Below are 113,880 nucleotides of genomic sequence, written 5' to 3'. Positions count from 1 at the left end.
GTCCGCGGCCCGGTCACGGAAGACGACCGGCCTGGATTCGGGATGAATACGGGGCCTCATGCGTGTTGCCTCCTTGCCACTGCCCACCCGGCCACGCCGGGGTCGATTCAGCGTTCCTCGCGGAACGGAACGTGCTCACCCGCCACCCGGTCGTACTTGCGCAGGACGAGCCGGTCGGGGTCGCTGAGACGGTTCTTGCGCGTCACGTAGGTGACGCCGGTCCCGGCCGTCGACCTCAGCGTGACGACGGGACGCGCACTGCTGCGTGCCATGAGGTCCTCCTTCCGCCCGCACCGCGAGGATCTTGACTCGCGCATGCCAGCTACGTGGGGTGTAACAGCGACCCCCCTCATCGCATTCCCGCCGTGCCGGGCGCACCTGGGGCCGGGGCCGGTCAGGCGAACCTGGCGCTGGGGACCGGGCCGGTCGAGGTCAGCCGGGCCCGGTCGCCCCGGAGCCAGGAGCCGTGCACCGCCGCCACGAAGTCGGTGATCGCGCCGAGCGGGTCCGCGGGCGTTTCGCCGTCGCCCTCCCCCGGGGACGGATCGGCTCCCACGATCTCGGCGGCGATCCGTTCCGCCGGCCGGTCGTCGGCCGCCCCACGTTCCACACCGCCGTCGTCCCCCGCACCGAGCTGCGGGCCCCACGGAGCGACGACCGACTGGTGCAGCAGCGTGACACTGTCGGCGGTGACCACCGGGGCGTCGGTCCAGTTGCTCGCGTGTTCGTGCAGCACCTGTCCCGGGGCGCGGTCGAAGAGCTGCCCCAGGATCTCGGGGCCCCCGTCGGCCTCGGCCGCCCCGTTCAGGTCGTACGCGACCACGACGGTGTCCTCCCGTCCCGGAGCGAAGGGCTCCGCGGGAAGGCCGAGCACCTCGGCGGCGGCCAGACCGAGGATCCGGCTGTCGCGGTCGGGCAGGAGCGACACCGACCGGGGGCGCACCTCGGCGGCGTCCAGCAGCGCCCTCAGCCGCAGCAGACCCTCCAGGCACTGGCCGTAGGAGTCCTGCAGCCACGCGTACCGGCCGGTCATCCCGGCGCCGAAGCCGAACGGCGAGAGCGTGCCGAGGATCGTGCCGCCCATCACGAACTGCCAGCCGCGCAGGTCGGTCACGTCGAGCGGGCTCACCGGCTCCGCGCTCGCGGCCCGCTCCAGCATCCGGCGCTGCCGGTCACGCGTGGGCACCCACCGAGGGTCCGTCGGGTCCGGCAGCAGCGCGTGCTGGCGCCTCGCCAGCGGGAGGTCACCGGACATGATCGCGTTGTAGACGAGGAGGTAGCGGTCCGGCCACTGTGCGAAGTCGTCCTCGTACCGTGTCAGCACCTCGACGGCCTCGCCGTGCCGGCCCTCGCGCTCGTACGCGGACACGAGCTCACGCATCACCATCAGGGCGCCCGGGTTTCCGCGCACCGCCTCACGCAGGGCGGGTATCGCCAGGGCGGAGAGCCCGCGTTCGACACAGGCGTACCCGAAGTCGTAGAGCGCCTGCCCCTTCCCGGGATCCGCGGCCAGCGTCGCGGCGGCCTCCCGGAGGTCGTCGAAGCCGGCCATTCCCGCGGCCCGGCCGGCCACGAGCGCCGTCTCCGCGAGCGGCAGGGTCTCCGCGCCCTGCTTCACGAGCCGCAGGGCGCCGGGTATGTCCCCGGCGTCCAGGCACTCCCAGGCCTTCAGCAGGTCGGCGGACTTCGGTCGGCGGTTCTTGCGAGAAAACATGCTGGAGATCATCTCCGGGCGGGCCCGGCGCTCTCAACCTCTTTGTTCCTGCCGTCCGTCCCTGCCGAGGTTCCGGGACGCCAGGGTCGGCGGTCCCCTGTCCCCCCTGCCCCCCCCCCTGTCCCCACTGTCCCCGGCACGGGATCAGCCGGATGTCGCCACGCCTGCCCCTCCCGCGCGCCGGTCACGGTCGTACACCGCACTGTCACCACTCTTCCGTGGGGCCGTGACCGTCGTCCCCGTGGGGCTCGCGGTCGCCCGCCACGGACCCTGTGGATGACATCCGAGCGGCCCGGCGGTAAACGCCAGACCGCGCCACCCCTTCCGAAGAATAGAAATATCTACCAGCATGAACACGCCGGGTCGGCGCCCGGGTGCGGTCCCGCATCCGGGTGTCGCTTCGCACACGCCCGAACAGCCTGTGAGGACGCGGGAGTTGGTCATGCCGGATGCAGCGTGGAGGCAAGCTGTCGAGTGGCTCGCGGCGGCGGCCTCGGACCCTCGGGCCTGCAAGCGGGAATGGGATCAGGAGCCGGGAACCGCGCTGTTGGAGGCCGGCCGGTTCTGGGACGTCCTCAGCGTTCCCGAGCAACTCGGCCTGCTCGCCCTGGACATCCTGTGGAACGACCCCCCGCACGCGCCGGGCCCGACCCTGGTGGACACCGCGGCCCGCCGCGTGGGCTTCTTCCTGGCACCGGACCCCGAGAGCCGCTGGGTCGGATCCGGTATCCGTTATGCCTGCAAGGGATCGTGGGTCGCCGTGCCCCCGCCCTACCGCTCCGCGGGGTTCCTGGAGTGGCTCATCCCGCCGGACGGCACCGGGGAGCTCCATTCGGCCGCCTCCCTGGAGCTGGCCCTGCAGCAGGCCAACGGGACCCTCGCCGTCCTGGCACCCTCGCGGGAGTGCTGAGACACCGGAGGAACAGCGGGGGTCAGCGGCCCGGAAGACCGCGCGGTACGGGGACGGCGGGCACCTGCTCGCCCTCTTCCTTCCCCGGGGCCCGCTCCGTGCGGGCGTCCGACGGCCGGGAGGGGGGTCCCACCGGCCGGCGGACCGCTCGGGAGCCGGCCGGACACAGCTCGCTCTCCGACGGGTCGGGGGCGGCGAAGGAGGCCCACAGCACCTCGAAGACCTCGCGGCGCTCCGGGACCGTACGGCCCTTGGCCCGCCATTCCGCGACCAGTTGGGCGTAGATCGGCGGGTGCGTCGGGTGGCCGGCCGCCGGCTCGGCGTGGGGCCGGCCGGCGAAGTCCTCCTCCGGACGGCGCCGCCGGGCCGTGTGTGTGCTGTCCATGACGGAGCAACGGCTACGCGTGCGCCGGTGGTACGCGCCCGTCCGTCCGCTCACCGGGTCGGGTGAGGGCGCCGCCCATTTGGAGTCATGCCTCGGTAGCACAGTAGGACAAGCATCTTCCCGCATCGTCGAGGCGCCGCTCCGACGGCCGAGACACCCCCCACCTCGCCGGAACGCCGTCCGTACCGGCGGGGCGGTACGTGCGCCGCCCCACCGGTGGGGCCGGGTCGTACGGCCCGGTCCCACCCGTACGACCCGGCCGCGCAGGCCCGGCCCCGCCTGTACGACCCGGCCGCGCAGGCCCGGCCCCGCCTGTACGACCCGGCCGTACAGTCCAAGGCCCCGTCGTCCGTCCGTCTCAGTTCCGCGCGCCGGACACGACGGCCTCGGCCTCCGTGCTCGGCGGGTCGGAGACGGCGCGGGCGCCGGGCATACGTCCGGTCCGCCGGGCCGGCACGAGGAGGGCGGCCAGCGCGGCGCCGAGGCAGAGCAGGGCGAGCAGGCTGAACCCGTGGGTGTAGCCGGAGCCGTAGGGCAGGCCCGAGGGCTGGAGGCGGCCGGTCACCAGGACGCTGGTCACGGCCGCGCCGATCGATCCGCCGATGGTACGGATGTTGGCGTTCATCCCGGTCGCGGCGCCGGTCTGCTCGGCCGGCACACTGCCGACGATCAGGTTGGCCATCGAGGCGAAGGCCAGTCCGATGCCGAGGCCGAAGACACCCGCGGCGAAGGCCACCTGCCACTGCTGGTCGTGCCAGGCGGCGAGGAATCCGCAGGCCACGGCGCCGAGCGCGGCACCGGTCGTGAGCAGCCTCTTGGCGCCCAGCACCGGCTCCAGCCGGCCGCTCAGCACGCCCGAGCAGAACATCGCGATCAGCATCGGCAGCATGAGCAGTCCGGCCCCGGTCACGCTGGCCCCGAAGCCGTAGCCCGCGGAGCGGGGGGTCTGCACGAAGCCGGGCAGGAAGGACCAGATCGCGTACATGCCGGCGCCGAACAGCAGGGCGGCGGCGTTGGTGGTCCACACCGCGGGCAGCCGCATGACGTTCAGGTCGATCAGCGGGCTGCTGGAGCGGGCCTCGGCGTACAGCCACAGCGCGAAGAGCACCACGGCGGCGACGAACAGGCCGATCACCCGGTCCGATCCCCAGCCCCAGTGGGTCGCCTGGCTGAGCGGCAGCAGCAGGGCCACCAGCCAGCCGGAGAGCAGTACGGCGCCGAGCCAGCTGACGCGCCCCTCGGCGCGCTTCGGGGACTCGGGAACACAGCGCAGCGCGATCAGGGTGGTCACCGCGACCACGCCGACCGGCAGCCAGAACAGCCACTTGTAGTCGAGGGCCGACACGATGGGACCGGCCGCCACCAGGCCGACGCCGCCGCCCGCCGCGATCACGGCGGACAGGTTGCTGATGCTCGGGCCGACCTCGGCCGCGGTGAACTCGTCCCGGATGATGCCGAAGGACAGCGGGAACAGTGCGCCGCCTATGCCCTGGACGACCCGGGCGATGATCAGTACGCCGATGGAGGGCGCGAGCGCGGCGAGCAGACAGCCGAGCGTCACGGTCACGAGGACGGCGACAAGGGTGCGCTTCTTGCCGACGAGGTCCCCGACCCGGCCGAGGATCGGGGTGAAGACGGACGCGGACAGCAGGTACGCCGTCATCACCCAGGTCACGGTGGACTGCGAGGTGTGCATCGCGTGCTGGACGGTCGGCAGGGCCGGCGCGATCAACGACTGGAGCATGGAGAACACCCCCGCGCCGGTCGCGAGGACCGCGAAGGTGAGGCGGGTGGACTTCCTGGGCATGGAAAAGCCTCTCGGAACAGGATGCGGCCGTGGTCGTACGGCAGGGATGGCCGACGGGCGGCCGTGAGCGTGGGGCGAGCGCACGGAGCGGTCGCGGGGGAGAGAAGGGACGGACGGGCGGCGCGGGCGGCACAGGGCCCACTGCCCGTCAACAGGGGGCACGGGCACGTCGTCGTCGCGTGCGGCCGCACGCAACGACGGGAACGTAGCCCCGACTGCTAAAGTGGAGGTATACCTCCACTGTACCGGAGGCTCACCTCCGGTACAACCTCTTCGCTGCCGGGAGGCACTCGTGACGGCCCAGCCGCTCTCCATCAGCGGGATCGTGGCGTCCCAGCGTCCGCACCGAAAGGACGCCGCTCGCAACTACGACGCCCTGCTGGCCGCCGCGCGTGAGGCGTTCGCGGAGAAGGGCGCGGAGGCGTCCCTGGAGGACATCGCCCGTCGTGCGGGGGTGGGCATCGGCACGCTCTACCGGAACTTCCCCACTCGCCGCCATCTCTTCGAGAGCGTCTACGCGGACGAGGTGGACGCCCTGTGCCGGATGGCGCGGGACGTCGCCACCCAGGAACCCTGGGCGGCGCTGACCTCGTGGCTGCGCCGGTTCGTGGACTACACCGTGACCAAGCGGGCCATCCGTGAGGCGCTCGACAACGAGTCGGAGATCTTCCTGGCCTGCCGGGACTCGATGTACCAGGCGGGCGGACCGCTGTTCGAGCGGGCGCAGAAGGCCGGCGAGGCCCGCACGGACATGGACTTCGACGACCTCCTGCGCATGGTCGCCGGGATCACTTCGACGAACTTCCTCGACGACGCCCAGCGCGACCGCGTCCTGACCGTCGCCCTCGACGGCGTCCGCGCCGCACACTGACGAGGCGACAGATCCGTTCGACCGTACGGAACCGCCCTCCGCACCTCCTCTTACCGTCCAGTAATATCTCGCGGAGGCCCCAGGAGGAGGAACCGTGCCACGGTCGGAACGCTCAGCCCTGTTGCTCGCCGGTCTGCTGGCGACCGCGGGGGTCGGTCACTTCGTGACACCCAAGCAGTTCGACGCGACGATTCCGCGCGCTCTGCCGGGATCGCCCCGCACCTGGACGTATGTGAGCGGGGCCGCCGAACTGGCGCTGGCCGCCGGGGTGGCGCTGCCCCGGACACGGCGTGCCGCCGCGCTCGCCACGGCCGCGTTCTTCGTCGGGGTGTTCCCCGCCAATGTGCAGATGGCCGTGGACTGGCGTCACCGTCCCGCGCCGCTCAAGGCCGCGGCACTCGCCCGGCTTCCGTTGCAGGTACCGCTGGTGCTGTGGGCACGCGGCGTCGCGAGGAGTGGGGAGGGCCGGTCATGACACGTACGGTCGAAGTGGGCGACAAGGTGGAGGACTTCGTCCTCCCCGACGAGACGGGCACGGACCGGCGGCTGTCCGAACTGCTCGACGACGGACCGGTGGTGGTGTTCTTCTACCCCGCCGCCCTCACGGCGGGGTGCACCGCCGAAGCGTGCCACTTCCGCGATCTGGCAGCCGAGTTCGCCGCCGCCGGCGCGCGGCCGGTGGGCATCAGCGGTGACACCGTCGACCGGCAGCAGGAGTTCGCCGGGCGCAACGGCCTGGGCTTCCCGCTGCTGTCCGATGTCGACGGGACGGTCCGCGAACGGTTCGGCGTCAAGCGCGGCTTCTCGCTGGCCCCGACCAAGCGCGTCACCTTCGTCATCGGCCGGGACCGTACGGTCCTGGAGGTCGTCCGCAGCGAACTGCGCATGAGCGCCCACGCCGACCGGGCCCTCGCCGCGCTGCGCGCCGACAAGGGCTGAGCCGCGCGGGCGCCCCGCTTCAAGGGCCCTTCGCACAGGCCCGTTCGCGTGAGGTCAGCAGCGGGCCGAGGCGGGCAGTCCCGCGTGGTCGTCCCCTTGCAGGAACACGACGTTGACGAAGCCGGCGCCGGTGTCCTTGTCGCCCAGGACGTGGATCCAGACGCCGCTCGTCCCCCCGTTGCCGGCCACGACATCGCCCATGAGCCAGCAGTCGGCGGGGTAGGTGTGGCCGGCGCGCAGCGACCCCCTGCGCGGGTACGAGGTGCTGGGACCGGCGTAGACGGACGTGTCCGTACGGGCTGTGACCGTGTACGTGTCGGAGGCAACGGTTCTGGTGTGCTCGGCCCGCGCCGCCGAGGCGGCCGGGGCCATCAGGAGTCCGAGTGCGAGTGCGGCACCGGCGACGGCTGCGCGGGCCGTGAGCCGCCTGGTCGGCATGCGGGTCTCCCGGCTCAGCACTGGTTGGAGGCGGGCAGGTTGGCGTACTGGTCGCCCTTGAAGTAGACCGCGCTGCTGTAACCGTCGGCGAACCCGATCCAGATGTCGTTCGTGTAGCCGTGGTCCGTGACGGTCTGGCCGTGCGTCCAGCAGTAGGCCTGGTAGGACCGGCCCGCGGTCAGGGTGGCCAGAAAGGCGCTGTCCTTGGTCGGCAGCTGGCGGACGTTGACGTTCTCGTACGGCACGACGGTGTACGACTGCTCGGCGGGCGCGGCCTGCGCGGCGGCGGCCATGCCCGCCGGGGCGAGGAAGGCGAGTGTCGCGGCGCAGGTGGCGACGACTGCCGGGATACGGCGCATGAGAGATCCCCCTGTGGGTGGTGGTTCGTTGTCGAACACCGCCACAGTGGGTGCCGCGGCCGGCGGGCGGCAACGGCTTTCCACCCTGGTCGAAGTGACCGCGCGGACACCGGACATGGAGCCCGGGTGTACTCCCGTCGACCCCTCGGTGGTCGGCGGACGTCCATCCGCCAGAGTCCGTGATCTTGCTCCCCGGGTGGCCGCCGTGGTGGTTACGCTCCCGAGCGGATGGATCCGATGGGGCTGGGTTGCCACCCCGCGACGGGGACGGCTCACAGTGCGCAGGCAGCGGCAGACGTCGGGCGGAAACGGCGGTGCGGGCGACCACGGCCGAGGGCCGGTCGGTGCGGAAACCTCCGCCAGGAGCGGCGGCGAAACCCCGGCGGCGCGCCCGCCGTCCGCGACGACGGCCCCCGGTATGACTCCCCAGACTCTGCTGGCCCTGCAGAGGTCCGCGGGGAACGCCGCGACGGCGCGCGCACTGCGCGGGCGGTCCCCGGCGCTCGAAGGCCTGGCCGGATCCGGGCTTCCTCCGCGTGCCGGGCCCGCCGTCCCGGCCACGGTCGAGGAGCTGCCGGAGAGCGGAGCCGCCACCAAGCTGCCCACGGTGCTGCCCGCCCTCCGTGAGGAGGACGAGACCGGGGAAGGAACCGAGACCGGGGAAGGAACAAGGACCACTCCCCCGCGGCCCACCACGGCACGTTCGGGCCGCCCGGCGCGTCGGCCGGGACCCCCGCCGTCCGGCGCCGCCCCGGCCACGGCCCATGTGCCCCTCGGACTGCCCCCGTATCTGCGGGAGTTACGGGCTCCGGGCCTCTCCACGGCGTACCGGCTGACCGGGCACGAGTTCGTCTCCACCACCCTCGGGACGATCGTCGGACGCTCCGACGGCACGGTGGCGGAGATCCGCGAGGAGCTGGCCGGGCGCCCCGAGACGTTCTACGGGCAGGGCCGCTCCTTCACCGTCGAGGGACCGGAGGGGAAGGGGTGGTACGACGTCACCGTCACCGTCTCCCGGGACAGCGCCGACCTGCCCGAGACCTTCGTCTCCCCCGGGGCGGCGAAGGCGCGGGCGGCCGCGGCCGAACAGGCCGAGTCCATGGCCGCCCTCCATGCCAGGGTGGAGAGCGCCGGGACCACGGGCAAGGAGCGGGCCGACGACCACGACGGCCACGGCAGCTCCGCTCCCCGCACGGAGCCCGGCCCCCGGCAGGCGGCCCAGGCCGTGCGCCTGGCCGAGGGAGCCGGCGTCAAGGTGGACACCCAGCACAACACCTCGGGTGCGGTGAGCCACAGCTCGGGCCGCTCGGCCGGCAAGGGTGTCAACTTCATGGCGTTCGGGCTGGCGCCGGTGGTTCCCGGTGTGTGGCTCGGCGGGGCGGTGACGGCGAACGCGCAACCGTTCCTGTCCTCCACGGACACCCGGGTACAGAAGGCCGTGTCCGAACCGCGCGTGCTGCGCAGTGACAAGGGTTCGGTCGAGATACCGAGGAAGGTGCGCTACGGCATACGGATCAAGCGGCAGGGTGAGGCTGCGCAGACCTTCGGAGGCGGCGGGACGCTGATGATGCGGGTGCCCGTCGAACACCTGGTACCCGTGACCGCCCAGACACCCGCGCCGGCCCGACTGCGGCCCCTGGACGCCCCGTTGGCGAACCGGGTGCGGCTCGCGGACTCCCTGGCCCCGGTCGCGCTGGACGATGCCGCGGCGCCGGAACCGGGCGGTGGCGGGTTGTTCGACACCGTCCGCTCCGTGCTGCATCCCTCCCTGACCTCGCCGGGTGCGCCCGGCCGGACCCGGCTGCACGACGCCACCTCCACCACGACGGTGCTGGAGGATCTGCCGCGCTGCTGGGCGGGTGGGTGATGGGCGAGGACCTGGTGGCCAAGGACGGCAGCGCCACGGGCAGTTACCGGATGCGCGCCGACCTCACCGGCCTGGCGCCCTCGTGGCCGATCGGCGGGACGCAGCTGCGCACGCACCAGCAGGCGCAGCACTCGGTGTCCCACTCGGCGGGCAAGGGGCGCGGGGGCACCTTCGGCGCGGGCCCGGCGGCGGGGTTCGGAGTCCTGGGCGGTGCCGCCGCGGTGCGCGGCACGGTCATGCCCACGGCCGGAGTCCGCAAGGCGCGGTTCACGATGGCCGAACAGACGGTGTCGAGCCGTCAGGGAGCCGAGGTCCGGGGCGACAAGGTGCTCTACTTCGGCCGGGTGCGGTTCCGTGTCGAGGGCACCGGCCCGCTCTCGCCCGCGATGCGGGTGCGCGCGGGAACGCGGACCGCTCACCACTCGATGGACGTGTGGGTCGCTCTCCGGGCCGACGAGGCACAGGCACTCGGGCTCGCACTGCCCGACGGTGTCACGGCGGGCCCGATGGTCGCCGTACCCGCCGGTGGGGACGCCGGGAAGAAGAGGGCCGGGGACACCGCGGTGTCCGGGCAGACGGCGGAGGCCGAGGGGGGCGGCAGCTCGCGCGCGGGTCAGGACACCGAACGCCATCTGCCCTTCGGGGCCATGGGATCGAGCGTCACGATCAGCCAACTCGACACCGCGCCGCTGCTGTCCGGCATCGAGCGGCTCTTCACCGCCGATCCGCGCCTCGCGGGCTATCTGCCCTCGTTCGGCCCGGGGCCGGCGGCGGAGGCGAGCCGTGAGGAGGCCGAGGTCCAGCGCCGCAACTACCGCGAGCTCGTCACCGTACTGTCGGAGACCAACCTGCGGGTCAACAAGGACCAGTTGCTCTCCTCCGGGATCCGCGTGCGGATGCGGCGCAAGAGCCGGTGGCACGCGCACGACGTGCAGATCCGCGTCGTCGGGGCGCTCCGCGAGACGGGACATCTGGGAGACACCAAGGACTGGCTGGTGCGCAGTCACTCCGGCGTCACCAGCAACTCCCAGAGCGGGCGCTCCAGTTCGCGCTCGGTCGGCGGCCTCGCGCTCGGCCAGTTCCGGCTCGTCCCCGGGGTGCTGTCCGCCTCGGTGCGTGGCGAACGGATCCGGCACAGCTCCCGGCGCAACCAGGCGGGCCCGACGACGCGCACCGACGTGCTGACCAACGGCGGCGAGAGCACCAGTTCCTTCGGCGGCGCGCTGCGCCTCGACGTCGATGTCACCATGACCACCCGTGAGCGGTCCGCCCGGCGCGCCCTCACCCCCGGCGCCCCGGGCCGGGACGCGCCCGAGGCCGAACACATCGCGTCGAGTGCGGACACGGAGGCGCTGGCGCCGGCGGAGCAGGATGTACGCCTGCTCACCCCGACCGCGTTCACCCTGGACACCACGGCGAAGGACCGGCTGACGGCCCGCACCAGGACCCGTACGGCCGGACTGGCGGCGCCGCAGCGGCAGTTCACCGCGTCCGGCATCGGCGACCTGTCCACGATGACGCCCCGGTCGATCACGGGCCGCGCGGTCCGGGACTGGACCCTGGTGGAGACCCTGGGAGACGGCGGCCCGGTCCGGGACCTCGCCTTCCGGTTGCTGTCGCAGGCCGCGGCCCGTGGCCGGGAGCCGCGTGCGGACCATGCGCTGCGGACGGAGGGTCTCGCGCCGAGGCTGGCGATCGAGGAACGCTTCAGCCCCCAGGCCATCACCTCGGCGCTGCGCCAGGCGGTCTCCTCCGGCTGGGTGGTGAAGAACCTGCGCCACCCGCGCAGGCTCGCGGCGCTCGACGGCGCGGTGGGCACCCGGTTCGCCCTCGTCAACCCGGAGGTGGTGGCACAGGGCACCGGACCGGGAACCGAGACGTTCGTCCTCGGCGGGCACCAGGTCACCGGGCAGGAGGGCCGCGGTACCACGACCTCGGTGCAGGGAGGTCTCCTCGGAGCGGAGAACGGCGCCGGGTGGCGGATCGGCGAGGGGGTGTCGGCCGGCCGGAGCCTGAGCGAGAGCGGCTCCGTGGCGACGACGCTGAGCGGCAGCGTCGAGCGCAACGCCCACACCCCGCGCGGCCGTCCCCTCTACCTGGTCCACTGCGACCTGGTGGTCCGTATGGTCGGCGAGGTCAAGGTCACGGGAGGTGGCCCGTACGTGGCGAAGGGCGAGCGGACGCTGCCCGCCGCGGCGGCGCTCTGGCTCACCGGGGAACAGGTGCGGGCCGCGGGTCTGCGCGTGCCCGGGGGCGCGGCGAGCGAACCCACACCCGCGGTGGGCTCGTCCTGCTCCACGGCCGCCGCGGAGACGTCCGCCGACGACACACGGACCGGGCGCGACGACAGGACCGTACGAAAGCCGGCCGGCTCGCCGCGGCACGGTGAGCGGGCGAGCGGATCGACGACCCCCGCGGCGGCTGTTCCCGCCCTGGCCCAGGAGTTGCCGCTCGGCTTCGGCATGATCGAGGAGCTGCCCGACTTCGTCCCGCTGCTCGAACGGCTGCGGACCGACGTCGGGCGCCGTGACCGGGGCCTCGCGGACGCGTTGCTCCCCCGGCGGCAACTGGCCGATCCGAACGACAACATGCAGCGGCTGCTGCGCGTCCTGGACCGGGACGGGTCCGCCGGACTGCTCTCCGGAGCGATGGACGGCGGTGTGCCCGTCGAGCTGTTCCGCGGTCGCGGGACGCCGTACTGGGCCGTGTTCCGCGTACGTCGCACCCGGCCCGGCACGGCCGAGGGCGACGCGGCCGACGGCCGCGACATGGAGTACATCACCTCGGCCGTCGCGCAGAGGGCGCGCGGTGCCGAGACCGGCGACGTGCGCACCCTCGAGGGCGTCGTGGCGGGGGCGGGCAAACCGGAGGGCGGCGGTGGCCCGCTCAGGAGCGTCGGCGCGTCCGGCGGGCTCGGCGTCGGCGTCTGGGACGTGACCAGGTCCGCCGCCGTCGGGCGGGGTCAACTGGGCGTGAAGACCGTCGCGGAGGCCTCCGCCCGTTCGGTGCGGATGCGCGTACCGATCGAGGCTACCCTCGAACTGCACTCGTCCCGGGGCCGGGTGGGTCTGGCCACGCTCGGCGGCCAGTCCCTGGTCCACCGCGTGCCGGCGCACGACCTCGATGCGCTGTCCCGGCTGCGGCCGGTGCCGCGGGCCGAGGTGGGGCAGGCGTTCCTGCGGCCGGACGACGCCACGGCGGCCCGGCTGGGACCCTGGCACGCCCGCGGGGTGAGCCTGCCGATGGAGGCGCAGGTCAACGGGTTTCGCGGGGCGCCCGAGATCCGGCGGGTGATCGACGACACGGTGCGCGCGGCGCACGGGGTCGAGCGCTATCGCCGGACGGGCGACGCAGCGGCGTACGCCCAGCGCGAGGCGGTCTCCACCGAGTGGCTGATCTCCGCCCTGCCGCTGCTGACGGCGGCCGGGGCCGACCTGCCGGTCGTCCACGCGTCCGGCGTACGCGGACAGGATCTGCGCACCTCGTTGCACGCCAGGCTGCGCGGCGGACGGGTGCTGGGTGTCGGCGACAAGATGACCTTCGAGACGGTGGCGCAGAGCAGCCTGGACGCACCCCGGCCCACCGGCACGGACCACCAGCGGGCGGCGGAGCACGGCACGTCGGTACGGGGGCTGGGCGGCGCGGGGGTGCTGAACGCGGACGAGTTCCGGATGAACCAGTTCCTCGGCCACGCCGACCGGGCGGGCGGCGCCACCGACGCGGCCGCCCACGGTTCCGGCTCGATGCCGCTGCACAAGCCGAAGTCCGAGTCGACGCTCGTGCAGTTCACCCTGGACGTGCGGGTGGTGGCCCGGGTGAGCGGCCGGGGGCGGTCCGGCGCCGCGTCCGTCGCCGTACGGGACCTCACCCTCCCCGTCCCGGTGGTGGTGCGGATGCCCGCGCCCCTGGTGCGCCGCATGCTCCAAGACCCGTCCCGGCACGGCACGTTGCAGGACCCGGACGGACGGCTCACCTCGTCCTGACCCGCTTCGCCCGCACGGTCGCGCGCGGTGGCGGCACCACCGGCCCGCCGCTGCCCCCGCGGTCCGCGGCATGGCCCGTACGGTCAGGCGCGAGCCCGTCCCTGGCGCCCCGTACGGCCACACCGGGAGCCCGTCTCAGGCGCCCCGTACCTCCACCGGTTCGCCCTGGTCCGGTGCCCGCCCTCCGATCACGGCGGTGAGTTCCGCCCTGCGGCGGATGCCGAGCTTGCGGTAGGCACTGGTCAGATGGGTCTCGACGGTACGCCGGGCCAGGTGCAGGAGCTCCGCGATCTCGGCGTTCGTCCGGCCGCCGGCCGCGAGCGCGGCGATCCGGCGTTCGCTGCCGGTCAGCGCCTCCCATCCGGTGAGCGCCGTCGTCGTGCCGCGGGAACGGCCTTCCGGCAGTGCCTCCTCGGCCCGCGCCCGCAGGCGCACCGCGCCCAGCCGTTCCGCGCGTTCGGCCGCCTCGCGCAGGGCGTCACGGGCCCGTGCCCGCTCTCCCGCCGCGACGAACTGGCGCCCCTGCGCGATCAGGGCGGGGATCAGCTCGGTCTCCGCGGGCGCGTCCCGCAGCATGTGTACGGCGCGGTCGGCGAGTTCGAGACCGCGGCGGCCCCCGGTGGCCGTGGCGAGCCCGGACAGGGCCCGGCCCACCAGCCGCGGGGTGTTCCAGACCTGGGCGAGCCGCAGCTCCTCCCGGGCCAGCGCGAGGGCGTCCTGCGGAGCGCCCAGCACGGTACGGCACGCGGCGGCCGCGGTGCGCCAGGGCGTGACCACGGGGCTCACCACGTCCCGTGCCATCTGCCGCCGCCCGCACTCCAGGAAGTCGTCGAGGGCGCCCGCCGGATCACCCGTCGCGGACCGCAGCACGCCTCGCGCGTACAGGAACCGGTTGAGTTCCCAGGAGTCCTGGGCGTCACGGAGATCGAAGCGGCCGGCGAGCCGGGACGCCTCCTGGGTGCGGCCCGTCTCGACGAGCGCGATCAGGGCGTGCGCGTGCGCGTTGGCCGGACCCCGGCGGGCCCTCTCGCCGGCCTGCCGGACCTCCGGGTCGACGAGCAGGTCCGGATACCGACCGCGGACGGCGGCGATGTCCGCCCGTACGTTGAGCAGTGCCTCGTGCATCGGATGCAGGAGTGAGGGCCGCTGCCGGGCGAGCCCGCGGCGCACCAGCGTCTCGGCCTCCTCCAGTTCGTCGGCCCACTGTGCGACGGCGGCCGCCGTACCGAGCAGGAAGGGCTCCGCGAGCGCGTCGACGGGTTCGTCGAGCAGGGCGCGGATCCGTTCCATGGCCGTGGCGGCCGAGACCAGACCGGCCGTCGCGTCGTAGCGCACCAGGAGCGCCCGGCCGGCCGTGCCGACCAGGTCCGGGGACCGTTCGGCGGCGCCGTAGAGCCAGCGGTAGGCCTCCTCGCGGATTCCCTGGTCGTGGTCCGACAGGAGCGCGGAGGCGGTCTGCAGCAGCCTGATCAGGTCCGGGTGGTCCGCCAGTTGCTCGTCCAGGCCGCGCAGCACGTCCATCGCCGCGCGCGCCTTGCCGCGCCGCGCCAGTACGGTGCCGAGTGCCACCGCCGCCCGTACCCGGTCCTGCGGCGTGCCCGGCAGCCGGGTCGCCTCGGTCAGCCGCGGTATCCCGGCCGACGAACGGGCGACGGCGAACTCCAGGGAGCCCAGCTCGGTGAGCGCCGTGGTGCGGCGGGCCGGCGTGAGCGGCTCGTCGAGCACCCGGCGCAGGAACGCCACGGCGTCGTCGGGTCTGGCGTCGCGCACCGCCAGATCGGCGGCGTCCAGCAGCGCGGTCGCGGCCCAGGGCGCCCCGACGGCCGGTGCCCGCAGGAGCTGTCCGGCGACCGTTTCGGCGCGATCGCCGCGACGCAGCATCACTTCGGCCGCCGTACGGTGCGCGGTCTGCCGCCGGGTGCTGGGCCAGCCGCTCAGCACCGCGTCCCGTAAGAGCGGGTGGGCGTAGCCCGGTCGTCCCCCGGGGCCCGGACGCAGTACGCCGAGGCGGGTCATGGCGGTGAGCCAGCCGGGCACCCGGGCGGGGTCCGCGTCCGCCATCCGGGCGAGCAGTTCGGCCGCCTCCCGGGGGTGTTCGTCCTCCAGCGCGTCGTCGTCGAGCGTCGCGAGGGCGCGAGCCACCCCCGCCGTCGCCGGTCCCGCGCTGTCCAGCCACCAGGTCACGGCGGCCGGATACGCGCCCGGGTACAGCGCCGCGCAGGTCTCGGGGAGGGTGGTGCGCCGGGCGCCGTCCGGCTCCCGTGCGCGGAGGTCGTCGAGCAGGGCGCGCAGCAGCAGGGGGCTGCCCGCGCCGGCCCGTACGCAGTCGTCCACCCAGCCGGGCGGGGCGGTTGCGAACTCCGCGCGCACCAGCTGCGCGGCGGCGTCGGCGCTCAGCGGGGCGACGGTGTGGGTACGGACGAGGGTGGGCGAGAGCGCGTGCGCCAGGCCCGCCGGGGGCGGGTCGAGGTCGTACTGGCTCCGTTCGGTGGCCACCAGCAGGACGGGGAGCCGGTCGATCCGGCGGGCTGCCTCGACGAACCAGCGGCGCGAGGACTCGTCGGCGCAGTGGACGTCGTCCACGGCGACCAGCAGGGGCGAGTGCACGGCGTACGCCCGCAGTTGGTCCCACAGATGTTCCGCGCGGGTCCACCGGTGCGGGGCGTCGGCGGGGTCCGGACAGGGCTTGACCCCGCTCTCGAACTCGGCTCCGGACGCCAGCAGTTGCCGGACCGGCGCGAAGGCGGCGGTGTCGCCGTCGGACGAGCAGCGGGCGCGCAGCACCCGGGTGCCGCGTGCCGCCGCCTGTCCGGCGACGGCCTCCAGGAGGGCGGTACGCCCCGTTCCGGTGGCACCTCTGAGCAGCACCAGACGGCCGGACCCGGAACGGGCACGGTCCGCCTCGGCGGCCACCAGCTCCAGGGCCTCCCGGCGTTCCCGCAGCGTCTCGAGTTCGGCACCCATCGCTGCCTCCTGTCGTGAACTTTTCATGATCGATCTCGTGGTACGTCTCGTGGTCCTCCACGATTGCGCGGGACACACCAGGCGCAGAAGTCTGGGACAAGCCCTTCGGCCACTGCCGGCACAGGGGCGACGAGTACGTGGATTTGGGAGAAACGGTTGCGCAGTTCATTACGGACCACTGACGCAGGCGTGTCACACCGGCAGGCCGAGCCCCGCGCGGTGGACTCCGGAAACCGCATTCCGGTGGTGGTCCAGGCGCCCGATCCGATCTCCCAGGCAGGGGTCCGCAGCCAGTTGGGGCAGCACCCGGTCATCGATCTCCTCGACGGCGCGGAGGCCGGCCCCGGCGCGGTGGCCGTCCTGGTCAACGAGAGCCCGGACGAGGCGACGCTCTCCCGGCTGCGCCGGCTGGTGCGCAGCGAGGGGGCACGCGCCGTCCTGGTGGTGGGCGCGATCCGCGAGGCGGAGCTCCTGGACGTCATCGAGTGCGGTGTCGGAGCCATCGTCTGGCGCCACGAGGCCAGCGCGCACCGTCTGGTGCAGGCCGTGCTCGCGGCGTCACGGGGTGACGGTGACCTGCCCGCGGATCTGTTGGGACGCCTCATCACTCAGGTGGGCTCGCTCCAGCGGACCGCGGCCGGCCGGCCCGGCGCTCCGCTGGCCGGCCTGGTACCGCGTGAGATCGACGTCCTGAGGCTCATCGCCGAAGGAATGGACACCGGAGAGATAGCGAGCAAACTCTCCTACTCCGAACGGACCGTCAAGAACGTCATGCACGGGCTGACCACCCGGCTCCACCTGCGCAATCGCGCGCACGCCGTGGCCTATGCACTCCGGGAAGGCTACATCTGAGCCCGACGGTCCTTCACATGGGGTCTCTCGAACGGGACATGACGGTGCGCGGCGGACACACAGCACATCTCAACACGGCACATCTCAACACGGCACAGCACGGCGCGGCGGGAGCACGACGGTGATTCACGAGGTCGACGAGGTCCTCAAGCGGCTGCTCAACAGCGGTGCCCTGGACGGTTCCGGCATCGACGTCTCCTTCGACGCGCCGACCCGCGAGTGGGCGGCCCGGCGCAACGCGCCCGCCATCAACACGTATCTGTACGACATCCGCGAGGACGTCAGACGCCGTGAGCGCGGTGCCATGGCCGTACGTGACGAGCGTGGTGTCGTGCTCCGCCGCCGCCAGCCGCCCCGCTGGTTCCGGCTGTCGTATCTGGTGACGGCCTGGACCAAACAGCCGCAGGACGAACACCGGTTGCTGTCCGCCGTGCTGGCCACGCTGCTTCCCCACGAAGTGCTCCCTCCCGAGCAACTGCCCGGCGCGCTCGGCGCACTGGGCCTGTCCGTACCGCTGACGGTTGCGGGCCTGCACACCGAGTCACGGTCCCTGGCCGAGATCTGGTCCGCGCTCGGGGGCGAACTGAAGCCCTCGCTCGACCTGGTGGTCACCGCGCCGTTCCCGGCGTTCCCGGAGTACGACGCCGGGCCGCCGGTCACGGAGGGCGCCGCCGTGCGCGTACGCGGCATGGACGGCACGCTGGAGGGGTCACCCGAACGGCACCACCAGGCCCGGCACTTGACGAGCGCACCGGCACCGGCACCGGCACCGGCCGGCACCGCGCCCGACGCGGATCACCCGGCCACTGGCCGGCCCGACGGAGAGAAGCGGGCCAAGTGACTCCGCACGTCCCCGGGACCGTCGCCGCCGCCCCCGTCCCGACCGAGGTGGTACCCGCGGAAGCGGCCGACGCGCTCCTCCCCCGCCTGTCCCGGCTGCGCGAGCGTGTCGCCCTGCTCGTCGAGCAGCGCAGCGCCACCGACCCCACCGCGACCGATCCCCTGCGTGGCCTGTACCTGTCCGAGGAGGCGGTACGGCATCTCCTGGAACCGGCCGGCCCGGGCCCCGGGCCCCAAGAGGACCGGGGCCCCGAGCGGGGCGACCGGCTGGACCTGCTCGCCGGGCGCCTCGGGCTCACGGAACTGGACGTCCGTATCCTGCTCATCGCCCTCGCACCGGACCTCGAGCGCACCTTCGAGCCGCTGTACGGCTACCTCAACGACGACGTCGGCCGCCGCCGGGCCACCACGGGGCTCGCCCTCGACCTGTGCGGGCTTCCCGCGCACCAGGCCGCGGCACGGGCCCGGTTCCATCCCTCGGCTCCGCTGTCCACGCTGGGTCTCGTCGTGGTCGAGGAACCCGAACGTCCCTTCCTCAGCCGGTCGTTGCGTGTCTCCGACCGGCTGGTCGCGCACCTCCTCGGCGACGACACCCTCGACGCCGCGCTGGGCGGCCACGTCCGCCGGCTGCGGGCTCCGGTGCGCGGCGAGCGGTACGACGAGGACTTCCTGCTCCGGCTCGCCGACCGCCTGACCCGGGTGCCGCTCCCCGTGTACCTGCGCGAGCACCGGGCGGGAGACGGTCTCGCCTGCGCCGCGGCCGCCCTGCGCCGGTCCGGACGGGACGCGCTCCACTTCACCCCCGGCGGTACCCCGGTACAAGAGCCGATCGCCGAACTCCTGCGCGAGGCGCGGCTGCGGGACTGCGCGGTCGTCGTGTCCCCGCTGCCGGAGGATCCCGCGCCGCTGATGCGGGCTCTGGCGGTGGAGGACGTGGCCGTACTGTTCGCCGATCCCCGCCCCTACGATCCGCACTGGTGCGATCACCGTGATCCGCTCGTCCTGGACGCGCCCCGGCTGCGGTCCGGTGCCGTGGAGGCGTGGGCGACGGCGCTCGGCGAGGAACCCTCGTCCGAGGCCCGCCCCTGGGCGGGGCCGGCCGACGACGCGGTGCCGGAACCGGAGCGGACCGCGGGCACCGTGCCCCTTCCGGATTCCCCGCCCGGCTTCGAACCCCCGCCCGGCATCGGCGTCGCGCCCGGCTTCGACCTCGCGCCGGTCGTCGCGCCGTACCGGCTCGGCGGTGACCGCATCGTGCGCGCCGCCCGTGCCGCGCAGAACCTCGCCGCGTTCGACGGCGGCGCGCTCACCGCGGCCCATCTGCGCCTGGCCGCCCGGCAGCAGTCCGCCTCCGGCCTCGAGCGGCACGCCCGCCGGATCCGTCCCGACGTGGGCTGGGACGATCTCGTCCTGCCCGACAAACCGCTCCTGCAACTGCACGAGCTGGCCCTGCGTGCCCGCCACCGCGACCGCGTGCTCGGGGAGTGGCGGCTCAGCGCGGGCGGCGGTCGCGGGCGGGGCGTGCTCGGACTGTTCGCCGGCGACTCCGGCACCGGCAAGACCCTCTCCGCCGAGGTCGTCGCCGCCGAACTCGGCCTCGACCTCTACGTCGTGCAGCTCTCCTCCATCGTCGACAAGTACGTCGGCGAGACCGAGAAGAACCTGGAGCGCATCTTCACCGAGGCCGACCGCACCGATGCCGTCCTCCTCTTCGACGAGGCCGACTCCGTGTTCGGCAAACGGTCCGAGGTCAAGGACGCTCACGATCGGTACGCCAACATGGAGAGTTCCTATCTTCTCCAGCGCCTCGAGTCCTTCGACGGCATCGCGCTGCTCACGACCAACCTGCGCGCCAACATCGACGAGGCGTTCACCCGCCGCCTCGACCTCGTGGTGGACTTCCCGTTCCCCGACGCGGACCAGCGCCTCGCCCTGTGGCGGCACGCCCTGACCCATGTGCCGCGCGCCGACGGCATCGACCCGCGCGCTGTCGCCCGCGACTTCGAACTCGCCGGTGGTTCGATCCGCAGCGCCGTCGTCACGGCCGCCTACACGGCCGCAGGCCGCGACGCCGAGGTCACCACGGCCGACCTGCTGGAGGGCGCACGGCGCGAGTACCGCAAGGCCGGCCGGCTGGTGCCGGGCGAGGGCACCTGGTAGCTCCGGACCGCGGTCCCGCTTCTCCGGCCCGACCCGGCCCGTTGTCGAAACGCCCTGCTGCCCGGCCGGTTCCTCCTGGACCGGCCGGGCAGCGGGACATGTCACACGGTGAACTTGACGGCTTCGAGCCAGAGCGACTGGTCGAAGGTCCCGCCGAGGATGTACTTGGGGGGCGTGTTGCACTGCAGGCCGAGCCAGGCCTGGTCGTGGACGTGCGCGTTCTGGCAGATGCCGCCCTCGGTCACGTTGACGCCGAAGGCGAGCATGTACGGGTCCTCCGCCTTGGTGCTTCCGAGGTACAGGTCGACGCCGTCGGCCACGCCCGTCCAGGGGTTCAGCCACTCCTTCTCGTGGACGAATTCGTTGCCGTTCATGCCCTTGGTGCCGGACACGGCGAGGTTGAGGGACTTGATCGGGCGGTTCTGCCCCACCGTGCCCGCCATGGCACCGTCGCATACCGGCTTCTGCCAGCCCTCGCCCGTCTCGTAGGCCCGGTAGCAGATGTGCCGCACGCCGGGATCGTCCGCGGCCAGCCGCGTGACAGCGGTCGCCGCGGTCTCCTCAGGGGCCTTGGTCTCCTTCTTCTTCTCGGAACCGCCACCCCCGCCGCCTCCACCGGCCGGCTTCTCGGTCGGAGACGGGGCCGCCTCCTGCGTGGGGGGCCTGCGGGGGAATCGAGGGCTGCGGGAGCGGAAGGGACGCCGAGGGGCTGGGCGGCAGCGTGCTGACGCCGGCTTCCTGGAGTTTCTCGGTGGCGGAGCTGCGGACCTGGGGCTTGTACGCGAGCCACAGCATCACGAACGTGATGGCGAGGGCCATGAAGACGCCCAGGAACGTGGCGAGCCAGCGGGGCAGGAAGCCCCGCTGCACATAAGTCCCCTCGACGGGCAGCGCCTTGGTCCCGGACCGCTGGACGGCGAGAGAGTAGGGCCGCTGCTCCTTCGACCCGAACCAGATGATCTGCCGCGGCCTCAGCGTCGCCTTGACGAAAGCGGCCCGCCCCGGCTCGATCTGGATGTTGCTCGGATGGATGTCGTACGAGAGGTGATCCCCGTTGTCACTCCCGCTGACCGACGCCGTCAGCTTCGTATTGCCGAGATTGTCGATCGCGAGCCTGGGGCGCCCCCTGAATCGTCCTTTGACGGTGGGCGGCACCAGCTCCGCCCGCACCTCGGTGAACGGGGTGATCGTCAAGTTCCCCTCGGGAACCGTCGTCGCCTCGGGGTGCTCGGTCGGCGTGATCCGCACCGCGTACGGGTTCGGGCCCGCCGCCGCGTCCGGCGTCCGCGGCGGCGCGAACGTCAGCTCCACCGTCCCCGTCGTCCCCGGATAGAGCCGCAGCGTCTGCGGCTCCACCGTCGTCCACGGCGCGACACCACCCACCGGCTCGAAACGGTACTCGTCCACCACGTCGCCGGTATTGCGCAGGCGCAGCCGCACCTTGGTACTGCCACCGGGATCCACAGTGCTGGAGGCAGGCTCCAGCGAAGTCCAAAGGCTCACCTGTCGACGCTATGGCCGCGGGTTGGCTCCCGTCAGCAGGCGTCGGGGCACGGTGGGTGCCCGAAGGTCTGCGGTCGACTGCCCTTTGCCGACGGCCCGAACTGCCCTCCGTGGCAACGGGGTCGGCCGGCCGCGGCCTCAGGAGGGGTGGACGATGTCCCATTCCTGGTCGTCGGTGTTGCTGCAGGAGAAGATCGTCAACGGGGTGTCGTCGCCGCCCGTGCCGTAGCCGGAGACGTCCAGGCACAGGTGGTTGCTGGCATAGTTGCGGATCCAGTAGTGGCCGCTCTCCTGTTTGTCGAGCCACCACAGCTGGTTGTCGGCGGTCGTGCCGTCGCACTGGAACTCGAACACCCCCGTGCGCGGCGGCTTGGCACCGTAGTCGGGCAGGTCCACGCAGAGTTGGTCCTTGACGTTGCGGATCTGGAACAGGTCCGACTTCTCGGGTCCGCCACCCCTCTCGCGCACTTCGAGGTTCCAGAGCTGGTTGTCATGAGCGGTGCCGTCGCACACGAACTCCCGTACCGGACCGTTCGGTTGTCCCTTCTCGTAACCCGGGATGTCCGCGCACTTCTTGGTCGTGACGTTGCGCAGGACGACGTCGGACGCGGGCAGCGGCCCCGTCGCCTTCTTCTTGGTCGCCTTGGGACTGGCCACCGGGCCGCCGCCTCCCCCACCGCCACTGCCGCTTTCCGGCGTCTGCTGCGCCTGGGGCGTGGTCGGCTCCTGAACGGGAGCCGAACTCGGCGCCGCCCGGAGGCTCGGGGTGGGCGCGGGGAGGGTACTGATCCCGGCTTCCTGGAGTTTCTCGGTGGCGGAGCTGCGGACCTGGGGCTTGTACGCGAGCCACAGCATCACGAACGTGATGGCGAGGGCCATGAAGACGCCCAGGAACGTGGCGAGCCAGCGGGGCAGGAAGCCCCGCTGCACATAAGTCCCCTCGACGGGCAGCGCCTTGGTCCCGGACCGCTGGACGGCGAGAGAGTAGGGCCGCTGCTCCTTCGACCCGAACCAGATGATCTGCCGCGGCCTCAGCGTCGCCTTGACGAAAGCGGCCCGCCCCGGCTCGATCTGGATGTTGCTCGGATGGATGTCGTACGAGAGGTGATCCCCGTTGTCACTCCCGCTGACCGACGCCGTCAGCTTCGTATTGCCGAGATTGTCGATCGCGAGCCTGGGGCGCCCCCTGAATCGTCCTTTGACGGTGGGCGGCACCAGCTCCGCCCGCACCTCGGTGAACGGGGTGATCGTCAAGTTCCCCTCGGGAACCGTCGTCGCCTCGGGGTGCTCGGTCGGCGTGATCCGCACCGCGTACGGGTTCGGGCCCGCCGCCGCGTCCGGCGTCCGCGGCGGCGCGAACGTCAGCTCCACCGTCCCCGTCGTCCCCGGATAGAGCCGCAGCGTCTGCGGCTCCACCGTCGTCCACGGCGCGACACCACCCACCGGCTCGAAACGGTACTCGTCGACGATGTCGCCGGTGTTGCGCAGGCGCAGCCGTACGCGCGTGCTCGCGCCCGGGTCCACGGTCGCGGACGCGGGTTCCAGAGAAGTCCACATACTCACCGTCGGGACGCTATCCGTGGTGACGGTGGCGGTCAGGAGTCACAGGGGTACGGCCGCCGGACGAACAGGCAGGCAGGGGTGGCCTCGCGGGCAGCGACGCCCGCACCGCGGAAGTCCGTCAGCGCCGGGGCAGCGTCCCCCCGGTCGCCACGACGACGAACTGAGCGTAGGAGTCGGCGTTCATCAGGGCCCGAGGGCCCATGGCGTACCAGTTCAGCTGCTTCGCGGGATGGGCCGACTCGTCCTGGCCGGTGTACTGGTCCGCGTCCCGGGCGACCCGCTTGCCCAACCGGTCCGCCGAGTACTCCTCGAGCTTCTGCTGACTCCACCCCAGCGTCTGGGCCGTCCCCACGTCGGCCCGGTCCTCGTTGAGCTCGTGCTCGTACGGGCTGTACTGGTAGTCGAGCGTGCCGGCGAACCGGTGCGTGGCCTCGTGGACGATGTACCAGACGTTCTCGCCGAGGGACCGCAGGTTGATGGCGCCCTCGCGCCCCGCGTCCATGGTCGGCAGTTTCTCACTCTTCTTGTCGTGCGGATTGAGGCGTTCGCCGACGGTGGGGGCGACCCACCCGGCCACGTTGGCCTGGTTGGATCCGAGTGCCCCGAGGTCGTACCAGGCGGTCTCCCCGGCCAGCGCGATCTGTGCGCCCTCCGCGTCCAGACCCGTCTGGATCCGGCGGAGCACCTCGGCGACATGGGCCAGGAGCGGCTGGATCTGCTGCGGTGTGGCCCGCTGGAAGCCCGGGAACCCGGACCGGAGTGCGTCGAGGACCCGGCCGCTGGGGGCGGCGCTCACGCTCACCATGGTGATGGCCGTGGCCAGCCGCCTCTTGGTCTCCACCAGCGCCTGGCGAACGTGGGCCTCGCGCTCCTTGTAGGCGGTGCCGTCCCGGTGAGCCTGTGGCGTGTCGGGGATGGTGCCGCGCTGCGAGAAGGCGACGTTGCCACTGCCGAAGTGACGCCCGGTGGCATCGTCGTACTTGTCCCCGTGATGTGCCTGGGCCCCGGCACCCAACTGCGCCGAGGTGGCGGTGTGCTGCGGGTTGCCGTCCTCCTGCCAGACACCCGACCGCTGCCCGCCCATGACGTCGTGGGTCCGGGTGCTGGCGTTGTACGTCCACACCGCGCGCTGGATGACCGGCGCTCCGGACACCACCGGCGACGCGCTCTCCTTCGTGCCGTCGGCGGCCGCGCGCTGCACCGGCGTGGCCCCGTTCGTCACCCGCCGGGCGTTCTCCTCCGCCTGGGCCTCGGCCCGCGCCTGGCGTTGCTCCGCGACGGCGCGGGCCACCGCCGCGTTGCCCGCGGCGCGCTGCAGCACCTGGAGCCGGCCGGCCCCGGGCGCGGCAGCCCGTGCGGCCGGGCCGGCCGCACCTGCCCGGCCACGGGTCTTGTCGGTGTCCTTGTCCTGCGCGTGCACTGGGACTCCCCTCGAACGCGGGTGCGGCAGCCTCCAAGCTCTACCGGACGAAGGGGGTCGCGGGAACGCACTCGGGGGCAACGGTGAGGGCAACAGCGCGGCCGGCACGCCGGGTTGCCCCTGTGGGCAACAGAACTGCCCTCGGACAGGTACCGCAGGACGTTTCGGGAGACGCGCTTCGCGCGTGAGGGTGAATGACGTCCCATCTCGTACCCCGAGGAGAGCAGAGCATGCCGTCCTACCTGTCGCCGGGCGTCTACGTCGAGGAGGTGGCCAGCGGCTCTCGTCCGATCGAGGGTGTGGGCACCTCGGTGGCGGCCTTCGTGGGGCTCGCCCCGTCGGGGCCGCTCAACGAGCCGACGCTGGTGACCAACTGGACGCAGTACGTGGCGGCCTTCGGTGAGTTCACCGACGGGTACTACCTCGCGCACTCCGTCTACGGTTTCTTCAACAACGGTGGCTCCGCCGCGTATGTCGTCCGGGTCGGCGGGACACCCGGTGGCGTGAACGGCGACGCGACGGCTCCGGCCGCGGTGACGGGATCGGCGGCGCAGGCCGCGCTGCCGCCCGGCGAGCCGAAGCAGCTCGGCACCTTCACGGTCAGCGCCGTCGCGGGCGGTTCGCTCAGCGTCGAGGTCGCCGACCCCGAGGGCGAGGGCCCCGCCGAGCGGTTCAGGCTGATCGTCAAGGACGGCGAGAAGGCCGTCGAGACCTTCGACGTGACCGCCAAGAAGGGCGGCCGCAACTACGTGGTCACACAGGTGAAGGAGCGCTCCAAGCTCATCACCGTGCAGGAGGCCGCTCCCGCCGCACAGCTGGTCCGGCCCGACAACCAGACGGTGGCGCTCGCCGCGCCCTCGCCCTCGGCGCCTGTCGTCCCGGCCGCGGAGCGCGAGGGTCACATCGGCCCCGCGCAGTACCTCGGCGACTCGGCCGACCGCACCGGCTTCGGCGGCCTGGAGGCCGTGGACGAGGTCTCGATGGTCGCCGTGCCCGACCTGATGGCCGCCTACCAGCGCGGCGCGATCGACCTGGAGGCCGTCAAGGCCGTCCAGCTCGGCCTGATCGCGCACTGCGAGCTGATGGGCGACCGGGTCGCGGTCATCGACCCGCCGCCGGGCCTCAACGCCCGCCAGATCCGCGTCTGGCGTCAGGAGACGGCCGGCTACGACTCCAAGTACGCCGCCCTCTACTACCCCTGGATCAAGGCCTTCGACCCGGCGACCGGCCAGACCAGGATGATCCCGCCGAGCGGTCACGTCGCCGGCATCTGGGCCCGCAACGACTCCGAGCGCGGCGTGCACAAGGCTCCCGCCAACGAGGTCGTACGCGGGGCGGTGGACCTGGAGCTGCAGATCACCCGCGGTGAGCAGGACCTGCTCAACCCCATCGGCGTCAACTGCATCCGCGCCTTCCCCGGCCGCGGCATCCGCGTCTGGGGCGCCCGCACCATGTCCTCCGACCCGGCCTGGCGCTACCTCAACATCCGCCGGTACTTCAACTACCTGGAGGAGTCGATCCTGATCGGCACCCAGTGGGTGGTGTTCGAGCCGAACGACCACGCGCTGTGGGCCCGGATCCGGCGCAACGTGTCCGCCTTCCTGGTCAACGAGTGGCGCAGCGGCGCCCTCTTCGGCTCACGGCCCGAGGAGGCGTACTACGTCAAGTGCGACGAGGAGACCAACACGCCGGAGTCGGTCGACCTCGGCCGGGTCATCTGCGAGATCGGCATCGCACCCGTCAAGCCCGCCGAGTTCGTGATCTTCCGGCTGGCCCAGTTCTCCAGCGGGAACGGCGAGTTGGAGGAGTAGTTCGCGCACCGGCGGTCCGCACCGACGTGACCCGCCCGGCGGTCGCCCGCCGCTTCCCGTACGTACCAGAACCCTCAGAAGGACAGAGAACAGATGAGTCTCCAGCCGGGTGACGCCCTCACATCGCACAATTTCGGCCTGCAGATCGACGGAGTCATGGTCGAGTACCTCGCTGAGGTCAGCGGCCTCAGCATCGAGCAGGACGTCATCGAGTACCAGCAGGTCTCCTCCCAGGGCATCCCCGTCACCAAGAAGCTGCCGGGGGTGAAGAAGGCCGGGACCTGCACGGTGGTGCGCGGTATGACCCAGTCGGCCGCCTTCAACCAGTGGATCACCGAGTCGGTCGCCGGTCAGATGAGCACCGCCCGCAAGAACGCCACCATCATGGTGATGGACTATCAGAACAACCCGGTCAAGCGGTACAACATGCGCAACGCCTGGTGCAGCAAGATCGACACCAGCACCGTCAAGGCCGGCGAGGCCGCCGCGCTCACCGAGACCGTCACGATCACCTTCGAAGAACTGGTCATCGAGTAATGCGCCGTACGGCTCCCAGGACGGCCGCGGCCGCGGCCGTCGCGGAACCGGCTCCGGAGGCGGAAGCCTGGGCGGGCCCGGAGCAGACCGCTGCTCCGGCCCCGGCCCCGGCCGCGACACCCCAACCCCTGCGCACCGAGTTCGAGTTCGAGCTGCCGCGCGGGTACGTCGACGACTCCGGCACCGTGCACCGCCTCGGCGTGATGCGGCTCGCCACCGCGCGGGACGAACTGATCCCGCTCCGGGACATGCGTGTCCAGGAGAACCCGGCGTACCTGTCCGTCGTACTCCTCGGCCGGGTGATCACCCGGCTCGGCACGCTGCCCCTGGTGCACGACGGGGTGGTGGAGAACATGTTCGCCTCCGACCTCGCGTTCCTGCAGGACTTCTACCGCCAGGTCAACGCCGAGGGCCACACCCGTGCCGCCGTCACCTGCCCGCACTGCGAGGAGCCGTTCGAGGTCGAACTCGGCGGGAGCCGCCTGGGGGAATCGTGACGTACGCGACCGACCGCATCCACGAGGAGATCGCGTACATCGCCTACCACTTCCACTGGAGCCTGGAGACCATCCTGGACCTCGAACACCGCGACCGGCGCCGCTACACGGAACAGATCGCGGCACTCGTCCACCGCGGCACCGGGGAGAGGTGACGCGGCATGGGCATCTTTGATCGCCTACGGGGTGGCGGACGGGACCGGGGCGCGGGCAGCGCGGCCTTCACCGGGTCGGCCGGCGTCCCGGTGTCGGACGACGACAGCACGGCTCCGGGGACGGGCAGCAGGGTGTCTCCGAGCGCGGGATCCGGGGCGGGCGACACCGGCGAGGGAGGCGGGGCCCGCGCGGTGCGGCCCGCCGCCTGGCCCTCGCTGCCACCCATCCAGCGCGCCACCGCCGGCCGCGGCTCCGTCGCCGACTCCGGGTTCGGCGGCCGGCTGACGACCTGGCAGAACCCGTCCTTCACCGGCACGCTCTCCCACGCCGTGCTGGACGGCGCGCCCGGCGGCCTGGTGCGAGGCGTGCTCGCCACTCCGGCGCTGCCCGCCTCCGGTCTCGAACTCCCCTCGCTCTCCTTGCCGGTGGCGACACCCGCGGAGACGGCCGACCGTACGGGCGCGCCGTCCGCGCGGCACGCGAGCCTCCCGGTCGTGGCGACCGGGCCGACGGGCCCGAGGGTGGCCGCCGTACCACCCGCGGCCACCCGGCCTCCGGCGCCGACCGGGCTCACCAGGGCGCCGGCCGGGCCCGCGGTACAGCGGCGGGCGCTGCCGGTGGTGACACCGTCCGTACCACGACGTACGGCGAACGGCCCCTCGGTGACACCGGCTTCGCCGGCCGCGGGCGGGGTCCATTCCGGCTCAGTCTCCCCGTACGCCTCCTCCCCGGCCACACCCTCAACGGACGGGCCAAGCACGGCTCCCCCGGCCGCCGGCCCGATGCCCACGTCCACCGGCCCGGCCGTCATCCCCGCCGGGCCGGGTCCCGCGGTCCCAGGTCCCGTGGACTCGGCGCCGGGCGGGTCCCCGGCGGACGCGGGGCGGTCCGCCCCGTCCGTATCCGTCCCACGGTCCTCGTCCGGCGTCGCCACCACGGGGCCCGTCCTGCCGGTCCAGCGTCGTACGTCCGGTGGCACAGGGCGTACGGTGCCCGGCGCGTCGGCGGCCGGCACCTCGGCCGCGGTGTCCGCCGCGCCGAAGCCGTCGGCCGACGTCCCCACCGCGGGAAAGCCGCGGCGGCGCTCCGCCCTGGGCGCGCCCCTGTCCTCCCCGGCATCGAATGCGGCACCGCCCGTGCGGCTCGACTCGCCCGCAGCGGGGCCGGATTCGGGGCAGTCCGCGCCGGTACGCGGCACGGGAACCCCGGCGGGGCAACCGGGGGCACCCGGCGGCGCAGCCGCGTCCGGCACCGCGTCCGCCGGGGCCGGTTCCGGGCTCTCGGGTGGTGGCCTTCCGGTGCAACGCGCCGTCTCCTCCGGTGCCCCGGCCCCGGCCGCTTCCCGCACCCCGAATGCGGACAGTGACCGGCAGCGTGTTCCCGGGCGGGACGGCTCCGAGCCGTCCTCCACCCCGGCGGTGCCGTCGCGTCCGCCGGTACGTGCGCTCACCCCCGCACGCGCGTTGACCTCGGCCCTGCCCGCCGTGCCCCCGGCCACCGCGGTCCAGCGCCGGACCGCCCCCGCGGCCGTACCCCTGCGTCGCACCACGGCCGCCGACGGACTTCCGGGGGCGGCGGTTCAGGGGCGGCCCGTCCGCCCCGCGCCGCGAACGCTCCTGGGGCGCCGCGCCGGGGCCGCGAGACGGCGTCACCGGGGCCGCGCCGCTGCCCGGTGGTGCCGTGACCGCGACGGCTCCGGCCGTCCAGCGCTCCCCGGCGACCGGGGCGGCCGCACCCGGCGGCGGTCCGGTGCTCCGGCGTCCCAGGACTTCGGGGTCGCTGCCTTCGACGGCCGGTCCCGGGCTGCCCGGTGGTGCCGGGGCCGCGGCCCCGCGGGCGGTGCCCGAACGAGGGCCGGCGGGGGGCACGGGTCCGGCCGCGCGCGTCGGCCCACTGCCGCCCACGGCCGCTCACGCGGCGGGCTCGGCGGGCCCCGGCGCTCCTGTCGTCCAACGGCTCACCACGCTGACCCCCGCGGCGGATCGGTCGCCCGTCAGCGATCCTTCGGCGCAGGCCGGGTACGGCGTCCGGAATTCCCATGACCTCCCCCGCCCCCGGTGCGACGCTCCCCGGCTCGCTTACCACGGGCACCGCTCCCTCGCTCGCCCGGCCGCCCGGTCTCGCGGCGGCCGTACCGTCCCGGCGGTCCCGCCTCGCCCGTCGGTCGCGCGTCCACGCCCGGTGCCGGAGCATCGGCGGTAAGCTCGCCGACGGTCGGCGCTCCCGCCGTCCAGCGGCTTGCCGCGCCCGCCCCGGCGTCCGGCCCCGCGTCGCGCGCCTCGTCGTCGCCACGGCCCACCGCCGCGCGCACGACGGCGTCCCCGGCCTCCGGCGCACCCACGTCACTCGTTCCGGGCGCCCCCGCGCCCGGCGCCCCTCTCCCGCGGCGGGTCCTCCCGGCGCGGGCCGTACGCTCCCCGGAGCGGCGGTAAGCCCGCGTCCTACCGGCGCTCCTCCCACCCCGGCCGGTTCCGGCGGTTCAGACGCGCCTGCCGTACAGCGGTCGGTCGACGGCCCGCCCGCGCCCGGTGGTGGTCCGGCGCCGCGAGGTCAGCAGGCCCCGTCCTACCTGCCCTCGGGCGCGGACCCACGGCCGGGCACGGCTCCTTCCGCGTCGGCCGGACCGTCCTCCACCCGTCAGCCCGGAGCCTCGGTACCCGCGCCTTCGGTGGCGGCGCCGCAGCACACCGCTCCCCGTCCCGGTTCCGGCGCCCGTCCGCACGGCACGCCCGTACAGCGGCTCGGCCTGGGTACCCCCGTCGTACAGCGACTCGCCGCGGCGCCCGAGGCGTCCGGTGGCGTGCTGTCGCTCCCGCTCTCCGGAACCCCCCACGGCGCTCCGGCGCGAGCGACCGGCACGCCAGGTCCGACGCCGACCTCCGACACAACCACCTCCGCTCCCGGAGCAGTTCAGCGCTCGACGGCCCGGATCTCGCCACCGCACGCTCCGGTCGGCGGCGGCCTCCCCGTGGCCGCTCCCGGTCCGGCGGGCCGAAGCGACAGCCCCGTCGTGCAGCGCCTCACCGCGCCGGGCAGGCCCGCGCCCTCGCCGGCCGTCGGACACCCCACGCCGGTGGTGCGGTACGCCTCGGCCGACCCGTCCACGCGGTTGGCGGCAACGGCACGGCACCACCACGACGGCACCTCACCGCTCCGCCCGGCCACGAGCCCGAACGGCCCGCTCGGCGGCACGAGTTCACCGGGGGCGGGCGGCTCGGCCGCTCCGGCGCGTCCGGCGAACTCCGGGCACCGCACGGGCGCAGCGCCCCGAACGGCCGTACCCCTCACCGCGGTTCCGCCCGTCCCGCCCCTCGCCCTCCCGGTGCAGCGCGCCTCGGTGGCTCCGCCCGCGCCACCCGCCCCGAAGCCGGGCACGCCTCCCGTGACTCCGCATGTCCAGCGGGTCGTCAATCCGACGTCACCGCCGCCGCCACCCCCTCCGACCGCTCCTCCGCCCGCGTACTCCGCGAGCGAACCCCCGTCCTCGTCCTCGGGGAACCGGGGCGTGGAGAACGAGCAGGCCCCGCCCGCGTACACCCCCGTCGACTTCAACCCCCGGGCCCTGACCCCGGGTCAGATCGACGAGCTGACGCACAAGCTGGCCGGACCGATCACCCGCCTGCTGCGGACCGAACTCCGCCTCGAACGCGAGCGGATCGGCAAGCTGCGCGATCCCCGCCGCTGATCTCCCCCACCCCGCACGTCCGTTCCGAGAAAGGCCCACCCCCGATGCCCACCGATCTCGACCCGGGATCCACCATCTTCTTCACCCTGACGATCGACGGCGAGAGCCTCGGCTACTTCAACGGGTGTGAAGGACTCTCGTCGCAGGTGGAGATCGAGCAGCGCCAGGAGGGCGGCAACAACGGGTTCGTGTGGCAGCTTCCGTCCCGCGTGACCTTCTCCAACATCCGCCTGACCCGCCCGCTCACCCCGGACACCTCCAAGGTCGCCGCCTGGATCTCGTCGGTGACGACGGGCGTCGAACGGCCCACCGCGCAGATCGCGGCGCTGCGCGCGGACGGTTCGGAGGTGGCCCGCTGGGGCCTGATCGACGTGCTGCCGGTGAGCTGGCAGGGGCCGTCCCTGAACCCCGCCAGTCCGGGCGTGGCCACGGAGGTCCTGGAGATCACCCACCACGGTTTCACCGACTAGGGACGGACCGGAACAGGTCAGGGAACTCGGGGACTTCAGGGACTAGGGAACGGCGAAGAAATTGGCAGGCAAGGCAGGAAAGGGCAGCAAGGGTGGTGCGGGCAAGAGTCTCGTGCGTGCCACGCTGGCCATCCACGAGCCGCCCATCGGCCACAGCACGACACCGGGCGCGTTGATCAAGACGTTCAACTTCGACTTCAACCCCACGACGCTCTCCCTGACCCGCCGCGCCCGGTGGAAGACCACCCCGACCGCGGCCGTGCGCGACGGTTCCCTCCCGGAGTTCATGGGTCCCGAGCCGCGTGAACTGACCGTCGAGATCTTCCTCGACTCCTCCGACGACCCGACCAGCAACACGGTGCTGAAGAAGGTCGAGGCCCTGTTCTCCTGCTGCGAGGTGACGACGAAGAGCATCGCCGCCAAGCAGCCGTCCACGCCGTGGGTGGTCTTCCAGTGGGGATCGTTCTCGACCGCGCGTTTCACCGCGTACGTCGGCTCCGTGGAGGCCAGTTACTCGCTCTTCGGCACGACGGGCGTGCCGATCCGTGCCAGCTGCCAGGTGCACCTGCACGAGATCCCCAGCAAGACCAAGGGCCAGAACCCGACGTCGGGCGCGCTCACGGCGCAGCGCGTGCACCGGGTCGTGGCGGGCGACTCGCTGCAGTCACTGGCCTGGCGGGAGTACGGGAACGCGGCAGCCTGGCGTGCGATCGCCGAGGTCAACGGCATCGACGACCCGTCCCGGCTGTCGAACGGCACGGAACTCGTGCTTCCGGCCGCCGAGGAGGTGGGGCTCTGATGGTGCAGGCCTCGTACTCCAGTGTCGTCCACGTCACGGTGGGCGGCAGCCCGCTCCCGGACAAGATCGCCTCCGATCTGGTCGCCTGCTGGGTCGACCTCGGGGCCGGGGTGCCGGGCGCGTTCCGGCTCACCTTCCGCGACCCGGACCGGCTGGTGCTCGGTGACCTCGGTGTCCAGTGCGGCACCGAGGTGGTCCTCGCGCCGGTGGCCGACGGCCAGGGGGCCTCCTCCCCGCTGCTGACCGGCGAGGTCACCGGGATGGAGACCGACTACGACGGCACCGGGACCTTCACCGTCGTACGCGGTTACGACCTCGGCCACCGTCTGATGCGCCAGCGCAGGGTGGCCGCCTACCGCAATCAGACGGCCTCCGACATCGTCCGCAAACTGGTCGCCATGAACGGCATCCCGGTCGGTGCCAAGGTCAGGTCCACCCGGACCGTGTACGAGTTCATCAGCCAGGCCAACGTCACCGACTGGGACTTCCTGGCCCGGCTCGCCGACGAGAACGAGATGGTGATGTCGCTGGACTCCCAGGGGAGGTTCCAGTTCGTCAAGCCCGACCCGGCGTCCGGAGCACCCTCGACGAGCACACCCGGCGAGAAGAGTCCCTTCGTGCTCCAGGGCGGCGTGGACGTGCTGCGCTGCAGGGCCGCGGTGACCTCCGCCGACCAGGTCGCCAAGACCGAGGCCCGCGGCTGGGACGTCGGGACCAAGAAGAAGCTGACCGCGACCGCGCCCGCCACGGCCAATGCCGGGTTCGCCATCGGCGTCACGCCGAAGGACACGGCGAAGAAGTTCAAGCCCGCCAAACTCGTCGAGACCGACACACCCTACGACCGGCAGCCCGAGGTCAAGTTCGCCGCCGAGGCCCTGGCCGACGACGTGACCTCGTCCTTCGCCGAGCTGGAGGTCGTGGTCTGGGGCAACCCCAAGCTGCGCCCCGGCGTCCCGATCGCGCTCACCGACGTGGGCAAGCCTTTCGAGGGGCAGTACACGGTCACCTCCGTACGGCACGAGTTCGGCAACGACGAGCCCTACCGGACCTGGGTGACCGTCAGCGGCCGGCAGTGGCGCTCCCTGTACGGCCTGACCTCCGGAGGCGGTACGGCCACCACGCCGAAGCTGCCGAGCGTTGCCAACGCCCTGGTGACAAACGTCCAGGACCCCCTCAAACAGGGCCGGGTCAAGCTGCAGTTCCCCTGGCTGGACGACCTGTACGAGAGCGACTGGACGCGCACCGTGCAACTGGGCGGTAAGGGCGGCGGCGGGGTGTTCCCGTACGACGTCGGTGACGAGGTGCTGGTGGCCTTCGACCGCGGCGCCCTGGATCACCCGTTCGTCGTCGGCGGCCTCTACAACGGCAAGGACAGACCGACCGTCGTCAGCGACGTCCCGCTGCACGACGGGCTCAAGAAGCAGGCGATCCGGCACACCCTGTCCGACCGGAAGGGCAATCGCGTCGACCTGCTCAGCCAGCAGACCGGTGCTCGTAAGCAGGGTGTGCGCATCGCCTCCGGCAACGACAAGCTGACCATCAACCTCGACCGTACGAAGACCGAGATCACGGTGGACAGCAAGGGGTCCGTCACCATCAAGGGCAGCAGGTCGGTGTCGGTGGAGGCGGGCACGGACCTCACCCTGAGCGCGCGCCGGAGTCTGACGATCAAGAGCGGCGGACCGCTCAGCATCGAGGGCCGTGGGCTCGTCAACCTGAAGTCCCTCGGCGGGGCGGTCAACGTCGACGCGGTGGGGGCGCTCAGCCTCAAGGCGGTCGGCGCCGCGACGCTCACGGCGGGCGGCACCGTCCAGGTCAACTCCATCGCGGCCGTCGGCATCCGGGCCGTCACCATCCCCCTCCAGGGCCTGGTGATGGTCAACAACAAGCCCTATCCACTGCCGTGACGGCCGAGAAATTCGTCAGCAACAGGTGGGAGTCCCTCTGATGGCCGAGCAGTTCGTCGGATCCGGCTGGGCGTTCCCCATGCGCATCGGTCCCACCGGAGGCATCGCGCTGGTCAGTGGGGAACGGGAGATCGAGGAGGCCATCCGGCTGGTGCTGGCCACCGCGCCGGGCGAGCGGCCGATGCGCCCCGAGTTCGGCTGCGCCATCCACGACCTGGTGTTCTCCCCGGTCAACGAGGCGACGGCGGGGCGCATCCAGCACGAGGTGTACACCACCCTGGACCGCTGGGAGCCACGGATCGAGGTCAACGACGTCGAGGTGACGGCCGGCGCGGACCAGGGCGTGCTCTTCATCGACGTGCGCTACTCGATCCGTGGCACCAACAACCCCCGAAGTCTGGTCTTTCCGTTCTACGTCATTCCCTCCCACGAGGATCCCGACGCCCCGGGCTCGGGCAACTCCCTTGAAAGCGACCGCTGATGGCACTGCCTTCCCCGAATCTCGACGACCGCCGCTTCCAGCAGTTCGTCGACGACGCCAAGCGCTACATCCAGCAGCGCGCCCCCGAATGGACCGACCACAACGTGTCGGACCCCGGCGTCACCCTCGTGGAGACGGTCGCCCACATGGCCGACCAGATCGTCTACCGGCTCAACCGGGTCCCGGAGAAGAACCATCTGGCCTTCCTGGACCTCGTGGGCATCACACTCTTCCCGCCCTCGGCCGCCCGCACCGACGTCACCTTCTGGCTGTCCGCGCCGCAGGAGGAGCCGATCGTGCTGCCCGTCGGCACCGAGGCCGCGACGCTGCGCACGGAGAGCGAGGAGGCCGTCGTCTTCGCGACCGAGCGTGAACTGACCGTCGTGCCCACCGCGTTGCGTCATCTCGTCGTGCAGCACAGTGGGCTTCCGGTCACCGACCGGACGGCCGACCTCACCGAGGGCAAGGACGTGCTGTGCTTCGCGGAGGCGCCAAGTCCCGGTGACTGCATGCTCTTCGGCCTCACCACGGCCGTACCGCACTGCGCGGTGGCCCTGGAGCTCGACAGCCGGGTCGACGGTGTCGGTGTCGACCCGCGCCAGCCGCCTCTGGTCTGGGAGGCGTGGACCGAGGACGGCTGGACCGCCTGCGAGGTCGACCGCGACGGCACCGGCGGTCTGAACCGGCCCGGTGACGTCGTCCTGCACGTCCCCGGCGGCCACACGCTCTCCCGCACCGGCGGCCAGGAGGCGGGCTGGCTGCGCTGCCGGGTCACCGACCCGCTGCCCGACCAGCCCTTCTACACCACCTCGCCGACCGTCCAGGCCGCGGAGGCGTTCACCCTCGGCGGCACGACCTCGGCGATCCACGCCGAGACGGTCCGGGACGAGGCGCTCGGCGAGTCCACCGGGCTGCCGGGGCAGCGACTGCGGCTCACCCACTTCCCCGTGGTCGGGGACACCCCGCCGGTCCTGCTGCAGACGGCCGAACGTGACGGCTGGACCGACTGGGACGTCGTCCCGCACTTCGCCGCGTCCGGCCCCGACGACCGGCACATCGCCCTGGACGCGGCCACCGGCGAGATCTCCTTCGGGCCCGCCGTCCGCGAACCCGACGGCACACTGCGCCAGTACGGGTCGGTGGCGCCCAAGGGCGCCGTCATCCGCGCCCGCCGCTACCGGACCGGCGGCGGCCGGGCCGGCAATGTGGCCCGCGGTGCCGTCCAGGTGCTGCGCAGCTCGGTGCCGTACGTCGCCGAGGTCGTCAACCGGGAGGCGGCGCGCGGTGGCGTCGAAGGCGAGACCGTCGCCGAGGCGAAGACCCGGGCGCCGATCACTCTGCGCGCCCAGGAGCGGGCCGTGACCCTGCGCGACTACGAGGAACTAGCCCGGCGCGCCGCGCCCGAGACCGCCCGTATCACCTGCCTGGAGGGCGACGAGGGCGAGCACGGCGCCTACGCGGTCCGTGTCCTGGTCGTCCCGCAGGCGGTGCCGGACCCCGGCGGACGGCTGCGCTTCGAGCAACTCGTACCGGGTGACGCCCTGTTGCAGCGCATCACCCGCTATCTCGACGAGCGGCGGCTGATCGGCACCCGGCTCGCGGTCGGCCCGCCCTTCTACCAGGGCGTCACCGTGGTGGCCACCGTGCACGCCTTCCGCGGGGTCGACACCGACCGGGTCCGCCGCCAGGCGCACGACGCGCTCTACCGCCACCTCGACCCGCTCACCGGCGGCGCGAACGGCACCGGCTGGCCCTTCGGCCGCCCCGTGCAGTCGGGCGAGGTGTTCGCGGTGCTGCAGCGCGTCCCCGGCGTCGAACTCGTCGACGCCGTGCAGCTCCACCCCGCCGACCCGCTGACGGGCAAGCGCGGCGACCCGACCGACCGGATCGATCTCGAAGCCCCTTCCCTGGTCTTCTCGTTCGACCACCGTGTGCGCGTCATCGGCGACGGTTCATGAGGGGCTCCATCGACGGCCTGGAGTCCTCGGCGCCGATCGGCGCGATGCTCCCCGCGGTCTTCGCCGACGACGACCTCGCGCTGCGTTTCGTCGCGGGCCTCGACGAGGTCGTGGCGCCGATCCTGCTCGCCCTCGACTGTCTGCACAGCTACTTCGACCCGGCGCTCGCGCCGGCCGACTTCGCCCGCTGGCTCGGCACCTGGGTCGGCGCAGAGATCGACGGCTCGGAGCCGGACGCCCGGCTGCGCGCGGCCGTCGCCGCCGCCGCGTATCTGCACCGGGTACGCGGCACCCGTCGCGGTCTGGCCGAGGCGGTGCGGCTCGCCTTCGGCGCCGAACCCGAGATCACCGAGAGCGGCGCCGCCGCCTGGGATCCCCGCCCGCTCGGCCCGGTCCCCGGCGACCGCCGTCCCCGGCTGCACGTCACCCTGCGGCTGCCCGATCCGACGCCGGCGGACGAGTACCGGCTGGAGAGCCTCGTGGCGGCCGCCCGCCCCGCCCACATGCCCTACACGGTCCAGGTGACCGCCGCCGAAAGGATCCCCGAGAGATGACCACCCAGACCCCAGGCACCGAACCCGGGCGTGCCCCCGCCTGTGCCGAATGCGGCACTCGGGCGGAGCCCGGTCAGTCCTTCTGCGACGCCTGCGGCGCGGTGCTCGACTGGGCCGGGAGTCCGGCCGCGACGGCCGCCAGGGCGAGCGGTTCCCGGGCGGGGGCGGCGGAGACCCGGCGCCCCGGCGCCGTGGCCACCGACGAGGCGCCACCGGCCGCCGGCGCCCGGGGCGGACGGCCCACGGCCGCCGTCACGTCCGGAGCCCCCGGGACGGCGGTAAGCGGCGCCGGGTCCGCCGAGGGCGAGCCGGGGTGGGACGCGTTCCCCGTGCCGGGCGCCGGTACGGGGACGGCGCGTACGGCCCATGACATGGACGCCGGAACCGGTGCGCGACAGACGGGCACGGGCGGCCCGGACGCCGTGGGCGCGGACAAGGCCACCGCAAACGCCAACGCGAGCAACAGCAACAGCAACAGCAACAGCAACAGCAACAGCGCGAACGTGGACCACAGCGACGCGGTCTCGGACGTGGCGGTCGATGCGCGGGCCGCGGCGAGCCCCGTCCACGGCGGCCCGGGAGGTACCGGCGACGACGTCCCGCGCGCCCACCCGAGCCTTCCCGACGCCTCCCCCACGGCCGTGGCAGGTCACGACGACACCGCGGACACCGAGCCGCTGCCGTCCTCCGCCCCCGAGGTCTCCCGGGACTCCGCGGCCGAGCGGGCCAGGTCGCTGCTGGTACCGGTGGCGGATCCGGAAGAGCGGCCCGCGGCGCCTTCGGTGGCGCCCGTGCTGCCGGGACTCCCCGTGGCGAACCGCCCACAGGTCCGTGCCCCGGGTGGCGAGCCGGGCGCGGAAGGGGGCCTGCCCTGCCCCTGGTGTGCCACTCCCAACCGTCCGGACCGGCACTTCTGCGGCCGATGCGCGCTGCCCATGGCCGGCGAACGGCAGACCCCGGAGCGGCTGCCCTGGTGGCGGCGGCTGCTCAACTCCCGCAACGGGCAGACGCCGTGGGCCGGCGACCGGCCCCGCCTGCGCCGCGGCTTCGGACGCGTCATGAACTGGGTGGTCGGCGCGGTCGTGCTCACTCTGTTGGTGGTCGCCGCGATGAACACCGGTACGGCGGTGCAGGCCGTGAAGGACCACTTCGCCAAGCGGGCCCCGATCGGCCCCGACAGCTACAAGGCGTCCCGTTCCTTCCCCGGTCACGGCGCCGGGCTCGCCTTCGACAAGCTGAACAACACCTGGTGGGGACCGGGCGTCTCGCAGTCCGGGGACGGCGAGTGGCTGGAGGCCCGCTTCGCACAGCCGACCAGGCTGCTGGACCTGGTCATCACTCCGGGCGTCTCCACCCACGCGGACCAGATCTCCCAATCGGCGCTGCCGCACCGCATCGAGGCTCGCGTCACCACCGCGAACGGCAGGACCACCACTCGCTTCCTCACCCTCGACCAGGGCGCGGGCGGCCAGAGCCGTAAGTTCCGCGCGGGTGACGTCACCGCGGTCCGCTTCATCATCCGCTCGGCCTACGGCGCCGCCGCTTCCAAGCAGGTCTCCATCGCGGAGATCGAGTTCTTCGGCCCGTCGAGCTCCAACGGCTCCTAGGCGCACCCCGAAAGGGTCCAGCCAATCGCGTACGAGGGGGACGGTCCCCGGCATTCAGGCCGGGGACCGTCCCCCTGAACGTGCCACTCCATGGTCGAGTTCTTCCGGTTCTGGCCGAACTGGGAGGATGACTCCCGTGAAGTCGCCGCGGCCTTACCGTAGAGGCACGGCACCAGACACGAGGAGAAGCGCCACCCGTGCACGAAGCACCGATCTACGCCCAACTGATCTCCGAACGCGGCGACATACCGCTTCAGGTCCGCAACGAGGCCCGCCGGATCCAACGCGAACTCGAATGGATCCTCAACACCGATCCCTCGTCGGGCGGTCTCCTCCCGAGGCCTACGGGCGCTTCGGTCCCGAGTCCGCGCCCGCTGCCTCCGGCACTTCCGCCTTCGCTTCCCCCGGGCAACAGCCCGACCGGCTGGCTCAGCTGACGTTCGGTCGCATCACGCGGAAGCGTGCCGACACCCGAGGCGCCCAGCGCTCCCGCGGCCGGGATCACCCGTGGCGACGGCCGCCTCGAAGGAGGCGGGGGCCGGCGCCCCGGGAGCCGTGCCTCGGCGACGGCACTCGACGCGGACGGTGCGTCCGCTCGTCGGTGTCATGCTGCCGAGGTCACGTTCCCGGGGCGGCACTTCGGGTTCAGCCCTGCGAAGACGAGCCGTCCTGCGACTCGTTCCCGTCGGCGCCCTTCTCCGGCGACCGCAGGTATCCGGGCAGCTCCAGCAGCGCCTCCGACTTCCCGGAGCGGCCTTCGGAGTTGTTGCCGTTCAGGTTCTGACGGACCGAGTCCAGGATCGTCAGGCCCTGGGCGACCAGGCCGGCGGCGATCTCACCGAGGCCGTCCGCGCCGTTCAGGACGTTGACGTTGGCGCCCGCGAGTCCGCCCGCGGCCTCCTTCACGATCAGCGGGAGCTGGTCGATCAGCATCCGGTCCAGCGCCACCCGGTCGTGCGAAGCCGCCGCCTCGGCCTGGATCTTCATGCGCTCCGCGTCGGCGATGGCGAGCACCTTGATCCGCTCGGCCTCCGCCTCGGCGGGCTTCACGATCTCGGCCACCAGCTGCTGTTGGCGCAACTGGGCCGCCTTCTGGGCCAGTTCGGTCTGCGCCGCGAGCACCTCCTGCTGCGCGTGGGCCTGCGCCAGCGGTCCGGCCTGGGCCGCCTGCGCCTGCGCGCGGTCCACCTCGGCCGAGTACTCCGCCTTCACTATCGCGGTCTGCCGGGCGTACTCGGCCTGGTTGCGCGCGGCCACCTGCTCGGCCTCGACCGAGGCCTGGGTGGCCTGGGCCTGCGCGATCTGGGCCTGCCGCTGGATGGCGGCCTTGTGCGGCGCGGACATGGCCTCGATGTAACCGGTGTCGCCGTCGTCGATCGACTGGATCTGCAGCGAGTCCACGATCAGACCGATCTTGGCCATCTCGATCTTCGAGGTGTCCAGGACCTCCGCGGCGAGCTTCTGACGTTCGGTGACGATCTCCTCGACCGTCATCGAGCCGATGATGGCGCGCAGATGACCGGCGAAGATCCGGCCGGTCAGCACCGACATCTGGTCCTGGTCGGACAGGAACCGCTGGCCCGCGTTGATGATGCTCTCGTGGTCGTTGCCGACCTTGAACGCGATCACCGCGCGGACGTGCAGCGCGATTCCCTGCTTGGTCACACAGGTCTCGGTGACCTCCGCCTCACACATCGAAAGGGTCAGGAAACGGGTCTTGCGGAAAACCGGGAGCACGAACTTGCCGTGACCCGTCACCACGCGGAACGGCGCGCCCCCCAGTCCCCGCCTGCCGCCCGAGATCAGCATCGCCTCGTCGGGTGCGGGAACGCGGTAACCGAACATCGCTCTACTCCTTAACCGGCGTTGGGCGGGATCCCGCCCAACGCGTCCAACGGATCGGTCCACTCGATGACGTCGACCTCACGGCATCCACGGGATTCGATCACAAGCACGGTGGCCCCGATCGGGAGGGGCTCCTGTGACCACGCGACGAAGGTCTCGGATCCGCCTCTCACCCGCACCAGGATCTCGCCGGGCCCTGCGGCTCCCCGCGTGCCGACGAGGAGCTCCCCGGTACAGCCGATCACGGCCTCGTCCTGCACCACTGTCGGCCGCCCCCAATCATTGTCGTTCTGCTTCCGACCTTAGACCTCCCCGCGTCGGACGCATACGCTCCGGCCGGTCCCCCGTGTCGTGGCCGGGGTGCGCTCAGCTCCTGGTGAACCGGTAGGTCTTGCTGTCGGTGAGTACGCAGAATCCAGGTGACACCACGATCACACGCAGAGTGCCGGTGCGCCGGTCGTAGTCGATGCCCTCCGACTCGAAGCTGCCCGAGCAGGAGCTGCGCTGCGGGAGCTGGCGCAGCGCCGTGACATGACCGGTCACATCGGCGGAGCCGGGCTCCACGGACAGGTCGATCTGCAGCAGCGGCTTGGTGATGCCGAAGAGCGCCCCTTCCGGGTCGTCGGAGGAGCACAGCAGCTGTGCCGACGTCACGAAGTCGCAGCCCTGTACGTCGCGCACGGCGTGGTCGAGGTTGATGGTGGAGGCCTGGGGGAGGTTCGCGGAGGGGGGAGGTGGCGGGGTTCACGCCGGGGGTCGGGAACACCAGCAGGCGGTTCATCGTGCCCCACTCGCCGGACACCATCCAGGAGCCGTTCGGCGAGATGGTGTCGAAGGAGTTGTTCAGCGCCTCCCCGGGGCTCAGGGCGTGGACGTACTCCGACCAGGCACCGCCCGGCGCCTGCACCCGGAACATCTTGGCGTTGCCGGAGTCCGCCTGGTACGGCTCCACGTAGTAGCCGTTGTACGAGGCGTCGGGGTCGCCCACGTGGTTCCAGCCGCGGACAGTGAGACCGAACGGGATCGTGCCGATCCCCGTGTACCGGTTGGGGCTGCCGGCCGGGACCTCGACCGAGGCGAGGCCCTGGCTCTCGGTCAGCGGATCGGCACGGTCGGAGCCGACCTCGTTCCAGGTGTCCGCGGCCGCGGCCGGAGCGGTGGCGGCGACCGAGAGGGCGGCGGCCGTGGCGAGGGTGACGAGACCGGCCAGAACGGCGCGACAACGTTGCCGGGCAGGCATGCGCATGAAGGGTGCTCCTCGGGTGGGGGGTGCTGGTTTCGGCGCACAGTCTGACCCGAGTAATTAGGCATGTACAGGCCAATGGAGAATCATTGGCCGTCCACTCACCTTCCGGACCACGGCAGTTGCCCCCGCATCCCCCTGCACCGGAGTGCCCATGCCGAGATCCGGAACCACCCGTGACGCGGCACCGGTCGCCACGGCCGTCATCGGGCCGGGCCAGGCCGCTCCTGACGCCCGCCGAGGGCGGCTCGTCGGGCAGCTCGGCCGGAATCGACGGTTCGAGCCGGCCGGGCGATTGCATCACCCGCTACCCGATGGCTCCGCACGAGGGCCATGACATGGAGACGCGGGAGCGGTCCGCGTGGTGTGCCATCCGAGGGCTGGAACGGGTCCTCGTCCGGGCGGAGTTCGAGGAGGCGTCGGGGGCCGGCCGTCCTCTACACCTCGGGGCCGGGACCGGCCGCCGTCGGCGCCGCGGAGAGGGCGGACGTCGGCGCGGGTGACACGGTCACGACCGGCGCGGAGGTGGAGGACCGGCAAACACCGGGCCGCTGATCATGACGGGGGTCTCGCATGCGGTCCGGCGGGTCGCGCATGCGGTCCGGCAGGGGGGATGGGCCGCCGGGACCGAGGGTGTCCTGCGGGCCGGCAATGTCCCGTCCGGCCCGGATCGTCGCGCCGTCGGCCGAGGTGCTTGGCGGACGGGACGAGTGGGGCCGCGGCCGGCCGGAATCCCGTACCCGGCCGCGCACCGCCGGGCAGGAAGTCCTGCCCGGCGGCGCTGGCGGGTCAGTTGTTCGCGCAGGCGCTACCCGTCGCCGGGTTCAACAGGCCCACCACGTCGACCGTGTCGCCACAGAGGTTGAGGCCGAGGTCGACGGGGATCTGAATGACGTTGCCGGACAGGAGACCGGGGCTGCCCACGGCGGCACCGACCGGGTCGGGGTCGGCGGCGGAGGCGGTCCCGGCGGTGGCCGCGAGGGCCACGCTCGCCAGTCCGGCAGCGGCCATCAGACGAATACGCATTGCAGGCTCCGATCAGTCGCAGAAGTGCGGTTCCTCCACCTTCACCTGCGGAACCTCCGGCCGACATCGTTGTACGTCCGAACGGGTCGCCCGGACCCCGAGGACCATCTCCTGGCCCGTGTCCGGGCACCTACGGGGCACCCCGGACACGCACGGGACGCGTCGCGCGGGGTGCCCGGATTGCCCGTAGCGTGAGAACAGGTCAGGTGGAACAGGGAGAGATCATGTCAACGAGCCAACCGGATTCGCCCGCGCCGTCCGACGAGAGGGCGACCCCCGACGCGCTGCTGCACACCGGCGCCGGCGGCGAGGTCACCGCCGAGGACCTGGTGCTCGCCGCAGGTCGCGACATCACCCCGGAGAACCTCGCCTGGGCCGAACGCAAGCTGGCACAGGAGGGGCCCGCCGCCCTCGAAAGGCTGCTGCCCTAGCTTGACCGGCTCCGATGCGGCGGAGCCGGCCAAGGGGGCACGAGGGGCCGGGGTCGCCGGGTCAGCGATCCCTGGTCACGATCCGGGGCACTCCTTCCAGGCCAGGTGGTAGACGGTGCTGATGTCGCCGTCCGTCGAGTCCATGGTCATGAAGCTGGTGCTGCCCGGCGCCGAGGTACCCGCGTTGACGCGCAACTCGGTGTTGATGTTGAAGTTCCGCTGAACACCACAGGGGGCCCAGACCAGTTGGGCCCAGTCCGTGACGTCGGTGGCCTGCCAGTTGTCGTTGTACGGGCCGCCGAAGGGATGCGTGATGGCCGCCGTGTTCGAGGACCCCTGGAAGTAGTACGAGGCCTTCTCGGTGCTGCTGGCGCCGCGCTGGAGCGAGGCGAAGCCTCGGTAGTCGGCGCTGGCGATGGCGTACGTGAAGCCCTGCGGTACGTGGACGATCAGGTTGAGCTGGCAGTTCTTGCGGAACGCGGTGGGCTCGGAGGCTCCGCCCACCTGGGCGAGGTATTCACTGTAGGTGACGGTGAAGGCCGTGTTGTCCGGGGACACCGCGACGGCCGCGGTGCCCTGCGGGCAGCCGGAGCCGTTCACGGTGGCCACCTTGATGACGATCTTGTCCGGAGGAGGGTCGACGATCCCGGAGGACGGATCCTGTCCGGGCAGTGCGGTGGCGAACAGGGCGGCGATCGCGCCACCCAGAAGCAGCCCACCAGCCATGGTGCTCCCATCCGTTGCGTTGGCGTTTCCGGCGGCACGGAACGTGTGCCGCCGCGAATTGGGGGGTGCGGCTCCTCCCGCGTACGGGAAGGGCCGTCGCAGACCAGTGCGTTGGATCAAGCGTGAACTGTTGAACCATGTACATGACAAGTCCATGCGCATGGGTGACCCGGAAATGTGAAGGAGCCGTGAAGTCCGGGACGACCGCATCGTATGTACCCCGGCACCCGGCGGTCAGGGCGATCTCCGGCCATTCACCGAGTACGCCCGTTCACTCCCGCCGTGGCCGACGAGGGCGCCCGCCGGCCGCCGGCCCGACGGACAGACCCTGTGACTCTCCTCGAATCCCCCCGCCGCCGCACGGCTCCGCACCCGCTCCTGCGACACTGAACGTCATGGAGTCCCGACACCTGCGAATCGGCCGCCGTCGCATATGGATGCTCAGCGGAGCCTGCTTCCTCGTGCTCGGCCCGGTCGGCTACTTCCTCGGCGGTTGGATTCCCCTGGCCGCACTGATCGTGGCGCTCACCGCGGCCACGTCGGTCTCGCACTGGAAGGCCGCCTCATGGCTCGCGCCCGCCGTGGAACGGGGGCAGCGGGAAAGCCGCCGGGACGTGGCGACCTTCTGCGTGGTCATAGCCGTCAGCGGCTACGCCCAGCCCCCGGCGCTCGGAGCCCCCGACCTGGCCGCACTGCGCCTGGAGGCCTATCGGGCGGCCGCCCACGACGATCTCGACGAGGAACTCCGGGGCCTTGCGGCCGACGCGCTCGCCGCCGCCGACGCCGCGCACACCGAGGACACCCCGGTGGCCTGGCGGGCCGCACGCGCGAGTGCGGAGCGGCTGGCGCACGCGGCGCAGGAGGGCAATCCCTACGTACGGAACCTGCTGATCCAGTGGGTCGAGGGGAACCCGGCCGCGGACCGCTAGCGCGTGTTGCGGTACCAGGTCGCGCACAGCGATGCGCTCGGATCCGTGGACGGTGACCGGTGCGCCGCGGCGTCCGACGACGGGGGATCTTCCGCCGTACGGAATGTACTCGGGTGATCCGGCGACACGGCGGGGTGCCGTGCGCCGAAGGCCGAAACCGTGGGGCCGGCGAGGCCATCCGGGTGTGCATCACCAACTCCCTGGAAACGTGAGGACCATGGCGGACTTCTCCAGCAGGACCGGTGCCGCGTTCGTGGCGGGCGGCACCGGTGGTATCGGCGCGGCCGTCGTCCGTACGCTGGCCGAGCGCGGCAGCGACGTGGCGTTCACGTACCGCGCCAGCCGGGCCGGGGCCGACGCGCTCGCCGCCGAAGTGCGCGAGCACGGGCGTCAAGTCCTCGCACTGCGCCTCGATCTGACCGATGAGACGGCCACGGCGGAAGCGGTCTCCGAGGCCGCCGACGCCTTCGGCGGCCTCCACACGGTGGTGTACGCGGCCGGCCCGCACGTGCCGATGGTGCACCTCAGCCAGGTGACACCTCGTCAGTTCAAGGCCCAACTCGACGCGGACGCACTGGCGTTCTTCCACCTCGTCCATCCCTCGCTGCCGCGGCTGCGGGAGAGCCGGGGCAGCATCGTCGCCGTCACCACCGTGGCCACCCGCAGGTTCCCGGTCCGCGACGGGCTCTCCTCGGGCACCAAGGGTGCGGTCGAGGCGGTCGCGCGGGCTCTGGCGGCCGAGGAGGGCCGGTACGGGGTCCGGGTGAACTGCGTCGCCCCGGGCATGCTGACCGACGGCATCGCCGCCCGGCTGATCTCCTCCGGCGAACTCGACGAGAGGGCCCTGCGGATCACCCGCCACAACATCCCGCTACGGCGCTTCGGCGAGGCGACGGACATCGCGGAGGCGGTGGCGTTCCTGGCCTCGGACCGCGCCGGTTTCATCACGGGGCAGGCGCTGGGAGTGGACGGCGGCTACAGCGTGTAGCGGCGGCCACCCGCACTATCGGCGGATGCGGCAAAATCGGCCTCACGCCGGGCACGAACCGCATCGGCCCGGCCGGCGCGCCCTCGCACCGGCCGGACTGCCGGTCAGCGCGGGGCGACCGGCCCGGGAGGCCGGGGCCCTCGCACGAAACGCCGCCCGCCTCCACGGTCCGTCCCGTGGCGGTGATGCCCCACTACTCGCGCGCTGTCGCACATCGGTGCGTGCGCGGCGGGCCGTCGGTCAGCCGTACAGCCCGGTCGCGAGGTCGTCGAGGGACCACCAGGTCCCCGACTGCCACTCGCGACCGTGCCAGGCGGCACGGCGCGTACCGCGCGGGTCGTCGACCGAGCGGGGCCCGGCGGGGCCGAAGACCATGGTGGCGCGCCGGCCGGTGGTGTACGCGGGCCAGTCCGGCAGCCCCTCGGCGGCGGGCACACCGTCGGTGACGAAGGCCCCGAAGGCCTCGTGGAGCAGGCCGTTGACCCCCGGACCGCCGAGCCACATCGCGTCACCGTCCGTACCGTGGATCGCGGGCAGGACCCCGCCGGGGACGACACTCGGCGGGAGCCCGGTCAGGGGCATGTCGTACCGGGAACGCCAGACGGGCGCGTGGGCGGACTGGGCGTCGGCGAGCCGCGTCGCGGGGATTCCGTACCGCTCGTCGGTCATCACGTCGACCCGCGACCCGACCGGATCGCGGGCCGGTCCGGACGGGTGCTCCGCGTAGACGGCGAGGATGTGGTCGCGCGCGGCGGCGCCGAAGTACTCCTCCAGGACGCGGTCCGCCTGCTCGGCCGCGTCGGGAGCGAGGAGTTGGTAGAGCGCGCATTCGTTGACGCACGTCTGGGCCAGCAGCGCGACGCCGGCGGCGGCGCCCGCCGCGAGGGCGTCCAGGGGTTTGCGGGTGAGGGCGAGCCCGTCGATGGAGGGCCGCCACAGCCAGGCGGCCCGCACTCCCTCGCCGACCGCGTTCTGCGCGCCGAGGATCTCCTCCGCGGGCACCTCGCGGATGCCGTCCGCCGCCCCGGCTCCCAGCACGCGCAGGAACCGCCGGGTCAGGTCGGTGTCCTGGGCCCGGTCGGCGACGTGGTCGGCCCCGCCGCTCGACGAGACGGCCCGGTGGATCATGCCTCGGGTGAGGGGCGAGGCGAGCAGGTTGGCGACGGACTTGGCGCCGGCGGACAGACCGTAGAGCGTGATCCGGTCCGGGTCGCCGCCGAAGCCGGCGATGTTCTCGCGGACCCAGCGCAACGCGGCGATCTGGTCGTGCAGACCGAAGGCACCGGTGTGCTCCTCCCCGTCCAGCGCGAGGAACCCCAGTGCGCCCAAACGGTAGTTGAACGTCACCACGACCACACCGTGGGCGCGTGCGAGGGCCGCGCCGTCCCCGGCGATGTCGGTGCCGGTACCGACCTGGTAGCCACCACCGTGGATCCACAGCAGCACGGGACGGGCCTCGGCGTCCGCCGGAGCCGTCACGTTGAGGTACAGGCAGTCCTCCGACGGCTCGGGCAGCGTGGGCGCGTCGGGCGACGGGGGGTCCTCCGTCACGGCGGGCAGGAGCATGGGCGGCTGCGGGGCGGGGGCCCCAAGTGCCGTGGCCTCGCGTACTCCGCTCCACGCCTCGGGCCGCCTCGGTGGCCGCAGCCGCAGCGAACCCACGGGAGGGGCCGCGTACGGGATGCCGCGCCAGCCGAGGACGCCGTCGCCGATCTCGGCACCGCGCACCTTCCCGCCCGCGGTGTCGACGACGTACGCCGCCGTGCCCGCGCCGGACCGTGGCCTCCCCGTCATACCGTCCTCCCTCGTGCCGTCGGGACCGGTTCTGCGAGCGGCCCCGCGCCATGGCCCTGGTACACCGGCCGGCCGCCTACGCCGTGCGCGTCCAGGTGCCCCTCCTCGCGGAGTGCCGCACTGGTGTGTGCGAACGCGATCCACTCCTGGAACGTGATGGGGCTGTCCTCGCGGTCCGACCAGTGCGATGCGCGCGTCACATGTAGCTCGTATCCCATGCCGGGGATCATCCACGACGGGTCCGACACACACCCGGGTCGCTTCCCGGCCTCCGTTTCCTCCAGCCCTGTCCACAGCCGTTCGGGTGACGCCGAAGTCGCTGCGGGACAGGAACTCTCACCCCGAACGGCGGGCCCGGCGTCCCGAAGACGTCGGGCCTGCGTACGTGCGGTGGCTCCTGAAGACAGAGGGGCGCCCCTCGACCGAGGTCGAGGGGCGCCCTTCGTGCGGGGTGAAGCGGTCAGTGCTTGTCGCGGAGTGAGTCGCGAGCACCTGCGGCCTTGCCGCGGGCCTTCTCCGCGGCGTCGCGGACGTTGGCCTTGGCCTGGTCGGTCTTGCCCTCGGCTTCCATGCGCTCGTTGCCGGTGGCCTTGCCGGCCATCTCCTTGGCCTTGCCCTTGGCCTTGTCCATGGAACTCTTGCCCATGATCACTCCTTGGTTGGGGGGTTACGTCTGCCACGCTAGGGGCGGTCGGCGGCTCCCGCATCCGGAGCGTGTTCACTCCGTCACCGAGAGGCCCCTTGAGCGGTCGCCGGGCCTACGGAGGACATCCCCCCGGTACGCGCCCGCGAGGACCGACGCGCACCTCCCCCGAGGGGCACTCTCGGAACCCCGGTACGGACTCTCCCCGTTCCACGTCTCGCGGGAGACATCCCTCCCCGACCGCACGGGGACGCGACGAGTAGCCTTCTCCGGTGAAACGCATCTTGGTCGTCGGCATCACCGGGGCCGGGAAGACCACCATGGCGCAGTCCCTCGCCGCACGGCTTCAGCTGCCTTTCCACGAGATGGACGCCCTGAAGTTCACCGGCCCGCAGTGGGCGTCCAACCCCGGTCTGCAGCAGCAGGTGGCCTCGATCGCGGCCACCTCGGGGTGGATCTTCGACTCCTTCGGCTACCCGGAAGTCCGCGATCTGCTGTGGACGCATGCCGACACGGTGATCTGGCTCGACTACCCCAGATCCGTGATCATGCCCCGTATTCTGCGCAGGTCGTTGCGCCGGACCCTGCTGCGCGAGCGCATCTTCGGCGGCAACCTGGAGACCGTGTCCGGCTGGTTCGGAAGCGACCACCCGGTGTGGTGGGCCTGGTCCCAGCACGGCGCGCGGCGGTCGGAGATCGGCCGACGCGCCCAGGATCCGCGCTTCGCGCCGCTCCAGGTCATCCGCTTCCGCTCACCGCGACGCGCGGACGAATGGCTGCGAACCCTGCGTGAGGACGGGTCCGGCGTCTGACCGGGCGACCGCACGAAGGGCGCACGTCCGGGCCGGCGGGTGTGTGGTGGGCGGCGGGTCAGGCGAGCTCGAGCAGGATTCCGGTGAGTTCGGCCGGCATGGTGACCATGCAGTCGTGGCCGGTCGCCAGTTCCCGCACGTGGGCCGGGGTGCGGTTGGGCTGTGTCGCGGGGACGGGGCGCCGGTCGAAGCCTTCCGGCCTGCCGACGGTGCAGTGGATGTGCGTCCGCGGGATGGTGTTCACCGCCGGGTTGTCCAGTCGTACCGGCTGTTGGAGGCAGCGCACCGAGAGATCCGACAGCATCGTGCGCAGCCAGGCGACGTCCGCCGGGTCGGTGACCCCGAAGAGACCCGAGGGCGGCGGCAGCTCGGGAAGCGGGGGAACCCGCCAGCCGTCGTCCGACTTCAGGGCGAGATCGATCAGGACCTGGGTCACGGGCATGACATCGGCCGCGTTCTCGCCGTCCTCCGGGACCATCGCGTCGAGGTAGACCAGATGCGCGATCCGGTCCGGGACCTGATTGGCCGCGGACGAGATGACCAGACCGCCGTAGCTGTGGCCCACGAGGACCACCTCGGTGAGGTCCTCCTCGATGATCAGCTCGACGATGTCGTCGACATGCGTGTCGAGCCCCACTTCGGGGCCGAGCAGATGCGCCTTGTCGCCGTGGCCGGTCAGCGACGGCGTGAGCACCCGGTGTCCGGCCGACGCCAGCAACGGCACCACCCGCTCCCAGCACTCTCCGCTGTGCCAGGCACCGTGTACCAGCAAATAGGTCGACATGGTTGCGCTCCTCGCTGTGGTTGTCCGCGCTCGGCGGGTCGCTGATCAGGCTGCCGCCCGCGCTCCGACCGGGCCAGGGCCCCCTCGTTCCTGGGGGTGACAGGGCCAGGCACCCGCGCAAGTGGGCGAATTACAGTGGGGCGATGCGCGACGAAACGAACCTCTTGGGCGACTACGTACGCGCCCGCCGTGAGCTCGTCACTCCCGGACAGGCCGGTATCCCGGTCGTGGGAAAACGGCGCGTTCCGGGTCTGCGCCGGGAAGAGGTCGCGATGCTCGCCGGCATCAGCGCCGACTACTACCTGCGCCTGGAGCAGGGCCGCGATCGCAACCCCTCCGTGCAGATCCTCGAGTCCCTCGCCCGCGTCCTGCAACTCGACGACGACGCGACGGCCTACCTGCTGCGTCTGGGCGCCGGCAAACCCCGACGGCGCCGGCGCCGGAAGGAGACCGTTCCGGCGGGGATCGTCAAGCTCGTCGCCGCGCTCCCGCTCCCCGCGCTGGTCGAGGGCCGCTACTTCGACGTGCTCGCCGCGAACGCCTTGGCGACCGCTCTGTCCCCGCGCCTCGTGGCGGGAGCCAACCGGCTGCGGGACGTGTTCCTCGACCCCGCCGAGCGGGCCCTGTACGCGGACTGGGAGAACGCGACCATGGGCATGGTGGCGGGCTTCCGCGAGTCCGTCGGCACCGACATCGACGACCCCCGGTTCATCGAGCTCGTCGGCGAACTCTGCCTCGCCAGCCCCCGGTTCAGCCGGCTCTGGGCCCGCCACGACGTGGCGGCGTGCGAAGGCGCGTCGAAGCACATCGACCATCCCCAGGTCGGTGGCCTGTGGCTGAACCGGGAGAGGCTCGGCATCGGCGGCACGGCGGGCCAGACGCTTGTCGTCTACCACCCCGACCCCGGCACCGACAGCGCCGACGGACTCGCGCTCCTCGCCTCCGCCACACAGGCACCGATCACCCCGCGGGACACCACCGCCGACGAGCCGACGCGAGCGGATGCCGAACGCGGCGCACCCGCCGCGGGCCCGGATGCCCGCCGCCCGGCGGCCGGCGACCACAGGCGTACGGGTTCGGCCTGATCCAGCGGTCTCGGCCTGATCCAGCAAGTCCGACCTGGTCCAGCGAGTCCGACCTGATCCAGCGGATTCGGCCTGATCCCCCGAATCCGGCCCGTTACGGGGACGGGTCAGACGGGCAGTCTCGGCACGCTGTCGAGCAGACGGCGGGTGTAGGGGTGCGCGGGGTCGCCCAGCACCTGGTCGGTTTCGCCCTGCTCCACGATGTGGCCGCGTTCCAGTACGGCGGTGCGCTCGCACAGGGACGCGACGACCGACAGGTCGTGGGAGACCATCACGATCGTGAGTCCCTGTTCCTGCTTGAGTTCGGCGAGCAGGTCGACGACCTTGACCCGGGTGGTGACGTCGAGCGCGCTGACGGGTTCGTCGGCCAGCAGCACCCGTGGATGGCACACCGTGGCGCGGGCGATGGCGATCCGCTGCCGCTGCCCCCCGGAGAACTCGTGCGGGTAGCGGTCCGCCGCGTCGGCGGGCAGACCGACCCGCTCCAGGGCCGCCGCCGCCTTCGGTGCCGCGCCGGCCCGGGTGTCGATGCCCAGGGAGCGCAGCGGCTCGGCCACGATGGCGCCCACGCGACGGCGTGGGTCGAGTGAGGAGTAGGGGTCCTGGAAGACGCACTGCACGCTGCTCCGGAAGCGGCGCAGTTGCCGCCGGTCGCGCAGGGACAGGTCGGCGCCGTCGAAGCGGACGCTGCCCGCGGTGGGGCGGGACAGGCCCAGCAGCAGGCGCAGCAGAGTCGTCTTGCCCGCCCCCGACTCGCCGACGAGGGCGAGGCTGTATCCGGCCTCGACGGTGAGCGAGACGTCCTCGACCACGTTGGCCGCGCTCCCGCGGTGGCGCAGCGCCACGTCCTTCAGTTCCAGTACGGGCGTCACCGCGCGCTCCTCAGGTCCAGGGCCGACTGCAGTCTGCGGGCGCTGGCCACGAGCGCTTCGGTGTACTCCTCGCGCGGCGAGCGGATGAGGGTGTGGACGGGGCCTTCCTCGACGGCCCGGCCGTCCTTCATCACCAGGGCACGGTCGGTCACCCGGGCCACGACGGCGAGGTCGTGGCTGACGAAGAGCACCGCCATCTCCCGTTCCCGGACGAGGGTGTCGAGGAGGTCGAGCATCTCCGCCTGCACGGACACGTCCAGCGCGGTGGTCGGTTCGTCGGCGATCAGCAGTCTGGGTGCGCACGCCAGGGCCATGGCCAGGGCGACGCGCTGTCGCTGTCCGCCGGAGATCTCGTGCGGAAAGGCGCGGGCGATCCGTTCGGGTTCCGGCAGCCGTACCTGTGCCAGCGCGTCGCGTACGGCGTCGCGGAGGCCGGGTCCCCTCAGACCGGTGTGTCTGCGGAGGGGTTCGGCGATCTGCCGGCCCACGCGCATCAGCGGGTCGAGCGCGGTGAGCGGCTCCTGGAAGACGACGGCGGCGTCCCGGCCGCGTACGGAGGTGAGCGTCTTCTCGGTGGCGCCCACGATCCGGGTGCCCGCGAGGTCGATGCCGCCGGTGGCGGTCATGCCGTCGGGCAGCAGGCCGAGCACGGCGAGGGTGGTGAGTGATTTGCCAGAACCGGACTCGCCGATGAGCCCCAGCCGTTCGCCGCTCGCCACGGTGAAGGAGAGGTCGTCGACCAGGGTCCGTCCGTCCGCGGCGGTGACGGTCAGGCCACGTACGTCGAGGAGGGTCATGTGCGCCTCCGGCGGGTCGCCGGGTCGAGGGTCTCCCGTACGCCGTCGGCGATGAGGTTGACACCGATCACGAGCAGGACGAGCAGGACGCCCGGGGCGAGGGCCCCGGCGGGGGCCGTGGTGAAGGTGGCCTGCGCCTCCTGGAGCATGCGGCCCCACGAGGCGTTGGGCGGCGGTGCGCCCAGGCCCAGGTAGGACAGGCCGGCCTCGGCCAGCACGGCGAGGCCGAACTGGAGGGCGAGGTTGACCACGAGGGTGGGCCAGATGTTGGGCAGGACGTGGCCGACCACCGTACGCGGCCAGGAGGTGCCGGAGGTGCGGGCGGCGGTGATGTAGTCCTGCGCCAGGACCCGCTTGACGAGGATGCGTACCAGCCGGGCGACGACGGCGCTCTGCGCCAGTCCGATCGCGAGGATCGCGGAGCCGAGGGTCGCCGACCGCGCGGCGACGATGAGCATCGCGAGCAGCAGCGTGGGGAAGGCGATCAGGATGTCGAGGAACGCGGAGAGCGTGTCGTCGAGCCAGCCCTGCGCGAACGCCGCGAGCACCCCCAGGGTGACGCCGATGGCCGCGGCGAGGAGTACCGATCCGAGGCCGGCCTCGACGGCGATCCGCGAGCCGGTCATGACCTGGGTGAACAGGTCGCGGCCGAGTTTGTCGGTACCCAGCAGATGTCCCCCGCCGGGTCCGGCGAGCCGTCCGCCGGAGGTGTCGTCCGCGGAGTAGGGCAGCCAGAACAGGGAGACCAGGGCGAGCAGCGCGATGAGTCCGGCGAGGACACAGCCGACGACGAGCGTGGCGGAACGGCCCGATCGGCGGCCGCCCGGCGGTGCCTTCGCGAGCGGCACCGTTGCGAGCACGTCGGGCGGGGTCATCGGGCACCTCCGGAGAGTCGTCCGCGCAGCCGTGGGTCGACGACTCGCTGGACGAGGTCGGCGACGAATCCGATGAGCAGGACGGCGAGCGTGGAGACGAACAGGACGGCCTGGATGACGGGGTAGTCGTGTTGGGCGATGCCGGTGGCGAGCATCGAGCCGAGGCCCGGCAGCGCGTACACGGACTCAACGACGACCGCGCCGAGCAGGGTGGAGGCGAGTTCGATGGCGAGGACGGAGATCACCGGCACGGAGCTGTTGCGCAGGCCGTGCCGCCACATGGCCCGCCCGAAGGACGACCCCAGGGCGCGGGCGGTACGCAGGTAGTCGCTGCCGAGGACGTCGAGGGTGGCGGAGCGGACGTAACGGATCAGGGACGCGCTCATCACCAGGGCGATGGTGACGACGGGCAGCACGAGGGAACGGATCGCGTCGGCGGGGTCGGACCAGCCGTCCGGGGGGAAGCCGCCCGCCGGGAGCCAGCCCGCGTTCAGCGCAAACACGGCGACGAGGATCATGCCGAGCCAGAACACCGGGATGGCGATCCCCAGTTGGGACACACCGCTGAGGAGCGCGCCGTACCAGGTGCGTCGCTTGTACGCGGCGACGAACCCGGCCGGCACCGCGATGAGAACGGCGAGGACGAACGCGGCGAGGGTCAGCGGGACGGTGACGTCCAGCCGGGAGGTGACCTCGGGTCCGACGGGCAGTGAGCTGACGAAGGAGGTACCGAGGTCACCGTGGGCCAGCTGCCCGAGCCAGTGGGTGAACTGTTCGGGCAGCGGCCTGTCGGACCCGATGGAGTGCCGTGCCGCTGCGATCTGCTCGGGGCTCGCGCCCACCGAGGTGAGCGCGTTGGCCGGGTCACCCGGGAGCAGCCGCAGCAGGACGAACAGCACGACGCTCGCCAGGGCCAGCGACACCACGAGGAAGGCCAGTCGGCGCAGGAGGTAGCGCGCCATCAGCCCTTCTTCTTGATGTCGTAGGCGTAGAACTGCGAGTTGAGGCCGTTGAGCGGGTAGTCCGAGAGCTTGCTGCTCGCGACGACGATCTGCGGGTAGAGGTAGAGCCAGTCGCTGGCCGCGTCCTTGGCGGTCTGCTCGTTGACCTTCTTCAGCAGAGCGGTCTGCTCCGCGGCCGTGGAGGCCTCTTCGGCCTGCTCGACCCACTGTGTGACCTGCTTGTTGTCGTAACCCCAGTAGAAGTCGGGGTTGCCGTACCAGACGAGGTCACGGTCGTTGACGTGTTCCTGGAGCGTGGCCGTGAAGTCGTGGTTCTTGTAGACCTTCGTGTACCACTCGTCGGGCGTGATCGTGTTGATCTTGACGGTGATGCCGACCTTGGCGAGCTGGGACTTGATGAAGGTCGCGGCCGTGGGGTGCGGGTCGTAGTTCGGGGTGTCGAGGGTGAAGGTGAAGCCCTTGGCGTACCCGGCCTCGGCGAGCAGCTGCTTGGCGTGCGTCGGGTCGTAGGCGTTGACCTTGGTGAGGTCCTCGTACCAGGGGTCGGTGGGCGGCACCATCGAGCCGATGAGCTTGCCGTAGCCGGCCCACACCGACTCCAGCAGCTTCTTGTCGTCGATGGCGGAGGACACGGCCTGGCGCACCTTGACGTTCGTGAAGGGCTTGGCCTTGTCGTTGAAGGCGAGCAGCAGCTTGGTGGTGGAGTTGCCGTCGTTGACCTTGTAGTTCTGGTTGCTCTTGAACTGGTCCAGGGCGTCGGGCGACTGTTCGCTGGTGACCACGTCGACGGCGTTGGTCAGCAGCGCGTTGTTGAGTGCCGTGGCGTCCTTGTAGTAGTGGAAGACGACCTGCTGGTTGCTGGCCGCGTGGCCCCAGTAGCCGGCGTACCGGTCCAGGCCGAGGGCGGAGCCGCGCGTCCACTTGCCCAGCTTGTACGGACCGGTTCCGTCCTCGGTCGTCTTCAGGTTCTTGGCCTGGGAGTTGATGATCCAGACGTAGGAGAGGTTGTAGACGAAGGAGATCGACTTCTTCGACAGCGTGACCTTGACGGTCCGCGGGTCGGGGGTGGCGATGTCCTTGACGACCTCGAGGTTGCTCTTGCGGGCGGACTGGGAGTCGTCCGCGAGCACCTTCTGCAGGCTGTACTTGACGTCCTGGCTGGTGAGCGCCTTACCGCTGTGGAACTTCACGCCGTCGCGCAGCGTGAAGGTGTACGTGAGTCCGTCGCCGCTGACCTTGTAGTCCTGGGCGAGGAGCTTCTCCACCTTGCCGTCGTCGGTGAGCTTGAACAGCCCCTCGTAGACATTGCCGTTGAGGGCCTCGGTGACGCCCTGGCCGCCGCCCGCGGTGTTGTCGAGGTTCTGCGGCTCGTAGAGGGAGCCGATGTTGACGGTGGCGTTCTTGTCGTAGGAGCCGCCCGTGGCACCGCCGCCCGAGCCGGAGCCGCCGCAGGCGGTCAGGGCCAGGGCGAGGGTGGCCGCCGTCGCGGTGCCGTACAGGGAGGTCTTCTTGATGCTCATGGTGAGGAGGCGCTTTCGTGCTGCGGTGCGGGAGGCTGCGGGACGGTCAGTGCTGCGCGGCGAAGCCGGCGCGGAAGACGGGGAGCTTCTCGCCCGCCTCGACGGGCAGGTGGAAGCGGTTCTGCCGCGGCGGCATCGGACAGTTGTACTGATCCGAGAATCCGCAGGGCGGTACGAAGGCGCGGTTGAAGTCGAGGAGGACGCGGTGCTCGTCCTCCGTGCGCTGTACGAAGAGGAAGCGGCCGGCGCCGTATGTGGTGTCCCCGTTGGTGGGATCGCCGAAGACGAGCAGAAGGGTGCCGTCGTCGTCGAAGGCGCTGAGGGTGTAATCGCGGCCGTCGACGGTGAGGGTGATGTCGCCGGGGACGACCAGGTCGCGGCTGCCGCCGTTGTCCCTGATGTGCTCGAACGACACACGCCGGGCACCGGACACGGGCGTGTAGGTCGCGTGCAGCACCCAGGCGGGGTCGTAGGGGAAGGCGTCGACCCGGTCGAAGTGGCGGATGGCGGGCGCGTCCGCGTCCCAGAAGCGCAGGCCGTCCTCGGACCCGCCGGTGACGAGATCGATTCGCCGCAGCGCGGTGACCGTCACGGTGTCCGGCTGACCGGCCGCCGCCTTCTCCGTGTCCGGGTCCGCGCCGGCGGGGAGCCAGCGGGTCTCGACGAGGGCGAGGTTCCCGGCCGGCGAGGTGAGGGCCTGGTGACGCTCGGCGCGCCACGCGTGCCACTGTCCGACGGCGTCGGCGGGGGGCTGGTCAGCGAGGGAGTGGGACACGGAGGGACTCATTCACTTGGACGGGTCGCCGGCCTCACGCCGCGAGGGTCCCGCGGCGCACATGAATGGCCAAAGCAACTTCTTTATCATCCATAAGAGGATCTAATGTCAAATGCCAGAGTCACATGGTGAGACAGCCCGGTGTGGCGGTTGTCTCAGGTCAGCCGAGGTCGAGGAGTTCCTCGTAGAAGCCGCCGAAGCCGCGCTCGCGGTCGACGAGGTGGATCTCCAGGATCCAGTGGCAGACGCGTCCGGCACGGTCGGGCCGCCGTAGCGGGGTGTCGTTCCCCGGGGCGATGTACGACTCGATGTCGGCGCCGTCGATCTTCTCGTGCGGGAACTCGCCCACCGGATGTCCGGCGTGCCACCCGCCCAGTTCCCAGCCGCGTTCGGTGGCCAGCCGCCGGATCTCGGCGTACAGGCGGGCGCCGGTGATGCCCGGGTCGGCCTCGAAGACGCGGCGGCCCGCCGCGAAGACCTCCGGCAGGTCGTCGCGCAGCCGGCGCTTGACGGGGTCGTCGCCGAGCACGAAGGTGCGGCCGAAGTCGGCCTCCCACTCCTCGAAGAGCGGGCCGAAGTCCGCGAAGGCGATGTCGTCCCGCCCGATGACCCGGTCCGGGGGATTCTCCCGGTAGGGGTGGAGGGTGTTCGGTCCGGAGCGGACGATGCGCTTGTGCCAGGGGCGCGTCGGCCCGAACAGGTCGTTCGCCAGGTCACGGATCCGGTCGCTGACCGCTCGCTCGCCCTCACCCGGTGCGATCAGCCCCCCTCGCCTCGATCTCGGCGAAGAGCCGGGCGGCCTTGGCCTGGGCGTCCAGCAGTCGTGCGGCACGGGTGGTCTCGTCGGTCATATGTCTCCCATCGTCGTGTGTTCCGGCCGTCGTGTGTTCCGGCCGTCGTGTGTTCCGCCCGCCGTGTGTTCCGCCCGCCGTCGTGGGCGCAGTCGCCGCCGGCGCCTCAGCAGGTGCGGACGGCGCGGGCCAGGAAGTACGCGGAGGCGTCCTCGTAGCGGTCCAGTTGCCAGCCGCTGCCGTCCAGCAGGGGCCGCAGGTTCGGCTCGCCCAGCGGGTCGTCGGGGCTCAGCGGGCGGCCGTGGCGGCGGGCTCGTTCGGCGCGGCCCGAGGGGTGGAACAGGAGCAGCGCGCCGCCCGGCGCGGTGACCCTCGCCCATTCGCGCAGGGCGGTCGTCGGGTCGGGGAGGTGGTCGAGCAGCCCGGCGGTGAAGATCCCGTCCGCCGCCCCGGGCGGCAGCGGCAGCCGATGACAGTCGGCGAGCAGCAGGCGGGCGCGGCCGGCGCGGCCCTCGCGGGCGGCGGTCACGAGCATGGCCGGGGTGACGTCCACGCCCAGTACCGTCCCCTTGTCGCCCACCTCCGCGCGCAGGGCCGGCAGGGCACGTCCGGTGCCGCAGCCCAGGTCCAGGGCCGTCTGGCCGGGGCTCAGTCCCAGGCGGGCGACGGCCGCCTCGTATCGCGGGCCGTCGGCGGCGAAGCGGGTCTCCCAGGCAGCGGCCTTCGGAGTGAAGAAGGTCCGGGTCGCGGTGCGTTCGGCCCGCGCGGCCACCAGCGCCGCGAACCTCCCGAACACCCGGTCCCGGTGCGGGGCCAGTGCGGCCAGCTCGACCTGCGCGGCCTCCCGCAGCCCCGGAGTGGTGGCGGCCTCCTCCGGGAACGCCGCCACGAACGCGTCCACGGCCGCCTCGTCGGCCTCCAGGTGGAACTGGAGGCCCCACGCGGCCCCACCCACGCGGAAGGCCTGCGCCGGATACCGTGCGCAGGACGCCAACGGAACTGCCCCGGGCGGCAGTTCCATGGTGTCGGTATGCCAGTGCAGCACGCGCAGCCGCTCGGGCGTGCCCGTGAACAGTGGATCCCTGGCCGCCGCCGCACGCGTCCGCACTTCGCCCCAGCCCACCTGCGCCCCGGACCCCGTACGGGCCGTGCCACCCGCCGCCACCGCCAGCAACTGCGCACCCAGGCACACCCCGAGCACCGGCACCTCGGCGGCCAACGCCGCGCGCAGCAGCTCGAGTTCGGCATCTCGGGTGGGAAAGCCGGCATCGCTGTACGCGGCCATCGGGCCGCCCATCACCACGAGCGCCTCGACTCCGGCCAGGTTCTCGGGCAACGGATCCCCTGCCCACACCCGGCAGGGCCGCATCCGCAGCCCCGCGGCCGCCAGCGCCTCGCCCACCGCGTACGGGCCTTCCTCCCGCAGGTGCTGCACCACCAGCACGCCCACAGCCTCGCCCCCAGTCAGCAGATACGACCCAGACCAGGGTGATTACACCGTACGTGCGAGTCATTGTGTACGGATTGGTTCGTATTCGCTGTTCGGTCGACAGTCGCGTCCGGCGTCCTCCGCCGTGCGGGTGACACTCCGTCGCTCCCTCCGCGAGCGCCCCGGGCCGACGGCCCGTAGCAGGTCAGCCCAGGTAGAGGTCCTTGTGCGCGGCCACGAACGCCTCGACCGACTGGGCGGGTACCCCCGTCAGACGTTCGACGTCGTCGGATGTCCGGTCGTAGCGGTTCTCGTGGTGCAGTCGGGCCATGGTGGCGATGTGCTGTTCGGTGTGCGGCGGCAGGCCCGCCCGGGCGAGCACGTCGGCCCGCCACCGGTCCAGCGGCACGTCCACGTAGGACACCGGACGCCCAAGTGCTCGCGAGAACTCCTCGGCCATCTCGGTCATGTCCATCGAGCGGGGACCGGTCAACTCGTAGACGTGGCCGATGTGCGGAGGTGGATCGAGGAGGACCGCGGCGACCACTCGCGCGACGTCGACGACGGCGACCGGTGAGGTGCGCCCGGTGCCGAAGGGCAGCGCGATGGTGCCGTTCTCGCGGATGGACCGTGCCGCCAGCGTGGTGAAGAGAGGGTTGTCCAGGAACGACGTGGGGCGGATGTGCACCACCGGCAGGCCCGACCAGTTCAGCACCTGCTCGCCCAGCCAGTGCAGCCGCTGCTGGTCCGACTCCGCGGTGCTGGTGGCGGTCATCTGCGAGACCGTCATCTGCGACATGCCGACCAGCACGTCCAGCTCCGCGCAGTCGCGGGCCACGGTGGCCACCACGGTCGTCGCCAGCAGGTGGTCCGGCGACACGGGCATCGCGAAGTACATCTTCCCGACGCCCCGCAGCGCGGCGGCGACGCTCTCCGGCCGGGTCAGGTCACCGACGACGACCTCGGCTCCGAGGGCGCGCAGCCCGGCCGCGCGGTCGTCGTCGTGGCGGACCAGTACGCGGACGGGTACGTCCTGTGCGCGCAGCTGGTCGAGGACCCCGCGGCCCACGTCACCGGCGTTGGCGATGAGAACTAGGTCGTTGGCGGTCATCGGTCGGCCTCCTGGCGCATCAGTGGGCGGGCGCGTGACGGGGTGGGTGGGGGTGGGTGGTCGAGCCGATCCGGGGGGAGTGTCCCGTACCTCTCCCGTCCTCCTCCCCCAATCTATGGAGGCCCACGGAGCCTCGCTTGCCGGGGAGGCTCCGCCCCGCCGACCCTCGCGTGGGGCCCGCCCGCCCCGAGGTGCGGTCGGGGCGGGCGGCGACGGGGTGACCGTGACCGGCCTGACGGCTTTCAGGCGGCGCCATGGGCGCGCTGTCGCGTCAGACGGGGGCGCAGGGCGAGCAGGAGCGCCGCGACGCAGGCCCACAGTGCGAGCGTGATCACGGGACCCGCGGCGTGCGCGCCGTCGAAGTAGCTCAGATCGGTGACGGCGCGGACGGCGGCGCCAGGGGGCAGCAGCGCGGAGACGGACCGGGCCGCGGTGGGCAGCAGATCGGCGCCGATGGTGGCACCACTGGTCGCGTTGCCGACGGTGAGGAGCAGAAGGGTGGCGACGGGGACCCCCACGGGGCCGAGGTAGGTGCCCAGCAGTTTGGTGGTGAAGGCCGCCGCGGCCGCCAGCAGCGTGAGGGTGACGACCAGCGGGGCGACCGGGGCGGGGACCGCCCCGAGAACGGGGCCCGCGATGATCGCGGCGAGGGTGCCGATGGCCACGGAGGCGCCCGCCAGCAGCCAGAACCGGTGGCGCAGGTGCAGAAGCCCCGCCAGCCCGAGCGCGTTCGAGCCGAGGACGAAGCCGGACAGGGTCACACCGAAGGCCATGTAGAAGCCGGCCAGCCCCCTGGTGTCGAAGTGCGCGAAGGGGACGACGTCCTCGGTGGTGACGTGCTTGCCCGCCCCGTGGGCGTAGGCGCCTACGAGTGTCTTCACGGCCGAAGTGGTGGACGTGCCGTCGGCTCCGGCGATCTCCAGGCGCAGCCCGTCCGGACCGTCCGCGCTCAGCGCGGCGACGACGTCGTGGTCCTCCACCGCCCGGCGCGCGGCGCCGGCGTCGGCGGCCGGGTGCACCTCGACGGTGTCGCCGAGGGCTTCGTGTATCGCTCCCGGCTGGACAGATGCGGCGACGGCGATCGGGACCCGATGCGGCTGCGGATCACGCTGCAGGCCGACGTAGCAGGAGATGAAGGCCGCCGCGACGACCAGGGAGATCACGGCTGGAGCCAGGCCCTCACCGGCGGCCGGGGGTGGCGGGAGCGGGGCGGCCGGGACGGCTCGGCCACTGTCGAACGTATCTGCTCACGCTCGGGCGCGGCTCCGACGGGGGATTCCATGGCGGGGCTTTCTGGGGAGAGGGCGCGGGAACGGATCAGGTGGACGGGCACGCCACACCGATGATTAGGAGCTTATGCTCGTATTTGCGGAACGGCAAGCACGCACCCCTCGGACCGGCACCTCCCCCAGAGCCCTCGGGCCGCCGGGCCGCCCGTCGATAGGAGCATGAACTCGTACGATGGACGGGGACCTCAGGAGGAGATCATGACCCCTACGTCGACGAGCGTCGCCGACCAGTGCAACAACCTGGCACTGCGCAAGGCGGCCCGATACCTGGGGGCGACGTACGACAAGGCCCTGGCCCCCGTCGGCCTCCGAGCCACGCAGTTCAGCATCCTGCAGAGGCTGAGTGCGCACGGCGAGATGACGATCACCGGCCTCGCGGACACGATCGCCATGGACCGTACGACGATGGCCTCGAACCTCAAGCCGCTCGCGCGGGAGGGGCTGGTGACCGTCGAGCCGTCGGCGGCCGACCGTCGTGCGCGGATCGCCGCCATCACACCGGACGGCCTCTCCCGGCTGAAGGCGGCGCTCCCCCTGTGGAAGGCCGTGCAAGCCCGGTTCGAGGAGAGCTTCGGCACCGACGAGGCAGCCCGGCTGCGCACGTCCCTCAAGGCCGTGATCGACACGGGCTTCCAGCCCTGGGCCGAATAGGGCACCGGGCCGCCGGCTCTCCCGGGGCCCGGCTCCGTCCGCCTCCTGAAGGGCGGAGGTCACGCCATTCACCACGGTGAGGGACCGCGTTTCATCCCGCTCGAACAAACGCTTTCCACCGGTCGTCGATCCGTGCGTCGACGGTTCGTTCGGATCAGGTGGCGCGCGGGGCGGTGCCCTGTCGACAACCCCGCGCCCCGCCGCGTGATCCACGACAGACTCTCTGTCCGAACAGGGTGCAGGACCTGTTGAGGGCCGGTGCGTGCCCACGCACGCACCGGCCCGCGAGCGCCGACCGGCGCTCGATGCCTCGCCATCTCCTGATGGTGTCAGCGACGAAGGCGTCCGCCCGGACCCTAGTGACCGCGACCGTTGTGTCCGCCCGGGCCCTCGTGACCGCGACCGTTGTGTCCGCCCGGAGCCTCGTGACCACGGCCGTTGTGCCCGCCCGGAGCCTCGTGACCACGGCCGTTGTGCCCACCGGGGGCGCCGTGTCCGCGCCCGTTGTGCCCACCCGGAGCCTCGTGACCACGGCCGTTGTGCCCACCGGGAGCGCCGTGTCCCCGCCCGTTGTGACCGCCGGGGGCTTCGTGTCCGCGGCCGCCGTGTCCACGGCCCCACGTCACCACGTCGATCAGACGACGGTGGTCGTTGCGCAACGTCGCGGTGTCCGCGCGGTTGTCCCAGGCGTAGCCACGGCGGTCCTGGTACACGTCACGGCGCGCGTCACGCCCCACTCCCGTGTGCACCCGCACCGTCTCGCGGCCTCCCAGACGCAGGTGGAAGACGTACGCGCGGCCGTCACGGCCCGACAGCGTCCAGCCGTTCAGGTTCACGCCCGAACGCCCCGTGTTGGTGACCTCCACCCACTCCTTGTTCAACGACGCGTTGCTCCCCGAGTCCCAGCCCGGGGAGTCGTACTGCACGCGACTGATCTGCACCTGCGCACGGTGCGGGAACCGCCCCTGGTCCGCCGACGCCGGCAGCGCCGCCACACCCACCACCACACCGGCAGCCACCGCGGCCGCAGCAGCACGACGAACCATCACAGACCGTGAAACAGACACGAACGCCCCCTAGAGGGAACAGGCGGACCACACATGAGGATCCGCGAGTTTGAGTCCCGGCCCGCTGGCCGAGAACCACACTCTCGCGCCCCACCACGCCACCCGAGCCCAGCACCCGCACGGCATTACCGATCAACGACAAGGCCGTGATCCTCGACTGCATCCTGCACGTATCCCCTACATCACCAAATTGACGCCACAATCCCCCAAAAACACTGGACTCCACCCCAAACGCCACCCTCCGCGCCACCCCATCCCTCACCCGAAAGTGAGTAACACCCCCGGCCCGGCCGGCCCCAGCGGTCGGGCTGACGGCGATGACCGACGGGGTGGCCGCCCACATGATGACGGTCTTTGGTATGGACCTCCACGCGCCCGGTCGCTAACCTCGGCGTCGCACGTCTCTGAGAGCGCTCTCAGCATGCCCTTCCGCTCCACTCCCCCATGACGGAACGACGAAAGGCAACTCCCTTGAGACGCACGACAATTCTGCGCGCCGGCCTGTCCGCGGCGCTGCTCCTGAGCACCGTGGCCGCCGGTCTCAGCACCCAGGCATCGGCCTCCGACACCCCCGTGGGCGCGTCCCCCTCCGCGTCCAAAGCCCCGGCGTCGTCGGCTCTGATCACCGCCATGCAAAGGGACTTGGGCCTGTCGAAGGACGACGCCACCGCACGGCTCAAGGCCGAGACGACGGCCCGGACGGTGGACCGCGCGGCCAAGCGTGCCGCGGGCGACGCGTACGGCGGATCGTGGTTCGAGGCCAGAACCGGGAAGCTCACCGTCGCCGTCGCCGACAGCTCGCGGCGAAAGGCCGTCGAGGCGACGGGAGCCGAGGTCACGCTCGTCCGGCACGACGAGCGCCAACTCGACGCGACGCTGAAACGGCTCGACTCCCTCGACGCCCCGTCCGGCGTGGGCAGTTGGCACGTGGACGCCAAGAGCAACTCGGTCGTCGTCGGCGTGGTCGCCGCGCACAAGGATGACAACGATGTCCGGGCGTTCCTCGACCGGGCCCGCCGGAGTGGTCCGGTGACCGTCGAGGAGACGCGGCGGGCACCGCGTACCTTCGCCGCGGGGACGGTGGGCGGCGACCCGTACTACACGGGCAACGTCCGTTGTTCCATAGGCTTCTCGGTGTACGGCGGATTCGTCACCGCGGGCCACTGCGCGCAGCCGGGAGCCGGTGTCAGCGGCTGGGACGGCAGCTACATCGGCAACTTCCAGGGATCGTCCTTCCCCGACAACGACTACGCCTGGGTCAACGTGGGCAGCGGCTGGTGGACCGTGCCCGTCGTGCTGGGCTGGGGAACCGTCTCCGACCAGCTCGTCCGCGGCTCGGCGGAGGCCCCCGTCGGCGCCTCCATCTGCCGCTCGGGGTCCACTTCGCACTGGCACTGCGGGACCGTGCTGGCGAAGAACGAGACCGTCAACTACAGCCAGGGCGCCGTGCACCAGATGACGAAGACCAGCGTCTGTGCCGAACCCGGCGACTCCGGCGGCTCGTTCATCAGCGGCGACCAGGCCCAGGGTGTCACCTCCGGCGGCTGGGGCAACTGCAGCAGCGGCGGTGAGACCTGGTACCAGCCGGTCAACGAGATCCTCAGCCGGTACGGGCTCACCCTCCACACCGCCTGACCCGGCGGGTCATCTCACCGCACACCGTGCCGGCGCGCGATCCGGGCGCCGGCACGGTGTGGGGCGACTGGCGCTCCCTGCTTTCGCACAGCATGCAGTACGGTATTCAACCGTCAAGCCGGTCGGTCTCAAGGAGGACGCTGTGTCGCTTGAGGCGGCTGGGGTGTCGGTGACCGAGGAGTTCGTCTATCGGCACCTGGTGACGACGGGCCGGGCCACCGCCCGGGAAGTCGCCGAACGCACCGGACTGAGTCACGCGGAGGCCGAGCAGGCGCTCGACACGCTCTCGGCCAAAGGCATGGCCAGCCACACGGACGTGCTTCCCCGCCACTTCCACGCCACTCCGCCCGACGTGGCGCTGATGCCGCGGCTGAAACGGAACGCCGACGCGTTGGACCTCGCCAGAGCGGAGGCCACCAGCCTGCTGCAGTCCTACCGCGACACGATGCGCAGGCAGGACGCCAGCGAACTGATCGAGGTCATCGTCGGGGCCGAGGCGCTGCGCCAGCATCTGCGCCACATCCAGGCGAGTGTGCAGGACGAGATGCTCTGGTTCTGCAAGGCCCAGTACGTGGCCATGCCCTCGGGCAGCAACAGTTCGGAGTTCGAGGCACTCGCGCGGGGTGTGCGCTACCGGGTCCTGTACGAGAAGGCCTTCTTCGACGACGCGGGCGCCGTCGACAACGTCGTAGCCGGCGTACGGGCCGGGGAGGTCGCCCGCGCCGTTCCCCATCTGCCGCTGCGTCTGGCGGTCGCGGACCGTGCCATCGCGGTCTGCCCGCTCGTGCCCGGCGGCCCGCAGGGCAGTCCCGACGAGCCGACCGCGGCGCTGGTACGGGACAGCAATCTGCTGGCCGCTCTCATCGCGCTGTTCGAACGCTACTGGGAGGACGCCGTCCCGCTGGACGTCGACGACTCGGGCGCGGTCGCCGGTACCGACGGGGTCGGCGCGGGCGACCCGCTCTCGGCCACGGACCGGCGGCTGCTGTCCCTCCTCGTGGCCGGTGTCGCCGACAAGGCGATCGCCACGCAGATGGGCCTGAGCCGCCGCACCGTGCAGCGTCACATCCAGCACATGATGGAACTCGCCGGCGCGGCCACCCGGATGCAACTCGCCTGGCAGGCCGCCCGCCGGGGATGGCTCTGACGGCCCCGAGCAATCACGCCGTACCACAGCACGCCGTACGACACGAGGCCCGCACGGTGGTGTCAGTTGACGCCTCGGCGGTGTCCTTCCCAGTACTCCTCGCGCAGTTTGTACTTCTGGAGTTTGCCGGTCGCCGTCCGGGCCAGCTGGTCCCGGAACTCGACGGAGGTCGGCGTCTTGAACCCGGCGAGGCGTTCCTTGCAGTACTGGACCAGCTCGTCCTCCGTGACCTCGGTGCCGGGTGCGAGGACGACCAGCGCCTTGACCGTCTCGCCCCACTTCTCGTGCGGTACGCCGATCACCGCGACCTCGGCGACCGCGGGGTGGCTGAAGAGCACGTCCTCCACCTCGATCGAGGACACGTTCTCGCCGCCGGTGATGATCACGTCCTTCTTGCGGTCGCTGATGGTCAGGTGGCCGTACTCGCCCACCGATCCGCCGTCGCCGGTGTGGAACCAGCCGTCGGACAACGCCAGGGCGGTCTCCTCGGGCTGGTCCCAGTAGCCCTCCAGGACCACGTTCGAGCGTGCGAGGATCTCGCCCTCATCGTCGGTGCGCAGGGTCACGCCGAGCGCGGGAGCGCCGGCCCGGACCAGGTGCTCCGCGCGCGCCTGGGTGTCGAGGCCGTCCCACTCGGCGCGGCTGCGGTTGATCGTGAGCAGGGGGGAGGTCTCGGTGAGGCCGTAGATCTGGATGAACTCCCAGCCCAGCTCGGATTCGACGCGGGCGGCGGTCCGGGTGGGCGGCGGAGCGCCGGCGACGATGATCCGTACCCGGTCGCGGCCGGGGATCTCACCCTCCCAGGAACGGGCCGCGGTGAGCACCGCGTTGACGACCGCGGGCGCCGCGCACATGACCGTCACGCCGTGCTCGGCCACCCGTCGCAGGATCTCGGCACCGTCGACCTTGCGCAGGACGATCTGCCGTACCCCCAGCGCCGACATCGCGAACGGCATGCCCCATCCGTTGGCGTGGAACATGGGGAGCGTGTGCAGGTAGACGTCCCGGTCCGTGACCCCCGCGTGCAGGGCGAAGGTCACCGCGTTCACCCAGATGTTGCGGTGCGTGATCTGTACGCCCTTGGGGCGGGCGGTCGTACCGCTGGTGTAATTGATGGTCGCGGTGGCGTTCTCGTCCGGCTGCCAGGGCACCGGTTCGGCGCCGAACCGGTACAGCTCCGCGTCCGCGGCGGCCCCGAGGGTGAACCGGTGCTTGCAGGTGATTCCGGCCAGCCGGTCCGTCAGCTCCGGGTCGACGAGGACGGCGCTCGCCCCCGAGTGGTCGACGATGTAGTTCACCTCGTCCGCCGTCAGCCGGAAGTTGACCGGCACCAGGACCCGCCCGAAACCGCTGACGCCGAAGAACGCGGTGAGCAGCCGTGCACTGTTGGGAGAGACCACCGCCACCCGAGCGCCGTGCGGCACGCCGAGCGCGTCGAGTCCGGCGGCCTGGGCGCGCGCCAGCTCGCCGATCCGCCGGTACGTCAGCCCCTCCCAGGGCTCGGCCGGCTGCTCCGGCTCGTCGACGATGCCGATCCGGTCGGCGTACACGGCCGTGGCGCGGTCCAGAAAATCACGGGCCCCGAACGGGACGATCATCATGGCCTCCCGAAGCTCAGAAGATGTGCGGCTACCATCCGGCCACGACGCGGCCGTCTGGACAACCCCGTGGGCCCGGCGACCCGCTCCGCCGACTGCCACAGCCTCGGCCCGATCGGTTCGGCTCGGCCCGGGGTACGAACCGGTGGAACCGCTACGGACGTTGCGGCCGCGGGCCGCGGACGTTCTGCTTGCGGACGATGTCCCCGCGGGGGGGACCATCCCGAGGACGACCATGCGGCGGAACCAGGCGGCTGAAGGCCACCCGGAGGACCGTCGGCCCTGTCCCGGCGGGATGGCCCGACTCGACCCCTAAGAGCCCTCATCGATCGTGTCCGACGCTCCGCTCACCAGCGAAGGAGGCCCGCCCGCGGACCGTAACCGCATCGGTAGACGAACTGCTTGCCGATTCCGGCACAGTGGTCGTCGGTCTGGGCTAGATTCAGGAATCCTCGGCACAGCACCTCTCTGTGAGGCCATGGCGAGGAGAATTCTGGAGCGGGGATGCACGCGTTCGAACTTCCTCCACCGGCCGCCACCGCCATGCAGGGGGGACTCGCCGACAGTCTCTTCGAGACGGCGCGGCGTGAGCCGACACTCGCCCAGGTGGCTCGCCGCCTCGACGGGGCTTCCGGTACCTGGGCACCGATCACCGCGGCCGAGCTGTGGGACGAGGTCGTGGACGTCGCCAGGGGGTTGGTCGCCTCCGGGATACGCCCCGGCAACCGCGTCGCCATCATGGCGCGCACACGCTACGAGTGGACCGTCCTCAGCTACGCGCTGTGGACGGTGGGCGCCGAGCTCGTCCCGATCTACCCGACCTCGTCGCACGAGCAGGTCGCGTGGATCCTCCAGGACGCGGCCTGCGTCGCCGTGGTCGTCGAGGACGAACAGGGCATCATGACGGTCGGCTCGGCGTGCGCGTCGCTCCCGTCGCTGCGCCACGTCTGGCAGTTGGACACCGGGGCCCTGTCGAAGCTCGCCGAACGGGGCCGGGCGATACCGCCGACGACGGTCGACTCGCTCCGCCGCATCGTGCTGCCCGACTCGACCGCGGTCATCGCGTACACCTCCGGCACCACGGGGAACCCGAAGGGCTGCGCGCTGACCCACCGCGGCCTGGCCAGCCCCGTCGACACGCTGCTCACGGGCTGGAGACAGACGGCCGCTCCGCCCGGTGAGCAGCCCGCCATCCTCGCCTTCCTGCCCTTCTCGCACGTGTACGGCCTGATGATCCAGGGGCTGTGCCTGCGCGGCGGCATCCTGCTGGGACACGAACCCGACCTGAGCGAGGAGGCGCTCTCCGCGGCGCTGCTCTCCTTCCGTCCCACCTTCCTCTACGCCGTCCCGTTCGTCTTCGAGAAGATCTACAAGAACTTCGTGCGGACGGCGCAGCAGACCGGCCGTGCCGCCCTGTTCGAGCGTGCCGTCCAGACGGCCAAGGACTTCGCCGCGGCCGGCGAGCGTCAGCGCCTGGGCACCGGGCCCGGTCCCGGCTTCGACCTGAGACTGCAGCATGCCCTCTACGAGAAGACCGTCTACCGGAAGCTGCGCGCCACCCTGGGCGGACGGGTGTGCGGTGCGGTCTCGGGCGGTTCGCCCCTCAACCGGGAACTCGCGCTCTTCTACGCGGGCATCGGGATCCTCGTCCACGACGGTTACGGGCTCACCGAGACGAGCGGCGGCATCACCGCGCAGCCGGTGGGCCGGGCGAAGTTCGGAACCGTCGGGCAGGCGCTGCCGGGCACGGACATCCGGGTGGCCGACGACGGGGAGATCCTGGTCTGGGGACCCTCGGTGTTCCAGGGGTACATCAACGACGAGGCCGCCACCCACGCGTCGTTCCAGGACGGGTGGCTCGCGACGGGCGACATCGGCCGCCTCGACACCGAGCGGTATCTCACCATCACCGGTCGCAAGAAGGACATCATCATCACGAGCGGCGGCAAGAGCGTGGCTCCCGCCGTCCTCGAAGAGCGTCTGCGCGTCCATCCGTTGATCCATCAGGCGGTGATCGTGGGCGACAACCGGCCCTGCGTGGGTGCCCTCATCACCCTGGATCCCGACTTCCTCGCGCACTGGCGCGGAACATGGACCAAGGGTGAGGCGGCGGCGCCCCGCGACGCCCGGGAGGAGAACGAGCTGCGCGAGGAGGTCAGGCGCGCCGTGGCCTCGGCCAACAGCACCGTGTCCCCCACGGAGTCCATCAGGGTGTTCCGCGTACTTCCTGAACCCTTCGACCTGGCCAACGGGTTGTTGACCCCTTCGATGAAACTGCGTCGGGACGCCATCTCGCAGCGCTTCGCCGCCGAGATCGACGCCATGTACCAGACGTCCTCGCGACGGCCGCGGGAGTACACGCCGAACGAGCCGTCGGTCTGGGACGATTCGGACAACGTGTTCCGCTGAGGGCGGCGGCGCGACGGCTCCCCGTCAGCAGGTCGGATACGGTCGGCTGTCCGCTCAGGCAGTCCCTGCCTGGGCTTTGCGGGCGAGCAGGTGAACCTCGCGGAACTGCCGTCGGTCGGTGGGCTGGGGCTCGCGAACCGTCCTGGCCACCTCGGCCAACCCGGACTCGCGCAGCGTCGCGGCGAGGTGGTCGGGCCACCACCGATGGGCCGGCGTGACCGCGTGGTCGAAGACCTGCGTCGGGTGGGACGCGTCATCGGTTGCCGAAAAGCCGACCAGAAGGTGGCCGCCAGGTGCCAGCACCCGCTGGAACTCCGCCAGGACGACGGGGAGTTCCTCCGGCGGCGTGTGGATGATGGACCAACGTGAGAGTACGCCGCCGAGCGCGCCGTCAGCGATGTCCAACGCGGCCATCGAGCCGACGTCGAACCGCAGGCGCGGGTAGGCCTGCCGAGCCAACTCGATCATCACGGGAGAGGCGTCGACACCGAACGCCGTCAGCCCGAGCTCGTCCAGATAAGCGGTGATATGGCCGGGTCCACACCCCAGGTCAGCGACCTGACCGCCCCCACGCGCAGCGGCGAGTTCGGCGAAGACACCCAAGATCCCGCGGTCCAGAGGACTGTCACGCAGCGCGTCACGGAACAGCTCCGCATAGGTGGGGGCAGCGGCGTCGTAGGCCTCGCGGGTGGCATCGAGGGCATCGTGTTCGACCATGCTCGCGACAATAGTTCCTGGCCCCGAGCCGAGTCGGGGGAATCACGATCTCCCCGCCACCCCAGCCGAAGTGCCGATTGCGGGCGGATGCGCCGGGCGAGCGGGGCAGCCAGTCGGTCACCGATCCGGTCGTGACGAGCCCGGCGACCGCGGTCGCGAAGGCGTGCTCCAGGGCTCGCTCGGCGTTACCGGGCCTGCTCAGCGTCGGGCTGCCCCGCAGGCGTCGATGTTGTGGGAGCGGAAGGGGAGTTCGGCGCGGTGCGGGGCACCCAGGACGTACTCGTCCTCGGCCGGGTGGTGGTCGACCGCGCACGCGGCGCCCGAACTACCGCTGGACCACCCGGCACCCGCCGGTGACGCCTCCGGGACGGCCGCCCCGCGGCACCCTCGCGACCGGCCCCCTTCGCTTGACGGACCGCCCGGCGAGACTAGCCGCCATTCGCCCTCGCCCCGTTCTCGGCGGCGTTGAGGTCCAGCGGTGTGGAGGTCGGATTGGGCGGGGGATTGAGGACCACCTGAGGCTGACCGGGGACCGGATTCGGCGGGGTCATGTCGGACTTGGGCAGCTTGGGCGGGGTCGTCTGGTTGAAGACAGTGGTGTCGAAGTCGACGAGGCCGGTCTTCTCCATCACGGTGATGTGGTCGAGCACTGTGTCGTTGGCCTGGTTGGCCAGGGCGCGGATCAGCGTGTTCTTGGTGGTCGAACGGACCTTGGCGATCGTGTTGAAGATCGAACCGTGGGTCATCCGCAAGATGTTGGCGAAGTCGACGTCGAACTGCCGCCCCGACTCCCCCTTCAGCTGGGTGACGAAGCCCTCCTGCTGGGGACTCGCCACGTTGGGCAGCGTGATGTTCAGCATCGGCGCGATCTTGCGACAACTGGTGTCCAGGGCGGCGTGTCCGTCGACGAGGTGCTGGCTCGCGATCTTGACTGCTTTGCTCTGCCCCTTCTGCAGGCCGATCTGGCCGAGCGGGTGCTCCCACAGGCCGGCCGCGCGCACCTTGACCACGAAGTCCCGTTCACCTTCGGTAAGCGGTCCCCACTGCGTGTTCGCGATGACCCGGTCGGGCGTGGTCGACACAGTGTCCAGGCCGAGCATCGCCGGGTACGCGAGCGCGCCGAGGGTCAGGGCGAGAGCCCCGCCCACAAAGAGGGTTCCGATCACATTGCCCGAACGCTGCATTGTTTCTCCTGCCAGTGCGCTTGTCCGCCGGTCTGCCGTCGCCTGGTGGGGCGAACGAAGATGAGTACGCATGGGGAGCCGCTCGGACTCAGCGGAACCGGTGAAAAAATCAAGGGACACACAGCGCAGCCCAGGACACGCCTCAGAAGATCGTCGGGTGAGCGAGAAGCTGGCTGTCCGACCGAATCTCGACCAGATATGGGGACCTGATCCACGCCGGGCCGGCGCTGTCAGCGCCTGCTGTCACCCCGCGGCCGTACCTTTCGTCCAGTTCCCATCGCCAGGGTCGACTTCCCCACCCAGACGTTCGACCACGATGCCCTCGCAGAGGCTCTGTCGGTGCTTCATGCCAACATGCTGCTGTGACAGGCACAGCACCCGATCAGTGCCCCGAAGAGGCCACCTTGGCGTTCCTGCGTTCCGTGTTCGCGCCGGAGTGGCGTGAGCCGCCGCTGGGACGCGATGGCGTCTCCGCGTGGGAATCCGAGCACGGGGTCGTGCTTCCGGAGCCGTACCGGACCCTGATCGCCGAGATCTCCAACGGGTCGTCCCTCGGACCACCGGAAGACGGCGGCCTCCTGCCTCTGGGCTGGCTCCCACCGGACTGGCACGGTCAGGGGGACCGGAACCCTGCCGCTGTGTTTCCTCTCCAGAAGACCTGGGCGTGGGAGGGTGAGCCCCTCGCCGACGACCACGACGAGCGCGTCGCCGCCGTTCACGACCACGGCTCCATCGTGCTCGGCGCGGAAGACGGAACCTCCTACTGGGTCCTCGTGGTGACCGGTCCCCAACGCGGCAGGGTCTGGCTCGTCGCCGACGTCGGCGCCTATCCGTATCCCATGCCGGAAGCGGCGGGCTTCCTTCAGTGGGTGCGACGCTGGCACGCCGGCGACGGCTGGTGGGACTGACCACCACCCGCACGCAAGCCCGGTGCACCTGCGACGGCATCGGATTCGATCGTCCGGGCGGAGAGGCTGACGCTGCCACCGGGGAATGACATGAAGTTCCACACCGTGTCGGGCCGGACGGTTGACCAGCCGGCGTGCGGCACGTCCGACGACCAGCACTGACATGGGGAAGTGACCGGCCGAGCGACACAAACCTGGCGTCCGGCAAGCCTTGCCGGAGGGCGGCGCGAGTACCTGGAACAACTCGGCATCACACCTCCGGCCCCGGAGTCCGAAGCGCCCGCGAAGCCGTCCCAGACGGCCCTGGGCCTCAAGGCCTTCACCGGCTCCGCGGCGGGTCCCCCGGGGGCCCGCAGAGACGCTGACGCCATGGAGCGGCCGGTCCGAGTAGCCCCGGACCGGCCGCTTCGTGTACGGCGTTCTCAGACGGCCCCCGTTCGGTGATGCGCCTGGAAGCCGGTTCATGCCACCTGCTCAACCGATGAATCGCACCGAACGGGGGCCTCCGATCTGGGCCACCGAGCGGCCGGGGTCCAGGTTCAGGACAAACGTCACGCTTCGCCCTTCAGTTGGTGCCACCGGTTGTGAACGGCGCTTCGTCAGGTGAAGCTCGCTCCTGGCGGGATCGTGACGAGCGAGCACCGGTCGCCGAAGGTCAGCGGCGGATAAGCCGCCCAGAACAACCGGCCGTGTCCAAGGCGCGCACGACGCCCGCGTACTTGAGCCCTGCCGGGAAGGTGCCCGTCCCACCGACAACCGACGGAGGGAGCTCGAAGACGTCAAGCCAGATCTGGCCACAGACGGAACACTCTACGAGCGCTGCGGAGCCGTACGGCCCACCAGAGCGTCTGACCCTCGGCACAGCGTGCTTGACGCCTTATGAGAGTCAGCGTGATCGGCTGCACCGATCCCGCGGTCCGGCGCAGACGCGGGCCATCGCAACTCGATCCCGTTCAAGGCCAGCACGATCGGGCAATCCCTGTCCAGGTCGGGATGATCCTGCACGAGAGACCGCGAGGAACGCGAAATCCGGTTCACCAGTCGGGGCGGCTCGAAGTCCTGGGTGCCCGGTCTCGCCGCGTGGATTCTCGGCGATACCAGCTACCAGGGCCCGGGCACACGACCAGCAGAGGCACCTCCGACTGAACGAGGAAAAGTACGAGCGACCGCGCTGGCCACGCCCTCACTACGCATCCGGGTCGAGCACGGCCGTCCGGCGGCCGATGGAGCGAGCCCTGGCCCGCTACATCGGCCGACGTGAGCAGATGCGCGACACCGTCGAGGATGTCGCCGACCTGCCCTCTGATCAGCAGAGCTCGTCTTTCTCCCCCCGGCACAGCAGAGGCGAACTCTGCGCCAGATCGCCTCACCGCCTACCGTGTACGAACTCGGTAGGCTCAGTTTTACGCCAGGCCAAGGACGTACTGCACAAGCTCCGCATCCTTTTTCGGAATCGCCAGGTCGTACGTCCCATCGGCCGTGACCACTTCATACTGTTCGAACTTCGGCGCCATGCGCACCTTTTCCCCGGTGGGTTTGATACCGAAGGGTGGTCTCAAGGTCGCGCTCCTACTTCCCCGCCGATCGCTCCAGACCGGGTCTCACGGGCGGCCCGGATCCTGGCTGTCGTCGAGAGCAGCCGCAAGACCCTCAAGGATCCCGACGAACTCCTCGGTCGGGACCTCCGCCACGAAGACCCTGCCTACATGGTCTGGATGCCTGACCAGGTGTTCCTCGCGCCAGAACTGAAGAGTGAGCACCAAGCGGTCCGCGACACGGAAGAGATGAGTGGTCACGTTGTCGGTGGTGGGTCCCCAGCTCAAGGTCTGGAACTGGCTGCGGAGCCCGTATTCCTCTTCGGTCTCGTCGTCAGCGCCGGCACGGTGCATGAGACGCCGGTGGGTGGCTTTCGGGGACAGGTCATCGAACGGCATCGGAGAGCCGCCTCCGGAGCGCAGCCACGCCACCGTGTCCACCACGTCGGAGCGGAGCTGCCTCACGAACGCCATGTTGTCGTCGCAGGTCAGCCACTGCCCCGCAGCCCACAGGTCCACCCGGCGCAGCGAGTGCTCCCGCTCCCCGACCTCAGCGGCGAACCTGTTCTTGTCTCCCAGAAGCACGGTCACGTCGGGACCCTGACAGGCTCCGTGATCATCCGCAAGTAAACCGATGTCGTGCCATTCCCTTCAAAGGAACCGCACCCTGCCGAAATCGCTACCCCCCCTACCCCACCGGCATCCAGGTCAGCGATAACGAGATCGCCAGCTCTCCCGATCACCCGGCACCGCTTCCACGGCGACTGGAACTACACCGCCCACACCCAGCGTCCGCCGGCCACGACTGCGACCGCCAGCACGTCAGGTCGGACCACGGCGAAGAGTTCATTTGGCCTGTCCCGGCATTCGCCACAGGACCCTGAACTGGCTGGCACGCCCCGCCAACAACCCAACGAACGAAGCGCTCCCCCCGCTGGAGGTTCAACGCGAGCGGGTACTCCGCGCACATCACGGTCACGAGCGGCTCGCAGCCACCGACACAGGAGCCAAGGCCAAGCTCACCTCCGCTTGTCGAAGGCTTCCTGCGTGAGCAGCATGTTCGTCTCGTCAGGGTTCCACCGGCACTGCAGGTCCTCGTTCTCTAGCCGCACCCCCGCCTCGGCCATCCGGTCGAGCCCCTCGGCGAGCATCTCGCCGAGGGGCTCGGCCGTCCAGAACATCTCCTTGACGCGGCCGAACCGCCTATCCTCCGGAAACACCCCCAAGGAATTCCCAAGCTGGAAGCCCGCTACGTCAAAGTCGCCAGTCGGCCAGCACGTCCCGAAGCCTGTCCACGGATTGGATTAGGGGATGCGCCCTCGGTGTCTCGCTGCCGACGGGAAGCCGACGCTCGCGGTCTGTTCGAGGTTCCGCGCGTGCGTCTCGGTTGGTAGGCCTCAATATTGCGCCCCGGAGTGCCCTCCTGGTGGTGACCGCATGACGTCGGCAACCCTGTTCGCTGCGGACTTCGTGGTGCTGTTTGCGTCCCATGTGTGGGCGGATCACTGCTGGCAGAAGGTCAGTTGGGCAGCGGCGAAGGGTCGGCCGGAGCCCGAGGACAACAGGCCGACCGCCGTCGAGTCGTGGCGGGCCCCGGTCGCCCACGTCACTCTGGGTCTCGGCCCTGCTGATCACCTTGGTGTGACATCAGCACCTGCTTGTCCCCCCAGAGGGCGGACTGTGCCCCCTTGATCGCCGGAGCATAGGTTTCTTCCATGACGAGCGAATGGCGGACAGACCGGATCGGAAGCGCTCTGCGGGGGGAGAACCCTGCGGTGCTCAGGCGGTTGCAGGCAGGGTTCGCGGTGATCGGAGACGTTCAGTTCTTGCCGGGCTACTCGGTGCTCTTGGTGGACGACCCCCGTGTGGAGAGGCTGTCCGAGCTTCCGAAGGCGAAGAGGTTGGCGTTCCTGTCCGATATGGACGTGCTCGGTGAAGCCGTTGAGCATGCCTGTCGGCGCCTTGACCCGGCATTCCGCCGGGTGAATTTGGAGATCCTTGGCAATACCGACGGATTCCTGCACGCCCATGTATGGCCGCGCTTCGAGTGGGAACCGGCCGACCTGGTGCACCTGCCGGTCTGGCTCTATCCCCGTGAGAACTGGGCAGATGAGCGATATGCCCTGGATGCTCGCCATGATGCCTTGCGGGAGGAGATCAGCAGAGAACTCAATCGACTCACCGCAGCGGTCTGACGATGAACATGCTCTGACCACTCGCTGCTCAGAGGGGGAGGACGCCCTTGGCGTCGTCCCCCTGCCTGTTCTGAGGCGGGAGCTGGGAAAGTACGGCGAACGCACTCTGCTCGCGGCGGAGCCGCCGGAGCTGGTCGTCCTTGGCCACCAAGACCGACAAGGCCAGCCGGTGACGTTCCTTGAGCTGACTGAACTCGTCGAGAGTTCGGGTGAGTTTGCTGGTGAGTCGCTGGTTGAGGTCTCGCAACCGAACGATCCGCGCCTCGCGCGCGTCGGGTTGCCGGCCCGCGGCCCAGGTCATGAGGCACTGGTCCTGCCGCAACTGCTCGGCAGCGGTGTCCACATCGTGGGAGTCACCAAGTCCCCTCTCCGGCCACGCAGGTCGCCATGGCTTTGGAGCTGGACGTTCACAACTTCCACCGCAGTGTCCTGACCGACTTCCGTGAACGCCTCGCCCAAGGCGATCGTTCCGACCAGTTGGAGCTGATCACCGAGGCGGTGCGGGCCGCGTGGCAGGCCGCCCGCGCCGGCGCACCGTACGACGCCCAGACAGACTGGTCTGCCGGCCCGGCCGCGCGGCTACAGGTAGTCCTCCAAGCGGGCGATCGTGAAGCCCTGTTCCCGGACGTGACGCAGCAGGTTCGCCGTCATCTGGGTCATCGTCCTGCCCTTGAGCTCGGACGGTCCGCGGAAATGGGCCAGGATGATGTCACCCGGGTGGAGCTTTTTGTGGGCGTCCTGGAACTGCATGTTCTTGATCTGCATGGACTCCCGCCACAGGACGATCGCCTCGATGCCGCAGGATGCGGCGGCGGCCCGGGTGTCTTTGTTCCAGTTGCCGTAGGGCGGACGCAGCAGACGCGGTGCGGAGCCGTATTCCTTCTTCAGCTTTTCCTGCTGGCCGCAGATCTCCTGCCGCTGGGCGGCCGCGCTCAGGGTGCGGAGGTTCGGATGCGTCAATGTGTGGTTCTGGACGCTGTCGCCGAGTCCCTGCAACTGCTTGAAGTAGCCGTAGTCGGTACGGATGGCGGCGTCCGTGAGGAACATCGTGAAGGGGATCTTCAGCTCCCGCATCATCTTCACGAACTCCGGATCCTTTTCCGTGCCGTCGTCGAACGTGAGGAAAACGATCTTCTGGTCGGTGGGTATCTCACTGATCACCGGCACCTCGCCGTCTGCGGTCTTCCCGCTCGACGGCTTGGTCGACGGCGGGGCAGGCGGTGGCGCCAGCGGCTTCAGGCCCCACTTGCGGTAGGCCGCCGCGGTGGCTGCCTGCGCATCGGCGTGGGCGCCGGCGGGCTTCGCGGCGGGTGTCCGTGGGGCGACGGAAGCAGCGTGCGAACGGGGTGCTTCGGGCGAGCAGCCCGTTCCCCATCCCGTCACCAGAAGTAGGCAGGCCAGAGCCGCCCCCGTGATCCGCCTGTTCACCGCGTGCCACCTCTTGTCATTCGTGGACCTCAGTCCGTTCCCCTTGCTTGATGGCGAACAAAAGTACGAGGTTCCATCCTTGATCAGGTTTCTCATGGACCAGGAACCGGGGCGCACCGGGGACGTCGAGCCGCGCCAGGCGGCGGATCTCTCAGGGAACGGCGCCGACGGGGTCGAACGGTACGGTCCGCGTCAACTCACCACGACAGTTGCGTAGTTGCGGCGCAACGGATCGACGGCAATGCCCTGTCGGCCGTCTTTGGCGTCGCCCGAGGCCGCACCTCTACGGGGTGAGCCAGAACCGGTGGGCGAGGGGGCGCACGCTTCACCGTTCGTCCCGAGCCTGCGCGCGCGTCGGTGCCGATGTCACAACCGGCCTTGACGGCAGGTCATACAGGCGTCGGCCGCACCGGCGGGAAACAGCCCAACGGCATCAGAAGGACGGAAGAAGTGTTCGAAGACAACCTCGGACGTAACGAGAGTCTCACGCCTGGCGTGCACGAGATCGTGATCGACGGCGTCATCCAGCGCTATCACGTGGCGGGAGACGGCCCGGTGTGCCTGGTGCACTCCGGCGGGCCGGGAGTCCACTGGGAATACCTGCGGATGCCACTCCTCGAAAGGCACATGACGGCCGTCTATGTGGCTCCGGTAGGAGCTGGGGAGTCGGGAGAGCTCTCCGACGGCCACTACAGCATGGAGCGGTACGCGCGCTTCGTCGATGGGCTGGTGGACCATCTGGGAGTGCCGGAGGTCTCTCTGATGGGGCACTCCGCGGGAGGATTCGTCGCCCTGCAGTACGAGCTGGACCACCCCGGCAAACTGGCGGGACTGATCCTGTACGACAGCGCACCACTCTTCGGCCCGGACCTGCACGCGGAAGCGGAGGTGCAGATGAGCGCGTTCGAGCAACGGCACGCCGGGCGTTCCGAGGTCGCGGATGTCGTGGCCGCCTACCGGCAGTCGGAGACACCCCGGACCACCAAGTCCGAGGTCACGGAGCACGTACGGCGCCTGCTTCCCGCGTACTTCGCCGACTACTGGGGGATGCCGAACGAGCTGCGGGAAGCGGTCGGAAACGTGGAGGTCGAGTACATTCCGTCCGCAGGAAACTGGGATGTGCGGGACGCTCTGGGAAAGGTCAGCATCCCCACACAGATTCTTGTCGGCCGGTACGACTGGATATGCCCCGTCCGATGGGCCGAGGAGATGCACGAGGAGATAGCGGGTTCCCGGCTCACCGTCTTCGAGAGCAGCGGTCACTTCGTACACCTCGAAGAACCGGAGGCGTTCGTGCGCACCGTGACCGAATTCCTTGCCGACGTTGCCGGACGGACCGGGGACCACCCGAAAGAGACGCGGAGGTAGGGCGCCTCTCCGCTTGGTGGAGGAGGCCGACGAGATCCTCGGCAAAGCCGGCCGCCTCTCACCACTGGATCTCCAGCTCAGGTCTCCAAGGGGATGTCCTGTCGGCCGACCACGCTGGCGCACGCCGGACCGGCAGCCTCCTTGCCGCGTGCGGCAGGGCGGCATGGTGTGCCTTCGTCAAGGCCACTGCGGTCCCATGATCCACCTCGCGATGATCGACCTCATGACGCGCCGGCCGGCCGTGGAATCAACCCCGAGCCGGCGCGGGCACCTGTCCCCCGATCCGGCAGTTCAGGAGGGATCAGCGGGAGAAGACGTCCTCTCACCGTGCTGCCCTGGCCGCCTGATCGATGAGGCGCTGCAAGTACAGCCCGCGTGCTGCGTCGAGGTCCGTCGGCTTGTTCGCACGCACGGCGGTGGCGAAGGTCCGGCGCAGGATCGGCCAGCACTCCTCGTGGTCGATCTCGGCCGTATCGTAGGTCAACGGCGCGTCGGGACCGAAGAGTTCGACGCGGGTCAGAGCGCGGGCCACGCTGACGGAACCCGACAAGGACGCCTGGCTGACGGCTCCGTTCTCGTGTTCCAGGGTGAGTTCGATCCAGCGCCGGGAGTCGCCGGTGCTCCGTATGCCGGTGATGGGCGAGACGGCAAGGTCCAGCAGGTCGAGCAGATGCGGGCCGAGGTCGAGCAGCGCGCCGTGTTCGAGACGCCAGCCGGTGGCGAAGTCGCCGCCGAGGAACGCGCCGTGGAGGTAGCAGGAGCGCGCACCGGAGATCTCGCGGGTGCGTGCGGTGTCGAGGAAGGCTTCGGTGACCGGGTGGTAGCGCTTGGTCAGAACGAGTTGGGAGACCACCCCGGCGCTGAGGACGGCGTCGGCGACACTCTGTGCGGCCGCCAGGTCGGGTCCGAGCGGCTTCTCCAGCAGCAGCGCCTTCCCCTGGCGTGCGGCCAGGGGTGCCAGCTCGGCCTGTACGGCCGGGGGTACGGCGAACGCCACGGCCTCGCACCGGTCGAGGAGTTCGCCGAAAGAGTCGGCGACGTGCGCTCCGTGCGGTGCGGCGGTCTCTCGCGCGGCTTCGGAGCGGCGGGCCCACACCGCGGCGAGGCGGGTCTCGGGTCCGGCGGCGAGCATCCGGGCGTGCATGGCGCGGGCCCAGGGACCGGCGCCCACGAGGCCGACCTCCACGGGTCGGTCCGCCCAGGGGGCAGAGGTGACGATCACGGTGTTCCTGTCTGTACGAGGGGCCGCGCGAGCGGCTGTTCGGCGGCCCCGTCTGCTGCGGCGTGCGCGCCGGCGGGCGGTTCAGGCCGTGAGGTGGCCGAGGCGGGCTTCGGCGCGGTCGGGGGCGTAGAGGATCTCGACGACCATGGCGGCCGCCCCTATGACGCCCGCGTGTTCGCCCAGGCGTGAGGTGACGACCTGCAGGTTCGCGGTGGCACGGGGGAAGGCCCGCTGGTAGAGCAGCTCCCGGACGCCGGTCATGAAGGGGGCACCGGAGAGTTCGCCGGCGATCATGAGGACGCCGGGGTTGAGCAGGCTGACCACGGTGACCAGGACCTCGCCCGCCCTCCGTCCGGCCTCTCGGGCCAGCCGGAGGGCGTCCGGATGGCCGTCGGCGAGCAGGCGCTTGACGTCGGCGGCCGAGGTGGCGTCCGTGCCGAGTGCGCTCAGGTCCCTGGCCAGAGCCCGGCCGCTGGCCACGGCGCCCAGGCAGCCGTGGGAGCCGCACATGCACAGGACGTCGGGCCGGTCGTGCAGTCGGATGTGGCCGATGTCGCCGGCGCCGCCGTCGATGCCGCGGTACACCTTGCCGTCCACGACGACGCCGGCGCCGATGCCCGTGGAGACCTTCACGAGGACGAAGGCCGTGCAGTCCCGGTGGCTGGCCTGGTGTTCGGCCAGCGCCATGAGGTTGGCGTCGTTGTCCACGAAGACGGGAACCGGGCCGTCCCCCATGCTCCGGCCGACGTGCTCGGCGTAGGCCTTCTGCAGGCGTTCCCGGATGGGATACCGGTCCCAGCCCGGCATGACCGGTGGTTCGATGACATGGCCCGTCTCCCACTCCACGGGGCCGGGAACGGACAGCCCGATTCCGCAGATGTGGGCGGCGTCGACTCCGGCGGCGGCGATCAGATCCGGGAACCACTGTGCCAGTTGGTCCAGTACGGCCTCCGGGCCCTCACCGATGTCCAGCGGCCCGGTGGTCTCGGCGAGTATGGCGCCCCCGAGATCGAGGACCGCGGCCCGTGCGTGCTTGATCTCGAGGTCCACGGCGATGACCGAGGCGTGCCGCGGGTCGAAGACGATCTGCTGGGACGGGCGGCCGCCGGTCGATGAGCCGGCGACGTGCTTGAGCCACCCCGCCCGGTTGAGAAGGTCCAGTCGCTGGCCGATGGTCGAGCGGGACAGTCCGGTGATCCGCTGCAGGTCCGCGCGCGTGTTCGCGCGACCGCCGCGGATGAGCTGCAGCAGCTCGCCCGCACTGATCTGAGTCGGTGTCAGCATCGGTTCCCCCATGGTCTCAGCTCTTGTCGGCACCGCTGGTCAGGCCCTCGGTCAGCATTCGCTCGGCGGCGAAGAACAGGAGTATCACGGGAATCGTCAGCACCACCGACCCTGCCATCAGTACGGTCTTGGGCACTTCGACGCCGTTGGACAGTTGCGCCAGACCCAGTGGCACCGTCCACTTGCCGGGGTCCGCGGCCAGGAAGAGCAGGGCGAACAGGAACTCGTTCCAGGCGATCATGAAGACGTACAGCCCGGTCGCCATGAGGGACGGCAGGGCCAGGGGCAGGATCACCTTGCGAAGGGTCTGCAGGCGGCTGAGGCCGTCGAGCGCCGCGGCCTCCTCGATCGAGTAGGGAATGGTGACGAGGTAGTTCTTCAGCATGTAGATGGCCACCGGCACGGTCTGGGCGACGTAGACGATGGCGAGTCCGACCAGGCTGGAGGACAGGTGCAGTTTGGCGAAGACGACGAACAGCGGGACGGCCAGCAGCGTCGCCGGGAACAGGTAGACGGCGAGGAAGAGGGCGCTGACCTGGCGGTGGCCGAAGAACTTCAGCCGGCTGATCGCGTAGGCGCCGGGCACCGCGGCCAGCAGTGTCAGAGCGACGGTGCCGAGCGAGACCAGCGCGGAGTTGAGCAGGAACTTGAGGAACCCCTGGCCGCCGTCGTCGGTGGAGCGCAGCACGTCGCGGTAGGTCGAGAGGGTGAAGTCCTTGGTCGAGACCCACAGGGAGCCCGGGTCCAGCAGCAGTGCGTCGATGGGCTTCAGCGACAGCAGCAGCATGTAGTAGAAGGGCATCACCGTGATCACTGCGAGGAACGCGATGACGATCCAGCGCAGGACGCCGAAGAACCTCTCCTCGAACTGGGCGCGGCTCATGACGACTCCTCCTGGACCTTGTTGCCGAAGAACTTGAAGTAGAGGCCCATCAGGATCATGAGCGCGACGGCCAGGACCAGTGCCTGGGCGGCCGCGGCTCCCACGTCGTAACGGGCGGTGAGGAAGTCGTAGACCCGTACGGCCGCGACGTCGGTGCCCGCACCGCCGCCGGTCAGCAGGTAGACGTCGTCGAACTTGTTGAAGGTCAGGATGAACCGCAGGACGCACAGCAGGGCGATGACGGGCATCAGCTGGGGCAGCAGGATGTGGCGGAACCGCTGGGTGGGGGTCGCACCGTCCACCAGGGCGGCCTCCTCCAGGCCGTCGGGTACGGCCTGCAGCCGGGCCAGGATGAACAGGAACGCGAAGGGGAAGTACCGCCAGGTCTCGAAGGCGATGACGGTCAGCAGGGCGAGCGGGATGTCGAAGTGGAGTCCCAGCACGTGGACTTCGTAGGCGCGGGTGGACAGGAAGGCGATGGGGTCGTCCCAGCCGAACAGACGGCGGCCCCAGTTGTTGACCACGCCGTACTGGGGGCTGAGCGCCACTTCCCAGACGAAGGAGACGGCGACGACGGGGGCGACGTAGGGCAGCAGCATCGCCGCGCGCAGCAGGCCACGGCCGCGGAACGGCTTGCGCAGGGCGAGGGCGGCGATCAGGCCGAGGGCGATGGATCCGAAGGTGGCGCCGACGGTGTACAGCAAGGTGGTGCCGAGGCTCGACCAGAAACCGGCCGAGTTGAAGACCTGGTCGAAGTTGTCCAGGGTCCAGTGGCCGAACAGGCCCATGCCCTGGATGTCGACCAGCCTGGCGTGCTGGAACGCGAGCAGCACGGTCCACAGGATGGGCAGGATCACCACGACGAGGACCACGACGAAGGTCGGGGAGACGAACGCCAGGCCCGCGCGGTTGGCGCGGCGGCTCGCCGTCATCGGGCGGCGAGCGTCTTCGGTGGGCCGGTCCGGGGGTCCGTCGCCGGTGTGACGGCGCTGTCCTGTATCGGCTGGAGCTGTTGTCATGAGGGGACCTTTGCGGCGTGCAGGAGGGCGGCTACTGGAGGGACTTCTGCAGGGCGGTGACTTCGTCGTCGGCCTCGTGGGCCGCTTCGGAGGGCGAGATCTGACCGCCGGTCATCGCGCCGATCGCCTTGGGCACGGGCAGTTCACCGTTGGTGGCGCCGACGAGCGCGCCTTCGCCCTGGGTGATGCCCCAGCGCCGCATGTTGCTGACGCCGGCCGCGAGTTGGTTGAGCAGGCTCGGGGGATACACCTCGTCGAAGGGCTTCTTGGTGTCGACCCCGATCTCGCTGTGGCGCCAGGCGTCGAGGTAGCGCTCGGGCTGTGCGGCGGTGCCCGCGCGGACGGGGATCATGCCCTCGGGTGCCATGCCGAACCAGGACTCGTATCCCGTGCCCATCATGTACTCGATGAACTGGCGTGAGGCCTCCGTCTCGGCGGTCTTCGTGGTCACCCATGAGGTGATCTCGCCGAACTGGGCCGCGTCGGCGGCGTCGGGGCCCTGCATCGCGGTGGTGATGCCGCTGTTGCGCGCGAGGTAGCGCGCGTCGTTCTTGCACTCCGTGCAGCTGGGCAGGGCGTCCTTGCGCAGACCGGCGAGCTCGTCCAGGAGGAACGAGGACCAGATGATCATGGAGGACTGGCCTGCGAAGTAGGTGGAGCGAGTGGAGTCCACGGTCTGGGTGCCCGGGGCACCGTAGGCGCGGGCGAGCTGGTCATAGGTCTTGAACGCGGTCCGGCACTCCGGGGAGTCGAGGGCGACCTGGTGCCGGTCGTCGACGAGCTGGCAGTCGTCGGCGAGCGCGAGGCTCTCGAAGCTCTGTGAGGTGAAGGCGTCGCCCGGGTCGGTGGCGGCGGAGATGCCGTACCGCCCCTTCGTGGTCAGCGCCTTGGCCGCGCTGAGCGCCTTGGCGTAGGTATCGGGTGCCTGGAGGTGCTGCGCGTCGAGCTGGTCCTTGCGGTAGACCAGCAGCTGCAGCCAGGCGCTGGAGGGGACGCCGAGGTTCTTGCCGCCGTCCGAGGTCAGCTTCAGCGCGTTGGCGTTGAACGTCTTCGGCCCCAGCTCGTCGACGATCTGCTGAGGTATCTCGGTGTTGAGCAGGCCGTTGCTGTACATCTGCCAGACCTGGCCCATGGGGGCGGCGCCGATGACGTCCGGCAGCGTGCCCGAGGCGGCGCCCGACATGATCAGTTGAGGCATCTGGCCCTCGTCGACGCCGACGAGATGGACCTTGATGCCGGTCTTCTTCTCGAACCCCTTGATGATCTTCTGGGTCACGGCGATGCGATCCGGGAGGTTCTCCTGGGACCAGACCGTGATCTCCCGGTCTGGCTTTCCGGGCCCCGTGCTGCTGGCGCAGCCCGTGAGCAGCCCCAGTCCCAAGGCTGCCGTGATGCCCACCGCGATCGCCTTCGATCGCCGGCTCTTGGTGCGCATTGCATGTCCTCGTTCCGACTTACGTCTACTTGAGACGCATCACAGCATCACTTTTGCTGGTTGACAAGACATAAGAGGGGGTTATTGTCGACGCAACCCAACTCGCAACCCCTTCCGGAGCCATCCGTGGAACGCGTCGTCCAATTCACCGGCCCCCTTCAGGTGGAGCTGACCGAGCAGGCCGGAGCCGATCTGGCCGCCGGGCATCTGAGGGTCCGCACCCGCTACTCGGGCATCTCGGCCGGCACCGAACTCACCGCCTACCGCGGCACCAATCCGTATCTGACACGGACCTGGGACCCGCAGGCTCGGCTGTTCCGCGACGGCGCGGCCGGCATCCAGTACCCCGTGGCCGGGTGGGGCTACTCGGAGGTCGGCGAGGTCGTCGAGGTCGCTCCGGACCTGGTCGGCACGCCGGGCCTGCCGCAGCCGGGCGACCTGGTCTGGGGCATCTGGGGCCACCGCAGCGAGGGGATCGTCCCCGCCGAACGCATGATCGGCCACACGCTGCCCGCGGGCCTCGAACCGCTGGCCGGCGCCTTCGCCCGGGTCGGCGCCATCGCCTACAACGCCGTCCTGGCCGGTGACATCCACCTCGGCGAGGACGTCGCCGTCTTCGGCCAAGGCGTCATCGGGCTGCTCACCACCCGCCTCGCCCAGCTCAACGGCGCCCGTGTCACCGCCGTCGACGCGCTCGACGGCCGCCTGGAGACCGCCAAGCGCTACGGCGCACACCACACCCTCAACGCCCGCACCGACGCCGTCGCCGAACGGGTCCGCGAGGCAACCGGCGGCGTCGGCGCCGACCTCGCCATCGAGATCAGCGGCGCCTACCCCGCCCTGCACGAGGCCCTGCGCTCGGTCGCCGCCGGCGGCCGTGTGGTGGCCTCCGGCTTCTACCAGGGCGACGGCATCGGACTGCGGCTGGGCGACGAGTTCCACCACAATCGCGTCCAACTCATCTGCTCACAGATCGGCGGCGTCCCGCCCCAGCTGTCCCACCGCTGGAGCGTGGAGCGCCTCCAGCAGACCTTCCTGCGGCTCGTCGCCGAGGGACAGGTGGACGTCACCTCCCTCGTCAGTCATGTCGTCCCGGCCGCCGACGCCGCCGAGGCCTACGAGCTGCTGGACCAGCGCCCCGCTGAGGCGCTGCAGGTCGTGCTGGAATTCTGAACGTTTCGAAAGGCCCTCTCATGCTCAAGACCGCGGCGCAGGAACAGCTCCTGCCCGGAGACACCCTGCAGGCCAAGTGGGAGTTCGCCCAGGCGGCGGGCTACGACGCCATCGAACTGCGCGGCAAGGGCGACCTGCACTTCGCCTCCCGCCTCGACGAACTGAAGCAGGCACGCAAGGACGGCGTGGTCATGCCCACGGTGTGCGTCGACATGCTGCACTTCCTCGGCGCCTTCGACACGGACCTGCGCCGGGACGCCGTCACCCAGATGAAGTCGCAGCTCACCGTGATCGCCGAGATCGGCGGCGTGGGCGCCCAGACCCCCGCCTCGTACGGCATGTTCTCCCGTCGCCTGCCGCCCTTCGAACCCCCGCGCAGCGAGGCGGAGGACCGCGAGGTCCTGTTGGCCGGTCTCGCCGAGCTGGGCGAGCACGCCCGCAAGGAGGGCGTCACGCTCTTCCTCGAGCCGCTCAACCGGTACGAGGACCACATGGTCAACCGGCTGGAACAGGCCGCCGACCTGATCCGTGCCACCGGCCTGGACTCGGTGCGGATCGGTATCGACAGCTATCACATGAACATCGAGGAGACCGACCCCGCGGCCGCGATCCTCGCCCACGCCGACGTCATCGGACACGCCCAGGTCTCCGACTCCAACCGCTTCCAGCCCGGAGCCGGCCACCTCGACTGGTCCGCCTGGCTCGGCGCCCTGCACACCATCGGATACGACGGCCACCTCGCTCTCGAGTGCCGGCTGACCGGGGACCCCGCCGACGCCGTCCGCTCCGTGCCCGCCTTCCTCAAGAGGTCCGGCGCGTGAAGTCCCTCCTGGACCGGCCTGCGCCCACCGCCGCCGCACCCCTGACAGTGCGGCGCGGTGCGGCGCGGGTCCTCATCGACAACTGGACCGGTACCTCCACCGTTCCCTCTCGCACCCTCTACCCGCACCAGTGGAGCTGGGACTCGGCCTTCATCGCGATCGGGCTGCGCCACCTGTCGGTACGCCGAGCCCAGCAGGAACTGGAGTCGCTGCTGTCCGCGCAGTGGGCCGACGGACGCATCCCGCACATCGTCTTCAACTCCGCCGTACCCGACGACGCCTACTTCCCCAGCCCCGACTTCTGGCGCTCCTCGACCGCCGGCCGTGCCGCGGGCGCACCGGCGGGCCCCGAGACCTCGGGCATCGTCCAACCCCCGGTGCACGCGCTGGCCGCCTGGCTCGTGCACCGCGCGGACCCCGAGGAGTCGCGACGACGCGGATTCCTGACCCGAGTGGTTCCACGCCTCGCCGCCTGGCACGACTATCTCCTCGACCGCCGTGACCTCGGCGGCGCAGGACTGGCCGCCGCGGTCCACCCCTGGGAGCCCGGCATGGACAACAGTCCCTGCTGGGACCAGGCCCTGCGGCGCGTCGTCCCCGCCGCGCCGGAGGCCTTCCAGCGTGCGGACCTGGATCACGGCCATCCCGCCGACCGGCCCACCGACCTCGACTACGGCCGCTACGTCCGCCTGGTGACCGACTACCGCGAAACCGGCTACGACGACCGCGCGCTGCGGCACGCCTTCGCGGTGGAAGACCCGTGCTTCAACGCACTGCTGATCGTCAGCGAACGGGCCCTGGCCGCCATGGCCGAGGAGACGGGCGCCGACTCGACGGCGCACACCGCGCGCGCCGACGCCCTCACCCAGCACCTGGTCACCCGGCTGTGGGACGAGCGCGCGGGCCTGTTCCGCGTCCGCGACCTGGCCACCGACACCCTGGTCGAGGAGCAGGGCGTCACCGGTCTGATCCCGCTCATCGTTCCGTACCTGCCGCGGCACATCGTCAGCCGCCTCGTCGAGACGCTCACCGGCCCGCACTTCCACGCACAGGCCACACGCCTCGTGCCGAGCTACGCCCTGACCGGCCACGCCTTCGACGCCCAGCGCTACTGGCGCGGTCCCGCCTGGTTCAACACCGCCTGGCTGATCCACCTGGGACTGCGTACCCACGGCCGGGAACAGGAGGCCGAGCGACTGCGACGGGGCTTCCTCGAGGAGGCGGCGCACTCCGACTTCGCCGAGTACATCGACCCCATCACCGGTGCCGCGCGCGGCGCCCGGCACTTCTCGTGGACCGCCGCCCTCACCCTCGACCTCCTGTGTGCCGACCTCAAGGAGCCCACGCCATGACCTCGGCCGACGACCGCGTCCAGCTCGTACGGGACGCCACCTTCGCCCGCGTGGACGCCGCCGGGGGCATCAGCGGCACCCGCGGCACCGCACCCGACGGACTGTTCCTGCGCGACGCCCGCCACCTCAGCCTCTGGCACCTCACGGTCGACGGCACCGCACCCGTCGCCCTGGTGCCCGCCACCGCCGAGACCGACGACAAGGCGCTGTCCGTCCTGACCCCGCGGGGAACCCGGGACAACCCGCCCGCCTACACCGTCTTCCGCGAACAGTCCGTCAGCGCTGGAATGCTGACCGAGCATCTGCGCCTGGTCAGCAACCGTCCCGACCCGGTCACCGCTCTCGTGGAGATCACCGTCGACGCCGACTTCGCGGACCTGTTCGAGCTGCGCGCGGACGACCGGCACTACGACAAGCCCGGCGCCCGGCACGAGATCCACCGCACCGACGACGGACTGGTCTTCGACTACCGACGAGCCGACTGGCACTCCCGCACCACCGTCGTCGGCCGCCCTGCCCCCACGGGCCTCGACGCCGCGCCGGACACTCCGAGCGCGCGCACACTGAGCTGGCGGCTGCGACTCGACGCCCACGGTCAGACCGATCTCCACCTGACCGTCCGCGCCCGACCCCACGGGCAGGCGGCGGAAACACCCACCGTCGCACGGCCGCACCGGCAGACGGCATCGGCTGCCGACGACCTGACCCGTACCTGTGAGCGGGGGCTGGCCGACGTTGATCTGCTGACCATCCCGGTCACGGGCGTGGACGGCGAGACAGCCGCCGTCCCCGCGGCAGGCATCCCCTGGTTCCTCACCCTGTTCGGCCGCGACTCACTGCTGACCTCCTACTTCCTGTTGCCCTACCGGCCGGAGACGGCGGCCGCCACGCTGAGCGCCCTGGCCGCCACCCAGGGCCAGGACCACGACCCCGTGAGCGGCGAGCAGCCCGGACGCATCGTCCATGAGACCCGTCACGGCGAGCTCGCACACTTCCGGCAGATCCCCTACGGCCGCTACTACGGCGCCGTCGACGCCACTCCTCTGTTCCTGGTGCTGCTCCACGCCCACTACCGGACGACCGGCGACCGGGCCCTCGCCGTCCGGCTTGAGCAGCACGCCAGGCGGGCCGTCGACTGGATGCTCACCGACGGCGGCCTGGACGAGCACGGCTACCTCACCTACCAGCCCGACCCGAACGGTCTGGTCAACCAGAACTGGAAGGACTCGGCGGGTGCCGTCTGCTTCGCCGACGGCACCCAGGCACAAGGCCCCATCGCCGTCTCGGAAGCACAGGGCTACGCCTACGACGCCCTGATCCGCACCGCGGAACTGGCGGCCGCCGTCTGGCAGGACGAGTCCTACGCCCACCGCCTGCGCGAGACCGCCGCGAGGCTGCGCGCCCGCTTCGCCGCCGACTTCTGGATGCCCGACGCCGGCTTTCCCGCTCTGGCCCTGGACGGCCAGGGACGTCAGGTCGACGCCCTGGCCTCCGACGCCGGGCATCTGCTGTGGTCGGGGATCTTGGACCAGGAACTCGCCCGCCGTGTCGGGCAGCGCCTGCTGCTGCCCGACTTCTTCTCGGGCTGGGCGATCCGCACACTCGCGGCGGGGCAGAAGCCCTATCACCCGCTGTCGTACCACCGCGGCAGCGCATGGCCGCACGACAACGCCGTCATCGTGCTCGGCCTGGCCCGACACGGACTCGCGGAACAAGCACGCACCGTCGCCGACGGTTTGATCGCGGCAGCCGTTCATCACGGATACCGCCTGCCCGAGGTACTGGCCGGCTACGACCGCACCGCCACGGCGCGACCGGTGCCCTACCCCCACTCGTGCTCGCCACAGGCCTGGGCCGCGGCCACGCCTCTAGCCCTGCGAACGGCACTGCAGATGCTGTGAAGCCTGCCCCGCGGGCCCGGAAGACCCTGCCCGGGACCCGGGTGCGGGCTGACGCCGACTGCTCGAAATTCAGCCGCTGTCGAACGCACGGTCATCACACGCCGCGTCCTGAGCCGTCGACATCCGCCGCCTCGACCGGCCGACGATGTGCGGCTCAGGCGAAATCGCTGGTCCAGATGTCCGTATACGCCTGACTGCCGATGAAGGGGTTGCTGACGGCCCAGAGTTCGCCCTTCTGGTTCTCCGGCACGTTGAAGTTGCACATCACCCAACCGCCCTCCCCACCACGGTCGTTGAAGCACTCACGGCCCCAGTGCGCCGGGAGTTTCGACTTGATGGTGCCCGCGACGGACTCTCCGTTCGCCTTCGTGTCCTTGACCCAGACCCGGTCTCCGTACGCGACGAAGCACGCCTTGGCGCCGGTCGTCGACACGCACGTGGCGCTCGACGGAGGCGCGCCACTCGGGGTGCCGGTCGTTGCCGATGCGACGGTTGCGGCGGCGCCAGACCTGCCGTGTGTCGAACTCGCCACCCAGCTGATCGTCCGCGACCGCGCCGCCGCACCGCGCCAGGAGGGATGAGCGGCGCGTCCCGCACAGGCGGCGTGAGGGCCGGAGCGTCGCCGCCCCGGCCCCCTGTCCGCTCCGCCCGCTCTACGGCTCGGTGCCCCAGACGAGGGTGCCCGCCACGTACACGGTCACCTTCGCCGCGTCCGCGTAGGAGCTGTTGGCGCCGCGGCTGTAGTCGTCGGACTCGTCGAAGTTCGACCAGTCCGACTTGGCCATGCGCAACTGGAGATCACCGCTGTCGGCTCCGGCGGCCAGCGAACCGGAGGTGAAGCCCACCTCCAGATAGTGGTCCGCACCCGTGCGGCTCGGAGAGACGGCGCTCACGGAAGTCTTCACCGTGGAGCAGCCGAGCTGTGCCCAGTCGCAGAAGGTCTGGTAGCCGGCGGATGAGGACTCCCCGGTGAACCAGTAGCGGATGGTCACCTTGGACAGATCGACCGTGTTGGAACCGCCGTTGACGAGCTTGAGGCCCGGCCTGACCCCGTTGTCACCGGTGGAGGAGTCGTTGTTCTTGTACTGCGCCTTGAGGCCCGGCGTGCCTCCTCCTCCGCCCGATGCCTTGGTGGTGGCGGACACCGCCGTGGACGAGGCCGAGACGTTGCCGGCCGCGTCCTTGGCCTTGACGGTGTACTGGTAGGTGGTGGAGGCGGCGAGTCCGCTGTCGGTGTAGGACGTGGTGGTGGCGCTGCCGACCTTGGTGCCGTCGCGGTAGACGTCGTATCCGGTGACCGCGGTGTTGTCCGTGGACGCGCTCCAGCTCAGGGTGGCGCTGTTGCTCGTCGTGGAGCTGACCGTGAGGCCGCCGGGAACGGTCGGGGCCTGCGTGTCACCGCCACCGCCACCCGATCCGCTCACCGGCGGGTTCGCGTTGGCGAGCAGCTGGCGGAACTGGGCGGAGAACCAGTGTCCGGCGAGCGGGGAGTTGGGCAGTGCCCCGGTGAGGTTGTTTCCGTTGCGCCCGTTCCCGGTGTACGTGGGGTCGCACATCCGGTCGAAGCCCTTGCCCTCGTCGTTGTCGACGGCCTGGCTGGCCCCGTCCGACTCACCCGGCGGCTTGGCCCACACGTAGGCGTCGATCCCGGTGTCGGGTGCGGTCGCCGGGCGCTCACCGAGGCCTGCCCCGCTCTGGTTGCACCAGTTGCCGGCGTGGATGCGCCGGTCGATGCGGCCGCCGTCCACGTAGGCGTCGACACTCGTCGTCGGGCCGGGACCGGTCGGCCGGGCCGAACCGCCCCAACCATTGCGCGAGGTGTCGATGAGCATGCCGATGCCGGCGTCGAAGCCCTGAGCGACGAGCGCGGTACGCAGCCCCTGCGCGTACGAACTCTCGTCGTCGTACTGGTTCCAGTCGATCCACTTGGACTGGCGCACCGTCTGGCCGTTCACCGTGTCCGTGACCTTGACGTACGGCTCTTTGGTGGCGGAGTAGTTGGCGGTGTTGACGATGAAGCCCGTCACGTCGTTCACGGTGGCACCGTTGGTGGTGGCGGCCTTCTTGAACTCCTGGGCGGACGGGGTGAGGTTGCTGTCCCAGCCGAGCCAGCCGTGGTGGCCGGCGTCGATGTAGTTGTAGGCGTTGGGAAGGGCACCGAGCTTGTGCAGGGCGTAGCCGACGCCCTTCTCGTAGTTGCCGTTCGCCTTCATGGTGGCGCACTGGGTCGTGGAGCCGGCCGTGCCGCCCGCATTGGTCACGAGGTTGGGCAGCGAGTCGGGTTCGATGAGGTTGACGATCCGCAGACTCGCATAGGCCGGGTCGGCGAGGATCGCGGCGATCGGGTCGATGTAGTTGCTCTGGTAGGTGGCCAGGTCGTCGGGGCCGAGTTCGCCGTTGGAGGCGAGGGCCGCACAGTCACGGCCCGGCAGATCGTAGATGACCAGCTGGACGAGGTTGGCGCCCTGCGCCTTGGCCGCGTCGAGGTGCGCTTTCAGACCACGGGCGTCGGCGGTGCCCTGGATCGCGGCCATCCGGTCCAGCCAGACGAAGGTGGGCTGGTTGGAGATGGCCGAACCACCCGGCTCGGCCGCGGCCCTGGCCGACCAGTCGGGATTCACGTACGCCTTCGCGCCGACATAGGGGTTGTCGAGCTTGGCGGCCGCGGTCGCGGTGGTCGGGAGGGCGGTGATGGACAGGGCTCCGATGAGGGCGCCGACGGCCAGAGCGGCGGTCCGCTTCGGTCCGCTTCGGCGCACGGTGGAGTCGGGTCTACGGGAAGGCATCGGTCATCTCCTGGGGAGAGCGGGCAAGTGCGGTCGGTGTGCGGGGTCGTCGGCAGCCGCCCGGTGTGCCGCGTCCGGGCACACCGGACGGAAGTCCGCCGGACGGGCGTTTCGTACGGGCACGACGAAGGTGCGACCGTGTGCGTCGCGCACAGTGGAGCTGAGGGGCTGCCGAACAGGAGCGCGCCGCGACGTCGTCCGGGTGGGGGCCCGGCGTTCTCGTCGTCGCGCGCGGACGGTGCCCGGTCGCTGAGGTGACGGCGGGGACAGAAGCACCGAACGTGGGAGCGCTCCCAAGGTGCGGGGCCCGGAGTGCGGATGTCAACACCCGCGTCGAGAGTGGCATCCTGACGGCCCGTCGCACGCTCGACTCATGGTGCCGGGCCCACGTACGGGCCGCGTCGGCGCATGCCAGGTCGCGGCGTGCGCGACGGCGCAGGGGGTCCGAGAACCGTGCGGCGGAGGATCGGGCGGCGGGGGGCACACCCTTCGTGGCCCGGTGCCGCGGGCGTGGCCGAAACGGCACGCACCCGTGGCCGACAACTCCGCACGCGGAGGCGATCGCTGCGCGGGGTATTGACGCGGACACGCTTAGTGGCTTCCATGTGCGCAGTCCGGCTTCGACGAGCCGGCCGTCGGGAGCGGGACACTCCTGCCGGTCCGCGGGAGCCGTCACGCCGGATGCCCATCCGCCTGCCCGCCCGGAGACGTGCGCCCGAGAATGGGAGCGCTCCCACCCGGAGAGGACCCCCACCATGCGTCACCCAACCCCCTTCCGCGTCAGGCGTGCCCTGATCGCGCTTCTCACCGCGGCCCTCGCGGCCCTCGTCCCGTTCAGTGCCGCGATGCCCGCGCAGGCGGCCGCCGCACCCTCCTCCCCGTCGCGTGCGGCGGCCGCATCCGGCGCCGGCTACTGGCACACCGACGGCCGCCGGATCCTCGACGCGCAGAACCAGCCGGTGCGCATGGCCGGCGTCAACTGGTTCGGGTTCGAGACGGCCAACTACGTCGCGCACGGACTCTGGTCGCGCGACTACAGGTCGATGATCGACCAGATGAAGACCCTGGGTTACAACACCATCCGCCTGCCCTACAGCGACGACATCTTCAAGGGCACCCAGCCCAACGGCATCACGTATGCCAACGGCCTGAACACCGACCTGCAGGGCCTCAACTCGCTCCAGGTGATGGACAAGATCGTCGACTACGCGGGCTCGGTCGGTCTCAAGGTCGTACTCGACCGCCATCGGCCCGACTCCTCGGCCCAGTCGGCGCTCTGGTACACCTCCGCCGTCCCCGAGACCACGTGGATCGCCGATCTCGAGGCCCTGGCGGCCCGCTACCAGGGCAACACCGCGGTGATCGGGATCGACCTGCACAACGAGCCGCACGATCCCGCCTGTTGGGGATGCGGCGACACGAGCACCGACTGGCGGCTCGCCGCCGAACGGGCCGGCAACGCGGTCCTGTCCGTCAACCCCAGCCTGCTGATCTTCGTCGAGGGCGTCCAGACGGTGAACGGCCAGAGCAACTGGTGGGGCGGCAATCTCGCCGGGGTCGCCACAGCGCCGGTGCGACTGAGCGTCGCCAACCGCATCGTCTACTCGGCCCACGACTACGCCACCAGCGTCGCCCAGCAACCGTGGTTCAACGACCCCTCGTTCCCGGCGAACATGCCGGCCATATGGGACAAGAACTGGGGCTACATCTTCAAACAGAACATCGCCCCCGTCTGGCTCGGAGAGTTCGGCACCACCCTGCAGTCGACGGTCGATCAGAAGTGGCTCGCCGCGCTCGTCGACTATCTGCGCCCCACGAGCACATACGGGGCCGACAGCTTCAACTGGACTTTCTGGTCGTGGAATCCGGACTCCGGCGACACGGGAGGCATCCTCAAGGACGACTGGCAGACCGTGGACACCGTCAAGGACGGCTACCTCGCCGGCATCAAGGCACCGGGCTTCGCCGGAGGAGGAGGAGGAGGAGGAGGAGACACGACCGCGCCCTCGACACCGACCGGACTGGCCGTGACCGGTACCACCGCGTCGAGTGTGGCCCTGTCATGGAACGCGTCCACCGACGACACCGGGGTCGCCGGCTACGAGGTCTACCGGGGCACGGCGAAGGTCGGTCAGGTCACCGGCACGTCCTTCACCGACCCGGGCCTCACCGCGGGGACCCGCTACGACTACGCGGTGCGGGCTCGCGACGCGGCCGGGAACACCTCTCCGGCGTCCGCGTCGGTCACCGCGACGACCGCCGGCACCGGGGGCGGCTCCAGCGGATGCAAGGCCACCTACAAGGTGAGCAGCGACTGGGGCAGCGGGTTCAACGCCGACATCACGGTCACCAACACGGGCTCCTCGACGACCAAGTCGTGGCAGGTCACCTGGGAGTGGCCGGGCAACCAGACCATCTCCGCAATGTGGAACGCCTCCTACAGCCAGGTCGGCAGGTCGGTGACCGCGAGCAACGCCGACCACAACGGCGCCATCGCGGCGGGCGCCTCAACCGGCTTCGGCTTCGGCGCGGCACCTGGCGGCGCCGGCACCCCGGTCCTGAGCTGCCGGGCCGGCTAGGCCGTTTCGTTCAGATCATCTGATCGTTGGTCTGGGTGTGCCGTTGACTGACGCGCAGTGGGCGCGAATCGAGCCGTTACTCCCGGATCGGACGCCGAAGCGGGGTGGCCGGTGGCGGGATCACCGTGAGGTGATCGATGCGATCGCTTGGAAGTTCCCGACCGGATCGCAGTGGGTCCACCTGCCCGAGAAGTACGGGAACTGGAGGGGCGTCTACAACCGGTTGCGGATGTGGGCCGCCGACGGCACGTGGGAGCGAGTGTTCACGGCACTGATGGACCAGGCCGATGCTGATGAGGACGTGAACTGGGTTGTGTCGGTGGACTCCACCATCGTGCGCGCTCACCAACACGCGGCAGGAGCCCGCAAAAAGGGCCTTTGCGAGCGAGCCGGACGACCACGCCATCGGGCGGTCCCGTGGCGGGCTGACCACCAAGATCCACCTCGCGACAGACGGTCGATGCCGTCCTCTGGCTTTCGTCCTCACCCCCGGACAGGCCGGGGACTCGCCCGTCTTCACCGACGTGATGGCTCGTCTGCGTGTTCGCCGCCCCCGTGGACGGCCCCGCACCACCCCGGACATGCTGCTGGCTGACAAGGCGTACTCCTCCCGCGCCATCCATCAGTACCTGCGCAAGCGCGGCAACCGCACGGTCATCCCGGTTCCGGCTGACCAGCGCGCTTACCGCCTACGTTGAGGGAGCCGGGGAGGCAGGCCACCTGCCTTCGACCGCGAGGCGTACAAGCAGCGCAACACTGTCGAGCGGTGCATCAACCGCTTGAAGCAGTGGCGTGGCATCGCCACGCGCAATGAAAAGACCGCGACCATCTACCTGGCCAGGCTCTACATCGCCGGCATCTTTCTTTGGTCTGCCAGGCCCACGGCTCAGGAGCAGGAGCGAACCGCATCGTCCCAGGCACCGGGGCTACGGTAGTGGTTCTTGTGCCCCGCAGCGAGTACGTGGCGCAGTTCGGCAAGGTGCTGGGTGCCTGCCGGGAGATCCAGCTTGTCGAGGAGGCCCAGTGCGGCAGCCGGTTCCAGGTCGCCGTAGACGTCGTGGAAACTCGCCCGAAAAGCCTGGAAGAGGGCTGGGTGCAGGGCGGGAAGCCGCACGGCGGTGCGGTACGTCGGCTCCTTCAATGTCCAGCGCACCGGGCCTGAACATTCCAGAACACGACGAGCTCGGCGGAGCAGGACTTCGGATCGCTCGGCCACCACTCGGTCGATGTCGTTACCGAGGACCTCGGCGAAGGCCGTCGCGGAAGTCGTGTGGTCCTCGAACCAGTCCACCCACAGCGAGTAGGTGACGGCCTCGACGTCCCGGTCCGCCTCCAACCGCTGGCGGTAGCCGTCCCACAACACATCGGCCGGCAGGGGTCCCTCTGCATCCTCGTTCGCAAACCGGATCTCGCACGTGACCCAGTAGTCGTCGAGGAGGTCCAGCAGCCCGAAGGCCAACCGCAACTGGTCGGCTGCATCCAGGTCTTCGGCGAACACATCGCCAGCCCAGGAATGCGCCACTTGGTTGGCCGTGAGCAGCACGTCCCGCTTCTCGTCGCTCACCCACCCGTCACGCACCTGGCTGACGCCCTGATCAGCCAACCACCGCCGCGCCGTCTCCACAGCCTGCTTTTCCATGCGGGAAGTATGACAAGCCTCGCAAGATCCGAACGGAACAGCCTAGGGCCGTGACCGCATTGGCTCGAGGGACGCCGTCCGCAGCCGTCATACGCGCGGCTGCGTATCGGCTGTTGCTTGTCGTGTACCGCGCCCGAGCCCGGCCGTCCGGGGAAGAACGGGCGTTTGCCTGCGAGCCGACACACCTCCGCCTCCCCCGCGTCCGGGAACAGCCGCAGCCCCACCACGCGTTGCCACGAGCATGACGACGAATACGCCGACGCCCGAGGTGCTGCGATACACCGCCTTCTCCAGCACCCCCAGCGGAGGAAACCCCGCCGGTGTCGTTCTGGACGCCACCGCCCTGGACGACAGCGACATGCTGGCCATCGCCGCCGGCCTCGGATACTCGGAGTCCGCGTTCCTGGCCGCACCCCCGGAGGGCCTCGGCGGCCGGGAGGGGCGGGCGTACAGCATTCGTTACTTCAGCCCCAGGGCCGAGGTGCCGTTCTGCGGGCATGCCACCATCGCGACCGCCATCGCCCTCGCCGAGCGGATAGGCCCCGGGGAGCTGGTGTTCGCGACGCGCGCCGGCACCGTGCCGGTGGAAGTGGCCGAGGAGGACGGGACGCTCCGGGCCACGCTCACCAGTGTCGAGCCGCACATCGAGGAGATCACCGACGCCGACCTCGCGGAGACGCTCGCCGCGCTCGACTGGCCGGCCACCGATCTCGACCCGGCCTTCCCGCCTCGTATCGCCTTCGCCGGCGCCCGCCATCTCGTTCTCGCGGCGGCGACGCGCGCCCGCCTCGCAGATCTCGCCTACGACTTCGCGCGCCTCGAAACCCTGATGCATCGCTTGGACCTGACCACAGTCCAGCTGGTGTGGCGGGAGTCGGCCACCGTCTTCCATGTCCGCGACCCGTTCCCCGTCGGCGGCATCGTCGAAGACCCGGCGACCGGCGCCGCGGCCGCCGCGTTCGGTGCTTACGCCCGTGATCTCGGCCTGGTCCCCCGCAACGCCGTCCTCACCCTGCACCAGGGCACGGACCTGGGCCGTCCTGGCGAGCTCACCGTGACGCTGCGCGCCGGTGACCCGCGCGTCCGTGTCAGCGGCACAGGAACGCGCATCAGCTGAAGCACAGCCATCCATGACGGCAGTGCCGACACAGGTCTTCCCGGTGGCCGCAGAGCCCCGAAATGTCGATGAGTCGGAGCGGTAGCTGACGTGGGGAGCGTCTTCAGCCGGCAGCGATCAGTCGGCCAGAGGCCTGTCGTGGTCGTGGTCGTGGTCGTGGTCGTGGTCGTGGTCTGAGCGTGCCCAGCCTGAAACAGTCTTCGTCTCGAAGGGATATCCGGGCATTCTGACTCCAGTCCAGCCGCGCAGCTCGCGCCGCATGTCACTCCCCTCGATTTGCCCCGGCGGTCAGCCGGTCATATCGTCACTTTTGGTCAGGGGGAGATCGTGGTAGCCGGGCAGCCCCATGCCAATCCCGCAGGATCTGTCAGCCGGTTACGTCGGGCCGCCCGCCTTGAAGCATTGATCCCAGATTCAGGGAGCTGTCGCATGGCCAGTCACCACAGCCACACCGTGACCCGGATAGACGTTTCCACGGGAATTGCCTACGACGACTTCGTGAACGCATTCGAGAAAGCGGCGCCCGCGTACAATCCGGTATCGCTGGAACTCATTGCCGAAACCGGGGGCAGTTGGGACGATGTTCGCGCCGCGATGGCCGGGAGCGCGCCCAATGACCTGGTCCGCTACGCCCGGATCAACGGCACCTCACTGTTCAGTATCGCAGGACACACCACCAGGTCGATGGAGTACCTGACCGGCAATCATGTAATCGCCGAGACCATGTATCGCCATGATCCGAAGGCGCTCCTGTATGCGCCTTTGCGGATGCTGATCTACAGCGACGGCAACGGCAATGCGGTCTTCAGCATGCACCGGCCGAGCGACGAGTTCGGCAGTCTCGGCATTCCAGAGGTCACGAAAGTCGGGGAGGATCTGGATCGCCTCGTGGTCAATCTGCTGCGGGTCTGCGGTGTCGATGCTTCCCAGGACTTCGCCCGACGCTCGGAGTAGGTCCAGAGAGCGGGCCACCTCGAGAGCGCTGTACGGCGGCCCGCCGAATATGGTTTACAACAGGTCCAGAATTCGACGGCTTCAGATCTCGAATTCTGTCGACAGGACGTGCGTGAAATCCGCGACCGGGCCGTGGCCGCAGGTACCCCGGTCAGCCCTTAGGTTCCGCGCCGAGTCCTTCGTGCGCGTGATAAGGAATTTCACCAGAGCCTTTGCGGATCTCGGCGCGGGCCGGATGAACACCTACCGCTCCGCCAGCGCGAGGGCTTCCAGCACCTCGCCGAAACGATGCCGCGGGTCCTGGCCTTATCACATTACGAGGCGCGCCACGTCGCTGCTGTGTGGCGTCCCGGCCCGTAGATCTGGGCTAGTGTCCTGCGCCGGAGATCCGTCGGCAGATGCGGGCGAGGGAGTCGAGGATTTCCTCGGCGGTCTTGGTCCAGATGAACGGCTTGGGGTCTTCGTTCCAGTCTTTGACCCACGCTCGGATGTCGGCTTCAAGGGCCTGGATGTTCTTGTGTGCGCCACGGCGGATCATCTGGTGGGCCAGGTAGCCGAACCACCGCTCGACCTGGTTGATCCAGGAGGAGCCGGTCGGAGTGAAGTGCAGCTCGAACCGCGGGTGTTTAGCCAGCCAGGCCTTGATCGCCGGTGTTTTGTGGGTGCCGTAGTTGTCTACGATCAGGTGGACCTGCAGGTGCGCCGGCACCACTTTGTCGATGCGGATCAGGAACTTCTTGAACTCCGCGGCCCGGTGCCGGCGGTGCAGAGCGGTGATGACTTGACCGGTTGCGACGTCGAAGGCGGCGAACAAGGTGGTCAGGCCGTTACGGACGTAGTCGTGGGTGCGCCGCTCGGGCATGCCCGGCATTATCGGCAGCACGGGCTGGGAGCGGTCCAGGGCCTGGATCTGCGACTTCTCGTCCACCGAGAGCACCACTGCGCCCTCGGGCGGGTTGAAATAGAGGCCGACGACGTCGTAGACCTTCTCGATGAACAACGGGTCTGTCGACAGCTTGAAGGTGTCGCTCAGGTGCGGTTTGAGCTGGAACTGCCGCCAGATCCGGCCGACCGTGGACTTCGACAGACCACTGTGCTCCGCCATCGATTTCCTAGACCAGTGGGTGGCGTTCTTCGGCAGTTGTTCCAGCGTGGTGACCACGACCTCTTCCACCTGATCGACGCTGATGGTGGGCGGCCGGCCCGGCCTCGGCTCGTCGGCCAGCCCCTCCAGCCGTTCGGCGAGGAAGCGGCGCCGCCACTTGCGGACGGTGTCCGCTGTCACCCGCAGATCCCGGGCGACCGCGACAATCGGCGGCACTCCCGGCCCCGCGCACGCCAGCACGATCCGCGCCCGCAAGGCCAGGGCCTGGGCAGATGTCGCCCGACGCGTCCACCGCTCCAACACCGCCCGCTCGTCATCAGACAGCAGCAACGGTTCGAGTTTTGGGCCACGACGAGGAACTGACACACCAGCAGCAGAGGTCATGCACTTTCTAACGATCAACTACTGGCGCAGGACACTAGTGCCTCATCGGCCTTTTCCGGGCTGCCGGCGCGCAGGAGGGCCCGGAAGCCCTCCCAGTCGGGAACGCGGCCGTCCTGTCCCCACTGATCGTTCGGGATGGTGTAGACGTGCACCCACGGCCCGTGTGCCGGCAGCGGACCGGAGCCGAACACCGATCGTACGGCTTCGGCCGACTTGATCAGCATGGCACGGGTGTCTTCAGGCGTGGGGAGAAGTTTCTGAGGCGCGATGACGTCGAGTTGAACTCGGGAGTTGGGATCGGCACCGGCGACATTGCCCGGTGCGTACCAGTTCTCGGGCTCGAACTCGTAGAACTGCACCCAAGAGGTCTCCTTGTGGGTCTGGTTGTTGACCAGGTCCTCGACGTCAGCCACGGCCTGAACGAGTTTTGCGCCGAGCTCCTCCTTCTGCGCGGCACTCAGATGGCCCTTCATTGCGTGCACGCGAACGAAAACCATGTGCGTGGGTCCTTCCAGTCGCTGGTCGACGGCCAATCCTGAGCCGGAAAATGCGGCCGATCTCAACAGGCCCGCTGACCCGTGGGCATCCATCACCTGATCGGGTGAGGCGGTGTCGGCTCGGGCAGGCTGGTCGACCGGCCGCCCGGCAGAACCTCCCGCTGCCGGCACGCCCACACGGTTCCACTTGTTGTCGGCCACGGAGTCCGACGTGCTGATGGGCGTGGTCGTCGTGCCGTGCCCTACCAGAACGGGCCTTTGAGTTTGCCGTCGGTGCCGACGTACGACGACGGCGTCAAGTCGCCTTCGGTCGCCATGGCCTGTACGGGCATGTCCGAGGAGGAGAACAGCACGCCCGCCGTCGCCGTGGCGGTCTTGACCCAGAGGGACATCGTTTGGGAGCTGAAGCTGCCGAGGCCCAGGTCCGGGAGCTGGACGTACGAGGATGTCCCGTTGAAGCCGGCGGCGGTCGAGGTGCTGCCGGCCGGCGGACCGGCCTGGCTCAGGGGCATGTTGCTGTACGTCGCGTTGTCCACGGGCCGGACCAGCCTGCCGCAGCGCGCGGGGGAAGATGGGGATGGCAAGACGGAACGCGAAGTCTGGAGGTTCGATGGCGAAGCGGGTTCACCAACCCTGTGAGGACGCGGAGTTCGATTTCATCATCAGGATGAGCGCGGTCCCGGTCCTCGCATATTTCACCGGGACCTGGCCCAAGGCGATCGAGCCCTGCCGGGCAATGGACCTCGTCGTGGGCGGCATCGCCGACGAGTACACGGGCCGCCTGACGGCCGTCCGCACCGACATCACGCGCTGTCCGTCCGCAACCGAGCGATACGGGATCACCGGAGCCCCGTCCTACGTCCTGCTGAAGGAGGGAGAGGCGGTGGCGCACGGCGCGGGACCCATGACCACAGCCGAGGTACGGGAGTTCCTGGACGGCCACCTCTGAGCGGCCGCCGCGGCACATCGACACGCGTCCGGAGCCACGTCCCCGTACCCGGACGACGGGGGTCTGGCCGATCCGGCCCCAGGTCCTGGCACGCGGCGGAGTCATCCGCGTAGAGCCCGACTTCCCTTGAACGAACCGGCCGTCTCGCCCGTCTGGGTTCCAGGATTCCGCGGGCGTGTCACAGATCGGAAGACGAGCTTCCGGTCCGCGAACGCCATGCCGCGGGGTGGGCGACGACGTCCCGCCACGGTGCGAGGCCGCCACCCAACCCGGCCTCGAACCTTGCTTCACCTATCGAAATTCGATAGATTTTTATCGCAACTCGATGGAAGGATGGATCATGGGAAAGCTGGCCGTACGTGCGCTGCGCGCCGTGCTCGTGGTGGTGCTCGCCGGCACCGTGTTCGTACAGGCAGGAATGGTGTGGGCGTTGGTCAGCGGGAGCGACCCGGAGGACGGGTCGCTCCCGCTGACCCCGCTGCGCGTGATCACGATCCTGGGCATGGCATCGGCCCAGGTCGCTCTGATCTGCGTATGGCGGCTGGTGGCGATGGTGCGACGCGGAACCGTGTTCTCCCACGCCGCCTTCCGATACGTGGACATCGTGATCGGCGCGATCGTGGCCGCCGCCCTCACGTGGTTCGCCGTCACGGCCATCAATGCGCCGGGCCAGCGGGACGACCCGGGCGTCACCGTCATCATGGGCGGGGTCGGCGTAGCCATCCTGGGAGTCGCACTCATCGTGCTCGTACTGCGGATGCTGCTCGCCCAAGCCGTCGTACGCGACGTCCAAGCGGCACAGATGCAGGCCGAGTTGGACGAGGTGATCTGATGCCCATCGCCGTCGACATCGACGTGATGCTGGCCAAGCGAAAAATGTCCGTGGGCGAACTCGCAGACCGTATCGGCATCACACCCGCCAACCTGGCAGTACTCAAGAACGGCCGCGCCAAAGCGGTACGCTTCGCGACCCTCGCCGCACTCTGCGAAGTACTCGACTGCCAGCCCGGCAACCTCCTGCGCTGGGAAGCCGAAGACACCGCGGCGGATGACCCTGCCTCCGCTCGGGCTTGACAACCCCGGGCACCACCGGCCTGACACGCCACGCTGAGCGCACAGACGTGGACCGCAGGCCACCCGCAACACCGCCCCCATGGGACGGATACCGGGTGGCCTGCGCCGCACCGTCCGCATCAAGGTGTGCACGGTGAACAGCCTCCTCGTCCTCGGCGCCCGCCAGACCGTCCAGCTCAAGCGCGCCCGCCGGATGGACCTCCCACCGACGGCACGCGCCACCTCCCGGCCAAGGCTACGGAGGCGTCCGAACGCCGTACGTTCCATCGGCCTGGTGCGACCACGCATGCGGCGGCCCCGACATTGACCTCGGGTGCGTAGCCCTCAAAGGAAAACGAATGTTCGTCTTGACGTGTCTTCCGTCAGTGCCGCAGGATGGGCACGGCCAAACAGAACGATTGTTCCGGGAAGGAAGGAGGCGACATGAGTACCCTGCGAACCGGAAGTTCGGCGATCGCTCCGTTTCAGGTTCCCCGGGAAGACGGGGTCCTGCCCGTGCCTTCGACGGCTGGGTCGGCATCGCCCGACATCGTGGCGTTCGTACTGCAGGGCGGCGGCAGTCTGTGCGCGTCGCAGGTCGGCGCACTGCGGGCGCTCACGCAGGCGGGGATCACTCCTGATCTCGTCGTGGGGTCTTCGGCCGGCGCGCTCAACGGCGTTGCGTTCGCCGCCGACCCGAGCATCGAGGGCATCGAGCGGCTGGAAGCGCTGTGGCTGAGCATCAAGCGCCGGCACGTCGCGCCGTTTTCCCTCCGGACTCTGGTCATGGCCGTGGTGGGGCGCGGTGAGGCGGCGGTCTCGAGCACGGGATTGCGGCAGTTGCTGCGGTTCGGGGTCGGCGTCGGACGGCTCGAGGACGTCGTCGTGCCGGCGCACGTCGTGGCGACCGATTTCGAGACCGGTGCCGCGGTCGTTCTGTCCCGGGGCAACGCCGTTTCAGCGCTGCTCGCTTCAGCGGCCTTCCCGGGGCTGTACCCTCCGGTGCGCGTCGGGGAGCGTCTTCTCATCGATGGCGGCGTGTCGGCGGACACGCCTGTACTCCAGGCGGAAGCACTCGGCGCGACCACCATCTACGTGCTGCCTGCCGCCGTCACGAAAGAGACGGACCGTCACGCGCATGCGGTCCTGCTCGCCGCCTACCGGGCAGTGGGCCAGATCCTGGATGAGCGCGAGCGGCGGGACGTGGCGGCAGTGCGCGGGACGGTCGTACGGCTGCCGGCCGCCGACACCCCGGTGGGTAGCCTCATCGACTTCCGTGACACCCGGCGGCTGGTCCAGGCCGGCTACTCACTCACCCAGGACTGGCTCGCACAGCAGCCCGCGGTCATGACGTGAGGACGCCTGATGGCCGTGCCGCCCCCTTTCACGCGACATCTGCTTCCGCGTCCTTCACCGTCACCGGTTGGGCGCGGGCTGCCGAGATGGTGGGGGGCTCGCGTTTCCCGACAACGCCGCCCCGTCTGCTTCCCCGCACGGGCATCCACGACACCGTCGCCGATGTCGAGCAATGGGGCTGGTGGAGCGGGCAGACCAGCGCGCCGCAAGGGCTCGGCGGCTTCGTCAACGAGTACGGGCCATGCCGTCCCTTCACGTCGGCTGGGCCCTGTGGTCGGGGTGGTTCCTCTTCCGGCACGCCCGCCGGAAGACCTTGAGGGGCTTCGGCCTCGCCTACCCCGCTCTCACCACCCTGGTCGTCATCGCAACCGGCAACCACTACCTCGCGGACGCCATCGCCGGCGCCTTCCTCACCCTGCTCGTGGGTGCGGTCGTTGGCCTCGTCCACAACGTCGGCGAACACGCCATCGGGCCGACGACCCGGCTCGGCCCGGTCACCCCTGCCGATCGCCCGGAACACTCCCGAACCGACCTGGGCAGACCGCTCAACTCCACACCCGAAGCTTCCCCCTAGGTAGCCCACCATGATCTATCCCCCTCTTCCCCTACCTCCGGGCGACGGGGACCACCCAAGTGTCGGGCAGAGGTCACCAGGCAGCGGCAACGATGATGCCGACGGCTGGCTGTGCAGCCGGCGTCGCGCCCATGCCTCCTCACATCTGCCCCTGCACCTTGTAGAAGCTTTCCTCGTCAGCCGTGGCGGCAGGAGACCGGCAGAGGGCCTGGTGCGCTTCCGGATATCGGACAGCGTCGAAGAGCGCCGTTCCCGGCACTCTTGGTCGCGCCGGACAGACGTAGGGCGTCAACTCGTCGGATCCGTGGGAGAGCTGCGGCTGGTCCGCAACCGCGCCTTTGGTCAATGCATCACCCCCCAGGCCCCTGTCGCCGTACTCATGGTCAACGGCATCACCGACGTCACTCCCCTGGCGCGTCTCAACATCGCCAAGCCATCCCGGTGCTCGGTCGGCAAGGAACGGGGCCATACCGCTGTCGCCAGCCTTGACGTGCATTTCCTCGCGCGTCTGTGGGATCTGACGGTCCCGGAGCACACGCGGTGTCAGGTGCACCTGGAAGGCTCGTTCCGCATCCTGCCTCACTGGCCGTCACCGCGATGAGCCTGAGTAGTTCACACGAGGCCGAGACGAGCGGTGAACGCGATCAAGACACGGACGCGGCGAGCCGGCCGGAGCGGTCTCACTGGACCGGCCGGTTCGTGCCCCTGCTGTCCCTGCGTCGGCGCAGCGCGGTGATGGCAGGTGTCGTCGTGGTGGTGGTGAGCGCCGAATCGGTGGTGATCGCGCCCTACGCGCGCCGGGCGGCAGGGCAGTTGGCCCATGCCCAATTGACGTGGCTCCTGCCGGCCGTCGCCGGTGAATTGGTTTCCATGATGATGTTCGCCCGCCTGCAACGGCACGCACTCGGTACCGGCGGACTGCGCGTCCGGCTCGGTTCCGCCACCGCCACCGTGTTCGCCGGCAACGCAGTGGGCGCGACCTTGCCCGGCGGTAGCCTGCTCTCGCTCACCTACCGGACGCGCCGCATGCGTTCCTGGGGCGCCAGCGCGTCCCAGATCGGCTTCGCTCATGCGGTGACCGGTGTCCTGAGCACCATCGCGTTCGCCTTGCTCGCCGGTGCCGGCCGCGTCCTCGCGGGGGACAGCTCTCAACTCCTCTGGGTCGCCGTCCAGATCGGGGCGATCTGTGCCCTCACCAGCGCCGTGCTTGCGTTGCTCCACCACCCTGCCGTGCTGCGTCGGCCCGTGCGTGCTTTCTTTCACCTGCTGCGCAGGCTGCGCCGCGGTGTCGTGGAGCAGACGTCGGCCGACCGGCTCCTCGACGAATTGGCTGCCATGCACCCCCCGGCCCGATTCTGGGCATGGGGGCTCGGTCTGGCCCTGTTCAACTGGGGCGGAGATTTCGTGTGTCTGCTCGCCGTGTGCCATGCGGTCGGAGCATCACCCCCGTTGAGCACGGCGCTGTTCGCCTACATCGCCGGGATGACGGCCGCGTCAGCGCTGCCGTTGCTGCCCGCGGGGATCGGCGTTCTCGACGCGGCCCTGATCTTCACCCTGCACCACGGTGGGGTACCCGTCAGTGCCGCCACAGCCGCCGACCTCCTCTTCCGGACGATCAGCCCTGGACTGGTCAGCATCGCCGGATGGGTCCTGCTGGTTCAACAGCGCCGACGACCAGCCCGCCCTCAGCGTGTGCGCGACTCCGACGACCATGCCCGAACCGTTTCGGCAACCCCCGATGCGACGGCGGAACAGGCACAGTGATCTGTAAGACGTAGGCCAGGCGCAGCCGCAAGACGGAGGCCAGGCGTAGCCACCCCGGACCTATGGCCCTCGGCGGCCCCCCTTTCGGTGCCCCAGCCCAGCCCAGCCCAGCCCGGCCCGGATCACGGCATCGGCAATCACAGACCGTGGCCGCCAGGCCGACGCGGGCATCGCAGCCCTGAAGGCGCCCGGCGGCGCCGACGGATCTCCCCCTCCCCCGCAAGAAAACGAATGTTCGCATTGACGTGTGTCAGCGGTGACGGCAGACTGGAGACTTAAGAAAATGATCGTTCGTCTTTTTAGGGGTAGGATCGTGAAGAACCTGTCGGCGGGACCGCCCTCGTGGCGCCGGACCGTCATCGTGACCGTGGCATTGCCGCTGGTGATCTCGCTGGCCGTGATGGCATACGCATGGCCCGCATCGCGCATCGCGCCCCGTGATCTGCCCGTGGGTGTGGTGGGCACGAGCACGGCCGGCCAGAAGGCGGTCGAGGGCCTGGAGCACAGCAAGCCGGGCGGATTCGACTTCCACCTCTACCCCACCCGGGCCTCGGCGCGGTCCGCCATCGAGAACCGGGAGATCTACGGCGCCTTCGTCGTCACCGCCGACAACGTCACGGTGCTGGAGGCCACTGCCGCGAGTACGTCCGTGGCCCAGCTGCTCACCGCGACAGGCCAGCAACTTGCCGCCCACGCGGCCAAGTTGCCCGCGAAGGATGCCACGCCGCCCGCCGGCACGTCCCACAGGACCGCCGTTGGGAAGAGCCTGGCCAAACCCGTGCCCAAGGTCGGCTTCCAAACGGTGGATGTCGTGCCCACCGCCGCCGACGACCCGCGGGGAGTGGTCTTCAACTCGGCGCTTCTCCCTCTCACCATATGCAGCATTCTGATCGCAGCTCTGATCGCGACGTCGGGTGCCCAGATGTCGGTGTGGCGCCGGCTCATCGACCTGCTCGCCGCGTGCGCCGCTACGAGCCTCGCCGCCTACCTGGTCGCCGAGGGCCTCCTCGGTGCGCTGCCGCACGAGCATGTGGCCACCTGGGGGGCCTTGTCCCTCACCATGCTCGCCATCAGCGCGACCAGCGTCGGCCTGATCACCCTCATCGGTCCCGCCGGGATCGGGCTCAGCGCGGCGCTCATGGTCTTCGTGGGAAACCCGTTCTCCGGCATCACGTCCGCACCGGAACTGCTGCCCAAGTTCGTGGGCGACATCGGCCAGTGGCTGCCACCGGGCGCCGGTGCGAATCTTCTGCGCAGCACGGCCTACTTCGGCGGCGCCGGATCCGGAGGCCACATCGCCGTTCTCGTCCTGTGGAGCACTCTGGGGCTGGCAGCCGTCGCCCTCGGCCACCGAGACTCCGCCGTCGCGAACAAGAGGCTCTCGGAAGAGCTCGCCGCTGCCGACGACGGGAGCGCGGATTCCCCGGCCGGAAACGGAACCCCGGCGGCCTTGCCGCCCTCACCCGCGAACCGTCCGCACTCGCACGCCCGGCACACCGCCCATGAGTGAGGCGGACGTTCATCGTCACGTTCACGCGTGAGGTAGCACCACCCAGTCAACGTAGCGAACAGCAAGGAATGAGAACGATGCCGTCGAAGTCCGCGGCACACTCCGAGGACCTTCGGGAAGCGGAAGCGGCGTTCCACGAGGCACGCGGCCATATGTACGGGATCGCCTGTCGGATACTCGGCAGCGGCAGTGAGGCGGATGACGTCCTCCAGGAGGCCTGGATTCGCTGGCAGACCTACGACCGGTCCGCGGTGAAGAAACCGCATGCCTTTCTCGCCACAACGGTGACCAGGCTGGCGATCAACGTGCTGCAATCCGCGCGAGCCCGCCGGGAGGCTTCCGTCGACCCGTGGCTGCTGGAGCAGGTCGACACCATGAGCGACCCCGCGCTGGGCCCCGTGAAGAGGGAGGCGCTGGAGGCCGCGGTACTGATGCTCATGGAACGCCTCACTCCGGCCCAGCGGGCGGCGTACGTGCTCCGGGTAGCGTTCGACTACCCATACGGGCAGATCGCCGAGATCCTCGGTCAGTCCCCGGCCGGCGCGCGCCAGCTCGTCAGCCGGGCCCGCAAGCATCTGGCCGCGGAGAAACGCGCCACCGCCACCAGCGCCGACTGCCACCGGTACTTGACGGCTTTCGTGGAGGCCTCCCACACGGGACATGTGGCCGTGCTGGAGAAGTTCTTCACGCAAGAGGTCGTCTCGCACTCCGACAGCGGGGGCGCTGCGAAGGCGGCGTAGTTCCCCGTAGTCGGCCGTCGTCGACGGCGAGGTACCACCGCGCGTTTGCCGAAAGCTTCTGGTCGGGCGTTACGGTACGACGGGTCGAAGTCAGCGGCAGGCGTGCGGTCGGCCTGTGTCGCGAGGACACTGTGCCGTGGACCTCACGGTGAACGTCGGGGCGCGCACGACGCTGACGACGTGCTGGTCATGGTGAACCCGTCGAAGGTCGGTTCCCTGACCATCTGAGCATGGGGTAAGTCGGCTGGACGGTCGATTCGGCAGATCCGTAGAACCTCCCATGGCTCGACGGTTCAGGACGTCGCCGGATCCGGCCAGAGCGCCCGCAAGGCGTCCGGAACGCCCTCCAGCGACTTGGAGTCCCCCATCGCCAACTGGAGAATGTAACCGGGCAGCATGCACATCAATGTGGCGGCAATCGCTTCCGGAGACGCCGCGCGCGTGAGGCTGCCGCTCTGCTGGTTCTCGCGGATGACATCGGTCAGCGCGGAGCGCATCTGTGTCATCAGGTCGTCGAACTGCTTGGCCAGCGAGGGGTTCCGCAGTGATTCGGACCAGGCCAGCACGGACAGCCCGGCGATGTTCTGCTCAGCGGTCTTCGTCTTCACGATGTCGAGGACATCGGCGATGAGGTCCCCGATCGAACTGCTCGGCCGGTTCCTGGCGGCGCTGTTGACCATCGCGAGGACGTCACGCATGTTCTCCTCGACGATCGCCGTGATCATCTCGTTCTTGCTGGCGAAATGCCGGTACACCGCCCCGGCCGAGAGGCCCGACTCCGCGAAGAGATCCTGCATGGATGTCGAATGGAATCCGTCGCGCAGGAAGCAGCGGCGCGCCGCGTCCAGGATCTGCGCACGGCGGGCGTCCATGTACTCCTGCGTGACCTTGGGCATGGATCCATCCTATGCGGAAAAAAACGAACCTTCGTGTTATCTTAGCACGCCGAGGGTACGTCGGCCGGTTCCTCGGTTCGAGGTATGCGCCGCACCGATGCCGGGCTCCGGAGGCGCCGCGAAGGCCTCGGACGCGTCACGTCGCCCCGGGACCACTGTGCGACCTACCAGCCGCATGTTCCACGCGCCGCCGACTCCGCCCTCCCGCATGCCGCCGGTACGGCCCGGTCGGCGAGGCTCTCGCGACACACCTGCCGCCGGCCTCCCGCGCGGACGGTTCCCGGCAGGCCTGTCGTACCGGAAGTAGCTCTGGCTTGTCACATTTCACGCCCTTTTGTGGTCGATGAAGTGAGAGCGGACGGAGGTGGGAAGCCGTGGACGTCTATGAGGCCGTCGTAAGCCGACAGGCAATGCGCGCGTTCACCGACAGGCATGTGCCCAGCGAGGTACTGGAGCGAGTGCTGCTCGCGGCGGCCTGGGCGCCGTCGGCATCGAACCTTCAGCCGTGGCACCTCTACGTGCTGACTGGCGAGCCGCTGGCCGAGCTCAAGAAGCGCGCCGGCGAACGGGTGGCCTCAGGAGACCCCTGGGACGAACCGGAGTACGAGCAGTACCCGCCGACGCTGGAGTCCCCCTACCGCGAGCGCCGGTCCGCCTTCGGCGAGCAGCGCTACGGCGCACTCGGCATCCCGCGCGAGGACCTGCAGGCGCGCCAGAGGGCCGCGGCCGCCAACTGGGACTGCTTCGGCGCGCCCGTCGCACTGTTCTGCTACATCGACCGTGACATGGGCCGACCCCAATGGTCCGACGTCGGCATGTATCTGCAGACCGTGATGCTGTTGCTCCGCGCCGAAGGACTGCACAGCTGCACGCAGATGGCCTGGGCGAAATACCGCACGACCGTCGCGGAGGTCCTGTCACCCCCGGACGAGCTCATCCTCTTCTGCGGCATGTCGGTCGGATTCGAGGACGGTACGGCGCGTTCCCCCCGTACAGGCCGGGCACCGCTCAGCGAGACGGTGACGTACGTCCGCTGACGATGAGCAAGCCACGTAAGCCCGACGTAGCCCCCATCGGCGCCACGATCACCATCGGCCCCGGGCTGTCCGTCTCCCGCGCCGTTTCCCGGACCGGGCGGCACCGTCGCCGCACCGGCAAGCGGCCGCGTTCGCCGCGGGTCGCGAGGGCCTGGCGGCCGCGTGGAACGGCGCGGAACGGAGTGGAACGCCCAACCCTCAGGTGGTCACGCGGGGCTGCACAGGGCGCGCACTTTTGAGGGTGCGCGGCCTCGACCAGGTCGGCTCCACCGAATCAGCACATGGGCCGAGAACCGGGACAGGGATGAACATTTCGAGAAAGAGCCGGCTGTTCGCAGTGGTCGGGGCCCTGGTGGCCTCGCTGGCCGTGTCCGGGGGCACCGCGTCGGCGAGCGTGCCCGCAGGGGCCGTGGACCGCGCGGCGAACTCGCAGAACTTCAGCATCACGTCCAACGACCAGCAGAACCAGTTCGTCCAGGCGGTCGGCACCCCCAACGCGACGGTGGTGATCGCGGGGACCGTCAATCTGGACCTGAGCGGCCTGTCGGCGATACCGGTGGCACCGGGGGTTCGGATCATCGGCGACCGCACGGTCGTCGCGAAAGGGCCGCGAATCTTCACGACGACGTTCCCGCGCACGCTGCTCACCGTCGGGGACAGCAACGGCGGGACCGCGGACAACGTGCGGATCAGCGGGATCAGGTTCGACGGCGGGGAGCCGATGGACCCCGGAGCGTCCGTGGGTACCACGGACGCCGACGGGATCGACATCTGGTCCAGCCAGAACGTGGAGATCGACCACGACGAGTTCGCCCGGTGGCGCGGCGCGGCGATCAACGTGCAAGATCCGGGCAACCGGATCAACCGTGCCAACGCCGACACGGTGTGGGTGCACGACAACTACATCCATGACAACCAGCACCCCACCATGGACGGCGTCGAGGACGCGTTCGGCAACCACCACGGCGCCGGCTACGGGGTGGCCCTGAACAACGGCGCCTACGCGCTGATCGAGAAGAACGAGTTCCAGGCCAACCGCCACTCGGTCACCGGCGACGGCCGGCCCGGCACCGGGTACCTCGTGTACCGCAACCTCATGGAGTCGCCCGGACTCGGCTTCTCGCTGCTGGGATGGGACCACTACGAGCACCTCATCGACATGCACGGCCGCGGGGACTGCTCCAACTACCAGTGCGGGCCGGCGGGCGAGTACGCCGACATCGCCTACAACTCCTTCCCCTCCACCAACTCGACCGAGATCAAACTGCGTGGCACGCCCTCGGACGGTTTCGACGTCGAGAACAACGTCTTCGCCCACACCGTCAGGTGGTCCACCACGTTCACCAACGGTGCGCTGGACCAGACCGAGACCGGCCTGCACGACAACGGCGGGAACATCCTCGGGGCGAACCGTGACAACCAGCGTACGTGCGACTTCGACGGCGACGGCATCACCGACCCCTTCATGACCACGGGCTTGACCTGGTGGTACGCCACCAGTGCCGGCGACCAGCACTGGGTCTACCTCAACCAGTCGAACGAGCGCATCGCCGACCTCCGGTTCCGCGACGTCAACGGCGACGGCTTGTGCGACGTGACCTCGGTCAACAGCGGCAAGGTCTACTACACCCACCGCCGGCTCGACGACGCGGTGCGTCCCGACAACGGCCTTCCCGCGGTCGCCCCCGCCCCCGGTTCCTCGGTCGCCATGGCTTCCCAGGACGAGACGGACACCACGAAGGGGGTCCAGGCGTTCGCCGTCGACGCGCAGGGCGCGCTCTACACCACCCACATCGTCCCGGGGCAGGCTGCCCAGAACTGGGCCGCTGACTACGACACCCCCGCACCACTGGCGTCCGTGGCGGCGGCGACCAACGCCGACGGACGGATCGAACTGTTCGCCCTCGACCGAACCGGGCAGATCCACTCGCGCAGGCAGACGAGCCCCGGGTCGAGCGGGTGGTCGCCGTGGACGGGCATCGACGGCATCCTCAATTCGATCTCGGTGGCCCGCAACCAGAACGGAACCCTCCAGATCTTCGGCACCACCCCCGCCGGCACGATCTTCACCCGCTCCCAACCACAGGCCTCGATCGACAACTGGAACGGCTGGCGGCAGATGGACGGCCTCCTCACCAAGATCGTCGCGGGAACCCACGCGGACGGAACGATAGAGGTCGACGGCATCACCGCATCCGGCACCGCGTTCCACCGTCGGCAGACCACCGTCAACGCGACCGACCC

General features: G+C 70.7%; 102 protein-coding genes and 4 pseudogenes (2 of these 106 running past the window's edge). 54 read left to right on the top strand and 52 right to left on the bottom strand.

Annotation, left to right across the window (positions count from 1 at the left end):
- The 3 genes from HEP85_RS41780 to HEP85_RS41770 all read right to left on the bottom strand — a co-directional run.
- A protein-coding gene (locus tag HEP85_RS41780) for a type B 50S ribosomal protein L31 (protein ID WP_168532567.1) crosses the window boundary here: on the bottom strand, positions 1-60 show its 5' end (the start). It extends 201 nt beyond the left edge of the window; 60 of the gene's 261 nt are visible here — the first part of the coding sequence; the start codon lies at positions 58-60; the stop codon falls past the left edge of the window.
- 47 nt (positions 61-107) lie between these two features.
- Positions 108-272, bottom strand: a complete 165-nt coding sequence (gene rpmG, locus HEP85_RS41775) for a 50S ribosomal protein L33 (RefSeq protein ID WP_153286939.1) — start codon at positions 270-272, stop codon at positions 108-110.
- A gap of 122 nt (positions 273-394) precedes the next feature.
- Positions 395-1,714, bottom strand: coding sequence for a lipopolysaccharide assembly protein LapB (locus tag HEP85_RS41770; RefSeq protein ID WP_168532565.1), 1,320 nt, complete (start codon positions 1,712-1,714; stop codon positions 395-397).
- A gap of 442 nt (positions 1,715-2,156) precedes the next feature.
- Here HEP85_RS41770 and HEP85_RS41765 point away from each other — a divergent pair, with 442 nt between their 5' ends.
- Entirely contained in the window at positions 2,157-2,624 is a 468-nt protein-coding gene (locus HEP85_RS41765) for a hypothetical protein (protein WP_168532563.1), read from the top strand.
- A 22-nt stretch (positions 2,625-2,646) separates the two neighbouring features.
- Here HEP85_RS41765 and HEP85_RS41760 read toward each other — a convergent pair whose 3' ends face one another.
- Complete coding sequence (locus HEP85_RS41760) at positions 2,647-3,009, bottom strand: hypothetical protein (protein WP_369658071.1); 363 nt, start codon at positions 3,007-3,009, stop codon at positions 2,647-2,649.
- A gap of 358 nt (positions 3,010-3,367) precedes the next feature.
- Positions 3,368-4,816: an MFS transporter gene (locus HEP85_RS41755; protein WP_356012425.1), complete on the bottom strand. Its 1,449-nt coding sequence runs from the start codon at positions 4,814-4,816 to the stop codon at positions 3,368-3,370.
- A gap of 292 nt (positions 4,817-5,108) precedes the next feature.
- Between HEP85_RS41755 and HEP85_RS41750 the strand changes: the two genes are divergently transcribed.
- The 3 genes from HEP85_RS41750 to HEP85_RS41740 all read left to right on the top strand — a co-directional run bounded on the left by HEP85_RS41750 (position 5,109) and on the right by HEP85_RS41740 (position 6,626).
- Positions 5,109-5,687, top strand: a complete 579-nt coding sequence (locus tag HEP85_RS41750; RefSeq protein ID WP_168532559.1) for a TetR/AcrR family transcriptional regulator — start codon at positions 5,109-5,111, stop codon at positions 5,685-5,687.
- 94 nt (positions 5,688-5,781) lie between these two features.
- Positions 5,782-6,162, top strand: a complete 381-nt coding sequence (locus HEP85_RS41745) for a MauE/DoxX family redox-associated membrane protein (RefSeq protein WP_168532557.1) — start codon at positions 5,782-5,784, stop codon at positions 6,160-6,162.
- On the top strand, positions 6,159-6,626 hold the full coding sequence (locus HEP85_RS41740; protein WP_168532555.1) for a peroxiredoxin: 468 nt from the start codon (positions 6,159-6,161) through the stop codon (positions 6,624-6,626). Before HEP85_RS41745 ends, HEP85_RS41740 begins: the two co-directional genes overlap by 4 nt.
- A 54-nt stretch (positions 6,627-6,680) precedes the next feature.
- On the opposite strand, the gene HEP85_RS41735 is transcribed toward HEP85_RS41740, so the two are convergent.
- Positions 6,681-7,064, bottom strand: coding sequence for a hypothetical protein (locus tag HEP85_RS41735; protein ID WP_168532553.1), 384 nt, complete (start codon positions 7,062-7,064; stop codon positions 6,681-6,683).
- Positions 7,065-7,078: 14 nt separating this feature from the next.
- Positions 7,079-7,423: an SH3 domain-containing protein gene (locus tag HEP85_RS41730; RefSeq protein WP_168532551.1), complete on the bottom strand. Its 345-nt coding sequence runs from the start codon at positions 7,421-7,423 to the stop codon at positions 7,079-7,081.
- Positions 7,424-7,841: 418 nt separating this feature from the next.
- Between HEP85_RS41730 and HEP85_RS41725 the strand changes: the two genes are divergently transcribed.
- Both HEP85_RS41725 and HEP85_RS41720 read left to right on the top strand, forming a co-directional pair.
- Positions 7,842-9,290: a hypothetical protein gene (locus HEP85_RS41725; RefSeq protein ID WP_369658070.1), complete on the top strand. Its 1,449-nt coding sequence runs from the start codon at positions 7,842-7,844 to the stop codon at positions 9,288-9,290.
- Positions 9,290-13,273: a hypothetical protein gene (locus tag HEP85_RS41720; RefSeq protein ID WP_369658069.1), complete on the top strand. Its 3,984-nt coding sequence runs from the start codon at positions 9,290-9,292 to the stop codon at positions 13,271-13,273. The genes HEP85_RS41725 and HEP85_RS41720 overlap by 1 nt, the downstream gene beginning before the upstream one ends.
- A 135-nt stretch (positions 13,274-13,408) precedes the next feature.
- Here the strand turns inward: HEP85_RS41720 and HEP85_RS41715 are convergent, their stop codons facing one another.
- Positions 13,409-16,237, bottom strand: a complete 2,829-nt coding sequence (locus HEP85_RS41715; protein WP_369658068.1) for an AAA family ATPase — start codon at positions 16,235-16,237, stop codon at positions 13,409-13,411.
- A 189-nt stretch (positions 16,238-16,426) separates the two neighbouring features.
- Between HEP85_RS41715 and HEP85_RS41710 the strand changes: the two genes are divergently transcribed.
- The 3 genes from HEP85_RS41710 (at position 16,427) to HEP85_RS41700 (ending at position 20,089) form a co-directional block, all read left to right on the top strand.
- Positions 16,427-17,089 carry a response regulator transcription factor gene (locus HEP85_RS41710; RefSeq protein ID WP_329294105.1) on the top strand — a complete coding sequence of 221 codons (663 nt, stop codon included), beginning with the start codon at positions 16,427-16,429 and terminating at the stop codon, positions 17,087-17,089.
- Positions 17,090-17,210: 121 nt separating this feature from the next.
- Complete coding sequence (locus tag HEP85_RS41705; RefSeq protein WP_168532541.1) at positions 17,211-17,930, top strand: DUF4255 domain-containing protein; 720 nt, start codon at positions 17,211-17,213, stop codon at positions 17,928-17,930.
- A gap of 47 nt (positions 17,931-17,977) precedes the next feature.
- Positions 17,978-20,089: an ATP-binding protein gene (locus HEP85_RS41700; RefSeq protein ID WP_369658164.1), complete on the top strand. Its 2,112-nt coding sequence runs from the start codon at positions 17,978-17,980 to the stop codon at positions 20,087-20,089.
- Between the two features lie 101 nt (positions 20,090-20,190).
- Here the strand turns inward: HEP85_RS41700 and HEP85_RS41695 are convergent.
- The 3 genes and pseudogenes from HEP85_RS41695 to HEP85_RS41685 all read right to left on the bottom strand — a co-directional run bounded on the left by HEP85_RS41695 (position 20,191) and on the right by HEP85_RS41685 (position 24,575).
- Positions 20,191-21,592, bottom strand: a pseudogene (locus HEP85_RS41695) (hydrolase).
- Between the two features lie 138 nt (positions 21,593-21,730).
- On the bottom strand, positions 21,731-23,155 hold the full coding sequence (locus HEP85_RS41690) for an RICIN domain-containing protein (protein ID WP_248002377.1): 1,425 nt from the start codon (positions 23,153-23,155) through the stop codon (positions 21,731-21,733).
- 118 nt (positions 23,156-23,273) lie between these two features.
- Positions 23,274-24,575: a hypothetical protein gene (locus tag HEP85_RS41685; protein ID WP_369658067.1), complete on the bottom strand. Its 1,302-nt coding sequence runs from the start codon at positions 24,573-24,575 to the stop codon at positions 23,274-23,276.
- A 230-nt stretch (positions 24,576-24,805) separates the two neighbouring features.
- Between HEP85_RS41685 and HEP85_RS41680 the strand changes: the two genes are divergently transcribed.
- The 4 genes from HEP85_RS41680 (at position 24,806) to HEP85_RS41665 (ending at position 27,575) form a co-directional block, all read left to right on the top strand.
- Complete coding sequence (locus HEP85_RS41680; protein WP_168532533.1) at positions 24,806-26,386, top strand: phage tail sheath subtilisin-like domain-containing protein; 1,581 nt, start codon at positions 24,806-24,808, stop codon at positions 26,384-26,386.
- Between the two features lie 93 nt (positions 26,387-26,479).
- Positions 26,480-26,923: a phage tail protein gene (locus HEP85_RS41675; RefSeq protein WP_153286958.1), complete on the top strand. Its 444-nt coding sequence runs from the start codon at positions 26,480-26,482 to the stop codon at positions 26,921-26,923.
- Complete coding sequence (locus HEP85_RS41670) at positions 26,923-27,420, top strand: hypothetical protein (protein ID WP_329294092.1); 498 nt, start codon at positions 26,923-26,925, stop codon at positions 27,418-27,420. The genes HEP85_RS41675 and HEP85_RS41670 overlap by 1 nt, the downstream gene beginning before the upstream one ends.
- Positions 27,417-27,575, top strand: a complete 159-nt coding sequence (locus HEP85_RS41665) for a DUF6760 family protein (RefSeq protein WP_168532531.1) — start codon at positions 27,417-27,419, stop codon at positions 27,573-27,575. The genes HEP85_RS41670 and HEP85_RS41665 overlap by 4 nt, the downstream gene beginning before the upstream one ends.
- Here the strand turns inward: HEP85_RS41665 and HEP85_RS41660 are convergent.
- Together HEP85_RS41660 and HEP85_RS41655 are read right to left on the bottom strand one after the other, a co-directional pair.
- On the bottom strand, positions 27,524-28,639 hold the full coding sequence (locus tag HEP85_RS41660; RefSeq protein ID WP_369658066.1) for a hypothetical protein: 1,116 nt from the start codon (positions 28,637-28,639) through the stop codon (positions 27,524-27,526). The genes HEP85_RS41665 and HEP85_RS41660 overlap by 52 nt on opposite strands.
- Before the next feature lie 1,847 nt (positions 28,640-30,486).
- The gene (locus HEP85_RS41655; RefSeq protein WP_369658065.1) at positions 30,487-30,831 is read right to left on the bottom strand and encodes a hypothetical protein; all 345 of its coding nucleotides are present in this window, start codon (positions 30,829-30,831) and stop codon (positions 30,487-30,489) included.
- A gap of 250 nt (positions 30,832-31,081) precedes the next feature.
- Here HEP85_RS41655 and HEP85_RS41650 point away from each other — a divergent pair, with 250 nt between their 5' ends.
- The 9 genes from HEP85_RS41650 to HEP85_RS41610 all read left to right on the top strand — a co-directional run bounded on the left by HEP85_RS41650 (position 31,082) and on the right by HEP85_RS41610 (position 39,474).
- A complete protein-coding gene (locus tag HEP85_RS41650) occupies positions 31,082-31,261 on the top strand; it encodes a hypothetical protein (protein ID WP_168532527.1) in 180 nt (59 codons plus the stop codon).
- 44 nt (positions 31,262-31,305) lie between these two features.
- Positions 31,306-31,731, top strand: coding sequence for a phage tail protein (locus tag HEP85_RS41645; RefSeq protein ID WP_168532525.1), 426 nt, complete (start codon positions 31,306-31,308; stop codon positions 31,729-31,731).
- A gap of 61 nt (positions 31,732-31,792) precedes the next feature.
- A complete protein-coding gene (locus tag HEP85_RS41640; RefSeq protein ID WP_168532523.1) occupies positions 31,793-32,530 on the top strand; it encodes a LysM peptidoglycan-binding domain-containing protein in 738 nt (245 codons plus the stop codon).
- Entirely contained in the window at positions 32,530-34,437 is a 1,908-nt protein-coding gene (locus tag HEP85_RS41635; RefSeq protein ID WP_168532521.1) for a VgrG-related protein, read from the top strand. Before HEP85_RS41640 ends, HEP85_RS41635 begins: the two co-directional genes overlap by 1 nt.
- Before the next feature lie 40 nt (positions 34,438-34,477).
- A complete protein-coding gene (locus HEP85_RS41630; protein ID WP_168532519.1) occupies positions 34,478-34,918 on the top strand; it encodes a GPW/gp25 family protein in 441 nt (146 codons plus the stop codon).
- Positions 34,918-36,876: a putative baseplate assembly protein gene (locus tag HEP85_RS41625; RefSeq protein WP_369658064.1), complete on the top strand. Its 1,959-nt coding sequence runs from the start codon at positions 34,918-34,920 to the stop codon at positions 36,874-36,876. The genes HEP85_RS41630 and HEP85_RS41625 overlap by 1 nt, the downstream gene beginning before the upstream one ends.
- Complete coding sequence (locus HEP85_RS41620) at positions 36,873-37,430, top strand: phage tail protein (RefSeq protein ID WP_266707400.1); 558 nt, start codon at positions 36,873-36,875, stop codon at positions 37,428-37,430. Before HEP85_RS41625 ends, HEP85_RS41620 begins: the two co-directional genes overlap by 4 nt.
- Complete coding sequence (locus HEP85_RS41615; protein ID WP_369658063.1) at positions 37,427-39,037, top strand: zinc ribbon domain-containing protein; 1,611 nt, start codon at positions 37,427-37,429, stop codon at positions 39,035-39,037. The genes HEP85_RS41620 and HEP85_RS41615 overlap by 4 nt, the downstream gene beginning before the upstream one ends.
- Before the next feature lie 197 nt (positions 39,038-39,234).
- Complete coding sequence (locus HEP85_RS41610) at positions 39,235-39,474, top strand: hypothetical protein (RefSeq protein ID WP_168532515.1); 240 nt, start codon at positions 39,235-39,237, stop codon at positions 39,472-39,474.
- 208 nt (positions 39,475-39,682) lie between these two features.
- Here the strand turns inward: HEP85_RS41610 and HEP85_RS41605 are convergent, their stop codons facing one another.
- The 4 genes and pseudogenes from HEP85_RS41605 to HEP85_RS41590 all read right to left on the bottom strand — a co-directional run bounded on the left by HEP85_RS41605 (position 39,683) and on the right by HEP85_RS41590 (position 43,151).
- Positions 39,683-40,882, bottom strand: coding sequence for a flotillin family protein (locus tag HEP85_RS41605; protein ID WP_168532513.1), 1,200 nt, complete (start codon positions 40,880-40,882; stop codon positions 39,683-39,685).
- Positions 40,883-40,893: 11 nt separating this feature from the next.
- Complete coding sequence (locus tag HEP85_RS41600) at positions 40,894-41,145, bottom strand: hypothetical protein (RefSeq protein WP_168532511.1); 252 nt, start codon at positions 41,143-41,145, stop codon at positions 40,894-40,896.
- A 103-nt stretch (positions 41,146-41,248) separates the two neighbouring features.
- Positions 41,249-42,128: pseudogene (locus HEP85_RS41595) on the bottom strand (hypothetical protein).
- Between the two features lie 786 nt (positions 42,129-42,914).
- Entirely contained in the window at positions 42,915-43,151 is a 237-nt protein-coding gene (locus tag HEP85_RS41590) for a chaplin (protein WP_168532507.1), read from the bottom strand.
- 224 nt (positions 43,152-43,375) lie between these two features.
- Between HEP85_RS41590 and HEP85_RS41585 the strand changes: the two genes are divergently transcribed.
- Complete coding sequence (locus HEP85_RS41585; RefSeq protein WP_168532505.1) at positions 43,376-43,582, top strand: hypothetical protein; 207 nt, start codon at positions 43,376-43,378, stop codon at positions 43,580-43,582.
- Positions 43,583-43,657: 75 nt separating this feature from the next.
- On the opposite strand, the gene HEP85_RS41580 is transcribed toward HEP85_RS41585, so the two are convergent.
- Positions 43,658-44,308: a DUF4360 domain-containing protein gene (locus HEP85_RS41580; RefSeq protein WP_168532503.1), complete on the bottom strand. Its 651-nt coding sequence runs from the start codon at positions 44,306-44,308 to the stop codon at positions 43,658-43,660.
- Between the two features lie 395 nt (positions 44,309-44,703).
- Between HEP85_RS41580 and HEP85_RS41575 the strand changes: the two genes are divergently transcribed.
- Positions 44,704-45,237: a hypothetical protein gene (locus HEP85_RS41575; RefSeq protein WP_369658062.1), complete on the top strand. Its 534-nt coding sequence runs from the start codon at positions 44,704-44,706 to the stop codon at positions 45,235-45,237.
- A gap of 217 nt (positions 45,238-45,454) precedes the next feature.
- Complete coding sequence (locus tag HEP85_RS41570) at positions 45,455-46,225, top strand: SDR family NAD(P)-dependent oxidoreductase (protein ID WP_211118172.1); 771 nt, start codon at positions 45,455-45,457, stop codon at positions 46,223-46,225.
- Between the two features lie 240 nt (positions 46,226-46,465).
- Here HEP85_RS41570 and HEP85_RS41565 read toward each other — a convergent pair whose 3' ends face one another.
- The gene (locus tag HEP85_RS41565) at positions 46,466-48,019 is read right to left on the bottom strand and encodes a carboxylesterase/lipase family protein (protein WP_168532497.1); all 1,554 of its coding nucleotides are present in this window, start codon (positions 48,017-48,019) and stop codon (positions 46,466-46,468) included.
- A gap of 460 nt (positions 48,020-48,479) precedes the next feature.
- Entirely contained in the window at positions 48,480-48,665 is a 186-nt protein-coding gene (locus HEP85_RS41560) for a CsbD family protein (RefSeq protein WP_168532495.1), read from the bottom strand.
- A gap of 269 nt (positions 48,666-48,934) precedes the next feature.
- Here HEP85_RS41560 and HEP85_RS41555 point away from each other — a divergent pair, with 269 nt between their 5' ends.
- Entirely contained in the window at positions 48,935-49,474 is a 540-nt protein-coding gene (locus HEP85_RS41555; protein WP_168532493.1) for an AAA family ATPase, read from the top strand.
- Between the two features lie 58 nt (positions 49,475-49,532).
- On the opposite strand, the gene HEP85_RS41550 is transcribed toward HEP85_RS41555, so the two are convergent.
- Positions 49,533-50,258 (bottom strand): alpha/beta fold hydrolase, encoded by a 726-nt coding sequence (locus HEP85_RS41550; protein ID WP_168532491.1) that lies wholly within the window; start codon positions 50,256-50,258, stop codon positions 49,533-49,535.
- A gap of 143 nt (positions 50,259-50,401) precedes the next feature.
- On the opposite strand from HEP85_RS41550, the gene HEP85_RS41545 reads away from it, so the two are divergent.
- On the top strand, positions 50,402-51,343 hold the full coding sequence (locus tag HEP85_RS41545; RefSeq protein WP_168532489.1) for a helix-turn-helix domain-containing protein: 942 nt from the start codon (positions 50,402-50,404) through the stop codon (positions 51,341-51,343).
- A gap of 107 nt (positions 51,344-51,450) precedes the next feature.
- On the opposite strand, the gene HEP85_RS41540 is transcribed toward HEP85_RS41545, so the two are convergent.
- The 10 genes and pseudogenes from HEP85_RS41540 to HEP85_RS41495 form a co-directional block, all read right to left on the bottom strand.
- Positions 51,451-52,215, bottom strand: coding sequence for an ABC transporter ATP-binding protein (locus tag HEP85_RS41540; RefSeq protein WP_168532487.1), 765 nt, complete (start codon positions 52,213-52,215; stop codon positions 51,451-51,453).
- Complete coding sequence (locus tag HEP85_RS41535) at positions 52,212-53,012, bottom strand: ABC transporter ATP-binding protein (protein WP_168532485.1); 801 nt, start codon at positions 53,010-53,012, stop codon at positions 52,212-52,214. The genes HEP85_RS41540 and HEP85_RS41535 overlap by 4 nt, the downstream gene beginning before the upstream one ends.
- Entirely contained in the window at positions 53,009-53,887 is an 879-nt protein-coding gene (locus HEP85_RS41530) for an ABC transporter permease (protein ID WP_168532483.1), read from the bottom strand. The genes HEP85_RS41535 and HEP85_RS41530 overlap by 4 nt, the downstream gene beginning before the upstream one ends.
- Positions 53,884-54,849 carry an ABC transporter permease gene (locus HEP85_RS41525; protein ID WP_168532481.1) on the bottom strand — a complete coding sequence of 322 codons (966 nt, stop codon included), beginning with the start codon at positions 54,847-54,849 and terminating at the stop codon, positions 53,884-53,886. Before HEP85_RS41525 ends, HEP85_RS41530 begins: the two co-directional genes overlap by 4 nt.
- Complete coding sequence (locus HEP85_RS41520) at positions 54,849-56,369, bottom strand: ABC transporter substrate-binding protein (RefSeq protein ID WP_168532479.1); 1,521 nt, start codon at positions 56,367-56,369, stop codon at positions 54,849-54,851. Before HEP85_RS41520 ends, HEP85_RS41525 begins: the two co-directional genes overlap by 1 nt.
- 46 nt (positions 56,370-56,415) lie before the next feature.
- Positions 56,416-57,156 carry a DUF1684 domain-containing protein gene (locus tag HEP85_RS41515; RefSeq protein ID WP_168532477.1) on the bottom strand — a complete coding sequence of 247 codons (741 nt, stop codon included), beginning with the start codon at positions 57,154-57,156 and terminating at the stop codon, positions 56,416-56,418.
- A gap of 148 nt (positions 57,157-57,304) precedes the next feature.
- Positions 57,305-57,995, bottom strand: a pseudogene (locus HEP85_RS41510) (M24 family metallopeptidase).
- A 106-nt stretch (positions 57,996-58,101) separates the two neighbouring features.
- Entirely contained in the window at positions 58,102-59,379 is a 1,278-nt protein-coding gene (locus tag HEP85_RS41505; protein WP_369658061.1) for a methyltransferase domain-containing protein, read from the bottom strand.
- Between the two features lie 190 nt (positions 59,380-59,569).
- Entirely contained in the window at positions 59,570-60,475 is a 906-nt protein-coding gene (locus HEP85_RS41500) for an NAD(P)H-binding protein (RefSeq protein WP_168532475.1), read from the bottom strand.
- Positions 60,476-60,717: 242 nt separating this feature from the next.
- Entirely contained in the window at positions 60,718-61,638 is a 921-nt protein-coding gene (locus tag HEP85_RS41495) for a hypothetical protein (protein ID WP_369658060.1), read from the bottom strand.
- Between the two features lie 324 nt (positions 61,639-61,962).
- On the opposite strand from HEP85_RS41495, the gene HEP85_RS41490 reads away from it, so the two are divergent.
- A complete protein-coding gene (locus HEP85_RS41490; RefSeq protein WP_168532471.1) occupies positions 61,963-62,415 on the top strand; it encodes a MarR family winged helix-turn-helix transcriptional regulator in 453 nt (150 codons plus the stop codon).
- A gap of 356 nt (positions 62,416-62,771) precedes the next feature.
- On the opposite strand, the gene HEP85_RS41485 is transcribed toward HEP85_RS41490, so the two are convergent.
- Positions 62,772-63,356 carry a lamin tail domain-containing protein gene (locus HEP85_RS41485; RefSeq protein WP_348772481.1) on the bottom strand — a complete coding sequence of 195 codons (585 nt, stop codon included), beginning with the start codon at positions 63,354-63,356 and terminating at the stop codon, positions 62,772-62,774.
- A gap of 597 nt (positions 63,357-63,953) precedes the next feature.
- Between HEP85_RS41485 and HEP85_RS41480 the strand changes: the two genes are divergently transcribed.
- Together HEP85_RS41480 and HEP85_RS41475 are read left to right on the top strand one after the other, a co-directional pair.
- A complete protein-coding gene (locus tag HEP85_RS41480; RefSeq protein WP_248002375.1) occupies positions 63,954-65,117 on the top strand; it encodes a S1 family peptidase in 1,164 nt (387 codons plus the stop codon).
- A 142-nt stretch (positions 65,118-65,259) separates the two neighbouring features.
- Positions 65,260-66,264 carry a LuxR family transcriptional regulator gene (locus HEP85_RS41475; protein ID WP_168532465.1) on the top strand — a complete coding sequence of 335 codons (1,005 nt, stop codon included), beginning with the start codon at positions 65,260-65,262 and terminating at the stop codon, positions 66,262-66,264.
- A gap of 62 nt (positions 66,265-66,326) precedes the next feature.
- On the opposite strand, the gene HEP85_RS41470 is transcribed toward HEP85_RS41475, so the two are convergent.
- Positions 66,327-67,862, bottom strand: coding sequence for an AMP-binding protein (locus HEP85_RS41470; RefSeq protein ID WP_168534608.1), 1,536 nt, complete (start codon positions 67,860-67,862; stop codon positions 66,327-66,329).
- A 504-nt stretch (positions 67,863-68,366) separates the two neighbouring features.
- Here HEP85_RS41470 and HEP85_RS41465 point away from each other — a divergent pair.
- Positions 68,367-70,271 carry a long-chain fatty acid--CoA ligase gene (locus tag HEP85_RS41465; protein WP_168532463.1) on the top strand — a complete coding sequence of 635 codons (1,905 nt, stop codon included), beginning with the start codon at positions 68,367-68,369 and terminating at the stop codon, positions 70,269-70,271.
- Positions 70,272-70,325: 54 nt separating this feature from the next.
- On the opposite strand, the gene HEP85_RS41460 is transcribed toward HEP85_RS41465, so the two are convergent.
- On the bottom strand, positions 70,326-70,988 hold the full coding sequence (locus HEP85_RS41460) for a class I SAM-dependent methyltransferase (protein WP_168532461.1): 663 nt from the start codon (positions 70,986-70,988) through the stop codon (positions 70,326-70,328).
- Positions 70,989-71,416: 428 nt separating this feature from the next.
- Positions 71,417-72,172 carry a DUF4142 domain-containing protein gene (locus HEP85_RS41455; protein ID WP_211118171.1) on the bottom strand — a complete coding sequence of 252 codons (756 nt, stop codon included), beginning with the start codon at positions 72,170-72,172 and terminating at the stop codon, positions 71,417-71,419.
- Between the two features lie 362 nt (positions 72,173-72,534).
- Here HEP85_RS41455 and HEP85_RS41450 point away from each other — a divergent pair, with 362 nt between their 5' ends.
- Positions 72,535-73,080 (top strand): SMI1/KNR4 family protein, encoded by a 546-nt coding sequence (locus tag HEP85_RS41450; protein ID WP_168532459.1) that lies wholly within the window; start codon positions 72,535-72,537, stop codon positions 73,078-73,080.
- Positions 73,081-74,483: 1,403 nt separating this feature from the next.
- Here the strand turns inward: HEP85_RS41450 and HEP85_RS41445 are convergent.
- The 3 genes from HEP85_RS41445 to HEP85_RS41435 form a co-directional block, all read right to left on the bottom strand.
- Positions 74,484-74,639 carry a hypothetical protein gene (locus HEP85_RS41445; RefSeq protein WP_168532457.1) on the bottom strand — a complete coding sequence of 52 codons (156 nt, stop codon included), beginning with the start codon at positions 74,637-74,639 and terminating at the stop codon, positions 74,484-74,486.
- 42 nt (positions 74,640-74,681) lie between these two features.
- Positions 74,682-75,206 (bottom strand): hypothetical protein, encoded by a 525-nt coding sequence (locus tag HEP85_RS41440; protein WP_168532455.1) that lies wholly within the window; start codon positions 75,204-75,206, stop codon positions 74,682-74,684.
- 428 nt (positions 75,207-75,634) lie between these two features.
- Positions 75,635-75,796 (bottom strand): hypothetical protein, encoded by a 162-nt coding sequence (locus HEP85_RS41435; protein WP_248002374.1) that lies wholly within the window; start codon positions 75,794-75,796, stop codon positions 75,635-75,637.
- Between the two features lie 534 nt (positions 75,797-76,330).
- Between HEP85_RS41435 and HEP85_RS41430 the strand changes: the two genes are divergently transcribed.
- Complete coding sequence (locus HEP85_RS41430) at positions 76,331-76,810, top strand: HIT family protein (RefSeq protein ID WP_168532453.1); 480 nt, start codon at positions 76,331-76,333, stop codon at positions 76,808-76,810.
- A gap of 28 nt (positions 76,811-76,838) precedes the next feature.
- On the opposite strand, the gene HEP85_RS41425 is transcribed toward HEP85_RS41430, so the two are convergent.
- Positions 76,839-77,153 (bottom strand): hypothetical protein, encoded by a 315-nt coding sequence (locus HEP85_RS41425; protein WP_168532451.1) that lies wholly within the window; start codon positions 77,151-77,153, stop codon positions 76,839-76,841.
- A 236-nt stretch (positions 77,154-77,389) separates the two neighbouring features.
- Positions 77,390-78,238 carry a polysaccharide deacetylase family protein gene (locus tag HEP85_RS41420; RefSeq protein WP_248002373.1) on the bottom strand — a complete coding sequence of 283 codons (849 nt, stop codon included), beginning with the start codon at positions 78,236-78,238 and terminating at the stop codon, positions 77,390-77,392.
- 450 nt (positions 78,239-78,688) lie between these two features.
- Here HEP85_RS41420 and HEP85_RS41415 point away from each other — a divergent pair, with 450 nt between their 5' ends.
- On the top strand, positions 78,689-79,606 hold the full coding sequence (locus HEP85_RS41415; protein WP_248002372.1) for an alpha/beta fold hydrolase: 918 nt from the start codon (positions 78,689-78,691) through the stop codon (positions 79,604-79,606).
- Between the two features lie 322 nt (positions 79,607-79,928).
- On the opposite strand, the gene HEP85_RS41410 is transcribed toward HEP85_RS41415, so the two are convergent.
- The 5 genes from HEP85_RS41410 to HEP85_RS41390 form a co-directional block, all read right to left on the bottom strand.
- Positions 79,929-80,828, bottom strand: a complete 900-nt coding sequence (locus tag HEP85_RS41410; protein ID WP_168532445.1) for a Gfo/Idh/MocA family protein — start codon at positions 80,826-80,828, stop codon at positions 79,929-79,931.
- Positions 80,829-80,909: 81 nt separating this feature from the next.
- The gene (locus tag HEP85_RS41405; RefSeq protein WP_168532443.1) at positions 80,910-82,124 is read right to left on the bottom strand and encodes an ROK family transcriptional regulator; all 1,215 of its coding nucleotides are present in this window, start codon (positions 82,122-82,124) and stop codon (positions 80,910-80,912) included.
- 4 nt (positions 82,125-82,128) lie between these two features.
- Positions 82,129-82,995, bottom strand: coding sequence for a carbohydrate ABC transporter permease (locus tag HEP85_RS41400; RefSeq protein ID WP_168532441.1), 867 nt, complete (start codon positions 82,993-82,995; stop codon positions 82,129-82,131).
- Positions 82,992-84,014 carry a carbohydrate ABC transporter permease gene (locus HEP85_RS41395; RefSeq protein ID WP_168532439.1) on the bottom strand — a complete coding sequence of 341 codons (1,023 nt, stop codon included), beginning with the start codon at positions 84,012-84,014 and terminating at the stop codon, positions 82,992-82,994. Before HEP85_RS41395 ends, HEP85_RS41400 begins: the two co-directional genes overlap by 4 nt.
- Positions 84,015-84,045: 31 nt before the next feature.
- On the bottom strand, positions 84,046-85,449 hold the full coding sequence (locus HEP85_RS41390) for an ABC transporter substrate-binding protein (RefSeq protein ID WP_168532437.1): 1,404 nt from the start codon (positions 85,447-85,449) through the stop codon (positions 84,046-84,048).
- Positions 85,450-85,575: 126 nt separating this feature from the next.
- Here HEP85_RS41390 and HEP85_RS41385 point away from each other — a divergent pair, with 126 nt between their 5' ends.
- From HEP85_RS41385 to HEP85_RS41370, 4 genes are read left to right on the top strand one after another with little or no spacing between them, the layout of a single operon-like run.
- Complete coding sequence (locus HEP85_RS41385) at positions 85,576-86,622, top strand: zinc-binding alcohol dehydrogenase (protein ID WP_168532435.1); 1,047 nt, start codon at positions 85,576-85,578, stop codon at positions 86,620-86,622.
- A gap of 20 nt (positions 86,623-86,642) precedes the next feature.
- Positions 86,643-87,443, top strand: a complete 801-nt coding sequence (locus tag HEP85_RS41380) for a sugar phosphate isomerase/epimerase family protein (protein WP_168532433.1) — start codon at positions 86,643-86,645, stop codon at positions 87,441-87,443.
- Positions 87,440-88,795 carry a trehalase family glycosidase gene (locus tag HEP85_RS41375; protein WP_168532431.1) on the top strand — a complete coding sequence of 452 codons (1,356 nt, stop codon included), beginning with the start codon at positions 87,440-87,442 and terminating at the stop codon, positions 88,793-88,795. The genes HEP85_RS41380 and HEP85_RS41375 overlap by 4 nt, the downstream gene beginning before the upstream one ends.
- Positions 88,792-90,696, top strand: a complete 1,905-nt coding sequence (locus HEP85_RS41370) for a glycogen debranching N-terminal domain-containing protein (RefSeq protein ID WP_168532429.1) — start codon at positions 88,792-88,794, stop codon at positions 90,694-90,696. Before HEP85_RS41375 ends, HEP85_RS41370 begins: the two co-directional genes overlap by 4 nt.
- Before the next feature lie 154 nt (positions 90,697-90,850).
- Here HEP85_RS41370 and HEP85_RS41365 read toward each other — a convergent pair whose 3' ends face one another.
- Together HEP85_RS41365 and HEP85_RS41360 are read right to left on the bottom strand one after the other, a co-directional pair.
- Positions 90,851-91,129, bottom strand: coding sequence for a hypothetical protein (locus HEP85_RS41365; RefSeq protein WP_211118170.1), 279 nt, complete (start codon positions 91,127-91,129; stop codon positions 90,851-90,853).
- 220 nt (positions 91,130-91,349) lie between these two features.
- Positions 91,350-93,482, bottom strand: a complete 2,133-nt coding sequence (locus tag HEP85_RS41360; RefSeq protein WP_168532427.1) for a glycoside hydrolase family 6 protein — start codon at positions 93,480-93,482, stop codon at positions 91,350-91,352.
- Positions 93,483-94,327: 845 nt separating this feature from the next.
- On the opposite strand from HEP85_RS41360, the gene HEP85_RS41355 reads away from it, so the two are divergent.
- A complete protein-coding gene (locus HEP85_RS41355) occupies positions 94,328-96,061 on the top strand; it encodes a cellulase family glycosylhydrolase (protein ID WP_248002570.1) in 1,734 nt (577 codons plus the stop codon).
- Positions 96,062-96,083: 22 nt separating this feature from the next.
- Positions 96,084-96,996 (top strand): annotated as a pseudogene (locus HEP85_RS41350) (IS5 family transposase).
- On the opposite strand, the gene HEP85_RS41345 reads toward HEP85_RS41350, so the two are convergent.
- Positions 96,948-97,700: a hypothetical protein gene (locus HEP85_RS41345; RefSeq protein WP_168532423.1), complete on the bottom strand. Its 753-nt coding sequence runs from the start codon at positions 97,698-97,700 to the stop codon at positions 96,948-96,950. The pseudogene HEP85_RS41350 and the gene HEP85_RS41345 sit on opposite strands and share 49 nt — an antisense overlap.
- A gap of 241 nt (positions 97,701-97,941) precedes the next feature.
- Here HEP85_RS41345 and HEP85_RS41340 point away from each other — a divergent pair, with 241 nt between their 5' ends.
- Both HEP85_RS41340 and HEP85_RS41335 read left to right on the top strand, forming a co-directional pair.
- Positions 97,942-98,817 (top strand): PhzF family phenazine biosynthesis protein, encoded by an 876-nt coding sequence (locus HEP85_RS41340; protein ID WP_168532421.1) that lies wholly within the window; start codon positions 97,942-97,944, stop codon positions 98,815-98,817.
- 429 nt (positions 98,818-99,246) lie between these two features.
- Positions 99,247-99,771, top strand: a complete 525-nt coding sequence (locus tag HEP85_RS41335) for a DUF302 domain-containing protein (RefSeq protein WP_168532419.1) — start codon at positions 99,247-99,249, stop codon at positions 99,769-99,771.
- A 367-nt stretch (positions 99,772-100,138) separates the two neighbouring features.
- Here HEP85_RS41335 and HEP85_RS41330 read toward each other — a convergent pair whose 3' ends face one another.
- Genes HEP85_RS41330 through HEP85_RS41320 form a run of 3 tightly spaced genes read right to left on the bottom strand, consistent with a single transcriptional unit; the run spans position 100,139 to position 102,293 of the window.
- Complete coding sequence (locus tag HEP85_RS41330; RefSeq protein ID WP_168532218.1) at positions 100,139-101,260, bottom strand: IS630 family transposase; 1,122 nt, start codon at positions 101,258-101,260, stop codon at positions 100,139-100,141.
- Between the two features lie 14 nt (positions 101,261-101,274).
- Positions 101,275-101,958, bottom strand: a complete 684-nt coding sequence (locus HEP85_RS41325; protein ID WP_168532417.1) for a tautomerase family protein — start codon at positions 101,956-101,958, stop codon at positions 101,275-101,277.
- Between the two features lie 41 nt (positions 101,959-101,999).
- Positions 102,000-102,293: a hypothetical protein gene (locus HEP85_RS41320; RefSeq protein WP_369658059.1), complete on the bottom strand. Its 294-nt coding sequence runs from the start codon at positions 102,291-102,293 to the stop codon at positions 102,000-102,002.
- Positions 102,294-102,367: 74 nt separating this feature from the next.
- Here HEP85_RS41320 and HEP85_RS41315 point away from each other — a divergent pair, with 74 nt between their 5' ends.
- The 10 genes from HEP85_RS41315 (at position 102,368) to HEP85_RS41270 (ending at position 109,703) form a co-directional block, all read left to right on the top strand.
- A complete protein-coding gene (locus HEP85_RS41315) occupies positions 102,368-102,706 on the top strand; it encodes a co-chaperone YbbN (RefSeq protein ID WP_168532413.1) in 339 nt (112 codons plus the stop codon).
- A 340-nt stretch (positions 102,707-103,046) separates the two neighbouring features.
- The gene (locus HEP85_RS41310) at positions 103,047-103,538 is read left to right on the top strand and encodes a DUF2975 domain-containing protein (protein WP_168532411.1); all 492 of its coding nucleotides are present in this window, start codon (positions 103,047-103,049) and stop codon (positions 103,536-103,538) included.
- Positions 103,538-103,780, top strand: coding sequence for a helix-turn-helix transcriptional regulator (locus tag HEP85_RS41305; protein WP_168532409.1), 243 nt, complete (start codon positions 103,538-103,540; stop codon positions 103,778-103,780). Before HEP85_RS41310 ends, HEP85_RS41305 begins: the two co-directional genes overlap by 1 nt.
- 79 nt (positions 103,781-103,859) lie before the next feature.
- Positions 103,860-104,087, top strand: coding sequence for a hypothetical protein (locus HEP85_RS41300; protein ID WP_168532407.1), 228 nt, complete (start codon positions 103,860-103,862; stop codon positions 104,085-104,087).
- 116 nt (positions 104,088-104,203) lie between these two features.
- A complete protein-coding gene (locus HEP85_RS41295; protein WP_168532405.1) occupies positions 104,204-105,115 on the top strand; it encodes a patatin-like phospholipase family protein in 912 nt (303 codons plus the stop codon).
- A 67-nt stretch (positions 105,116-105,182) separates the two neighbouring features.
- Entirely contained in the window at positions 105,183-105,689 is a 507-nt protein-coding gene (locus HEP85_RS41290; RefSeq protein ID WP_348772480.1) for a phosphatase PAP2 family protein, read from the top strand.
- A 304-nt stretch (positions 105,690-105,993) separates the two neighbouring features.
- Positions 105,994-106,290, top strand: coding sequence for a hypothetical protein (locus tag HEP85_RS41285; protein ID WP_168532403.1), 297 nt, complete (start codon positions 105,994-105,996; stop codon positions 106,288-106,290).
- Between the two features lie 98 nt (positions 106,291-106,388).
- On the top strand, positions 106,389-107,453 hold the full coding sequence (locus HEP85_RS41280; RefSeq protein ID WP_168532401.1) for a lysylphosphatidylglycerol synthase transmembrane domain-containing protein: 1,065 nt from the start codon (positions 106,389-106,391) through the stop codon (positions 107,451-107,453).
- A 313-nt stretch (positions 107,454-107,766) separates the two neighbouring features.
- The gene (locus HEP85_RS41275; protein ID WP_168532399.1) at positions 107,767-108,963 is read left to right on the top strand and encodes an ABC transporter permease; all 1,197 of its coding nucleotides are present in this window, start codon (positions 107,767-107,769) and stop codon (positions 108,961-108,963) included.
- Between the two features lie 77 nt (positions 108,964-109,040).
- A complete protein-coding gene (locus tag HEP85_RS41270) occupies positions 109,041-109,703 on the top strand; it encodes a sigma-70 family RNA polymerase sigma factor (protein WP_211118168.1) in 663 nt (220 codons plus the stop codon).
- A 293-nt stretch (positions 109,704-109,996) separates the two neighbouring features.
- On the opposite strand, the gene HEP85_RS41265 is transcribed toward HEP85_RS41270, so the two are convergent.
- A complete protein-coding gene (locus tag HEP85_RS41265) occupies positions 109,997-110,599 on the bottom strand; it encodes a TetR/AcrR family transcriptional regulator (RefSeq protein ID WP_168532397.1) in 603 nt (200 codons plus the stop codon).
- Between the two features lie 374 nt (positions 110,600-110,973).
- Here HEP85_RS41265 and HEP85_RS41260 point away from each other — a divergent pair, with 374 nt between their 5' ends.
- Positions 110,974-111,636 (top strand): nitroreductase, encoded by a 663-nt coding sequence (locus HEP85_RS41260; RefSeq protein ID WP_168532395.1) that lies wholly within the window; start codon positions 110,974-110,976, stop codon positions 111,634-111,636.
- 304 nt (positions 111,637-111,940) lie between these two features.
- A protein-coding gene (locus HEP85_RS41255; RefSeq protein ID WP_168532393.1) for a tectonin domain-containing protein crosses the window boundary here: on the top strand, positions 111,941-113,880 show its 5' portion. It continues 349 nt past the right edge of the window; only the first 1,940 of its 2,289 coding nucleotides appear in the window; its start codon is at positions 111,941-111,943; the stop codon falls past the right edge of the window.

It is taken from the genome of Streptomyces sp. RPA4-2 (genome assembly GCF_012273515.2).
GTDB lineage: Bacteria > Actinomycetota > Actinomycetes > Streptomycetales > Streptomycetaceae > Streptomyces > Streptomyces kaempferi.
Note: the sequence above shows the minus strand (reverse complement) of the source record. Positions and strands in the feature narration are given on the sequence as shown.

What these genes read in the sequence shown, in the direction of transcription:
- rpmG (WP_153286939.1), bottom strand. Translation starts at nt 272, where the DNA reads ATGGCACGCAGCAGTGCGCGTCCCGTCGTCACGCTGAGGTCGACGGCC.
- HEP85_RS41770 (WP_168532565.1), bottom strand. Translation starts at nt 1,714, where the DNA reads ATGTTTTCTCGCAAGAACCGCCGACCGAAGTCCGCCGACCTGCTGAAG.
- HEP85_RS41765 (WP_168532563.1), top strand. Translation starts at nt 2,157, where the DNA reads ATGCCGGATGCAGCGTGGAGGCAAGCTGTCGAGTGGCTCGCGGCGGCG.
- HEP85_RS41760 (WP_369658071.1), bottom strand. Translation starts at nt 3,009, where the DNA reads ATGGACAGCACACACACGGCCCGGCGGCGCCGTCCGGAGGAGGACTTC.
- HEP85_RS41755 (WP_356012425.1), bottom strand. Translation starts at nt 4,816, where the DNA reads ATGCCCAGGAAGTCCACCCGCCTCACCTTCGCGGTCCTCGCGACCGGC.
- HEP85_RS41740 (WP_168532555.1), top strand. Translation starts at nt 6,159, where the DNA reads ATGACACGTACGGTCGAAGTGGGCGACAAGGTGGAGGACTTCGTCCTC.
- HEP85_RS41735 (WP_168532553.1), bottom strand. Translation starts at nt 7,064, where the DNA reads ATGCCGACCAGGCGGCTCACGGCCCGCGCAGCCGTCGCCGGTGCCGCA.
- HEP85_RS41730 (WP_168532551.1), bottom strand. Translation starts at nt 7,423, where the DNA reads ATGCGCCGTATCCCGGCAGTCGTCGCCACCTGCGCCGCGACACTCGCC.
- HEP85_RS41725 (WP_369658070.1), top strand. Translation starts at nt 7,842, where the DNA reads ATGACTCCCCAGACTCTGCTGGCCCTGCAGAGGTCCGCGGGGAACGCC.
- HEP85_RS41720 (WP_369658069.1), top strand. Translation starts at nt 9,290, where the DNA reads ATGGGCGAGGACCTGGTGGCCAAGGACGGCAGCGCCACGGGCAGTTAC.
- HEP85_RS41715 (WP_369658068.1), bottom strand. Translation starts at nt 16,237, where the DNA reads ATGGGTGCCGAACTCGAGACGCTGCGGGAACGCCGGGAGGCCCTGGAG.
- HEP85_RS41680 (WP_168532533.1), top strand. Translation starts at nt 24,806, where the DNA reads ATGCCGTCCTACCTGTCGCCGGGCGTCTACGTCGAGGAGGTGGCCAGC.
- HEP85_RS41675 (WP_153286958.1), top strand. Translation starts at nt 26,480, where the DNA reads ATGAGTCTCCAGCCGGGTGACGCCCTCACATCGCACAATTTCGGCCTG.
- HEP85_RS41670 (WP_329294092.1), top strand. Translation starts at nt 26,923, where the DNA reads ATGCGCCGTACGGCTCCCAGGACGGCCGCGGCCGCGGCCGTCGCGGAA.
- HEP85_RS41645 (WP_168532525.1), top strand. Translation starts at nt 31,306, where the DNA reads ATGCCCACCGATCTCGACCCGGGATCCACCATCTTCTTCACCCTGACG.
- HEP85_RS41635 (WP_168532521.1), top strand. Translation starts at nt 32,530, where the DNA reads ATGGTGCAGGCCTCGTACTCCAGTGTCGTCCACGTCACGGTGGGCGGC.
- HEP85_RS41630 (WP_168532519.1), top strand. Translation starts at nt 34,478, where the DNA reads ATGGCCGAGCAGTTCGTCGGATCCGGCTGGGCGTTCCCCATGCGCATC.
- HEP85_RS41625 (WP_369658064.1), top strand. Translation starts at nt 34,918, where the DNA reads ATGGCACTGCCTTCCCCGAATCTCGACGACCGCCGCTTCCAGCAGTTC.
- HEP85_RS41620 (WP_266707400.1), top strand. Translation starts at nt 36,873, where the DNA reads ATGAGGGGCTCCATCGACGGCCTGGAGTCCTCGGCGCCGATCGGCGCG.
- HEP85_RS41615 (WP_369658063.1), top strand. Translation starts at nt 37,427, where the DNA reads ATGACCACCCAGACCCCAGGCACCGAACCCGGGCGTGCCCCCGCCTGT.
- HEP85_RS41605 (WP_168532513.1), bottom strand. Translation starts at nt 40,882, where the DNA reads ATGTTCGGTTACCGCGTTCCCGCACCCGACGAGGCGATGCTGATCTCG.
- HEP85_RS41590 (WP_168532507.1), bottom strand. Translation starts at nt 43,151, where the DNA reads ATGCGTATTCGTCTGATGGCCGCTGCCGGACTGGCGAGCGTGGCCCTC.
- HEP85_RS41585 (WP_168532505.1), top strand. Translation starts at nt 43,376, where the DNA reads ATGTCAACGAGCCAACCGGATTCGCCCGCGCCGTCCGACGAGAGGGCG.
- HEP85_RS41580 (WP_168532503.1), bottom strand. Translation starts at nt 44,308, where the DNA reads ATGGCTGGTGGGCTGCTTCTGGGTGGCGCGATCGCCGCCCTGTTCGCC.
- HEP85_RS41575 (WP_369658062.1), top strand. Translation starts at nt 44,704, where the DNA reads ATGGAGTCCCGACACCTGCGAATCGGCCGCCGTCGCATATGGATGCTC.
- HEP85_RS41570 (WP_211118172.1), top strand. Translation starts at nt 45,455, where the DNA reads ATGGCGGACTTCTCCAGCAGGACCGGTGCCGCGTTCGTGGCGGGCGGC.
- HEP85_RS41565 (WP_168532497.1), bottom strand. Translation starts at nt 48,019, where the DNA reads ATGACGGGGAGGCCACGGTCCGGCGCGGGCACGGCGGCGTACGTCGTC.
- HEP85_RS41560 (WP_168532495.1), bottom strand. Translation starts at nt 48,665, where the DNA reads ATGGGCAAGAGTTCCATGGACAAGGCCAAGGGCAAGGCCAAGGAGATG.
- HEP85_RS41550 (WP_168532491.1), bottom strand. Translation starts at nt 50,258, where the DNA reads ATGTCGACCTATTTGCTGGTACACGGTGCCTGGCACAGCGGAGAGTGC.
- HEP85_RS41545 (WP_168532489.1), top strand. Translation starts at nt 50,402, where the DNA reads ATGCGCGACGAAACGAACCTCTTGGGCGACTACGTACGCGCCCGCCGT.
- HEP85_RS41535 (WP_168532485.1), bottom strand. Translation starts at nt 53,012, where the DNA reads ATGACCCTCCTCGACGTACGTGGCCTGACCGTCACCGCCGCGGACGGA.
- HEP85_RS41530 (WP_168532483.1), bottom strand. Translation starts at nt 53,887, where the DNA reads ATGACCCCGCCCGACGTGCTCGCAACGGTGCCGCTCGCGAAGGCACCG.
- HEP85_RS41525 (WP_168532481.1), bottom strand. Translation starts at nt 54,849, where the DNA reads ATGGCGCGCTACCTCCTGCGCCGACTGGCCTTCCTCGTGGTGTCGCTG.
- HEP85_RS41520 (WP_168532479.1), bottom strand. Translation starts at nt 56,369, where the DNA reads ATGAGCATCAAGAAGACCTCCCTGTACGGCACCGCGACGGCGGCCACC.
- HEP85_RS41515 (WP_168532477.1), bottom strand. Translation starts at nt 57,156, where the DNA reads ATGAGTCCCTCCGTGTCCCACTCCCTCGCTGACCAGCCCCCCGCCGAC.
- HEP85_RS41500 (WP_168532475.1), bottom strand. Translation starts at nt 60,475, where the DNA reads ATGACCGCCAACGACCTAGTTCTCATCGCCAACGCCGGTGACGTGGGC.
- HEP85_RS41490 (WP_168532471.1), top strand. Translation starts at nt 61,963, where the DNA reads ATGACCCCTACGTCGACGAGCGTCGCCGACCAGTGCAACAACCTGGCA.
- HEP85_RS41470 (WP_168534608.1), bottom strand. Translation starts at nt 67,862, where the DNA reads ATGATCGTCCCGTTCGGGGCCCGTGATTTTCTGGACCGCGCCACGGCC.
- HEP85_RS41465 (WP_168532463.1), top strand. Translation starts at nt 68,367, where the DNA reads ATGCACGCGTTCGAACTTCCTCCACCGGCCGCCACCGCCATGCAGGGG.
- HEP85_RS41460 (WP_168532461.1), bottom strand. Translation starts at nt 70,988, where the DNA reads ATGGTCGAACACGATGCCCTCGATGCCACCCGCGAGGCCTACGACGCC.
- HEP85_RS41455 (WP_211118171.1), bottom strand. Translation starts at nt 72,172, where the DNA reads ATGCAGCGTTCGGGCAATGTGATCGGAACCCTCTTTGTGGGCGGGGCT.
- HEP85_RS41435 (WP_248002374.1), bottom strand. Translation starts at nt 75,796, where the DNA reads ATGTTCTGGACGGCCGAGCCCCTCGGCGAGATGCTCGCCGAGGGGCTC.
- HEP85_RS41430 (WP_168532453.1), top strand. Translation starts at nt 76,331, where the DNA reads ATGACGAGCGAATGGCGGACAGACCGGATCGGAAGCGCTCTGCGGGGG.
- HEP85_RS41405 (WP_168532443.1), bottom strand. Translation starts at nt 82,124, where the DNA reads ATGGGGGAACCGATGCTGACACCGACTCAGATCAGTGCGGGCGAGCTG.
- HEP85_RS41400 (WP_168532441.1), bottom strand. Translation starts at nt 82,995, where the DNA reads ATGAGCCGCGCCCAGTTCGAGGAGAGGTTCTTCGGCGTCCTGCGCTGG.
- HEP85_RS41395 (WP_168532439.1), bottom strand. Translation starts at nt 84,014, where the DNA reads ATGACAACAGCTCCAGCCGATACAGGACAGCGCCGTCACACCGGCGAC.
- HEP85_RS41390 (WP_168532437.1), bottom strand. Translation starts at nt 85,449, where the DNA reads ATGCGCACCAAGAGCCGGCGATCGAAGGCGATCGCGGTGGGCATCACG.
- HEP85_RS41380 (WP_168532433.1), top strand. Translation starts at nt 86,643, where the DNA reads ATGCTCAAGACCGCGGCGCAGGAACAGCTCCTGCCCGGAGACACCCTG.
- HEP85_RS41370 (WP_168532429.1), top strand. Translation starts at nt 88,792, where the DNA reads ATGACCTCGGCCGACGACCGCGTCCAGCTCGTACGGGACGCCACCTTC.
- HEP85_RS41360 (WP_168532427.1), bottom strand. Translation starts at nt 93,482, where the DNA reads ATGCCTTCCCGTAGACCCGACTCCACCGTGCGCCGAAGCGGACCGAAG.
- HEP85_RS41355 (WP_248002570.1), top strand. Translation starts at nt 94,328, where the DNA reads ATGCCCGCGCAGGCGGCCGCCGCACCCTCCTCCCCGTCGCGTGCGGCG.
- HEP85_RS41345 (WP_168532423.1), bottom strand. Translation starts at nt 97,700, where the DNA reads ATGGAAAAGCAGGCTGTGGAGACGGCGCGGCGGTGGTTGGCTGATCAG.
- HEP85_RS41340 (WP_168532421.1), top strand. Translation starts at nt 97,942, where the DNA reads ATGACGACGAATACGCCGACGCCCGAGGTGCTGCGATACACCGCCTTC.
- HEP85_RS41335 (WP_168532419.1), top strand. Translation starts at nt 99,247, where the DNA reads ATGGCCAGTCACCACAGCCACACCGTGACCCGGATAGACGTTTCCACG.
- HEP85_RS41330 (WP_168532218.1), bottom strand. Translation starts at nt 101,260, where the DNA reads ATGACCTCTGCTGCTGGTGTGTCAGTTCCTCGTCGTGGCCCAAAACTC.
- HEP85_RS41315 (WP_168532413.1), top strand. Translation starts at nt 102,368, where the DNA reads ATGGCGAAGCGGGTTCACCAACCCTGTGAGGACGCGGAGTTCGATTTC.
- HEP85_RS41310 (WP_168532411.1), top strand. Translation starts at nt 103,047, where the DNA reads ATGGGAAAGCTGGCCGTACGTGCGCTGCGCGCCGTGCTCGTGGTGGTG.
- HEP85_RS41305 (WP_168532409.1), top strand. Translation starts at nt 103,538, where the DNA reads ATGCCCATCGCCGTCGACATCGACGTGATGCTGGCCAAGCGAAAAATG.
- HEP85_RS41300 (WP_168532407.1), top strand. Translation starts at nt 103,860, where the DNA reads ATGGGACGGATACCGGGTGGCCTGCGCCGCACCGTCCGCATCAAGGTG.
- HEP85_RS41295 (WP_168532405.1), top strand. Translation starts at nt 104,204, where the DNA reads ATGAGTACCCTGCGAACCGGAAGTTCGGCGATCGCTCCGTTTCAGGTT.
- HEP85_RS41270 (WP_211118168.1), top strand. Translation starts at nt 109,041, where the DNA reads ATGCCGTCGAAGTCCGCGGCACACTCCGAGGACCTTCGGGAAGCGGAA.
- HEP85_RS41265 (WP_168532397.1), bottom strand. Translation starts at nt 110,599, where the DNA reads ATGCCCAAGGTCACGCAGGAGTACATGGACGCCCGCCGTGCGCAGATC.